This is a genomic window from Mycobacterium asiaticum (assembly GCF_001668675.1).
GTDB classification, from domain to species: domain Bacteria; phylum Actinomycetota; class Actinomycetes; order Mycobacteriales; family Mycobacteriaceae; genus Mycobacterium; species Mycobacterium asiaticum_D.
Genome location: NZ_LZKQ01000008.1, coordinates 1 through 94092, shown reverse-complemented (window position 1 = coordinate 94092; position 94092 = coordinate 1). Strand labels below are relative to the sequence as shown.

General features: G+C 67.2%; 88 protein-coding genes, 3 pseudogenes and 1 riboswitch. Of the genes and pseudogenes, 24 read left to right on the top strand and 67 right to left on the bottom strand.

Features of this window, described 5'->3' with window-relative positions; translation table 11 throughout:
• From A9X01_RS00675 to A9X01_RS00660, 4 genes are all read right to left on the bottom strand, one after another.
• Nucleotides 1-944 (bottom strand): ABC transporter ATP-binding protein (locus A9X01_RS00675; RefSeq protein WP_065118824.1); only part of this gene is annotated, 944 nt, incomplete at its 3' end.
• The gene (locus A9X01_RS00670) at nucleotides 937-2250 is read right to left on the bottom strand and encodes an ABC transporter substrate-binding protein (RefSeq protein WP_065118823.1); all 1314 of its coding nucleotides are present in this window, start codon (nucleotides 2248-2250) and stop codon (nucleotides 937-939) included. The genes A9X01_RS00675 and A9X01_RS00670, both read right to left, overlap by 8 nt.
• 2 nt (nucleotides 2251-2252) lie before the next feature.
• Entirely contained in the window at nucleotides 2253-3080 is an 828-nt protein-coding gene (locus A9X01_RS00665; protein WP_065118822.1) for a carbohydrate ABC transporter permease, read from the bottom strand.
• Complete coding sequence (locus A9X01_RS00660) at nucleotides 3077-3973, bottom strand: carbohydrate ABC transporter permease (protein WP_065118831.1); 897 nt, start codon at nucleotides 3971-3973, stop codon at nucleotides 3077-3079. Before A9X01_RS00660 ends, A9X01_RS00665 begins: the two co-directional genes overlap by 4 nt.
• A gap of 219 nt (nucleotides 3974-4192) precedes the next feature.
• Nucleotides 4193-4387, top strand: a riboswitch (cobalamin riboswitch).
• A gap of 111 nt (nucleotides 4388-4498) precedes the next feature.
• On the opposite strand from A9X01_RS00660, the gene metE reads away from it, so the two are divergent.
• From metE to folP, 3 genes are all read left to right on the top strand, one after another.
• Entirely contained in the window at nucleotides 4499-6781 is a 2283-nt protein-coding gene (metE, locus tag A9X01_RS00655) for a 5-methyltetrahydropteroyltriglutamate--homocysteine S-methyltransferase (RefSeq protein ID WP_155771847.1), read from the top strand.
• Nucleotides 6782-6852: 71 nt separating this feature from the next.
• Nucleotides 6853-7743 carry a mycobacterial-type methylenetetrahydrofolate reductase gene (locus A9X01_RS00650; RefSeq protein WP_065118820.1) on the top strand — a complete coding sequence of 297 codons (891 nt, stop codon included), beginning with the start codon at nucleotides 6853-6855 and terminating at the stop codon, nucleotides 7741-7743.
• Nucleotides 7740-8549: a dihydropteroate synthase gene (gene folP, locus A9X01_RS00645; RefSeq protein ID WP_065118819.1), complete on the top strand. Its 810-nt coding sequence runs from the start codon at nucleotides 7740-7742 to the stop codon at nucleotides 8547-8549. Before A9X01_RS00650 ends, folP begins: the two co-directional genes overlap by 4 nt.
• Nucleotides 8550-8933: 384 nt before the next feature.
• On the opposite strand, the gene A9X01_RS00640 is transcribed toward folP, so the two are convergent.
• Genes A9X01_RS00640 through prpD form a run of 4 tightly spaced genes read right to left on the bottom strand, consistent with a single transcriptional unit; the run spans nucleotide 8934 to nucleotide 15872 of the window.
• Nucleotides 8934-12317: a pyruvate carboxylase gene (locus A9X01_RS00640; RefSeq protein ID WP_065118818.1), complete on the bottom strand. Its 3384-nt coding sequence runs from the start codon at nucleotides 12315-12317 to the stop codon at nucleotides 8934-8936.
• 20 nt (nucleotides 12318-12337) lie between these two features.
• The gene (locus A9X01_RS00635; protein ID WP_065118817.1) at nucleotides 12338-13450 is read right to left on the bottom strand and encodes a bifunctional 2-methylcitrate synthase/citrate synthase; all 1113 of its coding nucleotides are present in this window, start codon (nucleotides 13448-13450) and stop codon (nucleotides 12338-12340) included.
• Nucleotides 13447-14367: a methylisocitrate lyase gene (prpB, locus tag A9X01_RS00630; protein WP_065118816.1), complete on the bottom strand. Its 921-nt coding sequence runs from the start codon at nucleotides 14365-14367 to the stop codon at nucleotides 13447-13449. Before prpB ends, A9X01_RS00635 begins: the two co-directional genes overlap by 4 nt.
• Nucleotides 14364-15872 (bottom strand): 2-methylcitrate dehydratase PrpD, encoded by a 1509-nt coding sequence (gene prpD, locus A9X01_RS00625; RefSeq protein ID WP_065118830.1) that lies wholly within the window; start codon nucleotides 15870-15872, stop codon nucleotides 14364-14366. The genes prpB and prpD overlap by 4 nt, the downstream gene beginning before the upstream one ends.
• A 127-nt stretch (nucleotides 15873-15999) precedes the next feature.
• Here prpD and A9X01_RS00620 point away from each other — a divergent pair, with 127 nt between their 5' ends.
• The gene (locus A9X01_RS00620; RefSeq protein ID WP_065118815.1) at nucleotides 16000-17427 is read left to right on the top strand and encodes a short-chain fatty acyl-CoA regulator family protein; all 1428 of its coding nucleotides are present in this window, start codon (nucleotides 16000-16002) and stop codon (nucleotides 17425-17427) included.
• On the opposite strand, the gene A9X01_RS00615 is transcribed toward A9X01_RS00620, so the two are convergent.
• The 3 genes from A9X01_RS00615 to A9X01_RS00605 are packed head-to-tail and all read right to left on the bottom strand — an operon-like array spanning nucleotide 17403 to nucleotide 20930.
• Complete coding sequence (locus A9X01_RS00615; protein ID WP_065118814.1) at nucleotides 17403-18335, bottom strand: HpcH/HpaI aldolase/citrate lyase family protein; 933 nt, start codon at nucleotides 18333-18335, stop codon at nucleotides 17403-17405. The two genes, A9X01_RS00620 and A9X01_RS00615, sit on opposite strands and share 25 nt — an antisense overlap.
• Before the next feature lie 18 nt (nucleotides 18336-18353).
• Nucleotides 18354-19538, bottom strand: a complete 1185-nt coding sequence (locus A9X01_RS00610; protein WP_172832422.1) for a CaiB/BaiF CoA transferase family protein — start codon at nucleotides 19536-19538, stop codon at nucleotides 18354-18356.
• Nucleotides 19539-19565: 27 nt separating this feature from the next.
• On the bottom strand, nucleotides 19566-20930 hold the full coding sequence (locus A9X01_RS00605) for an LLM class flavin-dependent oxidoreductase (RefSeq protein WP_065118812.1): 1365 nt from the start codon (nucleotides 20928-20930) through the stop codon (nucleotides 19566-19568).
• 68 nt (nucleotides 20931-20998) lie between these two features.
• Between A9X01_RS00605 and A9X01_RS00600 the strand changes: the two genes are divergently transcribed.
• Nucleotides 20999-21634: a GntR family transcriptional regulator gene (locus A9X01_RS00600; RefSeq protein WP_065118811.1), complete on the top strand. Its 636-nt coding sequence runs from the start codon at nucleotides 20999-21001 to the stop codon at nucleotides 21632-21634.
• Nucleotides 21635-21693: 59 nt separating this feature from the next.
• Here A9X01_RS00600 and A9X01_RS00595 read toward each other — a convergent pair whose 3' ends face one another.
• The 7 genes and pseudogenes from A9X01_RS00595 to rimP all read right to left on the bottom strand — a co-directional run bounded on the left by A9X01_RS00595 (nucleotide 21694) and on the right by rimP (nucleotide 29452).
• Complete coding sequence (locus tag A9X01_RS00595; RefSeq protein WP_065118810.1) at nucleotides 21694-23007, bottom strand: MATE family efflux transporter; 1314 nt, start codon at nucleotides 23005-23007, stop codon at nucleotides 21694-21696.
• A complete protein-coding gene (locus A9X01_RS00590) occupies nucleotides 23000-24025 on the bottom strand; it encodes a DHH family phosphoesterase (RefSeq protein WP_081282128.1) in 1026 nt (341 codons plus the stop codon). Before A9X01_RS00590 ends, A9X01_RS00595 begins: the two co-directional genes overlap by 8 nt.
• Nucleotides 23988-24506 carry a 30S ribosome-binding factor RbfA gene (gene rbfA, locus A9X01_RS00585; RefSeq protein ID WP_036354772.1) on the bottom strand — a complete coding sequence of 173 codons (519 nt, stop codon included), beginning with the start codon at nucleotides 24504-24506 and terminating at the stop codon, nucleotides 23988-23990. Before rbfA ends, A9X01_RS00590 begins: the two co-directional genes overlap by 38 nt.
• A gap of 6 nt (nucleotides 24507-24512) precedes the next feature.
• Nucleotides 24513-27322: pseudogene (infB, locus tag A9X01_RS00580) on the bottom strand (translation initiation factor IF-2).
• A gap of 75 nt (nucleotides 27323-27397) precedes the next feature.
• Entirely contained in the window at nucleotides 27398-27637 is a 240-nt protein-coding gene (locus A9X01_RS28650) for a YlxR family protein (RefSeq protein WP_436405218.1), read from the bottom strand.
• A gap of 238 nt (nucleotides 27638-27875) precedes the next feature.
• A complete protein-coding gene (gene nusA, locus A9X01_RS00575; protein ID WP_065118808.1) occupies nucleotides 27876-28913 on the bottom strand; it encodes a transcription termination factor NusA in 1038 nt (345 codons plus the stop codon).
• Nucleotides 28910-29452 (bottom strand): ribosome maturation factor RimP, encoded by a 543-nt coding sequence (gene rimP / locus A9X01_RS00570; RefSeq protein WP_065118807.1) that lies wholly within the window; start codon nucleotides 29450-29452, stop codon nucleotides 28910-28912. The genes nusA and rimP overlap by 4 nt, the downstream gene beginning before the upstream one ends.
• A gap of 129 nt (nucleotides 29453-29581) precedes the next feature.
• Between rimP and A9X01_RS00565 the strand changes: the two genes are divergently transcribed.
• Both A9X01_RS00565 and A9X01_RS00560 read left to right on the top strand, forming a co-directional pair.
• Nucleotides 29582-30115, top strand: coding sequence for a hypothetical protein (locus A9X01_RS00565; RefSeq protein WP_065118829.1), 534 nt, complete (start codon nucleotides 29582-29584; stop codon nucleotides 30113-30115).
• Nucleotides 30112-30600 carry a ferritin-like domain-containing protein gene (locus tag A9X01_RS00560; RefSeq protein ID WP_065118806.1) on the top strand — a complete coding sequence of 163 codons (489 nt, stop codon included), beginning with the start codon at nucleotides 30112-30114 and terminating at the stop codon, nucleotides 30598-30600. Before A9X01_RS00565 ends, A9X01_RS00560 begins: the two co-directional genes overlap by 4 nt.
• On the opposite strand, the gene A9X01_RS00555 is transcribed toward A9X01_RS00560, so the two are convergent.
• The 8 genes from A9X01_RS00555 to mqo form a co-directional block, all read right to left on the bottom strand.
• Nucleotides 30601-32349: a proline--tRNA ligase gene (locus A9X01_RS00555; RefSeq protein WP_065118828.1), complete on the bottom strand. Its 1749-nt coding sequence runs from the start codon at nucleotides 32347-32349 to the stop codon at nucleotides 30601-30603. It lies immediately after the preceding gene.
• Between the two features lie 144 nt (nucleotides 32350-32493).
• Nucleotides 32494-34086, bottom strand: a complete 1593-nt coding sequence (locus A9X01_RS00550; protein ID WP_065118805.1) for an MFS transporter — start codon at nucleotides 34084-34086, stop codon at nucleotides 32494-32496.
• 22 nt (nucleotides 34087-34108) lie between these two features.
• Nucleotides 34109-35335 (bottom strand): uroporphyrinogen-III C-methyltransferase, encoded by a 1227-nt coding sequence (gene cobA / locus A9X01_RS00545; RefSeq protein WP_065118804.1) that lies wholly within the window; start codon nucleotides 35333-35335, stop codon nucleotides 34109-34111.
• Between the two features lie 70 nt (nucleotides 35336-35405).
• Nucleotides 35406-36782, bottom strand: a complete 1377-nt coding sequence (locus tag A9X01_RS00540; protein ID WP_155771845.1) for a cobyrinic acid a,c-diamide synthase CobB — start codon at nucleotides 36780-36782, stop codon at nucleotides 35406-35408.
• Nucleotides 36779-37393: a cob(I)yrinic acid a,c-diamide adenosyltransferase gene (gene cobO / locus A9X01_RS00535; protein ID WP_065118802.1), complete on the bottom strand. Its 615-nt coding sequence runs from the start codon at nucleotides 37391-37393 to the stop codon at nucleotides 36779-36781. The genes A9X01_RS00540 and cobO overlap by 4 nt, the downstream gene beginning before the upstream one ends.
• Before the next feature lie 16 nt (nucleotides 37394-37409).
• The gene (locus A9X01_RS00530) at nucleotides 37410-39251 is read right to left on the bottom strand and encodes a magnesium chelatase subunit D family protein (protein ID WP_065118801.1); all 1842 of its coding nucleotides are present in this window, start codon (nucleotides 39249-39251) and stop codon (nucleotides 37410-37412) included.
• The gene (locus tag A9X01_RS00525; RefSeq protein ID WP_065034345.1) at nucleotides 39248-39718 is read right to left on the bottom strand and encodes a GNAT family N-acetyltransferase; all 471 of its coding nucleotides are present in this window, start codon (nucleotides 39716-39718) and stop codon (nucleotides 39248-39250) included. The genes A9X01_RS00530 and A9X01_RS00525 overlap by 4 nt, the downstream gene beginning before the upstream one ends.
• A 72-nt stretch (nucleotides 39719-39790) precedes the next feature.
• Nucleotides 39791-41272, bottom strand: a complete 1482-nt coding sequence (gene mqo / locus A9X01_RS00520; protein WP_065118800.1) for a malate dehydrogenase (quinone) — start codon at nucleotides 41270-41272, stop codon at nucleotides 39791-39793.
• Between the two features lie 115 nt (nucleotides 41273-41387).
• On the opposite strand from mqo, the gene A9X01_RS00515 reads away from it, so the two are divergent.
• Genes A9X01_RS00515 through A9X01_RS00495 form a run of 5 tightly spaced genes read left to right on the top strand, consistent with a single transcriptional unit; the run spans nucleotide 41388 to nucleotide 46800 of the window.
• Nucleotides 41388-42383: an alpha/beta hydrolase gene (locus A9X01_RS00515; protein ID WP_065118799.1), complete on the top strand. Its 996-nt coding sequence runs from the start codon at nucleotides 41388-41390 to the stop codon at nucleotides 42381-42383.
• A gap of 9 nt (nucleotides 42384-42392) precedes the next feature.
• Nucleotides 42393-43772, top strand: a complete 1380-nt coding sequence (gene mtr / locus A9X01_RS00510; protein WP_065118798.1) for a mycothione reductase — start codon at nucleotides 42393-42395, stop codon at nucleotides 43770-43772.
• Nucleotides 43773-43811: 39 nt separating this feature from the next.
• Complete coding sequence (gene nicT / locus A9X01_RS00505; RefSeq protein WP_065118797.1) at nucleotides 43812-44882, top strand: Nickel transporter NicT; 1071 nt, start codon at nucleotides 43812-43814, stop codon at nucleotides 44880-44882.
• Between the two features lie 23 nt (nucleotides 44883-44905).
• Entirely contained in the window at nucleotides 44906-45664 is a 759-nt protein-coding gene (hypB, locus tag A9X01_RS00500; RefSeq protein WP_065118796.1) for a hydrogenase nickel incorporation protein HypB, read from the top strand.
• 20 nt (nucleotides 45665-45684) lie between these two features.
• Entirely contained in the window at nucleotides 45685-46800 is a 1116-nt protein-coding gene (locus tag A9X01_RS00495) for an alkaline phosphatase family protein (protein WP_065118827.1), read from the top strand.
• Nucleotides 46801-46812: 12 nt separating this feature from the next.
• On the opposite strand, the gene A9X01_RS00490 is transcribed toward A9X01_RS00495, so the two are convergent.
• The 12 genes and pseudogenes from A9X01_RS00490 to dxr all read right to left on the bottom strand — a co-directional run bounded on the left by A9X01_RS00490 (nucleotide 46813) and on the right by dxr (nucleotide 59683).
• Nucleotides 46813-47595, bottom strand: a complete 783-nt coding sequence (locus A9X01_RS00490) for a 3-oxoacyl-ACP reductase (protein WP_065118795.1) — start codon at nucleotides 47593-47595, stop codon at nucleotides 46813-46815.
• Nucleotides 47595-48971 (bottom strand): aldehyde dehydrogenase family protein, encoded by a 1377-nt coding sequence (locus A9X01_RS00485; protein ID WP_065118794.1) that lies wholly within the window; start codon nucleotides 48969-48971, stop codon nucleotides 47595-47597. The genes A9X01_RS00490 and A9X01_RS00485 overlap by 1 nt, the downstream gene beginning before the upstream one ends.
• Entirely contained in the window at nucleotides 48968-49717 is a 750-nt protein-coding gene (locus A9X01_RS00480; protein WP_301336914.1) for a gamma-glutamyl-gamma-aminobutyrate hydrolase family protein, read from the bottom strand. Before A9X01_RS00480 ends, A9X01_RS00485 begins: the two co-directional genes overlap by 4 nt.
• Nucleotides 49683-51043, bottom strand: a pseudogene (locus A9X01_RS00475) (glutamine synthetase family protein). Before A9X01_RS00475 ends, A9X01_RS00480 begins: the two are co-directional and overlap by 35 nt.
• Before the next feature lie 8 nt (nucleotides 51044-51051).
• A complete protein-coding gene (locus A9X01_RS00470; protein ID WP_065118792.1) occupies nucleotides 51052-51600 on the bottom strand; it encodes an alpha/beta hydrolase in 549 nt (182 codons plus the stop codon).
• 117 nt (nucleotides 51601-51717) lie between these two features.
• A complete protein-coding gene (gene map, locus A9X01_RS00465; protein ID WP_065118791.1) occupies nucleotides 51718-52575 on the bottom strand; it encodes a type I methionyl aminopeptidase in 858 nt (285 codons plus the stop codon).
• 37 nt (nucleotides 52576-52612) lie between these two features.
• Nucleotides 52613-53197, bottom strand: a complete 585-nt coding sequence (locus A9X01_RS00460; RefSeq protein WP_065118790.1) for a DUF1707 SHOCT-like domain-containing protein — start codon at nucleotides 53195-53197, stop codon at nucleotides 52613-52615.
• 57 nt (nucleotides 53198-53254) lie between these two features.
• Nucleotides 53255-55066 carry a penicillin-binding transpeptidase domain-containing protein gene (locus A9X01_RS00455; RefSeq protein WP_065118789.1) on the bottom strand — a complete coding sequence of 604 codons (1812 nt, stop codon included), beginning with the start codon at nucleotides 55064-55066 and terminating at the stop codon, nucleotides 53255-53257.
• A gap of 83 nt (nucleotides 55067-55149) precedes the next feature.
• Nucleotides 55150-56004, bottom strand: coding sequence for a GNAT family N-acetyltransferase (locus A9X01_RS00450; RefSeq protein ID WP_065118788.1), 855 nt, complete (start codon nucleotides 56002-56004; stop codon nucleotides 55150-55152).
• Nucleotides 56005-56053: 49 nt separating this feature from the next.
• Complete coding sequence (ispG, locus tag A9X01_RS00445; protein ID WP_065118787.1) at nucleotides 56054-57226, bottom strand: flavodoxin-dependent (E)-4-hydroxy-3-methylbut-2-enyl-diphosphate synthase; 1173 nt, start codon at nucleotides 57224-57226, stop codon at nucleotides 56054-56056.
• Nucleotides 57227-57246: 20 nt separating this feature from the next.
• Entirely contained in the window at nucleotides 57247-58461 is a 1215-nt protein-coding gene (locus A9X01_RS00440) for a M50 family metallopeptidase (RefSeq protein WP_065118786.1), read from the bottom strand.
• Nucleotides 58462-58480: 19 nt separating this feature from the next.
• Nucleotides 58481-59683, bottom strand: coding sequence for a 1-deoxy-D-xylulose-5-phosphate reductoisomerase (gene dxr / locus A9X01_RS00435; protein WP_155771844.1), 1203 nt, complete (start codon nucleotides 59681-59683; stop codon nucleotides 58481-58483).
• Nucleotides 59684-59795: 112 nt separating this feature from the next.
• Here dxr and A9X01_RS00430 point away from each other — a divergent pair, with 112 nt between their 5' ends.
• The 4 genes from A9X01_RS00430 (at nucleotide 59796) to A9X01_RS00415 (ending at nucleotide 63325) form a co-directional block, all read left to right on the top strand.
• Complete coding sequence (locus A9X01_RS00430) at nucleotides 59796-60455, top strand: fasciclin domain-containing protein (RefSeq protein ID WP_436405217.1); 660 nt, start codon at nucleotides 59796-59798, stop codon at nucleotides 60453-60455.
• Nucleotides 60456-60566: 111 nt separating this feature from the next.
• Nucleotides 60567-62294: a cytochrome c biogenesis protein DipZ gene (locus A9X01_RS00425; RefSeq protein ID WP_065118783.1), complete on the top strand. Its 1728-nt coding sequence runs from the start codon at nucleotides 60567-60569 to the stop codon at nucleotides 62292-62294.
• A gap of 84 nt (nucleotides 62295-62378) precedes the next feature.
• A complete protein-coding gene (locus A9X01_RS00420) occupies nucleotides 62379-62969 on the top strand; it encodes a fasciclin domain-containing protein (protein WP_065118782.1) in 591 nt (196 codons plus the stop codon).
• 98 nt (nucleotides 62970-63067) lie between these two features.
• The gene (locus A9X01_RS00415) at nucleotides 63068-63325 is read left to right on the top strand and encodes a DUF2631 domain-containing protein (protein WP_065118826.1); all 258 of its coding nucleotides are present in this window, start codon (nucleotides 63068-63070) and stop codon (nucleotides 63323-63325) included.
• A 3-nt stretch (nucleotides 63326-63328) separates the two neighbouring features.
• On the opposite strand, the gene A9X01_RS00410 is transcribed toward A9X01_RS00415, so the two are convergent.
• The 6 genes from A9X01_RS00410 to pyrH all read right to left on the bottom strand — a co-directional run bounded on the left by A9X01_RS00410 (nucleotide 63329) and on the right by pyrH (nucleotide 68452).
• Nucleotides 63329-64183, bottom strand: coding sequence for a cytochrome c biogenesis CcdA family protein (locus A9X01_RS00410; RefSeq protein ID WP_065118781.1), 855 nt, complete (start codon nucleotides 64181-64183; stop codon nucleotides 63329-63331).
• Nucleotides 64184-64185: 2 nt separating this feature from the next.
• Complete coding sequence (gene dsbE, locus A9X01_RS00405) at nucleotides 64186-64698, bottom strand: disulfide bond-forming protein DsbE (RefSeq protein WP_155771843.1); 513 nt, start codon at nucleotides 64696-64698, stop codon at nucleotides 64186-64188.
• 276 nt (nucleotides 64699-64974) lie between these two features.
• A complete protein-coding gene (rlmN, locus tag A9X01_RS00400) occupies nucleotides 64975-66087 on the bottom strand; it encodes a dual-specificity RNA methyltransferase RlmN (RefSeq protein ID WP_065118779.1) in 1113 nt (370 codons plus the stop codon).
• Nucleotides 66088-66100: 13 nt separating this feature from the next.
• Nucleotides 66101-67027 carry a phosphatidate cytidylyltransferase gene (locus A9X01_RS00395; protein ID WP_065118778.1) on the bottom strand — a complete coding sequence of 309 codons (927 nt, stop codon included), beginning with the start codon at nucleotides 67025-67027 and terminating at the stop codon, nucleotides 66101-66103.
• A 33-nt stretch (nucleotides 67028-67060) separates the two neighbouring features.
• Complete coding sequence (gene frr / locus A9X01_RS00390) at nucleotides 67061-67618, bottom strand: ribosome recycling factor (RefSeq protein WP_065034369.1); 558 nt, start codon at nucleotides 67616-67618, stop codon at nucleotides 67061-67063.
• Between the two features lie 66 nt (nucleotides 67619-67684).
• Entirely contained in the window at nucleotides 67685-68452 is a 768-nt protein-coding gene (gene pyrH / locus A9X01_RS00385; protein WP_065034370.1) for a UMP kinase, read from the bottom strand.
• Nucleotides 68453-68710: 258 nt separating this feature from the next.
• Here pyrH and mbp1 point away from each other — a divergent pair, with 258 nt between their 5' ends.
• Together mbp1 and A9X01_RS00375 are read left to right on the top strand one after the other, a co-directional pair.
• Nucleotides 68711-68947, top strand: coding sequence for a microaggregate-binding protein 1 (gene mbp1 / locus A9X01_RS00380; protein ID WP_065034371.1), 237 nt, complete (start codon nucleotides 68711-68713; stop codon nucleotides 68945-68947).
• A 176-nt stretch (nucleotides 68948-69123) separates the two neighbouring features.
• On the top strand, nucleotides 69124-69840 hold the full coding sequence (locus tag A9X01_RS00375; protein WP_065118777.1) for a winged helix-turn-helix domain-containing protein: 717 nt from the start codon (nucleotides 69124-69126) through the stop codon (nucleotides 69838-69840).
• Between the two features lie 3 nt (nucleotides 69841-69843).
• Here A9X01_RS00375 and A9X01_RS00370 read toward each other — a convergent pair whose 3' ends face one another.
• Nucleotides 69844-70779, bottom strand: a complete 936-nt coding sequence (locus tag A9X01_RS00370; protein WP_065118776.1) for a lysophospholipid acyltransferase family protein — start codon at nucleotides 70777-70779, stop codon at nucleotides 69844-69846.
• A gap of 129 nt (nucleotides 70780-70908) precedes the next feature.
• The gene (locus A9X01_RS00365; RefSeq protein ID WP_065118775.1) at nucleotides 70909-71610 is read right to left on the bottom strand and encodes a DUF1942 domain-containing protein; all 702 of its coding nucleotides are present in this window, start codon (nucleotides 71608-71610) and stop codon (nucleotides 70909-70911) included.
• Between the two features lie 282 nt (nucleotides 71611-71892).
• Here A9X01_RS00365 and A9X01_RS00360 point away from each other — a divergent pair, with 282 nt between their 5' ends.
• Nucleotides 71893-72312 carry a MarR family winged helix-turn-helix transcriptional regulator gene (locus A9X01_RS00360; RefSeq protein ID WP_065118774.1) on the top strand — a complete coding sequence of 140 codons (420 nt, stop codon included), beginning with the start codon at nucleotides 71893-71895 and terminating at the stop codon, nucleotides 72310-72312.
• 4 nt (nucleotides 72313-72316) lie between these two features.
• Here A9X01_RS00360 and A9X01_RS00355 read toward each other — a convergent pair whose 3' ends face one another.
• The 3 genes from A9X01_RS00355 to rpsB are packed head-to-tail and all read right to left on the bottom strand — an operon-like array spanning nucleotide 72317 to nucleotide 75402.
• On the bottom strand, nucleotides 72317-73717 hold the full coding sequence (locus tag A9X01_RS00355; protein WP_065118773.1) for an amidase: 1401 nt from the start codon (nucleotides 73715-73717) through the stop codon (nucleotides 72317-72319).
• Nucleotides 73718-73733: 16 nt separating this feature from the next.
• The gene (tsf, locus tag A9X01_RS00350) at nucleotides 73734-74549 is read right to left on the bottom strand and encodes a translation elongation factor Ts (protein ID WP_065118772.1); all 816 of its coding nucleotides are present in this window, start codon (nucleotides 74547-74549) and stop codon (nucleotides 73734-73736) included.
• A gap of 13 nt (nucleotides 74550-74562) precedes the next feature.
• Entirely contained in the window at nucleotides 74563-75402 is an 840-nt protein-coding gene (gene rpsB / locus A9X01_RS00345) for a 30S ribosomal protein S2 (protein ID WP_065118771.1), read from the bottom strand.
• 287 nt (nucleotides 75403-75689) lie between these two features.
• Here rpsB and A9X01_RS00340 point away from each other — a divergent pair, with 287 nt between their 5' ends.
• On the top strand, nucleotides 75690-76196 hold the full coding sequence (locus A9X01_RS00340) for a M23 family metallopeptidase (RefSeq protein WP_065118770.1): 507 nt from the start codon (nucleotides 75690-75692) through the stop codon (nucleotides 76194-76196).
• Nucleotides 76197-76245: 49 nt separating this feature from the next.
• Here the strand turns inward: A9X01_RS00340 and A9X01_RS00335 are convergent, their stop codons facing one another.
• From A9X01_RS00335 to A9X01_RS00295, 9 genes are all read right to left on the bottom strand, one after another.
• Nucleotides 76246-77172 carry a tyrosine recombinase XerC gene (locus A9X01_RS00335; protein WP_065118769.1) on the bottom strand — a complete coding sequence of 309 codons (927 nt, stop codon included), beginning with the start codon at nucleotides 77170-77172 and terminating at the stop codon, nucleotides 76246-76248.
• A gap of 32 nt (nucleotides 77173-77204) precedes the next feature.
• Nucleotides 77205-78365 carry an alpha-hydroxy-acid oxidizing protein gene (locus A9X01_RS00330; protein WP_065118768.1) on the bottom strand — a complete coding sequence of 387 codons (1161 nt, stop codon included), beginning with the start codon at nucleotides 78363-78365 and terminating at the stop codon, nucleotides 77205-77207.
• Nucleotides 78366-78391: 26 nt separating this feature from the next.
• Nucleotides 78392-79240 carry a siderophore-interacting protein gene (locus A9X01_RS00325; RefSeq protein WP_065118767.1) on the bottom strand — a complete coding sequence of 283 codons (849 nt, stop codon included), beginning with the start codon at nucleotides 79238-79240 and terminating at the stop codon, nucleotides 78392-78394.
• Between the two features lie 34 nt (nucleotides 79241-79274).
• Complete coding sequence (gene dprA, locus A9X01_RS00320; RefSeq protein ID WP_065118766.1) at nucleotides 79275-80426, bottom strand: DNA-processing protein DprA; 1152 nt, start codon at nucleotides 80424-80426, stop codon at nucleotides 79275-79277.
• Nucleotides 80423-81934, bottom strand: coding sequence for a YifB family Mg chelatase-like AAA ATPase (locus A9X01_RS00315; protein WP_065118765.1), 1512 nt, complete (start codon nucleotides 81932-81934; stop codon nucleotides 80423-80425). Before A9X01_RS00315 ends, dprA begins: the two co-directional genes overlap by 4 nt.
• On the bottom strand, nucleotides 81934-82302 hold the full coding sequence (locus A9X01_RS00310; RefSeq protein ID WP_065118825.1) for a YraN family protein: 369 nt from the start codon (nucleotides 82300-82302) through the stop codon (nucleotides 81934-81936). Before A9X01_RS00310 ends, A9X01_RS00315 begins: the two co-directional genes overlap by 1 nt.
• A gap of 131 nt (nucleotides 82303-82433) precedes the next feature.
• The gene (locus A9X01_RS00305; RefSeq protein ID WP_065118764.1) at nucleotides 82434-82664 is read right to left on the bottom strand and encodes a deoxyribodipyrimidine photolyase; all 231 of its coding nucleotides are present in this window, start codon (nucleotides 82662-82664) and stop codon (nucleotides 82434-82436) included.
• 76 nt (nucleotides 82665-82740) lie between these two features.
• The gene (gene fdhD / locus A9X01_RS00300; RefSeq protein ID WP_065118763.1) at nucleotides 82741-83562 is read right to left on the bottom strand and encodes a formate dehydrogenase accessory sulfurtransferase FdhD; all 822 of its coding nucleotides are present in this window, start codon (nucleotides 83560-83562) and stop codon (nucleotides 82741-82743) included.
• Between the two features lie 65 nt (nucleotides 83563-83627).
• Entirely contained in the window at nucleotides 83628-84602 is a 975-nt protein-coding gene (locus tag A9X01_RS00295; RefSeq protein ID WP_065118762.1) for an NAD-dependent epimerase/dehydratase family protein, read from the bottom strand.
• Nucleotides 84603-84716: 114 nt separating this feature from the next.
• Between A9X01_RS00295 and A9X01_RS00290 the strand changes: the two genes are divergently transcribed.
• Both A9X01_RS00290 and A9X01_RS00285 read left to right on the top strand, forming a co-directional pair.
• The gene (locus tag A9X01_RS00290; protein ID WP_065118761.1) at nucleotides 84717-86075 is read left to right on the top strand and encodes a WS/DGAT/MGAT family O-acyltransferase; all 1359 of its coding nucleotides are present in this window, start codon (nucleotides 84717-84719) and stop codon (nucleotides 86073-86075) included.
• A 62-nt stretch (nucleotides 86076-86137) separates the two neighbouring features.
• Nucleotides 86138-86887 (top strand): GAF and ANTAR domain-containing protein, encoded by a 750-nt coding sequence (locus tag A9X01_RS00285; protein ID WP_065118760.1) that lies wholly within the window; start codon nucleotides 86138-86140, stop codon nucleotides 86885-86887.
• Nucleotides 86888-86893: 6 nt separating this feature from the next.
• Here A9X01_RS00285 and A9X01_RS00280 read toward each other — a convergent pair whose 3' ends face one another.
• From A9X01_RS00280 to rplS, 4 genes and pseudogenes are all read right to left on the bottom strand, one after another.
• A complete protein-coding gene (locus A9X01_RS00280; protein WP_012393608.1) occupies nucleotides 86894-87199 on the bottom strand; it encodes a DUF2469 domain-containing protein in 306 nt (101 codons plus the stop codon).
• 21 nt (nucleotides 87200-87220) lie between these two features.
• A pseudogene (locus A9X01_RS00275) lies at nucleotides 87221-87962 on the bottom strand (ribonuclease HII); the annotation flags it as partial.
• Nucleotides 87963-87964: 2 nt separating this feature from the next.
• A complete protein-coding gene (lepB, locus tag A9X01_RS00270; RefSeq protein ID WP_065118758.1) occupies nucleotides 87965-88771 on the bottom strand; it encodes a signal peptidase I in 807 nt (268 codons plus the stop codon).
• Nucleotides 88772-88828: 57 nt separating this feature from the next.
• Nucleotides 88829-89170 (bottom strand): 50S ribosomal protein L19, encoded by a 342-nt coding sequence (gene rplS / locus A9X01_RS00265; protein ID WP_036354618.1) that lies wholly within the window; start codon nucleotides 89168-89170, stop codon nucleotides 88829-88831.
• Between the two features lie 336 nt (nucleotides 89171-89506).
• Here rplS and A9X01_RS00260 point away from each other — a divergent pair, with 336 nt between their 5' ends.
• Nucleotides 89507-90460 carry a serine hydrolase gene (locus A9X01_RS00260; RefSeq protein WP_065118757.1) on the top strand — a complete coding sequence of 318 codons (954 nt, stop codon included), beginning with the start codon at nucleotides 89507-89509 and terminating at the stop codon, nucleotides 90458-90460.
• Nucleotides 90461-90541: 81 nt separating this feature from the next.
• Here the strand turns inward: A9X01_RS00260 and trmD are convergent, their stop codons facing one another.
• The 5 genes from trmD to A9X01_RS00235 all read right to left on the bottom strand — a co-directional run bounded on the left by trmD (nucleotide 90542) and on the right by A9X01_RS00235 (nucleotide 93100).
• Nucleotides 90542-91228, bottom strand: coding sequence for a tRNA (guanosine(37)-N1)-methyltransferase TrmD (gene trmD / locus A9X01_RS00255; protein WP_065118756.1), 687 nt, complete (start codon nucleotides 91226-91228; stop codon nucleotides 90542-90544).
• Between the two features lie 2 nt (nucleotides 91229-91230).
• On the bottom strand, nucleotides 91231-91752 hold the full coding sequence (rimM, locus tag A9X01_RS00250) for a ribosome maturation factor RimM (protein WP_065118755.1): 522 nt from the start codon (nucleotides 91750-91752) through the stop codon (nucleotides 91231-91233).
• An 8-nt stretch (nucleotides 91753-91760) separates the two neighbouring features.
• Nucleotides 91761-92003: an RNA-binding protein gene (locus A9X01_RS00245; protein WP_036354608.1), complete on the bottom strand. Its 243-nt coding sequence runs from the start codon at nucleotides 92001-92003 to the stop codon at nucleotides 91761-91763.
• Nucleotides 92004-92011: 8 nt separating this feature from the next.
• Nucleotides 92012-92524 (bottom strand): 30S ribosomal protein S16, encoded by a 513-nt coding sequence (rpsP, locus tag A9X01_RS00240; protein WP_065118754.1) that lies wholly within the window; start codon nucleotides 92522-92524, stop codon nucleotides 92012-92014.
• A 156-nt stretch (nucleotides 92525-92680) separates the two neighbouring features.
• Nucleotides 92681-93100, bottom strand: coding sequence for a nuclear transport factor 2 family protein (locus tag A9X01_RS00235; RefSeq protein ID WP_065118753.1), 420 nt, complete (start codon nucleotides 93098-93100; stop codon nucleotides 92681-92683).
• Between the two features lie 44 nt (nucleotides 93101-93144).
• Between A9X01_RS00235 and A9X01_RS00230 the strand changes: the two genes are divergently transcribed.
• Nucleotides 93145-94023 carry a D-alanyl-D-alanine carboxypeptidase family protein gene (locus tag A9X01_RS00230; protein ID WP_065118752.1) on the top strand — a complete coding sequence of 293 codons (879 nt, stop codon included), beginning with the start codon at nucleotides 93145-93147 and terminating at the stop codon, nucleotides 94021-94023.
• Nucleotides 94024-94092 lie beyond the last annotated feature (69 nt).

Here is a 94092-nt window from a genome sequence, read left to right as displayed (position 1 = left end):
CCCTCCCGCCCGACCGGCGTCGCGTAGACGAACGATTCGAAGCCGAGTTCCTCGACGAGTTCGACGCGCACCGTCAGCGAACCCGCCGCACCGGTCGGCACCACGTCCCAGGACTCCGGCCGGATACCGACCAGCACCCGCTCGGCGGTCCCTCGGGGCACCGGGATCCTCAAGTCAGGCGAGCGCACCACACCGTCGGCCACCGCGGCGTCGATGAGGTTCATCGACGGGGCCCCGATGAACGTGGCGACGAAGGTGTTGACCGGATTGTCGTAGAGGGCGCGAGGGGTGTCGACCTGTTGCAGCACACCATCTTTGAGCACGGCGACTCGGTCGCCCATCGTCATCGCCTCGACCTGGTCGTGGGTGACGTAGACGGTAGTGGTGCCGAGCTGACGTTGCAGCCCGGAGATCTGCGAGCGGGTGCTGACCCGCAGCTTGGCGTCCAGATTCGACAGCGGCTCGTCCATGCAGAACACCTGCGGCCGGCGCACGATCGCACGTCCCATCGCCACCCGCTGGCGTTGCCCGCCGGACAACTTGGCGGGCTTACGGTCCAGCAGCTCAGTCAATTCCAGCATCGCGGCGACTTCCTGGACACGCCGGCGCGTGTCGGCGCGCGACATGCCGGCATTGCGCAGCGCGAATCCCATGTTGGCGGCCACCGTCATGTTCGGGTACAGCGCATAGTTCTGAAACACCATCGCCACGTCGCGGGCCCGCGGCGGCAGATCGGTGACGTCCACGTCCCCGATTGTGATGCGCCCGCTCTCAACGGTTTCCAGTCCCGCCAGCATCCGCAGGGTGGTGGACTTGCCGCAACCGGAAGGCCCGACCAGGACCAGAAACTCGCCGTCCGCGATCTCGAGGTCCAGGTTGTCCACCGCCAGCCCCTGCGCGCCGGGGTAGCGATGGCTGACCGCGCGGTAGCGAACCTCAGCCATGGCGGAAACCCGCGAGCTTGCGCTTGATCTGACGGTCGTAGATGACCTGCAGCTGCTTGTTCATGTCGCTGAATGTCGCACTGACGTCGGATCCCTTCAGCCCGATGGACTCCAGTCCGGACGCGATGACGCGCTCGGCGCCGGGTAGGAAGACACGGGCATAGTCCTGCGGGCGGGTATGCGCGAGCTGATCGAAAGCGACTCGGGCATTGGGGCTTTCGGTGAGATACCGCTGCTCACTCGGGTCGTTGACCGCAGACTTGCGCACGGCGAGGTAGCCGGTGCGCTGGCTGAAGTAGACGGTGGACTGCGGGTTGGTGAGAAAGGCGATGAACTTCAGCGCGTTGATCTTTCGCTCGTCGGACAACTTGGTCGGGATGGCCAGCCCTGCCCCGCCGGTCGGGCACGCGGGCGCCCCGCCGGGGCCGGTCGGCAGCGGCGCCACCCCGAAGTCGAATCTGGCCGCGGCGGTGATGCCGACCAGCGCGCCCGTCGACGCCACCGCGGAAGCCAAAATGCCGGTGGCGAACTCGTTGGCAACATTGTTGGCGACCACGGCATACCTGCCGCCATGGATGGAGTCGCGGAAGAAGTTGCCGGCCGCAATGGTCGCCGGGTCGGTGAACTTCAGGTCCCACTTGTCCGAATATGCGCCTCCGAACGCCCAATTCGGTCCTTCGAACGTCCAGGAGATGGCTTCGGAGTTCGCCCAGCCGTGCGCCCAGTTCCGGCCACCGACCACCCGCTGCAGCCGCGGACCCCAGTCCGCGAACTCCTGCCAACAGACCGGTCCGCGATCCGGTAGGCCGGCGCGTTCCCACACGACCTTGTTGTAGTAGAACAGCGGCGTCGAACGCGCATACGGCAGTGCATAGTGTTGGCCGTCGAACTCGTAGTCGGCCAGCAACGAGTCCACATAGTCGGGTGTGTCCACGCCCACTTCGCGCATCAACTCGTCGAGTGGCGCGAGAACACCGCTCAGGGCGAAATGAAACCACCAGATGTCATCCAGCACAACAACATCGGGCACATCGGTGCCGATCAGCGCGGCGTTGAATTTCTGCGCCACCTCGTCGTAGTCCTTGCCGGCATCGATCAACTTGACCTGCAGGCCGGGAAACTGCGCCTGGAAGCGGCCGATCAGCTCTTTTTCCACCGCGGTCGACATACCGGGGTGATTCGACCAGAAGGTCATCGGCCCGTTTCCGGACTTGACCCCACCGCTGCCGCCCATTCCCGCGCAGCCGGCGGTCATTCCCGCCGCGCCGATCAGCGCGAGCAACTGCCTGCGGTTCACGGTATCCACGGCTAACCCTTGACCGCGCCGGAGGTGAGTCCCTTGATCATCTGTCGTTGCAGCGCAATGAAGATGAGCAGGATCGGCAGCATTGCCAGCAGTGTCACCGCCATCACCGGACCCCAGTTGGTCACTCCCTCGGCCTGTTGCAGAAACGTGAGGCCCACCGGCAGCGGCGCCACCGATTCGTCGTCGGCCATCAGGAACGGCCAGAGGTATTCGTTCCATTCGTTGACCACGGTGATGAGTCCGAACGCCACCATGGTGGGCCCGGACATCGGCAGCACGACGCGCAGCAGCAGCTGCCACCACCGCGCGCCGTCCATCCGGGCGGCTTCGATGACCTCGGCGGGCAACGACAGGAAATGGTTTCGCATCAGGAAGGTTCCGAATGCGACGCCGGCCAGCGGCAGGATGATGCCCGGGAAGGTGTTGCGCAGGCCCAGTTGGGATATCAACGCGTAGTTGGAGATCACCGTGATCTGGTTGGGCACCATCAGCGCGGCAATGATCAACAGGAACACCGCGTTACGGCCCGGGAACCGGATGAACACCAGCCCGAACGCGCTGAGCACGCCGAGGACGAACTTCACCAACGCCAGCGCCGAGGTGAGAATCACCGAGTTGCGCAGGAAGGTCCAGAACGGAATCTGTTGGGTGGCAGTCCGATAATTCTGCGGATGCCAGTGCGGCGGCCACCAGGTGGTGGGCTGGGAGTAGATGTCGGGCTGCTGCTTGAACGAGGTGAAGAAGACGAATGTCAGCGGCCCGGCGACGAGCGCCACCACCAGCAGCATTGCCAGGTAGCCGAACACGCGGGCCAGGCGCGCGGACCTCATTGGCGCTGACCCCGGTCCATCACCCGCACCTGGTAGTAGGTGATCGCCAGCAGCACCAGGAACATGATGGTGGCGACGGTGGCGCCGTAGCCGGCGCGAAAGTTCCGGAAGGTTTCCAGATAGACCTGGTACACCATGGTGGTGGTGCCGGTGCCCTCCGGCCCGCCCCGCGTCATCACATTGATGACGTCGAACACCTGCAACGAGTTGATCAGCACGGTGATCGACAGAAAGAACGTCGTCGGACGCAGTTGCGGCAGCAGCACTCGGCGAAACGTGGTCCACCGGCGCGCGCCGTCGATCTCGGCCGCTTCCAACAGGTCTCGGCGTACGCCCTGCAGCGCCGCGAGATAGATGACGAAGGTGTAGCCGAGGTTCTTCCAGACATAGGTGACGACGATCATGAACATCGCCCAGCGCGCGTCCTGGTAGAAGTCCGGCACACCCGCCCCGAGGCGGCGCAGCAGATCCTGCACCAGCCCGAAATGCGGGTCGAAGACGAACTGGGCGGCCAGACCGATTGCCGCGCCGGAGATCACAAACGGCGCAAACACCGTGGACCGCACCAGGTTTCGCCCGCGCAGCGGCTGGTCCAGCAGCATGGCCAGCGCGAGCCCCAAAACCATCGAACCGACCACCGCCGCGACGGTGAAGATCGTCGTGTTCAGCACAATCTGCCGCGTGTCGGTGCGGGTGAACCACTCCGCGTAGTTGGAGAAGCCGACGAACTCGGCCCGCGGGTCCGAGATGTTCCAGTCGAAGAACGACAGCCGGATGTTGTCGGCCAGCGGCCGGTAGATGAACAGCATCAGCAGCGCCAGATTCGGCCCGACCAGCACGACGAACAACGCGTAATCGCCCCTCGACCGACGCCGGGTCCGTTGGGTCGTCACCGGCGCAGTGTAGCGCCGGAGTGGTGCCGGCCAGCGATCCTGGACATCGGCTCCCCAGGTCACAGCTGCGAGTCGTCCCAGGGCGCCTCGTCAATGCTGGTGTCCAGCCTCCCGCGCGCGCCTCCGAGATTCCCAAAGATTCGGCATCGCTACTGCGGTATTGAACCGCAGAGTATCCTCAGCAGCGCAACTGGTCTGTGGTGGCCTCGTGGTCATCACATCGAACGTCACACGCTGGGTCAGGTGTGACGTGAGAGGGAACCCGGTGAGAATCCGGGACTGTCCCGCAGCGGTATGCAGGAACGACCGCCGTCAACGGCACTGGTCATCACGACCGGGAAGCGACGGCCATTAGGTGCACCAATCCGGTGCGTGCCTGCGAGTCCGAAGACCTGCCAGTCGTGCTGGGTGCGCCGCGCCCAGCGGCGCATCGCCTCGTGGAATGGGCGGAGGTCATCCAGCGGTCACCCGACCGCAATGGCAGACGTCCTAGGGCGATGAGCATCCCGTCGCATCAGAAGGACGCTGTCCGTGTCTCGTACCGTTTCGCCATTCACCGCAACAATATTGGGATCTCCACGTATCGGTCCCAACCGCGAACTCAAACGTGCCATCGAAGGATATTGGGCCGGAAGGATCGACAAGACCCAGCTCGAGTCCGTCGCCGCCGACCTGCGCAAACAAACCTGGGACCAACTGGCCGCGGCGGGCCTGGACAATATCCCGGTCAACACGTTCTCCTACTACGACCAGATGTTGGACACCGCGGTGCTGCTTGGCGCCGTGCCCGCCCGGTATGACGCGGTCGGCGACGAGCTGGACCGCTACTTTGCGGCCGCGCGCGGCACCGCAGAGATCGCGCCGCTGGAAATGACCAAGTGGTTCGACACCAACTACCACTACATCGTCCCGGAGATCGGTCCGGCGACGCAGTTTGCGCTTAATCCGGCGAAGGTCGTCACCGAGTTGGAGGAAGCGCGGGGACTCGGCATCGCGGCCCGTCCCGTCATCATCGGGCCCATCACGTTTCTAGCGCTGTCGAAGGCGGTGGACGGAGCCGGGCAGCCGATCGGTCGGTTGGACGAACTCATCGCGGTGTACGCGACTCTGCTCGCGACGTTGGCGAACCACGGCGCTGAGTGGGTGCAGATAGACGAGCCGATACTGGCCACCGACGTGCTCGACAATGCCGCCGATCTCGCCCGGCACGCCTACGGCGTCCTCGGCGACCTGTCGCACCGCCCAGCCGTCTTCGTGGCGACCTATTTCGGCGAACTCGCCGACGCGTTGCCGGCGCTGGCCGCAACTCCGGTTGAGGCGATCGGCGTCGACCTGGTTGCCGGCTCGGCCTCCGCGGTTGCCTCCGTGCCGGAATTGGCCAGTAAGACGGTGGTCGCCGGCATCGTTGATGGGCGCAACATTTGGCGCACCGACCTCCAGGCCGCGCTCGGGAAGTTGGCATCGCTGCTCGGCTCGGCGGGTCGGCTAGCGGTGTCGACATCGTGCTCGACGCTGCATGTCCCCTACACGCTCGATGCGGAACCGGATATCGATGCGGTCCTGCGGAGTTGGCTGGCCTTCGGTTTCGAGAAGGTGACTGAGGTCGTGGCTCTGGCCAACGGTCTCACGCACGGCCGGGAGGCGATTGCCGGTGAGGTGGCGGCGTCCAATGCCGCGGTAGCGTCGCGCAAATCCGACGTGCGCCTGCACAACAGCGAGGTCCGGGACCGGCTGGCATCCATCGTGACATCCGGCCAGCGCCGTGGCCCCGCCGCGGACCGCCGCACAAGCCAGGACGCGCGGCTCAACCTTCCCGCGCTGCCGACCACGACCATCGGGTCGTACCCGCAGACCGTCGAGATCCGCAAAGCCCGTGCGGCATTGGTGGCCGGCGAGATCGACGAGACCGAGTACACCAACCGGATGAAGGCCGAGATCGCGTCGGTGATTCGGCTGCAGGAGCGGCTCGGCATCGACGTGCTGGTGCACGGCGAGCCGGAACGCAACGACATGGTGCAGTACTTCGCTGAACAACTCGCCGGCTTCTTCGCCACGGCCAACGGCTGGGTGCAGTCGTACGGCACCCGGTGCGTTCGGCCCCCCATCCTGTACGGCGATGTCGCCCGGCCCAAGCCGATGACGGTCGACTGGGCAACCTACGCCCAATCGCTGACGGGCAAACCGGTGAAGGGCATGTTGACCGGTCCGGTCACCATCCTGGCGTGGTCGTTCGTCCGCGACGATCAGCCGTTGGCGCAATCTGCCAATCAGGTGGCACTGGCGATCCGGGATGAGACGGTGGATCTGGAAGCCGCCGGTATCGCCATCATCCAGGTGGACGAGCCGGCATTGCGTGAGCTGCTTCCGTTGCGCCGCAAGGACAAAGACGCCTACCTGCGCTGGGCGGTGTCCGCGTTCCGATTGGCGACGTCGGGTGTCTCGGACTCGACCCAGATCCACACGCACCTGTGCTACTCGGAGTTCGGTGAGGTGATCGGAGCGATCGCCGACCTGGATGCCGATGTGACCTCGGTGGAGGCTGCACGCTCACACATGGAGATCGTCGGCGATCTGACGGCCGCGGGATTCGCCAACAGCATCGGGCCCGGTGTCTACGACATCCACTCGCCCCGGGTGCCCGACACCAGCGAAATCGCCGAGGGGTTACGCGCCGCGTTGTCGGCCGTCGCCCCCGATCGTCTCTGGGTCAACCCGGACTGCGGTCTGAAGACCCGCAAGACCGATGAGGTCGAGGCCGCGCTGCGCAACATGGTCGAGGCTGCCAAGCAGGTCCGCGCCACCGCCTGATCACGTGACACGTTGCGCCCCAACAGTTCGGAGGCGCAACGTGTCCACCCAAACGAAATCGGAGGTGCCTGGTGCCCTTGCACACCATCGCGCTGGAACTAGTCCCACCCAATATCGACCGGGGGGTCGAGCACGCTCGCGAGGAGGCACACAAGCTCCTGAAGCTGTCCACTGAAGCCGACATCGCGGGCCGCATCGGTCACGTCATGATCCCCGGGATGATCCCGGAGGACGACGACCGGCCAATCGAGATGAAACCCAAATTGGACGTCGGGGACTTCTGGTCGATCATCCATCCGGAACTTCCCGGCGTACAAGGGCTGTGCACCCAGGTCACCTCGTTCCTCAACGAATCGGCACTGCGCAGCCGGCTCACCGGTCTGGGCGAAGCGGGGTTCGATGGCATCGTCTTCGTCGGTGTCCCCCGCTCGATGAAAGACGGGGAGGGCGGGGGTATCGCACCCACCGACGCCCTGTCGAAGTTCGACGGCCTGGTCGAAAACAGGGGTGTGATCCTGGTTCCCACACGCGACGGTGAGCAGGGGCGTTTCGAGTTCAAATGCGATCAAGGCGCCACCTTCGGGATGACGCAGCTGCTCTATTCCGATGCGATCGTCGGATTCCTCTCCCAGTTCTCGCGAAGCAGCGACCGCCGGCCGGAGATCCTGCTGTCCTTCGGCTTTGTACCCAGGCTGGAAAGCAGGGTCGGCCTGATCGATTGGTTGATCCAAGATCCCGGCAACAAGGCAGTAGCTGCGGAGCAGGAGTTCGTGCGGGCCCTTGCCGCAAGCGAACCCGATATCAAAGGCCGCCGGCTGCTCGACCTGTACAAGCGAGTGGTCGATGGTGTCGCCGAATTGGGTTATCCGCTGAGCCTGCACTTCGAGGCGCCCTACGGTGTCTCGAAGCCGGCGTTCGACACCTTCGCCGCGATGCTTGATTACTGGTCGCCGCAAGCATGAACTCGAGCCGGTCCCGCAACACGCCGCTGCGCGTGATGGGCATACTGAACGCAACTCCCGACTCCTTCTGGGCGAAAAGCAGATTCGCGACACTGGAACGAGCGGTGAGCGCGGGGCGGCAGATGTTCGACGACGGTGCGTGGGCCGTCGACGTCGGTGGTGAGTCCACCCGGCCCGACGCTGTCCCGGTTTCGGTGGCCGAGGAACTCGACCGCGTCGTCCCGGTCGTCGCCGAGTTGGTTCGGTTCGGTGTCGTCGCGGTCGACACCCAGCACGCTGAGGTTGCTCAGGCCGCCGTGGGAGCGGGTGCTCGCATTGTCAACGACGTGTCCGGCAAGCTCTACGAGGTCGCCGGCCGCCTCGGCGTCGGTTACGTCAGCATGCATTCGCACACGGTGCCTGTCGTCGCCGGCGTCTACCCGCGCTACGACGATGTCTGCGGCGATATCACCAGGTTCATCACCGGCAGCGCGAGGTCGGCGACCGACTGCGGCGCATCCCGGGTGTGGATCGATCCCGGCATCGGCTTCGGGAAATCCCCCGCCGACAATCTACGGCTCCTGCGCCACCTGCCCGAGTTGTGCCGGGGCCCTTTCCCGGTCCTGCTCGGGGTCAGCCGAAAATCGTTCCTGCAAGCGCTGACTGGGCGAGAGGTCGGCGACCGCCTCGCGGGTTCTCTGGCGGTCATCGCCCCAGCATGGTCGGCGGGAGTGGACGTCATCCGCGTGCACGACGTCCCCGAGACCGTCGACACCCTCGCGATGCTGAACGCGATCTGGGCTGACAGCAACGACGGAAGGCCTTGACACGTGGCGTTGGACCAGTCCAGACCTACCGTCACCATGTGTCGTGGTTGCTGCTGCGGTACGACGAGAAAGCACCCGGGGTTCGACCACGACGCTCAGGTGTCGATCCTGCGCGACCTGCTGCAATGCGTATCGAACTTTCGAATAACGGATTGCCTTGGACCTTGCGAGCGGTCAAACGTCCTCGTGGTTTCGCCATCCAGTCAAGGACACCGAATCGGCGGACGATCGACGTGGTTCGGTTTTTTCCTCGACGTTACCGCGGCAGTCGACATAGCCAGTTGGCTGTGTGGCGGGGGGCCTGGGCTTGCCCCACTCCCGGCCACGCTTATGCCGTACCTCTTCGAGAGACCGAAAAGGAAGCGCCGCCTGCCTGATTGACGGTCAGCGGATCACTACGAGCAGATCGCCTGCCTCGACCTGGGCGGTCGGGGCGACGGCGATCCGGCTGACCGTGCCGGCCTTGGCTGCGGTGATCGCGGCTTCCATCTTCATCGCCTCGATCGTCGCCAACGTGTGTCCCACCGCCACGGTGTCGCCCTCGGCTACGGCTACGCTGACCACGCCGGCGAACGGCGCCGCGACGTGATCGGTGTTGGCCTTATCGGCCTTCTCCGACACCGGAATGTCGGAGCCAATTGAGCGGTCCCGCACCAAGACCGGCCGCAGCTGCCCGTTGATGATGCACACCACCGTGCGCATTCCGCGCTCGTCGGGGTCGCTGATCGCCTCCAGCCCGATCAGCAGTTCCACCCCCTGTTCCAGTTTGACGCGGTGTTCTTCGCCGTGACGCAACCCGTAAAAGAACTGATTCGCCGACAGCCGGCTGGTGTCGCCGAACTCGTCGCGATGGGCGTCGAATTCGGCCGTCGGACCCGGGAACAAGAGACGATTCAGCGTTGCGCGCCGCTTCGGCCCAGGGGAGGCCAGCACCGCCTCGTCCTCGGCCGACAATTTCTGCTCTGCCTTGACCGCATCCCGGCCCTCAAGGGCCCTCGACCGTAACGGTTCCGGCCAGCCGCCGGGCGGATCTCCCAACTCACCGCGCAAGAATCCGATGACACTGTCGGGGATGTCGTAGCGGCCCGGTTCAGCGGCGAACTCCTCCGCGGTAGTTTGTGCTCCCACCAAGGACAGCGCCAGATCGCCCACCACCTTGCTCGACGGGGTGACCTTCACCAACCGGCCCAACACGCGGTCGGCGCCGGCGTAGGCGTCCTCGATATCTTCGAATCGGTTGTCCAAGCCCAGGGCGATGGCCTGCTGGCGCAGATTCGACAACTGCCCGCCCGGGATTTCGTGGGTGTACACCCGCCCGGTTGGCGCCCGCAGTCCAGACTCGAACGGCGCGTACACCTTTCGCAAGGCTTCCCAGTACGGCTCCAGGTCAGACACCGCAGACAATTCCAGCCCGGTATCGAACTCGGTGTGCGCGGCCGCGGCCACGATGGATGACAACGCCGGCTGGCTGGTGGTGCCGGCCAGCGGGGCGGCCGCACCGTCGACGGCATCGGCACCCGCGGTCCACGCGGCGACATAGGTCGCCAGCTGCCCACCGGGCGTGTCATGGGTGTGGACGTGGACCGGTAGGTCGAAGCGTGACTTCAGTGCGGTCACCAGGGTCGCCGCCGCGGGAGCGCGCAACAGCCCGGCCATGTCTTTGATCGCCAGCACGTGTGCGCCAGCGGCCACGATCGACTCCGCCAGCCGCAAGTAGTAGTCCAGCGTGTACAAGTTCTCGGCCGGGTCGGACAGGTCGCCGGTATACGACATGGCCACCTCCGCAACCGTCGTCCCGGTTGCCCGTACTGCGTCAATCGCCGGACGCATGGCGTCAATGCTGTTCAATGAATCAAAGATTCGGAAAATGTCCACACCTGTCTGCGCTGCCTCGTCGACGAACGCATGTGTCAACTTCAGCGGATACGGTGTGTAGCCGACGGTGTTGCGGCCCCGGAGCAGCATCTGCAGACAGATGTTGGGCAGCGCTTCCCGCAGCGCGGTCAACCGATCCCAGGGATCCTGCTTGAGGAAGCGCAAGGCGACGTCGTAGGTTGCACCACCCCAGCATTCGACCGAGAGTAGCTGCGGGGTCATGCGCGCGATGTACGGCGCAACCCGTATCAACCCACTTGTACGAACCCGGGTCGCCAACAGCGACTGATGCGCGTCGCGAAAGGTGGTATCGGTGACACCGACTGCCTTGCATTCCCGCAACCAACGAGCAAAGCCCTCTGGACCGAGTTCGGTCAGCCGTTGCTTCGAACCCGCTGGCGGCGCCAACCGCAGGTCAAGTTCGGGGAGCTTGTCACGAGGGTAGACCGCAGACGGCCGCGGACCATGCGGCTGATTGACGGTGACGTCGGCCAGGTAATTGAGGATTTTGGTGCCTCGGTCCGCGCTGGCATGGGCGGTGAGCAGCTGTGGCCGCTCCTCGATGAACGACGTGGTCACCCGGCCGGACTGGAAGTCAGGGTCGTCCAGAACAGCTTGCAGGAACGGGATATTGGTAGAAACACCGCGGATGCGAAACTCGGCCACCGCGCGGCGCGCCCGCTGCAGCGCTGTCGCGAAGTCGCGGCCGCGACAACTGAGTTTGACGAGCATGGAGTCGAAGTAGGCGGTGACTTCGGCGCCGACATTCGTGCCACCGTCAAGCCGGATACCGGCGCCGCCCGGGGACCGGTAGCCAGTGATTCGTCCGGTGTCGGGTCGGAATCCATCGAAGGGGTCTTCGGTCGTGATCCGGCATTGAATTGCCGCACCGTGGATTGTGAGGGTTTCTTGCGCCAGCCCGAGATCGGCCAGCGTCGCACCGGCCGCGATCCGTAGTTGTGCGGATACCAGATCCACATCGGTAACCTCTTCGGTCACCGTGTGCTCGACCTGTATTCGCGGATTCATCTCGATGAACACGTGCTGGCCGCGCTCGTCGAGCAGGAATTCCACCGTACCCGCGCACGAGTAACCGATCTGCCGGGCAAACGCCACCGCGTCAACGCAGATGCGTTCCCGCAGCGCCGGATCCAGGTTCGGCGCGGGCGCCAGCTCAATAACTTTTTGGTGGCGACGCTGGACACTGCAGTCCCGCTCGAAGAGGTGAACGATCTCACCGGTGTTATCGGCCAGGATCTGAACCTCGATGTGGCGGGCGTTGGGCACCGCCTGCTCCAAGAACACCGTCGCATCGCCGAACGCCGACTCCGCCTCGCGTGACGCGGCCTTGATGGCGTCGCGCAGCTCGCCCGCGTCGGTGACCCGCCGCATGCCGCGGCCACCACCGCCGGCCACCGCTTTGACGAACAAGGGGAAATCCATGTTGGCCGCAGCCGTCACCAATTGGTCGATGTCGGTCGAGGGCTCCGACGACGCCAAGACCGGTAAACCCGCCTCGCGTGCCGCGGCGATTGCCCGTGCCTTGTTGCCCGTGAGCTCCAACACGTGAGACGGCGGACCGACGAAGCTGATACCTGCCGCTGCGCACGCTGCCGCCAATTCGGGATTTTCCGAGAGGAATCCGTAGCCCGGATAGATCGCGTCGGCTCCGCAGGCACGCGCGGTAGATACGATCTGGTCGACGCTGAGGTAGGCGCGAATGGGATGCCCCTCGATACCGATCTGATACGACTCGTCAGCTTTGAGCCGGTGCAGCGAGTTGCGGTCTTCGTACGGGTAGACCGCGACTGTAGCGGCACCCAATTCGTAGGCAGCGCGAAATGCGCGGATCGCGATCTCCCCGCGATTGGCAACCAGGACCTTGGCGAACACACTTCCCTTTCGAACTGGCGCTAGACGAGGGCGCGTTGCGGCTGGCCGGAGTACTCACTCAGCGGCCGGATCAACGCGTTCGACGCCGCCTGCTCCATGATGTGCGCAGTCCAGCCGGTGATCCGGCTCATCACGAACAGCGGTGTGAAGCTGGGGATGTCGAAACCCATGAGGTAGTAGGCAGGTCCGGTCGGGAAGTCGAGGTTTGGCTTGAGTTTGGTGGCGGCGTACATCGAGCTCTCGAGCACGTTGTAGATATCCATCCAGCGCTGACCGTCGCGCGCCGCGACCAAACGGGTCAGCGCGGCTTTCATGGTCGGCACCCGAGAGTCGCCGTTCTTGTACACCCGGTGGCCGAAGCCCATCACCTTGTCCTTGCGGGACAGTTTGCCGTTCAACCATTCTGCGGCACGATCGGCCGAGCCGATCTCGATCATGTCGTGCATTACGGCCTCGTTGGCGCCGCCGTGCAGCGAGCCCTTCAGTGCGCCGATCGCTGCGGTCACCGCGCTGTAGATGTCGGACTGGGTCGAGGTGACCACGCGGGCGGCGAATGTCGAGGCGTTGAAGCTGTGCTCGGCATACAGGATCATCGACTCTTCGAAGGCCTTGACGATGACGGGTTCCGGGACCTCGCCGAGGCTCATCTTCAGGAAGTTCTCCGCGTAGCTCAGGTGGCTGTGCGGCGCAATGGGTTCCAGTCCGCGGCGGCGCCGAATATCGGCGGCGACGATCGTCGGAAGAACCGCGAACATCCGCAAGGACTTGGCGTAGTTGGCGGCCTGGGTGCTGTTGTCCTCGTCGGGGTCCTCGGCGCCGAGATAGCTGATCGCGGTCCGCACTACATCCATCGGATGGCAATTGTCAGGGAGCTTGGCCAGCAGCGAGTGCATCGACCTGTCAATACGGCGCGACGCACGCTCCTGCTGGGTGAATAGTGCCAACTCCTGTTCGGTCGGCAGTTCGCCGTGCCATAACAGGTACGCGACCTGCTCAAAGCTGCAGTGTTCGGCCAACTCCTGCACCGGGTAGCCCCGGTAGGTCAGCGAGTTGGTCTCGGGGACCACCTTGGAGATCGCAGTCGTATCGACCACGACGCCAGCCAGGCCCTTGTGGATGGTGGGAGCAGTCATCGGGGAACTCCTTGTAATGCGAAGTTATAGATGTCGGAGTCGAACTGGTTGTAATCGGAGTAGCGCAGCAGCTGGTAAAGCCGACTACGGTGTTGCATCTGGGCGAGCAATCCGGACTGAGTTCCAGCGGAATAGATCTCACGCAAGCCGGCCTCGACCGCGTGCATTGCCAGCCGAAGCGTGGTGACCGGGTAGATGGCGACGTTGTAGCCGATGTCGGTCAACTGAGCGGCCGTGAGAAGTTCCGACTGGCCGAACTCCGTCATGTTCGCCAGCAACGGTGTGTCCACGGCAGTCCGGAACTGCTCGAAATCGAAAGGCGTATGGAGCGCTTCGGTGAAAATCAGATCCGCGCCGGCGTCGGCATACGCCTTTGCTCGGTCGATGGCGGCGGGCACACCCTCTATTCCCGCGGCATCGGTCCTGGCACAGATGATGAAGTTCGGATCGCGTCGGGCCGCGACCGCGGCCCGTAGGCGCTTGACCATCTCAGCGGTCGGCACGACGGCCTTGCCGTCGAGATGTCCACACCGCTTCGGGTTCACTTGGTCTTCCAGGTGACAGCCCCCCAAACCGGCGTCCTCCAGGACCGTTACGGTGCGCGCGGCGCTCATCGGCTCACCGAAACCGGTGTCGGCATCGATGAGCGTCGGCAGATCGGTGACACCGGCGATCTGGCCCCCGCGAGACGTGACTTCGGTCAGGGTGGTCAGGCCGATGTCCGGCAACCCGAGGTCAGCCGAGAGCACCGCGCCGGACACGTAAACCCCGTCGAAGCCAATCTCGGTGACCAATTTGGCGACCAACGGTGAGAATGCGCCCGGAAAGCGAAGCAGGCGACCGGAATTCAGCCCTCGGCGGAATCGCGCACGTTTCTTGGCCGGTGACGCTGCCGCCCCGATCAGGCCGCCGCTCACGAGAAGATCCCCGATGGGATCGTCGGCGCCTTGTCAAGTAAGCGAGGGTCGATGTGCACATTGAGCTGATCCAGCTGACCGAGTTTGAGGTCGGCCAGCTCGCCTACCGCCAGTAGGAAACGCTGCTGCTCGGCCTCTTCCACAATCCCATCGGCGAGTTCGGTGAATTTGGCGACGTATTGGGCGCGTTCGAAAGGCCGCGCGCCCAGCGGATGCGCATCGGCGACCGCAAGCTCGTCGGTGATGACATCACCGTTTTTGAGTGTGACAACGGCCTTGGCGCCAAAAGCCTTCTCCGCCGGATCGGTTGAGTGATATCGACGCGTCCACTCTGGGTCCTCAATCGTGGAGATCTTGCGCCACAGCTCGACGGTGTCGGGACGGTGCGCGCGCTCCGGCGCGTAGGAGCGCTCGTGGTGCCAGGCCCCGTCCTGTAGGGCAACGGCGAAGATGTACATCACCGAGTGGTCCAACGTTTCCCGCGTAGCGTCAGGATCGAACTTCTGCGGGTCGTTGGAGCCGGTGCCGATTACGACGTGCGTGTGATGGCTCGTGTGCAGCAAGACCGTGGCTATCTGATCGAGATCGCCGATGCGATCCCGCAGCCGCCGAGCCAGGTCGATGAGCGCCTGGCTCTGGTATTCGGCGGAGTGTTCCTTTGTGTAGCTGTCCAGGATGGCCCGCTTGGGTTCACCCAGCTTCGGCAGGGGCACCTGATACGTGTGCTCGGGTCCCGAGAGCAGCCAGGCGATGACGCCGTCCTCGCCTTCCCAGATCGGCGCGGGTGACCCCTCGCCGCGCATCGCACGGTCGACAGCTTCGATGGCGACCTTGCCGGCCTGGGCGGGTGCGTAGGCCTTCCAGCTTGAAATCAGGCCCTTTCGGGACTGTCTGGTGGCGGTGGACAGGTGCAGTGCTTGTCCGATCGCGCTATAGGTGATCTCGGGATCCAACCGCAGCATGGCGCCCAGGCCGGCAGCCACGGCCGGGCCGAGATGCGCGACGTGGTCGATCTTGTGCTCGTGCAGGCAGATTCCCTTGGCGAGGTCGATTTGGACTTCGTAGGCGGTGGCGATGCCGCGAATAAGGTCGGCGCCGGTGACGTCAAGATGCTGGGCGACGGCGACCAATGCGGGGATATTGTCGCCGGGGTGGGAGTACTCGGCGGCCAGGAAGGTGTCATGGAAATCGAGCTCGCGGACGGCGACCCCGTTGGCCCAAGCCGCCCACTCCGGTGAGACGTTGCCGGGGACACCGAAAACCTTGGCGCCGTTGCGGACCGTGCGATGAGCGAGGGCCTGGATGCGCGCCACTGTGACCGGCCGCCTGATGACTGATGCCGCAGACACCGCCGCGTTGTCGATGATGCGATTGATGACCATCGCTTCGGTTTCGGCCGGTACCGCGACCGGGTCAGCGGCTAATTCGGCGATCTTCCACGCCAGGTGTTCGGAGCGGGGGAACGCCTCGGTGCTGCGACGTGTCCGGACCTCATGTATCTGCAAGCTCGACATGATTCGCACAGTACGCACCATCTGTGTTGATAGAAACCTAATGTAAATGCGTACTTTTGTGTCCTTTGTGGCTTAATGTTGCGAACGTTGCGAATGCATACATGATAAGCTGCTGTCCATGGCCGGGCCGCCTGCTAAGGCATTCGCCGGGGCGCGGTTGCGTCGCCTGCGGGAGGAACACGGGTTGACTCAGGCGGCTCTGGCCAGGACATTGGACCTCTCGACGAGCTACGTCAATCAGCTCGAAAACGACCAGCGGCCCATCACCGTGCCCGTCCTGCTCGCCCTGACCGATCGCTTCAATCTGCCCGCGCACTTCTTCGCCAATGACTCCGACGCCCGGCTGGTAGCCGACCTCCGTGAAAGCCTCGCCGAGAGCCAAGCCACCACGGCGCAGATCGAGGAACTGGCGGCACGCATGCCCGATGTCGGGCAGGCCATCGTCAGCCTGCATCGCCGGATGGTCAACGCCACCGCCGAAACGGAGGCACTGCGCAGCCGTGCCAGCGCCGACGTGCCCGACGACCCGGCGCGACCGATGCCATTCGAGGAGGTCCGCGACTTCTTCTACGACCGCAAGAACTACATCGACGAGCTCGACCGGGCCGCCGAGCAAATGTTCGAGAGTCACCAGATGCGCGTCGGTGAACTCGATGTCCAACTGATCCAAGTTCTCGCCGACGAACTCGGCATTACCACCGTGCTCGACGACGGAAAAGAATTGGGAACTAACGTCAAACGCCGCTACCGGCCAGCTACGGCGACGCTGCACCTCGCGCGCTGGTTACATCCCGGACAGCGGGCCTTTCAAATGGCCACTCAGCTGGCTTTGATAACTCAGGCCGAGACCCTTGATGCCATCCTGGGCACCGACGACCAACTGACCGCCGAAGCTCGCGAGGTCGCACGGGTTGGACTCGCCAATTATTTTGCCGGCGCACTGCTGTTGCCGTATCGCCGATTCCTGCAGGCAGCCAACGATCTTCGCTACGACATCGACCGACTGTCCCGTCGTTTCGAGGTTGGCTTCGAGACGGTCTGCCATCGGCTTTCAACATTGCAGCGCCAGGACACCCGGGGAGTACCATTTATCTTCGTCCGTGCCGATGCCGCCGGGAATATCTCGAAACGGCAGTCCGCCACAGCATTTCATTTCTCTCGAGTCGGCGGTAGCTGCCCGCTGTGGGTGGTCCACCACGCGTTCAGCCGGCCCGGCGAATTCATCACCCAGGTGGCGCAGATGCCCGACGGCCGGTCGTACTTCTGGATCGCCCGCACCACGGACTCACCGCCGAGCCGATACCTGGGGCAGCGCAAGATCTTCGCCATCGGGCTGGGCTGCGAACTCCACCACGCCGACAAGCTGGTTTACTCCGCAGGCGTAGATCTCAAGGACGCCGAGACCAGCGTCGCGATCGGCGCCGGCTGCAAGGTATGCGACCGGCCGGCCTGCGCGCAGCGCGCGTTTCCCTATATCGGGAGACCGGTGCACGTCGATCCGCACACCAGCACCGATCTGCCCTATCCCTCGGCCGTGACCAACTGAGCTTCGGCGTTGATCAGCGCCGCGCGGGCCAACACCTCCTCAGCCATCTTGACATGCGCGGCGTCGACCAACACGCCTTCGACGCCGACCGCGCCGCGGCCCTGCGCTTCCGCAACCCGGTAAGCGGCGAGATTCCGGCGCGCCAAAGCGATTTCGTCTTCGGTCGGTGAGTAGACCTCATTGGCGATCGGGATCTGGCTGGGGTGGATCGCCCATTTGCCGGTATAACCCAACAGCGATGCGCGCCGGGCATCACGTTCATACCCGTCGAGGTCGGCGTAGTCGGGGTAGGGCGCGTCGATCGCGTCAATGCCGGCGATCCGCGCAGCGACGAGAACCTTGTTGCGAGCGTAGTGCCAGAAGTCACCAGGGTAATCACCGAGAGGTACGAAATTGGTGTCGACCCGCGCGCCTTGGGACAGCGAGAAGTCCCCGACACCAAAGATCAGCGCATCCAACCGTGGGCTGGCGACGGCGATCTCCTCGGCGTTGGCCAGCCCCTCCACTTCTTCGATGAGAACTTCGAGGCGAATACGCTTGCCCAGCTTGAGTTTCGTCTCGAGCTGGGCGACCAGGACGTCCACCCACCACACGTCGCGGGCCCGACGGGCTTTCGGGATGACGATCGTGTCGAGATTCTCGCCGGCGCGGGTGATGACTTCGATCAGATCGTCGTGGCACCATGGGGTGCCGAGGCCATTGATCCTGATGGCGCGCGCGGTTCGCCCCCAATCCAGGTCGTTGAGAGCGTCGATAGCCTTCTCCCGGGACTCTTCCTTATATGCCGGTGGGACTGCGTCCTCGAGATCCAGGAAGACCAGATCGGCGCCGGAGGCAGCGGCCTTGGCGAACATGTTGTCGTTGCTTGCCGGAAGCGCTAGTTCGGAACGGCGTAGCAGGTGGGTCATGCCGAGTTGCCTTTTCGGTTAGAGCACACCCATGGTGCGCAGTGTGTCGATGTCTGTCTGGCTTAAGCCGAGGAGGTCTTTGTAGACGGCAGCGTTGTGCTCGCCGAGTCGTGGGCCGAGGTGTTCCAGGCGTGCCGGGACCGACGAGAATCGCGGTACCGCAGCCTGCACCGTCATCGGACCAAGTTCGTCGTCGTCGATGACGACGAAGACCTCTCGGTGTTTAAGGTGCTCGTCGGCCAGCAGATCGGCGATGTCGTAGACCGGAGCTGCCGCCACCTCGTAGGCATCGAAAATCGCCATGGCATCCGAAAGTGTCTTCCCGGCAACCCATTCCCCGACGATAGCGTCCACCTCGGCGGCCCGGGCCAATCGTCGCTGAGGGTCCGAGAAGTCGGCATCGCTTACCAGGTCGGCACGGCCGATGGCCTGGAAGACCCTCAGCGCGAGGGTCGGCGAGCTGCCTGACATGGCCAGCCACTTGCCGTCGGAGGTCCGATAGGTATTGCGCGGCGCCGAGATATCCCATCGGTTCCCCGCACGCCGCGGCACCAAGCCGAGCTGGTCGTGGGCCAGCAGTGTCTGTTCGAGTAGCCGGGCCAGCGGGTCGATGAGGTTGATATCGATCAGCTGGCCTGGCGCTCGGTGCACATCACGGTGATAGAGCGCCATCATGACGGCGTACGCGGCGTTGAGGGACGCCACCCCGTCGGCGAGCATGAACGGCGGCAGCGTCGGCGGCCCATCGGCTTCGCCGGTGAGGTAAGCGAATCCGCTCATTGCCTCGCCGAGGGTGCCGAAACCAGGGCGCTCGCTCTTGGGTCCGGAGAGTCCGAACCCGGTGATGTGCAGCATGACGATCTTGTCGTTGACGGCGCGCAACCGCTCATAGTCCAGACCCCATTTGCGCAGGGTGCGCGGGCGGGTGTTGACGATGACGACATCGGCCTGGGCCGCCAGGCGCCGTGCCAGTTCCTGGCCTTGGGCGTGGCGCAGGTTCAATGTCACCGATCGTTTGTTGCGAGAAATCGACTTCCACATCAGCCCGATGCGGTCGCGCTGGTGGCCCCAGCCGCGGATCGGGTCGCCACCGTTGGGGTCCTCCACCTTGATGACGTCGGCGCCGAACTCGCCAAGGTAGGTGGCGACCAGCGGCGCGGCGGCAAGGGTCGCGAAATCAAGCACACGGATGCCGTCAAGCAACGAACGATTGATCGTTGGCGCCGCCATCTAAGACCCGACAGCCTGGGCCAACGGCCGCGTGAGACCAAGATTGTCGCGTAGCGTCTTGCCCTCGTATTCGGTGCGCGCCAATCCGCGACGCTGCAACTCGGGGATGACCATGCGTACGACGTCTTCGAATGCGCCGGGCAAATGGGTTGCCGCAAGGACGAATCCGTCACATGCGCCGGATTCGAACCATTCCGTCATCTGATCGGCCACCTGGGATCCGGTTCCGACAAACCGTGGTCCCTGCAATAAAGTCGCGCGATGCTCAGCGAGATCGCGAACGGTGACGGTGTGGCCGCCGATGTGAGTGCGTAGGTTCTGCACGAGCCCGCGGATACCGGACACCGAAGCGATCAGCTCATCGGTGACGGGATCGTCGAGATCATGTTGGGCGAAGTCGTAATTCATCAGCTCTGACAGCAGGGTCAGCGATGCCATCGGATGTACGAGGTCATTGAGAAGCATCGCCTCGCGTTCCTTGGCATGCGCCTCGGATTCGCCCACCACCGCGTAGGCCATCGGACAGATGCGTACCGCTGCCGGGTCTCGGCCCGCGTCGGCGATCCGTTGTTTCTGGTCCCGATAGTGGTCGATCGCGACCTGCAGGCCAGGGTCTCCGGTGAAGATCAGATCGGCCCAGCGAGAGGCGAATTCGCGTCCGCGGCCAGACGATCCAGCCTGGATGATGACTGGTCGTCCCTGAGGTGTACGCGGCACAGTTAATGGTCCGCGAGCCGAGAAGTATTGGCCCACATGCCCAAGTTCGTGGATCTTGCCCGGATCAGCGTAGACACCCGTGACGCGGTCGTGCACGATCGCGTCGTCCTCCCAGGTGTCCCACAGACCGGCGACAACGTCGAGAAACTCATCGGCGCGGTCGTACCGCTCGTCGTGGCCCAGATGGGATTCAAGCCCGAAGTTCTGCGCCTCGCTGTCATTGACCGAGGTGACGACGTTCCACGCGGCCCGACCACCGGAGAGGTGATCCAACGTGGCGAACGTCCGGGCCACGTGGAACGGCGCGTAGTAGGTGGTCGAGTATGTCGCGCCGAGGCCGATGTGCGATGTGGTCTGCGCCAGCACACCGAGGATCACGCTGAGGTCGAGTTTGACCGGCCGCGCACCGTAGCGGGCCGCGTGGGCGACCGACCCGCCGTAGATGCCCGGCATCGCGAGCCGATCGTCGAAGAACATCAGATCGAAGCAGCCCTCTTCGAGCTGCTGACCGATCTTCGCGTAGTAACTCGCATCGAGATATCGATGCTCGGTGGCGGGATGCCGCCAGGAGCCCGCATACACAGACGTGCTTCCGGCCTGCATGAAAGCGACCAGCGACATCTTGTCAGTTCTCTGAGACCGTCCCATGGGTGAAAATCTAACATCTGATATTTCAGATATCAACGTTGGAATCAAGCATGCGCTAAGGTGCCGCTATGAGCGTCGATATCGCCGGCACGGTGCGCGAACGCGCCGCGCGCGAGCTGCGGGACCGCATCCTGACCGGCACTTTGCCGGCCGGATCTCGCATTGACCTCGACGCGATCACCGCCGAATTCGCAACCAGCCGCACCCCCGTGCGTGAGGCGCTGCTGGAGTTGTCCTACGAGGGGCTGGTCCGGGTGGCGCCCCGCAGCGGCATCACGGTAGTCGGCATTCAGCCCGAGGACGTTCTCGACAGTTTCACAATCCTGGGCGTTCTCACCGGACAAGCTGCGGCATGGGCCGCGCAGCGCATCACCTCGGCCGAACTCGACCATCTGCGCAAACTGGCTGCCGACGTGGCATCACGGTCCGGAAGCAACAGCATCGGCGAAGCCAATTGGCGGTTCCACCAAGAAATCCACCGCGCTGCCCACTCCCCCAGGCTGATGACGCAGATTCGGCAGGCCGCACGTGTGGTGCCGTCGAACTTCCTAACGGTCTTTCCCGACCACGAGCGGCATTCGCTCAGCGAACACGAGGAATTGTTAGACGCCCTCGCGTCCAAGGATCCGGTGCGCGCCCGCACTATCGCCGAGCGCCACGTGTTGGAGGCCGGCCGGTCCCTGGCCGCGTGGCTAAACCGATAGCAGACCTGCTGGCGACCGCCACACACTCCACCGGCAGGGTCAGCGGTGGGGCGTGGGACTCAGCGAGTGCCGGTAACGGCCCAGCGTCCCGACACGGTGCGCCAGCCGCCGAAGATCAGCCGCAGCACCATGAATGTGCTCAACCCGGACCAGATGCCGGCCAGCCCCCACCCGTAGGCCAGCGACAGCCAGATCAACGGCAGGAATCCGATCAGCGCACTGACGACGGTGGCGGTGCGCATGAACGCGGCGTCTCCGGCGCCCAGCAGGACTCCGTCCAGCGCGAAAACGATTCCCGCGACCGGTAACTGGGCCACCAGGAACCACCACGGCACCGCCACCGCCGAAAGCACCGACGGGTCGTCGGTGAACAGGTCGGGCAGCACCCCGGCACCGACGCCGAAGACGGTCGCCAGCAACGCGGCGGCCAGCAGCGAGAACAGCGTCACCCGCCACGCCACCCACTTGGCGTGGGCCGTGTCGCCGGCCCCGAGCGCCGCGCCCACCAGCGACTGCGCCGCGATCGCCAGTGAATCGAGCACCAGCGCCAGAAACGACCACAGTTGCAGCACGATCTGATGCGAGGCCAGCGCGGCGGCGCCGAACCGGGCCGCCACCGCGGCGGCCGAGACATAACAGGTCTGGAACGCCAGGCTGCGCAGGATCAGATCGCGTCCCATCACCAGTTGGGATCGCAACGCGGCGCGGTCCAGCCGCAGCGGCACCCGCTCGGCCAGCAGGGCGCCGCAGAACAACAGTGCGGCCAGCCACTGGCCGCACAAATTCGCCACCGCCGAACCGGGCAGTCCCATCCTGGGCAGGCCGAGCCAGCCGTAGACCAGCGACGGGCACAGCAACGCCGACACCCCGAACCCGGTGACCACGTAGCGCAGCGGCCGCACTGTGTCCTGCACTCCGCGCATCCACCCGTTTCCGGCCAGCGACACCAGGATCGCCGGTACGCCCAGGATCGCGATCCGCAGCCACGGCAGGGCCGCCGATGCAGTGCTTTTTCCGTCACCGCCCGAGCCGGCGATCGCCGATACCACCGGCACCGCGGTGGCCTGCACCACCAAGACGATCGCGGTGCCCAGGCCCAAACCCAGCCACGTCGCCTGCACCCCTTCGTTCACCGCCGCCGCCCGGTCGGCCGCCCCGAAGTACCGGGCCGCGCGTGCGGTCGTGCCGTAGGACAGGAAGGTGAGCTGGGTGCTGACCAGGCCGAGCACCAGGCTGCCGATCGCCAGACCGGCCAGGGCGACCGCCCCCAGCCGGCCGACCACCGCGGTGTCGAACAGCAGATACAGCGGCTCGGCGGCGAGCACACCCAAGGCGGGCAGGGCCAGCCTGGTGATCTGACGAAAGTCAGCCAAGAGCCGCGCGCAGCGCCGCCACCACGTCGTCGATGGAGCCGGTGGTCGAGTAGCCGGCCGCAAGACGATGCCCGCCCCCGCCGAATCCGGAGGCGACGGCGGCCAGGTCCACCTCGGTCTTGGCGCGCATGGAGACCGACCACTGCTGCGGGTCGACCTCCTTGAACACCGCCGCGACTTCGGCCTCCTGCGTGGTGCGCACGATGTCGACCACGCTTTCCACCTCCTCGGGCCGGGACCCGAGCCAATCCTGGTGGGCGACAACGGCATACACCAGACCGCGGCCGCCGACCGCCTCGGGCACCAGCCGCGCGGAACCCAGGACCCGCGACAGCAGCGGCAGCCACGCGAACGGATGGCTGTCCATCAGCGACCGGCTGATGGACGCGTTGTCCACCCCGATCTCGAGCAGCCGGGCCGCCAGCCGGAACGCCCGCGGGCTGGCCCAGCGGAACGACCCGGTGTCGGTGGTCAGCCCGGCGTAGATGCAGTGCGCGACCGCCAGGTTGATCGGCTTGCCCCACGCGTCGAGGATCTCGGCGACCATCATCGTCGTCGAATCAGCGGATGCGTCAACGAAATTCGCCGTCCCGAACAGGCCGTTGGAGGCGTGGTGGTCGATCACCAGCAGCTGCTGGTCGGGGTCGGCCAGCTCGCGCAGCCTGCCGAGCCGGTGAATGCTCGGCACGTCGACGGTCACCACCAGGTCGACGTCGCGTCGCAGCTCTTCGGGCCCGACCAGCAGCTCGCAGCCGGGCAGCGAGCGCAACGACTCGGGCAGTGCCGCCGGCGTGGCGAAGCTGACCTGCACCTTCTTGTCGCAGCCGTCCAGCACCAGGGCCAGCGCCAGGCCGGCGCCGATGGTGTCCGCGTCCGGGTGGACATGGCAGATCACAGCGACGGTGTTCGCGGTCTCCAGCAGCTCGGCGGCGCCGACCGCGTCGACGCGCGCCCCGGTCAAGCGAGGCATGCTCGTCAGCTCAGTCTTCGGATCGATCTTGCGATCGGTTGTGGTCATCGGTGTCCTTAGCGTCGCCAAGTCCCCCGGCAGCCGGCGTCTCGGCCGCCGACCCACTATCACGGTACGGGTCGGCCTCCCCAGCCGGCTTCGCACCCACCCGAACCCGGGCCAGATCGGCGTCGGCCGCGCGGGCACGGGCCAGCAGCTCCTCCATCCGATTGACCGCGTCGGTCGTGGTGTCGCGCTCGAACGTCAGGGTCGGCGTGAACCGCACGCCGGTGCCGGCACCCACCTTGGTGCGCAGCACCCCCTTGGCCCGGTCCAGCGCCGCGGCGGCGCCGGCCAGGTCCGGCTCGTCGTCCAGCGTCGGACCCATCACCGTGTAGTAGACGGTCGCGTCGTGCAGGTCGTTGGTCACCTTCGTGTCGACGATGGTGACCCCGGCCAGCCTCGGATCTTTGATCTCGTACTCGATCGCCGAGGCGACGATGGTGCTGATGCGTTTGGCCAGGCGGCGCGCCCGGGCGGGATCAGCCATGCCAGGTCACGACCGTTCCTTTTGCACGAGCTCGAAGGACTCGATGATGTCGCCTTCCTTGATGTCGGAGTACCCCAGCGTCAGACCGCACTCGAAACCTTCGCGGACCTCGGTGACGTCGTCCTTCTCCCGCCGCAGCGAGTTGATCGTCAGGTTCTCCGTGACCACGATGTTGTCCCGCAGCAGGCGCGCCTTGGCGTTGCGGCGCACCACACCCGAGGTGATCATGCAACCGGCGATGATGCCCACCTTGGAGGACCGGAAGATCGCGCGGATCTCCGCACGGCCCAGCTGGTTCTCCTCGTAGATCGGCTTGAGCATGCCGCGCAGGGCCTTCTCGATCTCGTCGATGGCCTGGTAGATCACCGAGTAGTACCGGATGTCCACGCCTTCGCGGTTGGCCAGCTCCGTCGCCTTGCCTTCGGCCCGGACGTTGAAGCCGATGATCACCGCGTCCGAAGCCGACGCCAGGTTCACGTTGGTTTCGGTGATGCCACCGACGCCGCGGTCGATGACCCGCAGCTGCACCTCGTCGTCGATCTCGATCCCCATCAAGGCCTCTTCGAGCGCCTCGACCGTACCGGCGTTGTCGCCCTTGAGGATCAGATTCAGCTGACTGGTTTCCTTCAGCGCCGAGTCCAGGTCCTCCAGGCTGATCCGCTTGCGACTGCGCGCCGCCAGGGCGTTGCGCTTGCGAGCACTGCGCCGGTCGGCGATCTGGCGGGCGATGCGGTCCTCGTCGACAACCAGGAAGTTGTCACCGGCGCCGGGCACTGAGGTGAACCCGATGACCTGCACCGGCCGCGACGGCAGTGCCTCCTCGACGTCCTCGCCGTGCTCGTCGACCATGCGTCGCACGCGGCCGTACGCGTCGCCGGCCACCACCGAGTCGCCGACCCGCAGGGTGCCGCGCTGGATCAGCACGGTGGCCACCGGCCCGCGACCGCGGTCCAGGTGCGCCTCGATGGCCACACCCTGGGCTTCCATGTCTGGGTTGGCGCGCAGGTCCAACGCCGCGTCGGCGGTCAGCAGCACCGCCTCGAGCAGCGCCTCGATGTTGGTGCCCTGCTTGGCCGAGATGTCGACGAACATCGTGTCGCCACCGAAATCCTCTGCCACCAGACCGTATTCGGTGAGCTGGCCGCGGATCTTGGCCGGGTCGGCGCCTTCCTTGTCGATCTTGTTGACCGCCACCACGATCGGCACATCCGCGGCCTGCGCGTGGTTGATGGCCTCAACCGTCTGCGGCATCACGCCGTCGTCGGCCGCGACCACCAGGATCGCGATGTCGGTGGCCTTGGCACCGCGGGCACGCATGGCGGTGAACGCCTCGTGACCGGGGGTGTCGATGAAGGTGATGAGCCGCTCGTTGCCGTCCAGATCGACGGCAACCTGGTAGGCACCGATGTGCTGGGTGATGCCGCCGGCCTCGCCCTCGCGGACGCTGGCCTTACGGATGGTGTCCAACAGCCGCGTCTTACCGTGGTCGACGTGACCCATCACGGTCACCACCGGCGGCCGAGTCTGCAGGTCTTCCTCGCCGCCCTCGTCTTCGCCGTATGTCAGGTCGAAGGACTCGAGCAGTTCGCGGTCTTCGTCCTCGGGGCTGACGACCTGGACGTTGTAGTTCATCTCGCTGCCCAGCAGCTCGAGCGTCTCGTCGCCCACCGATTGGGTGGCCGTCACCATCTCGCCGAGGTTGAACAGCGCCTGCACCAGCGAGGCCGGGTTGGCATTGATCTTGTCGGCGAAGTCGGACAGCGAAGCGCCGCGGGCCAGCCGGATGGTCTCGCCGTTACCGTGCGGCAATCGCACGCCGCCGACGACCGGCGCCTGCATGTTCTCGTACTCGGCGCGTTTCGCCCGCTTCGACTTGCGGCCACGCCGCGGCGCGCCGCCGGGACGACCGAACGCGCCGGCCGCGCCACCGCGCTGACCGGGGCGACCACCGCCACCGCCGGGACCGCCGCCACCGGGACGACCGCGGTAGTTGCCGCCGCCGCCGGGTGCTGCCCCGACGCCGCCGCCACCACGGTAATTACCGCCGCCGCCGTCACGTCCGCCGGGACCACCGGGGCGGGCACCGCCGGGACGCGGGCCGCCGGCGCGCGCCGGACGGGGACCACCCGCGGCGCCACCGGGACGCGGCGGCATGCTGCCGGGCGAGGCACCGCCGGGCCGGGGCGCGCCCGGTCGGGGCGCGCCGGGACGCGGAGGGTGCGGGTGCGGACGCGGGATCGGCCGGTCGACGGGCTGCGCCGACGAGAACGGGTTGTTGCCTACGCGCGGGGTGCGCACGCCGGGCTTCGGGGCCGGTCCCGGGCGCGGTCCGGGCGTCATGCCGGGCTGCGGGGCCGGTGGGCTGGCCGGCTGACCGGGGGTCGGAGCCGCCGGCCGGGGCGTCGGGGGTGCCGGGGCCGCGGGCTGGCGGCGCTGGCGGCCGGGGCCGCCGGACTGGCCGGCGCGGCACCGCCCGGACGGCCGGGGGCGGCGGGCTTGGCCGGGGCGCTGGTCGACGCGCCGTTGCCGGCCGGGTCGATCGCCTTGTCGAGCGCGCGGTCCAGGGCCGAATCGGCCTTGGCCGCGGGGACCGGAGCGGCCTTCTCGGGGGCCTTGCCTTGCGGACCGGCCGCCGGGGCCTTGGCGGCCGGCTTGCCGCCGCCGAACGACTCGCGGAGCCGCCGGGCAACCGGCGCTTCTACCGTCGACGACGCGGATTTGACGAATTCGCCCTGTTCATTAAGCCGGGCGAGGACTTCCTTGCTGGTGACACCGAGTTCCTTGGCTAACTCGTGTACGCGGGCCTTACCTGCCACTACATCTCCTGTCTAAGAGGCGACAGTCAGTGGGCCGCGCCTCGGGTTTAGCTATGACACATGGTCATCGGGACTTCACGGTGTGCTCATGTTCGTTGCTACCTGTTCTGTTGCGCCGTGGGACGAGCTCACCTGCTCGACCACCGCGGATGTATCCGGTGAACCGGTGATGCGCAGCGCGCGGTTGAAAGCTCGCCGCCGGATCGCTTGTTGTACGCACTGCGGCGCGGGATGCAGCCAAGCACCTCGCCCCGGCAGGCTTCTGGCCGTGTCAACGATTACGGCGTAGCTGCCGTTCCCCGTAGACGAGGCCACCACTCGAAGCAGTTCGACGGCCAACTCTCGCTTCCGACATCCGACGCACGTCCGCACGGGTCCGCTGGGGTTGTCCGGGCGTCTGCGCGCCGAGGCCGAAGGCTCGCGCTGGATCACGGCTAAGTCTAGCGTCACTCGGACCTCAGTCCGAACCGCCCGTTCGCCCAATGCGCGAGCAGACGCAAAAGCTCCCAATTACGCGGCGTGTCGGGGGCTTTTGCGTCTGCTCGGCCGGAGATTAGTGGGACATCCCGTGGCTGGCGCCGTGTTCGGGGTGCCCGGCGGACTGGCCCGGCGCGTCGCCACGAATATCGATGCGCCACCCGGTGAGCCGCGCGGCCAGCCGCGCGTTCTGCCCTTCCTTGCCGATGGCCAGCGACAACTGGAAGTCAGGCACCACCACCCGGGCGGCGCGGGCGGTCTGGTCGATCACCGACACCGACACCACCTTGGCCGGCGACAACGCATTGGCGACGAAGCGGGCCGGGTCCTCGTCGTAGTCGATGATGTCGATCTTCTCGCCGGACAACTCGCTCATCACGTTGCGGACCCGTTGCCCCATCGGGCCGATGCAGGCGCCCTTCGCATTGAGCCCGGGCACCCGCGATGTCACGGCGATCTTGGATCGGTGGCCGGCCTCCCGGGCGACCGCCACGATCTCGACCGACCCGTCGGCGATCTCGGGTACTTCCAGCGAGAACAGCTTGCGCACCAGATTGGGGTGGGTGCGTGACAGCGTGATCAGCGGCTCGCGGGATCCGCGGCTCACCCCGACGACATAACAGCGCAGCCGGTTGCCGTGTTCGTAGCTCTCGCCCGGCACCTGTTCGGCCGCCGGGATGACGCCCTCGGAGGCCTTGGCTTCGGTGCCCATCCGGACGACCACCAGACCGCGGGCGTTCGCGCGGCTGTCGCGCTGGATGACGCCGGCCACGATCTCACCCTCGCGGGTGGAGAACTCACCGAAGGTGCGCTCGTTCTCGGCGTCACGGAACCGCTGCAGCATCACCTGGCGGGCCGTGGTGGCGGCGATGCGGCCGAATCCCTCCGGGGTGTCGTCCCACTCGCTGATCAGGTTGCCGTCTTCGTCGGTCTCGCGAGCGATGACGCGCACCACCCCGCTCTTGCGGTCGATCTCGATGCGGGCATCGGTCTGGTGGCCTTGAGTGTGCCGGTAGGCGGTGAGCAGCGCGGACTTGATGGTTTCGAGCAATTCGTTGACCGAAATGCCCCGGTCCACCTCGATCGCGTGCAGCGCGGCCATGTCGATGTTCATGTTTCGGCCTCCGTCTCAGCGGCCCGACCCACCTCAGCCGGCTGCGCCAGCTCCAGCTCTGCTTGCGCGGGTGGCGAAAACTCGACCTGGACGACAGCGTTCGTGACGTCGGCGAGCGCGATCTCACGCACGGCCCAACCACGGCCCTGCCGGATCACCAGCGCTGTCACGCCGTCCCGCGTCTCGCCGATGCGGCCCGACAGCTCGGTGCCGTCGGACAGCGCCAGTGCGACCTTGCGGCCGCGGGCGCGCCGGAAATGCTTCTCGCTGGTCAAGGGGCGCTCCACGCCGGGCGAGCTGACCTCGAGGACGTACTGCGGGCCCACGTCGGCGAGGTCGTCCAGCAAAGTCGATGCCGAGCGGGACAGGTCGGCGATGGTGTCCAGGTCCAGGGCGGTGTCGCCGTCGGCAATCACAGTGATCCGTGGCGGACGGGTACGGCTGTCGATGACCACGTCTTCGATCTCGTAGCCGGCGCGCGCGAACTCACCACTGAGTAGCTCGATCACCTGCGTCTGCGACGGTAGCCCGGTGGTCACGGCGAGCTCCTCATCTGAAGTTGTCCGGTCACTGGCGAGCCAGCTACCAACGATACGCCAGGATCGGGCAATGACACCGTGATCGTGGCAGGCGTTCTCCCGCGACGCAGTGATGGCAGGATGTGGGGCGTGCCCAGAGCAGTACCCGTCATCAGTAGGCGGGGTGTGCTCGCCGGTGGTGCCGCTCTCGCACTCGGGGTGGTGGCCACCGCCTGTGGCGAGCCCGCCCCCAAGCCCCCGGCTGTCGAGGAGTTGTTAGGCCCGCTGGAGCAGGCCCGCCGCGACAGCGCGCTGGCGACGGCGGCCGCGGGAGCCATCGGCAGTCCGCCCCAGGTCGCCGCCGCGTTGAGCGTGGTGGCCTCCCAGCGCGCGGCGCACGCCCGGGCGCTGGCCACCGAGGTCGCGCGGGCCGCGGGCAAGTTGGTGTCGTCGACCAGCGAGACGAGCAGTTCGACCACGACCACCGCCACCGATCCGGAGGCTCCGCCGCCGCCCCCGCCGCCGGTGTCGGACGTCATCGACTCGTTGCGCAAGTCCGCCGAGGACGCGAATCGCCTGGTTGCCACGACCTCGGGGTACCGAGCAGGGCTGTTGGCCTCGATCGTTGCCTCCTGCACCGCCTCCGCCGAGGTGGCGCTGGTGCCCGGAGGGCCGTCGATATGACGTCGTCGGAACCCAGCTACGGCGCCAGCCCGAAACGCTCCCCCGCCGGCAAAGACGCCGACATCACGGCGCTGAACGACGCGTTGTCCGTGGAGCACGCCACCATCTACGGCTACGGCATCGTGTCGGCGATGTCGCCACCCAGCGTCAACGACCTGGTGGTGGAGGCACTGAATCAGCATCGCCAGCGTCGCGACGACGTCATCGCCATGCTGACCGCACGCAAGGCCACCGCCGTCGTCGCCGCTCCCGGCTACCAGTTGCCGTCGCCGGTGGGCTCCCCCGCCGAGGCGGCGCGGTTGGCGGCGCGGATGGAGAACGACGGCGCGACGGCGTGGCGGGCGGTTGTGGAGTACGCCGACACCGCCGACGACCGCGCCTTCGCCTCCACTGCGCTGACCCAGAGCGCCGTGCTGGCCTCCCGCTGGAACAAGGTGCTCGGCGGCTGGCCGATCACCGCGCCTTTCCCGGGCGGCAACGAGTAGTCAGCCGCTGATAGCGGCCAACAGATCGGTCACCAGCGCATCGTTGACGGCAAGCTCGGTCGTCTGGCCGCTGAACCTGTCGCGCAGCTCGATCCGGCCGTCCGCCCACCCGCGGCCCACCACCACGATCCACGGCATGCCGAGCAACTCGGCGTCCTTGAACTTCACCCCCGGCGATGCGGTGCGGTCGTCCAGCAGCACCTCGACACCCACCTTGTCCAGGTCGGCGGCCAGCTTGGCCGCGCCCAGGCGCGCTTCGGGGTCCTTGTTGGCGATCACCAGGTGCACGTCGAACGGCGCGACCGAGGACGGCCAGCGCAGCCCGAGCTCGTCGTGGTGTTGTTCGGCGACGACGGCTACCAGCCGCGACACCCCGATGCCGTAGGAGCCCATGGTCAGCCGGACCGGCTTGCCGTCCTCGCCGAGCACATCGGCGGTGAAGGCGTCGGTGTACTTGCGGCCGAGCTGGAAGATGTGGCCGATCTCGATGCCGCGCGCCATGACCAGCGGGCCGGCGCCGTCGGGCGAGGGATCGCCCTCCCGCACCTCGGCCGCTTCGATGGTGCCGTCGGCGGTGAAGTCGCGGCCGGCCACCAGCCCGACGACATGACGGCCGGGCTCGTCCGCGCCGGTGATCCAGCTGGTGCCGTCCGCCACCCGCGGGTCGACAAGGTACCGAACTTCGTTGTCGCGCAGTGCTTTCGGGCCGATGTAACCCTTGACCAGAAACGGGTACCGGGCGAAGTCGGCGTCGTCGAGCAGGGCGTACTCGGCCGGCTCCAGCGCCGCACCCAGGCGCTTGTCGTCGATCTCGCGGTCGCCGGGCACCCCGATGGCGAGCAGCTCCCAATCCCCGCCGGGCTGGCGCACCTTGACCAGAACGTTCTTGAGGGTGTCCGCGGCCGTGACGGTCCGGCCCAGGCCGGCCTCGTTGGCCCAGGCCACCAGGGTGGCGATGGTCGGTGTATCGCCGGTGTCGTGGACCTGCGCCTCGGGCAGCCCGTCGACGGGTTTTGCCTCGGGTTGGGCGGTGACGACCGCTTCGACGTTGGCCGCGTAGCCGGATTCCAGGCAGCGCACGAAGGTGTCCTCGCCGATCGGGCTTTCGGCCAGAAACTCCTCAGAGGCGCTGCCGCCCATCGCGCCCGAGACCGCCGAGACGATGACGTAACGCACCCGCAGCCGGTCGAACATGCGCTGGTAGGCCTCCCGGTGCGCGTGGTAGGAGGACTTGAGGCCGGCGTCGTCGATGTCGAAGGAGTAGGAGTCCTTCATCACGAACTCGCGGCCCCGCAGGATGCCGGCGCGGGGGCGCGCCTCGTCGCGGTACTTGGTCTGGATTTGGTAGAGCGTCAGCGGAAAGTCCTTGTAGGAGCTGTATTCGCCCTTGACGGTCAGGGTGAACAGCTCCTCGTGGGTGGGTCCGAGCAGGTAGTCGTTGCCGCGACGGTCTTTGAGCCGAAACACGCTGTCGCCGTACTCGGTCCAGCGGTTCGTCGTCTCGTACGGTGCACGTGGCAGCAGGGCGGGAAACAGGATCTCCTGGCCGCCGATCGCGTTCATCTCCTCGCGCACGATCCGTTCGATGTTGCGCAGTACGCGCAGGCCCAGCGGCAGCCAGCTGTACAACCCGGGCGCGATCGGCCGGACGTATCCCGCACGGATAAGCAGTTTGTGACTGGGCACTTCCGCGTCGGCGGGGTCGTCGCGCAGCGTGCGCAGGAACAGCTCAGACATCCGGGTGATCACAGGCGGCAAGCCTAGTAGGTGGGTCGGTGCGGCGAACGTCACGCCAGTGTGGCGGTCGGCCGCCAACGCCACGCCAGCGTGACGCTCGACGAAAGGCGGGCGTGACGCTCGACGAAAGGCGGGCGGGAAAGCTGGACGGGAGAGCTACAGCTCCCCGGCGTCCATCGCTTCCTTGACTTCCTGCGCGTGCGCAACCTGTTCCGGCGTATAGCCGATGAACAGCGCTGCACAGCCGACGATCACGGCCGTGCCGGCCACCCACAGCAGGCCGTAGGTGTAGCCCTTGTCGAGCGCGTGCAACTGGGCTTCGTTCATGAACTTGACCGGGCCGGTGATCCCGCCCAGGTACAGCGTGCGCGACGTGATCACGGCCTGGATGACGGCCAACACCAACGGCCCGCCAAGGCTCTGCAGCATCAGCGTCATGGCCGAGACCGGACCGATCTGGTCGAAGCCGACGCCCGCAATGGCCGACAGCGTCAGCGGCACGACCACCATGCCGATCCCGATGCCGCCGACGACGATCGGCAGCACCAGGTTGGGGAAGTACGGCGCGCCGCGGTGCATGCAGAACGAGCCGTAGAGCATCGCACCCAGCAGCAACCAGCCGCCGCCGATCGTCAGCACGCGCGGCGAGAACCGGGACACCAGCTGCGAGGAGATCCCGAGGCCGATGCCCATCGCGATGACGAACGGGATGAAGCCGACACCGGCGCGCAGCGCGCTGTAGCCCAGGATGTCCTGCACGTACAGGCCGATGGACACGGTCAGGCTGAACATGACGCCACCGGCCAGGAAGATCGCACCGAAGGTGACCAACCGGTTGCGGTCGCGGAACAGGCCGAACGGGATGACGGGGTTCTCGGCGGTGCGTTCCACGATGGCGAAGGCGATGGCCGCGGCCAGCGCAACGACGCCCGAGCCGATGGTGGTGACCGAGATCCAGCCCTTTTCCGGGCCGATGGAGAAGGCGAACACGGCGGCGGTGCAGGCCAGGGTGGCCAGCATGGCCCCGGCCGCGTCGAGCTTCATCCGCTCGCGGTTGGTCTCGCGCAGCGCGGTGCGGGCCAGGTAGATCATCACCAGACCGATCGGGACGTTGACCAGGAAGGCCAGCCGCCAGGAGTACTCGGTCAGGAATCCGCCGACCACAAGGCCCATCACCGAACCGATGGCGGTCATCGCGGCGAACACCGCGGTTGCGGCGTTACGGGCGGGCCCCTTGGGGAATGTCGTAGCGACCAGCGCCAATCCGGTGGGCGATGCGATGGCCGACCCGATGCCCTGGGAGAGCCGGGCGATGACCATGGTCACTTCGTCCCAGGCCACCGCGCACAGCACCGAGGAGATGGTGAACAGGGCGACACCGACGATGAAGGTGCGCTTACGCCCGATGGTGTCGCCGAGGCGCCCACCGAGCAGCATCAGCCCACCGAACGTCAGCACATAGGCGGTGATCACCCAGCTGCGGCCGGCATCGGACAGGCTGAGCTCGTCCTGAATCTTAGGAAGCGCCACGATGGCGACCGTGCTGTCCATGGTGGCCAGCAGCTGCATCCCGCCGATTGCGATGACCGCCGCGATGAAGCGGTACGAAGGCATCCACGCCGGGTAATACCTGCTCAAGCGCTGCAAAGGGGTCTCCACCGAACGCGTGGGACGCTCCTGGGCCGAACGTTCTGAGCGCCCTTCGGTCCAAGTGTGAACCGCGCGCTCTGAGTCGTTGAGAGCCGTCATAGGAGGTTACCTTACAGTAATCTTAAGAATTGTTTAAAGCCTCAGCGGCCGTGAGGCCCGCCACTGGGCCGATAACGATGATTGCGGGAGGTCGGATCCCCTCTGCACGTACCCGCTCCGGCGTGTCAACCAACCTTGTCCGCAACGATTGTTGCGCTGGCGTCGTCCCATGTTGCACCACAAGAACCGGAGTATCCGCAGGTCGGCCGCCTTTTAGCAGCGCGGCGACGAAGAGTTCGATGCGTTCGACCGCCATCAGCAAAACGATGGTCCCGGACATTGCTGCTAAAGCGTCCCAATTGACTAACGATTCGGGATGATCGGGCGCCAGATGGCCGCTGACCACCACGAACTCGTGATTTGTGGCCCGGTGCGTGACCGGAACGCCGGCCAGCGCGGGCACCGCTATGGCACTGGTCACACCTGGCACCACCGTCACCGGAATCCCCGCTTCGGCGCACGCCAGCACTTCCTCATAGCCCCTCGCGAACACGAACGGATCGCCCCCCTTGAGACGGACGACGAACTTGCCCGCACCGGCTCGTTCGACCAGGACGGCGTTGATGGCGTCCTGGGCCATGGCCCGGCCGTATGGAATCTTGGCGGCGTCGATCACCTCGACGTGCGGCCCGAGTTCGGCCAGCAGTTCCGGTGGCGCCAGCCGGTCGGCGACGACCACGTCGGCCTGCGCGAGCAGCCGACGGCCGCGGACGGTGATCAGCTCGGGATCCCCCGGCCCGCCGCCGACCAACGCGACGCCGCCCCGGACGACGTCGGATCCGACCTGTCCGTCCGGAGTGATCACGCCCGTCTGCAGGGCCTCGCGGATCGCCGAGCGGATGGCCGCCGAACGCCGGTGCTCACCGCCGGCCAGCACGCCCACCGACAGCCCGGCGTACTCGAACGACGCCGGGGTGACCGCGGTGCCCTCGACTGCGATGTCGGCGCGGACGCAGAAGATGCGGGAGCGTTCGGCCTCGGCGACGACCGCCGCGTTGACGTCGGGGTCATTGGTGGCCGCCAGCGCGTACCAGGCGCCGTCGAGGTCGCCGTCGGCGTACTCACGCAGCGACAGCGTGATCCCGTCCATCGCCTCGACGGAACGGGTGGCGCTGCGGGAGATGACGTGCACGTCGGCGCCGCTTGCGATCAGCAGCGGTAGTCGCCGCTGCGCGACGCTACCCCCGCCGACGACAACGACCTTCCTGCCGGCAAGTCGCAGTCCCACCAGGTAGGGGCTCTCGGTCACCGGGCAAGTTTAATGTTCGTCCGCGAACCGAACCGCATTGCGACTTCCGGCCGGTTTTTTCGCAGCGGGGTCAGTTTCGCGGACCGCCGCCCGCGGCGTGCGAGACGAAGCGCGCTACGGCGCCCGGCGTCGCAGCCGGATGGGTGTGCAGATACGACGCGTGCACGCCGCCATGCACCGCTCCGTCGCGCATCCGATCCACCCGTTGGCCCCGGTACACCCAGGCCGGCTGGTAGCTGCCGGTGAATGTGACTGCGGTGCGGTGGAATTCGTGGCCCACCACCCGCTCGCCGACCGAGTACAGCGATGAGTCGGCCACCGCAACCGCGTCGCGGTAGCCCAGGTTGAGGTGCTGGGTGAAGTGCGCCGATCCGTCGAGCACGCCGCACATCGGGTATCCGTCGAGTTCGGCGGCCAGATAGATCAGGCCCGCGCATTCGGCGTGGACGGGCGCACCGGCGGCCGCCAGTTCGGCGATCTGCCGCCGGGCGGTGTCGTTGGCGGACAGCTCCGCGGCGAACTGCTCGGGGAACCCGCCGGGCAGCAGCACCGCGTCCGTGCCGTCGGGCAGCGCATCGCACAGCGGGTCGAATTCGGTGACCTCGGCGCCGGTGGCTTGCAGCAACTCCGCGTGCTCCGCGTAGCCGAAGCTGAATGCCTTTCCGGCCGCCAGGGCGACGACGGGGCGCCGATCGGTGCCGACGTCGCCGACCGCGACTGCCGGGTCCCACGGCGGGTCGTCAACCCTGCCCCCGGCAGTTGCCAGGACCGCGCCCACGTCGACATGCCGGGCCACCAGCGCCGTCATTGCCTCGATCGCCTGCTGGGCGTGGCGCCCGTACTCCACCGCGGTGACCAGGCCCAGATATCTCGTCGGGAGCTCTAGCTCATCGTTGCGCGGAATCGCCCCCAGAACCGGGACACCGGCCTGCTCGCAGGCTTGGCGCAGCACCTGCTCGTGCCGGGCCGACCCGACCCGGTTGAGGATCACGCCGCCGATCCGGGTTTGGGCATCGAAGGTGGAAAAGCCGTGCAGCAGTGCGCCGATGCTGTGGCTCTGACCGCGCGCGTCGACGACCAGAATCACCGGCGCCCGCAGCAGGCCCGCGACGTGGGCGGTGGAGCCCTGCGCCGGCCCGGTCGAGGCCTCGCCGATGCGACCGTCGAAAAGTCCCATCACCCCTTCGATCACCGCGATGTCGGTGCCCCGGGTGCCGTGCGCAAACAGCGGCCCGATCAGGCGCTCACCCACCAGTACCGGGTCCAGGTTGCGGCCGGGCCGCCCCGCGGCCAGGGTGTGGTAACCGGGGTCGATGAAGTCCGGACCGACCTTGAACGGCGCCACCCGGTGCCCGGCCTGGCGCAGGGCGCCAATCAAACCCGTTGCCACCGTTGTCTTTCCGCTGCCAGAGGCCGGGGCGGCCAGGACGACGGCCGGCGTGCTCACCACTCGATGCCCTTCTGCCCTTTCCGCCCGGCGTCCATGGGGTGCTTGCGCTTGGTCATCTCGGTCACCAGGTCGGCGGCGTCGGTCAGTTGCGGCGGGGCGTCGCGGCCGGTGATCACGACATGCTGGTGGCCTGCCCGATTGATCAGAATCCGCACCACCTCGTCGACGTCCACCCAACCCCACTTCAGCGGATAGGTGAACTCGTCGAGCACATAAAAGTCGTGGCGCTGCTCGGACAATCGGTGCGCGATCTCCGCCCAGCCGTCGGCCGCCGCGGCCGCACGGTCGACCTCGCTGCCGTGCTTGCGGGTCCAGGACCAGCCGGCCCCCATCTTGTGCCACTCCACCGCACCGCCCACGCCCTGCTGGTCGTGCAACTCGCCCAGGTGCCGAAAGGCCGCCTCCTCGCCCACCTTCCACTTCGCGCTCTTGACGAACTGGAAGACCGCGACGTCGAGACCGGCGTTCCAGGCGCGCAACGCCATTCCGAACGCGGCCGTTGACTTACCTTTGCCGTCGCCGGTGTGCACGGCCAGCACCGGCGTGTTGCGCCGGGCCCGAGTGGTCAGGCCGTCGTCCGGGACCTCGACCGGATTTCCCTGCGGCATAGTCGGTTACCGGTCCCTACGCCACGCTGCGGACGGCCTGGGTCAGCTGCTCGGCGTGCAGCTGTTCGAGCCGCATGACCGGCGCGCCCAATTGGCGGGCGAGCTGTCCGGCCAGCCCCAACCGGACGTAGGACGTCTCGCAGTCCACCACCACGGCGGCGGCACCCTCGGCAACCAGCCGCTTGGCCGCAATGCGACTGCGGCCCAACGGGTCCGGGCCGGTGGTCGCACGCCCGTCGGTGAGCACCACCACCAGCGGCCGTCGCGCCCGGTCCCGCACCCTTTCCCGGACGACGAGTTCGCGCGCCGCCAGCAGACCCTCGGCCAGCGGCGTCCTGCCACCGGTGTCGAAGCGGGCCAGCCGCCGCCCGGCGATGTGCGCCGAAGACGTCGGGGGCAGCAGCAGCGTGGCAGCGTCGCCGCGGAACGTGATCACCGCGACCTTGTCGCGTCGCTGATAGGCATCGCGCAACAACGACAGGGTGGCCCCGCCGACCGCGGCCATCCGGTCCCTGGCGGCCATCGAGCCGGACGCGTCGACGACGAAGATCACCAGGTTGCCCTCGCGGCCTTCGCGGACGGCGCGACGCAAATCGTTGGGGCGCAACGCCAACGGCCCGGCGGCGCGGGCGTTTTCGGCAGCCGACAACACCGTGGCGAACAGGTGCAGACCGTGCCCGTCGGAGTCCGCGGGATCGGCGGCAGCGATAACACTTCCCGAGGCGTTGCGGGCTCGCGAGCGCCGGCCGGGCGCGCCTTCACCGACTCCCGGTACGGTCAGCGCTTTGGTGCGGAACACCTTCGACGGCGGCGCGCTGGGCCGTGGCGGTTGCGGGCTGGCTTGGCGATTCTGTTGCTGCGTGGGTGAATCCGCGCTTTCCGAGCGACCGCCGCCGGGGGGATCGGGTTCGGGATCGGGTTCGGGTTGGGCATCGGCGGCGGCCTGGGCCAAGGCTTCGTCAAGCTGGTCGCGGTCGATGCCGTGCTCGTCGAAGGGGTCACGCCGGCGACGGTGCGGCAACGCCAGCTCGGCCGCCACCCGGATGTCCTGTTCCTCGACGGTGTGCGCGCCGCGCCACGCGGCATGTGCCGCAGCCGTGCGAGCCACCACCAGGTCGGCCCGCATACCGTCGACGTCGAACGCGGCGCACAGCGCCGCGATGCGCCGTAATTCGCTGTCCGGCAGCACAATATCGTCGACCATCGACCGGGCCGCGGCGATGCGCCGGGCCAGTTCGGCGTCGGCGTCGGCATAGCGCGCCGCGAATCCGTCCGGGTCGGCCTCATAGGCCATCCGCTGGCGGATCACCTCCACTCGCACGTCGACATCGCGGGAGGCCTGGACGTCGACGGTGAGGCCGAACCGGTCCAGCAGCTGCGGACGCAGTTCACCCTCTTCGGGATTCATGGTCCCGATCAGCACGAAGCGTGCCTCGTGCGAATGGGAGATGCCGTCCCGTTCGATGTGCACCCGGCCCATCGCGGCGGCGTCCAGCAGGATGTCGACCAGGTGGTCGTGCAGCAGGTTGACCTCGTCGACGTAGAGCACGCCGCCGTGGGCGCGCGCCAGCAGGCCCGGCGAGAAGGCGTGCTCGCCGTCGCGCAGTACCCGCTGCAGGTCCAGCGAGCCCACCACTCGGTCCTCGGTGGCGCCCAACGGCATCTCGACCAGCCCGGCGCCGCCGGTGCCGGTCGCGCTCGACAGCAAGGCGGCCAGCCCGCGCACCGCCGTCGACTTCGCGGTGCCCTTCTCGCCGCGGATCAGCGCCCCACCGATCTCCGGGCGGACGGCACACAACAGCAGCGCCAGCCGCAGCTGGTCGTGCCCGACGATCGCGCTGAACGGGTAGGGCTTCACCGCGCCCCCGCCGGCCCGGTGCCGGGCTTGAGCATCGGCACGTGCGGTATGCCGTCGTCGAGGAAATCGGCGCCGTCACGGACGAACCCGTGCTGGGCGTACATGTCACTGAGGTACTTCTGCGCGTCGATGCGGCAAGGGTAGTCGCCGACCTCGGCGAGCGCGGCACGCAGTAACCGGGTGGCGTGGCCCTGGTTGCGGGCGGTGCGTTTGGTGCACACCCGGCCGATCCGGAACACCTTCTCCCCGCCGGCGTGTTCCTCCATCAACCGCAGCGTGCAGATGACTTCCCCCTCAGTCGTTTCCAGCCAGAAGTGCCGAGTCTCGGCGAGCAGATCACGCCCGTCAAGTTCGGGGTACGGGCAGGCCTGTTCTACCACGAACACCTCCACCCGGAGCTTGAGCAATTCGTAAAGTATTTGCGCATCAAGGTCTTTGGCCCAGACGCGGCGCAGAGCTTCACTCATTTGCGCCGCTCACCCCGCGAGCGGGAGGTGCCCCCACAGCATCCCTGCGCTCTGCATCGTCGCCGGCGCGACTCATGCCGCGTCCAGCTGCAGAGCCTTGCCCGTCCACGAACGCAGTTCGTCGTAGAACGCCGGCTCATCGGACAACCGGGCTCCCAGTGACGGCACGATCTCCTTCAGCGTCGGCAACCACGACTGATACCGCGCCGCGAAACACCGTTGCAGCACATCGAGCATCGCCGGGACGGCGGTCGAGGCGCCCGGCGAACCACCCAGCAGCCCGGCGATGCTGCCGTCGGCGGCACCCACGATCGTGGTGCCGAACTCCAGCACCCCGCCGTGGCCCTTGTCCCGCCGGATCACCTGCACCCGCTGGCCGGCCACCGTCAGCTCCCAGTCCGAACCAACTGCGCTAGGCACGAATTCGCGCAGTGCGGCAATGCGAGCGGGACCGGTCAGCCGCAGCTGGCCGATCAGATAACCGACCAAGGTCACCTCCCGTACTCCGACGCCGAGCATCGACACCAGGTTGTCGGGCCGGATCGAGCGTGGCAGATCGCTGAAGTGCCCGTGCTTCAGGAACTTCGGCGACCACCCGGCGTAGGGCCCGAACACCAGCCACGGCCTGCCGTTGACGAAACGCAGATCCAGGTGCAGCGCGCCCAACGGGGGCGCTCCCGGCGCCGGGCTGCCGTACACCTTGGCTCGATGCGCCGCGGTGAGCGCGGGGCGGGCAGCGCGCAGGAACCGGCCGCCGATCGGGAAACCCGCGAAGCCTTTGATCTCGGCGATGCCGGCCTTCTGCAGGACGGGCAGCGCGTCACCGCCGGCGCCGACGAAGACGAACCTGCCGTTGAGTTTGCGCTTGTCCCCGGTGCGGCGGTTGACGACGGTCAACGTCCAGCTGCCGTCGCCCTGGCGGGACAGGTCCCGCACCTCGTGACCGAACCACACTGCCGCGCCGGTGCGCGCGCAATAGCCGATCAGCTGCCGCGACAGCGCGCCGAAGTCGACGTCGGTGCCGTCGGTCGCCCAGTTCAGGGCCACCGGTTCGGCGAAATCCCGCTCGGCGGCCATCAGCGGCAACCGACGGGCGAACTCGTCGGGATCCTCGATCAACTCGGTTTCGGCGAACAACGGATTGTGCACCAACGCCTCGCGGCGCCGGCGCAGATAGGAAACCCCGTCCGCACCGCGGACGAAGCTCACGTGCGGAACGGGGTTCAGAAAGCCCCGGACGTCGGTCAGGATGCCGTTTTCCGCCGCGTAGGCCCAGAACTGGCGGGTGACCTGGAACTGCTCGTTGACGAAGACCGCCTTGGTGATGTCGATCGATCCGTCGGGCCGGGCCGGGGTGTAGTTCATTTCGCACAGTCCCGCGTGCCCGGTGCCAGCGTTGTTCCACGGGCCGCTGCTCTCGGCTCCGACGCCGTCCAGCCGCTCGACGACGGTGATCGACCAATCCGGTTCCAGCCGCCGCAGAATCGCACCCAGGGTGGCGCTCATGATGCCGGCACCCACCAGTACGACGTCGGTTCTGGTCAGCTTTGCCACCGGGTGGTCGGTCCTTCCTCGAGGCGTGGCGGTTCACCAAGGTTATCGCCGGTGGCGGCGCCCTCGCCGGGCGGCGGACCGGCGGCGACTCCGATCGCGCTCTAAGCTTGCCTGCGTGACTGGCTGGGTGCCCGATGTCCTGCCCGGTTACTGGCAATGCACCATTGCGCTGGGACCCGATCCCGACGGTGAGGGCGAGGTCGTCGCGACGCTGATCCGGCGCGGCGACAGCCCTTCGGCGGACCGGGCGGTGCTGGCAGTACACGGCTATACGGACTACTTCTTCAACACCGCGCTGGCCGACCACTTCGCCGAGCGCGGCCTCACGTTCTACGCACTCGACCTGCGCAAGTGCGGCAGATCCCGGCGGCCGGGCCAGACGCCGCACTTCACCACCGATCTCGCCTACTACGACGCCGAGCTCAGCCGAGCCGTGACCCTGATCCGCGAGCAGTCTCCGAAAGCCCAGGTGCTGATGTACGGGCATTCGGCAGGTGGCCTGATCGTGTCGCTGTGGCTGGACCGGCTGCGCCGCAAGGACGCGATGAACGGAGTGACGGGCCTGGTGCTCAACAGCCCGTTCCTGGATCTGCAGGGCCGCGCCATCCTGCGGCTCGGCGTGACCACGGCGACCATCGCGGCGGTGTCGCGCATGCGCAGCAAGGGGATCGCGCGAGCCAGCGGTACCGGCGGCTACGGATCCAGCCTGCACCGCGACTACCACGGCGAGTTCGACTACAACCTGGAGTGGAAGCCGCTGGGCGGGTTTCCGGTGACATTTGGCTGGTTGCATGCGATACGCCGCGGCCACGCGCGGCTGCACCGCGGACTCGACGTGGGTGTGCCGAACCTGATTCTGCGGTCGGATCACACGGTCAGCGAGGACGCCGGACCGGCCGCCCTGCAACGCGGCGACGCGGTGCTCGACGTCAGTCAGATCGCCCGCTGGGCGGGCTGTATCGGCAACCGCAGCACCATCATCCCGGTGGCCGACGCCAAACACGATGTGTTCCTGTCCCTGGAACAGCCGCGCCGGATAGCCTATCGCCATCTCGACCGCTGGCTCGACGACTACCTCAGCACCGCCTCGGCATTGTCCGGGAAAGGGTAAGCAGCCCAAATGGAGACCTACGACATTGCCATCATCGGAACCGGGTCGGGCAACACCATTGTCGACCAACGGTTCACCAACAGGCGGGTGGCGATCTGCGAACAGGGCACCTTCGGCGGCACCTGCCTGAACGTCGGGTGCATCCCGACCAAGATGTTCGTCTATGCCGCCGAGGTGGCACAGACCGTCCGGGAAGCCGCGCGCTACGGCGTGGACGCGCACATCGACGGGGTGCGTTGGGATGACATCGTTTCGCGCATCTTCGGACGCATCGACCCGATCGCGCACAGCGGCGAGGATTATCGGCGGGCGCTACCCAACGTCGACGTCTACGGCCAGCACACCCGGTTCGGGCCGGTCCAGTCCGACGGCCGTTACCTGCTGCGCACCGACGGCGGCGACGAGTTCACCGCGGATCAGGTGGTGATCGCGACGGGCTCCCGGCCCACGGTTCCGCCGGCCATCGCGGCGTCCGGCGTCACTTACCACACCAGCGACACCGTGATGCGCATCCCGGAACTGCCCGAGCACCTGGCGATCGTCGGAAGCGGTTACGTAGCAGCGGAATTCGCGCACGTCTTCTCCGCCCTCGGGGTGCGGGTGACCATCATCATGCGTGGCGGCACCCTACTGAAGCACTCCGACGACGCCATCTGCGAGCGGTTCACCCGCATCGCGTCCAACAAATGGGAGCTGCGCGCATTGCGCAATGTGGTCAACGCCGAGAACCGCGGCCACGGCGTGGCACTCGAGCTGGACGACGGCAGCACCCTCGACGCCGACCTGCTGCTGGTGGCGACGGGCCGCGTCGCCAACTCCGATCTGCTGGACGTCGAACAGGCCGGTGTCGACGTCGCGCACGGCCGGGTGGTGGTGGACGAATACCAAAGGACCTCGGCGCGCAACGTTTTCGCGCTGGGCGATGTCTCCTCGCCGTACCAGCTCAAGCACGTGGCCAACCATGAGGCCCGGGTGGTGCAGCACAACCTGCTGTGCGACTGGGACGACACCGGTTCGATGCAGGTCACCGACCACCGGTTCGTCCCGTCGGCGGTCTTCACCGACCCCCAGTTGGCCAGCGTCGGGCTGACCGAAAACCAGGCGTTGGCGCAGGGATACGACATTTCGGTGAAGTTGCAGGATTACGGTGACGTCGCCTACGGGTGGGCGATGGAGGACACCACCGGGGTGCTCAAGCTGATCGCCGAGCGCGGCACCGGCAAGCTGCTGGGTGCGCATTTCATGGGATATCAGGCTTCGTCGCTCATTCAGCCGCTGATCCAGGCGATGAGCTTCGGGCTCACCGCCCACGAGATGGCGCGCGGTCAGTACTGGATTCACCCGGCGCTGTCCGAGGTGGTCGAGAACGCTCTGCTGGGCCTGGACTGACGCCGGCCGGTGACTTCCCCTGATGCCGTTCGGACGACGATGGTTCTGTCGTCAGTGCAGTGGTGGCGACTGGGAACGATGTTCGCCGTCATCGCCGGGCTGCACCTGATCGGTTGGGCGACGCTGCTGTTGATCGTGGAGCCGGCCCATTTGACGCTGGGCGGCAAGGCTTTCGGGGTCGGCATCGGCCTCACCGCATACACCCTGGGCTTGCGACACGCCTTCGATGCCGACCATATCGCGGCAATCGACAACACGACCCGCAAGCTGATGGACGACGGGCAACGACCACTCGCCGTCGGATTCTTCTTCTCGCTGGGCCATTCCACCGTGGTGTTCGCGCTGGCCCTGCTGTTGGCCTTCGGGTTACGGGCCGTTGTCGGACCGGTACAGCAGGACGACTCGCAGCTGCGCCACTACACGGGCGTGATCGGCACCGGTGTCTCAGGGCTGTTCCTCTATCTGATCGCGATCCTCAATGTCCTCGTGCTGATCGGCGTCATGCGGGTCTTCATCAGACTGCGTCAAGGCATCTTCAGCGAAGCCGAACTCGAGCGGCAGCTGGACAACCGCGGCTTGCTCAACCGTTTTCTCGGCCGCTTCACCAGGTCGATCGGTAAGTCCTGGCACATGTACCCGGTTGGGATCCTGTTCGGCCTGGGTTTCGATACCGCCACCGAGATCGCCCTGTTGGTGCTGGCCGGCACCACCGCGGCGTCCGGCCTGCCCTGGTACGCCATCCTGTGCCTGCCGGTGCTTTTCGCCGCGGGAATGTGCTTGTTGGACACCGTCGACGGCTCTTTCATGAACTTCGCGTACGGGTGGGCGTTCGCCAACCCCGTGCGAAAGATCTACTACAACATCGCGATCACCGGCCTATCCGTGGTGGTCGCGTTGCTGATCGGCACCGTGGAGTTGCTCGGCCTGTTCGCCGAGCAGCTCCATTGGCAGGGCCCGTTCTGGGATTGGTTGGCGGGTCTGGACCTCAACACGATCGGCTTCGTCCTGGTGGGAATGTTCGTGGCCGCCTGGGCGCTGGCCCTGCTGGTGTGGCGCTACGGTCGTATTGAGGAAAAGTGGATTTCGGCCGCTGCTGCCGAATCGCCCTGACCGTCTCGTGAAAGGTGCTCGCAATGGGCAGATTCCACCGCCACGACGATGGGACCGTGCACAGCCATCAGCAAGACCACGGCGACCACAGTCACTACGACACTGGTGCGCAGCGCGCCGAGGTGCTGGAGGAAATCTTCACGGAGAACGACGTGCGGGCCGACTTCAATCGTGCCGCTTTCGACAACAACGGGATTCGGGCGCTCAACCTGATGAGCTCACCCGGCTCGGGCAAGACGACCGTGTTGCAGGCGACGCTGGACGAGCTCGCCGGTGAACTCGCCATCGGCGTGATCGAGGGTGACATCGCGACCGACCTGGATGCCGCCAAACTCAGTGGGCGTGGCGCCCAGGTATCACTGGTCAACACCAGCAACGGTTTCGGCGGCGAGTGCCACCTCGACGCGCCGATGGTCAACCGGGCCCTGCCCGGCCTGGACCTGCCGAACCTGGATCTGGTGATCATCGAAAACGTCGGCAACCTGGTGTGCCCGGCGGAGTTCGACGTCGGCGAACACGCCAAGGCGATGGTCTATTCGGTCACCGAGGGCGAGGACAAACCGCTGAAATACTCGGTCATGTTCCGCGCGGTCGACCTGGTTCTGCTCAACAAGATAGATCTGGTGCCCTATCTGGATGTCGACGTCGACGCCTACATCGCACACGTCCGTCAGGTGAACCCGGCCGCCACGGTGCTGCCGATCAGCGCCCGCACCGGCACCGGAATGACCGCCTGGTTCGGCTGGTTACGACGATTCGCGGACCGCACCTTGCCCGCGTGACTTTCTGCCACACTGGCGTCGTGCCCAACTCCATATGCGAGGTACTGCCGAGCACGGCCGCGCTGCTGGGCGTACCTGGGGCCGACGACTCCCTTGACCTGTGGGCCTCGATCGGTGCCGTCAACCGGGTGGCGGTGGTGCTCGTCGACGGATTGGGCTGGCACCTCTTGCCGGAGCTGGCCGGCGACGCGCCGCTGCTCGCCGCCGTGTTGGCCGGCGACATGGGCCGGCTGCGCCGGCTGTCCTGCACTTTCCCGTCCACCACGCCGACCAGCCTGGTGTCTTTGGGTACCGGCGCCCAGCCCGGTGAACACGGCATCCTGGGCTTCACACTCAACATCCCCGGCACCGACCGCGTGCTCAGCCACATCCGGTGGCGTGACGAACCACCGCCGGACCAGTGGCAGCCCGTGCCCACCTGGTTCGAGCGGATGGCACGCGCCGGGGTCGGCGCGCGTGCGGTGCTACCGGAATGGTTCATCGGCAGCGGCCTGACCGAAGCTGCCTACCGCGGCGCGCATTTCGTCCCCGCCCGATCCGATGACGACTACGCCCAGCGCATTATCGACGAGCTGCGTGCCGCACCGGGCCTGGTGTACGGCTACACCGCAGACCTGGACACCGCGGCGCATCTCTTCGGCGTTGGGTCCATCGAATGGCACGAAGCGGCTGCTCGGGTCGATGCGCTGCTCAGCAGGCTGGTCGAGTCGATGCCGGCCGGTGCGGCGTTGCTGGTGACCGCCGACCATGGCGGCCTGAACGTGCCGCCGGACGCGCGCATCGACCTGGACACCGACCCACGGCTGCGCGCGGGCATCCGCGTGGTCGCCGGTGAACCTCGCGTTCGGTATCTGCACACCCAGCCAGGTGCGGCGGCCGACGTGCTGGACGCGTGGCGCGAAATCCTCGCCGGTCAAGCTGACGTGCTGGCCCGCAACGAAGCCGTTGCGTCGGGCCTGTTCGGCCCGATGGATCCCCGGCACCTCCCCCGGATAGGTGACGTCGTGGTGGTCTGCACCGGCGATTCCGCGGTGTTGGCTACTGACCACGAACCACCGGAGACGGCTCGCCTCGTCGGTTTCCACGGCGCCGGCACCGAGGCCGAAATGGCGATCCCCTTGATAGAGCTGCTCTGACCGAAATGCGTTCTAGAGCGGGGTCACGTAGGCGGAGCTGATCCCGCCGTCGACCAGGAACGTCGACGCGGTGATGAAGGATGCGTCGTCACTGGCCAAAAACGCCACCGCGGCGGCGATTTCGTCGGGATCGGCGAACCGGCCCAGCGGCACGTGCACCAGGCGCCGCGCCGCGCGCTCGGGGTCCTTGGCGAACAACTCCTGCAGCAGCGGCGTATTGACCGGCCCCGGGCACAGGGCGTTGACGCGGATGCCCTGCCGGGCGAACTGCACGCCGAGCTCCCGCGACATGGCCAGCACACCGCCCTTGGATGCGGTGTAGGAGATCTGCGAGGTCGCCGAGCCCAGCACCGCAACAAACGATGCCGTGTTGACGATCGACCCGCGTCCCGCTGACACCATGTGCCGCAGCGCCGCCCGGCAGCACAGATACACCGACTTCAGGTTGACGTCCTGCACGTGCTGCCAGGCCGCCAGTTCGGTGTTCTCGATCAGGTCGTCCTCGGGCGGCGAGATCCCGGCGTTGTTGAATGCGATGTCGACCGATCCGCAGGTGCCGGCCGCGGAGTCGAACAGCTTGTTCACCGAGTCCTCGTCGGAAACATCCACCGGCACATACAAACCGGAGAGTTGTTCGGCGGTGGCGCCGCCGGAGTCCGCGTCGATGTCACCGATAACGACCGTCGCACCCTCGGCGTGCATGCGCCGAGCCGCGGCCAGACCGATACCGCTGCCGCCGCCGGTGATCACCGCTACCCGGCCCGCCAGCCGCTGAGTCAAGTCAACCGCAACCACTAGGCCTCCCCCTCGAATTCTTTGACGGCGATGAACACGTTCTTGGTCTCGGTGAAGTGCAACGGCGCGTCCGGGCCGAGCTCACGCCCCAAACCCGACTGCTTGAACCCGCCGAACGGGGTGCTGTAGCGCACCGAGGAATGCGAATTCACCGACAGATTGCCGGATTCCACCGCTCGGGACACCCGCAGCGCCCGGGACAGGTCATTGGTCCAGATCGATCCGGACAGCCCATATTCGGTGTGGTTGGCCAGCTCGATGGCATCACCTTCGTCGTCGAACGGCAACACCGTCACCACCGGCCCGAAAATCTCCTCGGTCACACTGCGATCGGTGCGCCGCGGGGTGAGAACGGTTGGCGGAAACCAGAAACCGGGCCCGGTCGGTGCGCTGCCCCGAAACGCCACCGGTGTGCCCTCGGGCACGTAGGAGGCCACCTTCTCCCAGTGCGGGCGGGAAACCAGGGGGCCCATCTCGGTGTCGCGTGACGCCGGGTCGCCGACCACGACGCTCTTGACGGCCGGTTCGAGCAATTCCATGAACCGGTCATAAACGCTGCGCTGCACCAGGATTCGGCTGCGGGCGCAGCAGTCCTGGCCGGCGTTGTCGAAGACCCCGCCCGGCGCGGTTGCCGCCGCGCGCGCCATATCACAGTCGGCGAACACGATGTTGGCGCTCTTGCCGCCCAATTCCAAGGTCACCCGTTTCACCTGCGCCGCAGCGCCGGCCATCACCTTCTTGCCGACTTCGGTGGACCCGGTGAACACCACCTTGCGGACGTCGGGATGGGTGACGAACCGTTCCCCCACCACCGATCCCCGGCCGGGCAGTACTTGCAACAGGTCCGGGTCCAACCCGGCTTCGACGGCCAGCTCGCCGAGCCGGATGGTGGTCAGCGGTGTCCATTCGGCCGGTTTGACCAGCACCGCGTTGCCGGCGGCCAGCGCCGGGGCGATCCCCCACATCGCGATCACCATCGGGAAGTTCCACGGCGTGATCACCCCGACCACGCCCATCGGCTCGTTGAAGGTGACGTCGATTCCGCCGGCGACCGGAATCTGCTTGCCGGACAGGCGTTCCGGGCTTGCGGCGTAATACTGCAGCACGTCGCGGACGTTGCCGGCCTCCCATTCGGCCGAACCGATCGGATGGCCGGAGTTGGCCACTTCCAGCGCCGCGAGTTCGTCGACGTGGGCGTCGGCGACAGCGGCGAAGGCGCGCAAGGCGGCGGCTCGTTCGGCCGGTGCCAGCCGTGCCCAGCGGCGCTGGGCCGACTTCGCCCGCGCCACCGCGTCATCGACGCCCGCCACGTCGACGTGTTCAACCGTCCGCAGCACTTCCTCGGTGGCGGGATTGATCAGCTCGGTGGCGGTCATCGCTGTGCGTGCGATCGGGCGGCGTCGATCAAGGCGGTGAACAGCCGCAGGTCGTCCAGTGACTTCTCCGGATGCCATTGCACCGCAAGCACAAAGCTGTCCCCGGGCAGTTCCACCGCCTCGACCACCCCGTCGGCGTCCCAGGCGCCGACCACCAGGCCGTCGCCGACCTTGTCGATGGCCTGGTGGTGATAGCACGGCACATCGGCGGTGTCGCCGAGCAGCGCGGCCACCCGGGTGCCCGACACGGTGCGCACCGGCAGCCTGCTGAACACGCCGTTGCCGGCGCGATGCCCGGAATGGCCGAGCACCTCCGGCAGGTCCTGGTGCAGGGTGCCGCCGAACGCGACGTTGAGCAGTTGCGCGCCGCGGCAGATGCCCAGCACGGGCAGTCGCCGGCGCACCGCGGCCCGCAGCAGCGCGAACTCCCAGGCGTCACGGTCGCCGCGGGGGCGGTCGGTGGTGGGGTGGGGTTGCTGTCCGTAAGCGGCGGGGTCCAGGTCGTATCCGCCAGTGATCACCAGCGCGTCCAGGCTGTCCAGCACCCGCTCGACCGTGTCGGTGGTTACCGGTTGCGGCGGCAGAAGCACCGGGATGCCGCCGGCCAGCATCACGCCCTCGAAGTAGTCGGCGGGCAGGTAGGCCGCCGGGATGTCCCAGACGCCGGTCCGAATCTGCTCGAGGTACATCGTCAAACCGACGACGACGCTGCTAGAGGCGTTCAAAACCGCGAATCCTCTCCCAATCGGTGACTGCGGCGTTGAACGCCGTCAGTTCCACGCGCGCGTTGTTCAGGTAGTGAGCGACCACGTCGTCGCCGAAGGCGGCATGGGCCAGCTCCGACGCCCCGAACACCTGGGCGGCCTCGGCCAGTGTGGTCGGCAACCGCTCGACATCGCCGGCTTGATAGGCGTTACCGGCGTAGGGCTCACCCAGCTCCAGTCCTTGTTCGACACCGTACAGACCGCCGGCGATCACCGCGCCACCGCCAGGTACTGGTTGACGTCGCCGCCGGGCACCCGGCATTCGACCCGGATGCTGCTGCCGTGTCCGACCACCCGCAGCGCACAGGTGCGGTTGTCCAGTCCCCACGCCACCGCGGTGGGTGCGAAGCTGCCTTCGGCAAATCGCTTGTAGGAGTTGATGTTCGGCGCGAAGAACAGGGTCAGTTCGCGTAGGCCGGCCAGCAGCCCGGCGATGAAGCTGCGGAAGGTTGCCGACATGCCGTGCGGCTCGTCGGCGTCGGCGAACACCGCCGTGCCGTCGGCGTCCCGCAGCGACAGATGGATGTGACAGCTATTGCCCTCGCGCTCATCGTATTTCGCCATGAAGGTCAGGCTATTGCCGTGCTGGTCGGCGATCTCCTTGGCGCCGTTCTTGTAGATGGTGTGGTTGTCGCAGGTGATCAGCGCTTCGTCGTAGCGGAAGCCGATCTCCTGCTGGCCGTTGTTGCATTCGCCCTTGATGGCTTCCACGCGCAGGCCCGCACCCTGCATGCCCAGCCGGATGTCGCGTAGCAGGGGCTCCATCCGCGACGACGCCATGATCGCGTAGTCGATGTTGTAGTCGCTGGCCGGCGTCAGGTCGCGATAACCGCTGGCCCATGCCTGGCGATAGGACTGGTCGAACACGATGAACTCGAGCTCGGTGGCGACATCAGCCGTCAGCCCCCGCTCTCGCAACCGGTCCAGCTGGCGGCGCAGGATGGCGCGCGGCGACACCGCGACCGGGCTCCCGTCTGCCCAGGACAAGTCGGCGATCACCAGCGCGGCGCCCGGCTGCCAGGGAATGCGGCGCAGCGTGCTGAGGTCGGGCGTCATCACCATGTCGCCGTAGCCGGTTTCCCAGTTCGACATCGCGTAGCCGGCTACGGTGTTCGCGTCGACGTCCACGGCCAGCAGATAGCTGCAGCACTCGGCACCGTGCGCAGCCACCTGATCGACGAAGAACGCGCCGGACACCCGCTTGCCCACCAGGCGGCCCTGCATGTCGGTGAACGCCACCACGACGGTGTCGACCTCGCCGGCTGCGACCAGGTGTTCCAGGTCGGCCCGCGAGAGCAGTCCAGTCATGAGTGCCGTTACCAGCCGCTGGTGCGCAGCACGATTTCGGTGGCCAGCTGCGCCGTCGACTCGTGTGCGTTGCGGCGCCCGAGCAGATCGACCACCCGGTAGTCGCCGAAGACGAACCGCTGGCCCTCGCGGGCCGCCTCCCGTGCGGCCGGGGAACTCACCAGGACCGTGGTCGCGATCTCCACCGGCGGGCAGTTGTCGTCGGTGATGCCGGTGGCGTCGGGTACCCGCGGATGGGCGCGGTCGATCGCCACCAGGCCGGCGAAGCGGCCCAGTTTGGTCGCGGCCAGCTTCCAGGCCAGTTCGGCACTGTCTCGGTCGCCCACCACCACCGCCCAGGAGATGCCCAGCGAGTCCAGCAGTCCGATCACCGATTTGGCGGTCAGCCGGGGGTCGGCGCCGATGACGACGGTGCGCAGCGACGCGTTGTGCAGGCGTTGGCAGAGTGCGTCGTACGCACCCGGCGGACGTTGTTCGGCTGCCAGCAGGACGACGACGGTGCCGTTTTCCGGCCCGGACACTGCCACCGGGACCGCGAATCCTTCGAGCGTCGTCATCAAAGAGGGCACTCCCGCAAGTTACCGCAGTTCCCCCACTGCGGCGAGCAGACGCAGATTCGCACTCTGACGCCCCAAACCATGCGATTCTGTGTCTGCTCGCGGGGGAAGGTGCCCTCAGGGCAGGGTGAGGATCTCGGCGCCGGTCTCGGTGACCAAGAGTGTGTGTTCGAACTGCGCGGTCCACTTGCGGTCCCGGGTGACGACCGTCCAGCCGTCGTCCCAGATCTCGTAGTCCAGCCCCCCCAGATTGATCATCGGCTCGATGGTGAACGTCATGCCCGGCTGGATGATGGTTTCGACGGCGGGCTGGTCGTAGTGCAGGACGACCAGACCATTGTGGAACGTGGTGCCGATGCCGTGGCCGGTGAAATCGCGAACGACGTTGTAGCCGAACCGGTTTGCGTACGCCTCGATGACGCGGCCGACCACCGACAGCGCCCGCCCCGGCTTGACGGCCTTGATGGCACGCATGGTGGCCTCGTGGGTGCGTTCCACCAGCAGCCGGTGCTCTTCGGACACGTCACCGGCCAGGAAGGTCGCGTTGGTGTCGCCGTGTACGCCGTTGATGTAGGCGGTGACGTCGATGTTGACGATGTCGCCGTCCTCGATCACGGTCGAATCGGGGATGCCGTGGCAGATGACCTCGTTCACCGACGTGCAGCACGATTTGGGAAAACCCTTGTAGCCCAGGGTTGATGGGTAGGCGCCGTTGTCGACCATGTACTCGTGCGCGATCCGGTCGAGTTGGTCGGTGGTGACGCCGGGTGCGACGGCCTTGCCCGCCTCCTGCAGGGCGCGGGCCGCGATCCGGCCGGCCACCCGCATGTTCTCGATGACCTCGGGCTCCTGCACCCATGGCTCGCTGCCCTCTTTGGCGGTCGGCTTGCCGACGTATTCGGGGCGCGCGATCCACTTGGGCACCGGCAGCGTCGGGGACAACACGCCGGGAGATAGCGCGGTACGAGCGGGCATGGCAGACAGCTTAGCGATTCCGGCCGCTCACCCGCGCTCAGAACCTGGGGCGGCGCAGCAACGCACGGCGCGGCCCGCGGATGATCACCGAGCCGAACACCACCTGGCCGGTCAGGATCACGTGCGGGTTGCCCTCGGCCGGCGGGTCTTTGCGACGGTCACTCGCGCTGCCCACGTAGGCCTCGACGTCGTCGATCGAGGCGCTGGCACCCTCGGGCAACCGCAGATCCAGGGACCCGAACTTCATGTCGATCTCGATCACCACGACCGGCCCGGCGAAACGCGCCTTGGTCAGGTCCAGGTCGATGTTGCCGAATCGCCGGACCAGCGACAGCCGGGTGGGCACCGTCCATTCGCCGTGCCGCTTGAGCGAACCCGCCCAGCCGCGCAGTTCCACCCGGTCGGTCGCGGAGGTGACGATCGCACCCGGCCCGGGCAGGTCGCTGACCAGACCGTCCAGCTCGTCGCGGGTCCGCGCGAAGGCAACCCCGCGCGAGCGCTGCTCGAACTCGTCGATGTCGATCAACCCGAGCGCCAGAGCGTTGTTCAGTCGCCGCATGGTCCCGTTGCGGTCGGCGTCCGACACCCGCATCGACACCATGTCCCCGCCGGACTCAGTCATCGCGGCCCCCGGAAGCTCACCCTCGCAACTTACCGCGAGCTGACGTCCGGGTCCGCGTCAAGCCAGGTAGCCCGGGGGCAGGGAGTCGAACATCACTTTGGTCATCCGCACCGCGTATTCCGAGCTGCCGCCCCCGACGATCAGCGCCGCGAACGCCAAGTCTCCGCGGTACCCGGCGAACCAGGAATGCGATCCGCCGGCGAACTCGGCCTCACCCGTCTTGCCGTACACCTCGCCGCAGCCGGCGATGTCCTTGGCGGTGCCGTTGGTGACCACCAGCCGCATCATCGGCCGCAACGCCTCGACCATCTTCGGGCTGATCGGGGTGTTGTCGCCGGCGACCGCGGTCGGCCGGCCGCCGATCAGCTGTGGCACCGGGGTTTTGCCGGCGGCGACCGTGGCCGCCACCAGCGCCATGCCGAACGGGCTGGCCAGCACGCGGCCCTGGCCGAAGCCGTCCTCGGTGCGCTCGGTCAAATCCACCGTCGGCGGCACCGAGCCGGTCACCGTGGTGATGCCCTCGACCTGATAGTCCAAGCCGATGCCGTACCGGCTGGCGGCCTGGGTGAGACCACGCGGCGGGAGCTTGCTGCTCAGCTCGGCGAAGGTGGTGTTGCAAGAACTGGCGAACGCCCGCGACAGCGGCACCACGCCCAGGTCGAAGCCGCCGTAGTTCGGGATGGTGCGGTGGCCGATGTCCAGGTGGCCGGGGCAACCCAGCATCGTGTTGGGGGTGGCCATGTCCCGCTCGACGGCCGCGCCCGCGGTCACCATCTTGAACGTCGACCCGGGCGGGTAGAGACCGGTGGTGGCCAGCAGGCCCTCGGAGTTGGCGCCGGCGTTCTGCGCGATCGCCAGGATCTCGCCGGTGGACGGCTTGATCACGACCAGCATCGCCTTGCCGCCCCGGGTGTCGACCGCATGCTGGGCGGCGTTCTGCACCGCCCGGTCCAGCGTGATCGACACCGACGGCGCCGGGGAGCCTTCGACCTCGTGCAGGACGGCGACGTCGACACCGTTCTGATTGGTACTGACGATCCGCCACCCGGCCTCGCCGTCCAGCTGGTCGACCACCGCCTTCTTCACTTCCGCCATGACCGCCGGCGCGAAGTGCGGGTCGGTGGGCAGCAGTTCGGCCTGCGGGGTGATCACCACGCCGGGCAGGGTGCCGATGGCCGGGAAGACCTTGTTGCTGTCGTCGGGCAGCAGCGTCACCAGATCGACCGGCTTGGTCGTCGAGCTGGCCGTTTCGGCGAGGAGCTGCGGGTCGTTCAGGGTGTCGTTGAACGGCCGCAACGCGTCCACGATGGCATGTGCCGTCCCGATCAGCGCGGGGCCGGCCTGGCCGGCGTCCAGCGCGTAGTGGTAGATGTAGCCCGGCGCCAGCACGTCCGAGCCGCCCAGCTCGTTCACCGAGGCGCGGCGCGGTTGGTCGGCGCGCAGCGCGAATGTCTGGTGTTCACCCAGCTTGGGGTGCAGCCCGGTGGTCGCCCACCGGACCTGCCAGTGTCCTTCGTCGCGGGCCATCTTCAACTGGCCGTCGTAGGTCCAGGTTCGGTTCTTCGGCAGGTGCCAGGTGAAGCGGTAGGCGACGGTTCCGGTGTCCTCGGCGTACTTGGAGCTCAACACCTGCGCGTCGAGATGGGTGGCCTGCAGGCCGGCCCAGGCGGCGTTGAGTGCTTCGCGGGCGTCGTTGGGGCTGTCGCTGAGCTGGGCGGCCGTCGCCGTGTCGCCGACGGACAGCGCCGACAGGAATCTCTCGGCGGCCGGACCGGGACCTTCGGGCTTGGGGGTGCAGCCGGGCAGCGCGATCACCGCGACCAGCATCAAACCTGTGACAGTTGAGGCCAGAGTTGTTCTAGTTACCATCGTTACTGATGTTATGAACAGATGCCGTCACCGCATCGCCGACACACCGAGATCGAACTGTGACGCGCGTTAGTCCAACGGGGCTAGTCCAGCAGGACCGTGGCGAAAGTCCCGACTTCCTTGAATCCCACGCGTGCGTAGGCGGCGCGGGCGACGGTGTTGAAGTCGTTGACGTAGAGGCTGGCGATCCGTCCGCTGCCAACAATGACCGCCGCCAGCGTCGCGGTGCCGGCGGTGCCGATGCCCAGCCCGCGCCGCTCCGGGTGCACCCACACCCCTTGGATCTGCCCGACGGACGGCGACTGCGAGCCCACTTCGGCCTTGAAGACCACCTGGCCGTGGTCGAAACGGGCCCAGGCCCGCCCCGCCGCGATGAGGCTCGCCACCCGGCGGCGGTAACCCCGCCCGCCGTCACCGACTCGCGGGTCGACGCCGACTTCGCCGATGAACATGTCCACGGCAGCCACCAGGTAGGCGTCGAGTTCCTCGGGGCGGACCTGGCGCACCTCGGTGTCGAGCGCACAACTGGGGTGGGTGTTGAGCGCCATCAGCGGTTGGTGGTCACGCACGTCCCGCGCCGGACCCCAGGCGGGCTCCAGCCGCTGCCACATGGGCAGCACCAGGTCGGCCCGGCCGACCAACGACGAACAGCGGCGCGCCGTGCTCTTGGCCTCGTCGGCGAACGCCCTCAAATCGATCAGGTTGCCGCGCAGCGGAATCAGGTTCGCGCCGGCGAAGCACAGGGATTCCTCGGCACCGCGAACGGTCCAGAGTTCGCCGCCGATCGAATTGGGTTCGACGCCGTAATCGGCGACGCGCGCGGCGACCATGCACGATTCGACGGGGTTGTCGCCCAGCACCTTCCACACGGTGGCGGCGTCACGCACCACCGATACCCGTCGCTCGCCGACAAGGCGCAAGATGGGCGGAGCCGACATCGGGAAACTCTCTGTGGTGCGAACCGAGGGCCAGTGAGCTGTGGCCCTATCAGCTTACGGTCACAATAGGCGAACCGCTTGCTGCCGTCCCGGGATCCGTTTCGGATTGCTCACCCATTTGCTCGGCGAGCCGCATGGCCTCCTCGATCAGCGTCTCGACGATCTGCGCCTCGGGCACGGTCTTGATCACTTCTCCCTTGACGAAGATCTGGCCCTTGCCGTTGCCGGAGGCGACGCCGAGGTCGGCCTCGCGCGCCTCGCCGGGACCGTTGACGACGCAACCCATCACGGCCACCCGCAACGGAACGTCCAGGCCGTCCAAGCCGGCAGTGACTTCGTTGGCCAGCGTGTACACGTCCACCTGGGCGCGCCCGCAGGACGGGCACGACACGATCTCTAGCGACCGCGGCCGTAGGTTGAGCGACTCCAGGATCTGGGTGCCGACCTTTACTTCCTCCACCGGAGGGGCGGACAGCGACACCCGGATGGTGTCGCCGATCCCCCGCGACAGCAACGCCCCGAACGCGACGGCGGACTTGATGGTGCCCTGGAACGCCGGTCCGGCCTCGGTGACGCCAAGGTGCAGCGGGTAGTCGCACTGCGCGGCCAGTTGCTCATAGGCGGCGACCATGACCACGGGATCGTTGTGCTTGACGCTGATCTTGATGTTGCCGAAGCCGTGCTCCTCGAACAGCGAGGCCTCCCACAGCGCCGACTCGACCAGCGCTTCCGGGGTGGCCTTGCCGTACTTCTGCATGAACCGCTTGTCCAGCGATCCCGCGTTGACGCCGATGCGGATCGGAATGCCGGCCGCGCCGGCGGCGTTGGCGACCTCGCCGACCCGGCCGTCGAATTCCTTGATGTTGCCGGGGTTGACGCGCACCGCGGCGCACCCCGCATCTATGGCGGCGAAGATGTACTTCGGCTGGAAGTGGATGTCGGCGATGACGGGAATCTGGCTGTGCCGGGCGATCTCGCCGAGCGCGTCAGCGTCCTCCTGCCGGGGGCAGGCCACTCTGACAATGTCACAACCCGCCGCAGTCAATTCCGCGATCTGCTGCAGGGTCGAGTTGACGTCATGCGTCTTGGTGGTGCACATCGATTGCACCGAAATCGGGTAATCGCTGCCCACCCCGACGTCGCGAACCATCAGCTGACGGGTGGTGCGCCGAGGGGCCAGCGTGGGCGCCGGAGATTGCGGCATGCCCAGGCCAACGGTCACTTGTGTTTCGCCTTCTCTCTTTATTGGAAGAGCCGGATCGGGTTGACCAGGTCAGCGGTGACGGTCAACAGCATGTAGCCGACCACGAAGATCAGCACCACATAGGTCGCCGGCATGAGTTTGAGGTAGTTCACCGGCGCAGCGGCCACCTTGCCGCGCGCCGAGCGGATCATGTTGCGCACCTTCTCGAACAGCGCGACGGCGATGTGCCCGCCGTCGAAAGGCAGCAGCGGCAACAGATTGATGGCGCCGAGGATGAGGTTCAGTTGCGCCAGGAAGAACCAGAACGCGACCCACAGGCCGTGGTCGACGGTGTCGCCGCCGATGATGCTGGCTCCGACCACGCTCATCGGCGTCTGCGGGTCACGTTCGCCGCCGCCGATCGCGTTGAACAGCGCGCCAACCTTGGTCGGGATGGCGGCCAGCGACTTGCCGACCTCGACGGTCAGCTGGCCGGCGAATGCGATGGTGCCCGGCACGGCCGTGAGCGCGTTGTACTGGGTCGGCTCGTTGCGCGGCGCGCCCACGCCGATGGCGCCGACGGTGGCGGGCTGGGCCTGGTTGCCCTGGCCGGTGGGGATGTAGCGCCGGGTGCTTTCGACGTTGACGTTGGTGGTGATGGTCTTGCCGTCCCGCTCGACGACCACCGGCACGGTGCCGCGCAACTTGCGCACCGCCGTCGCCATCTGCTCGAACGTGGAGACCGGGGTGTCGCCCACCTTGACGACGACGTCACCGACCCGGATGCCGGCGAGCGCGGCCGGGCCCTGGCCGTTGCACTTGTCGAGCTTGCCCTGCGAGACCTCCTGGGCGACGCAGCCGGTTTCGCCGACGATCGCCTTGTTGGACGGGTGCAGGTTGGGCAGGCCCCAGATCAGGGCGATCGCGTAGAGCAGCACCAGGCAGATGACGAAGTTCATCCCCGGCCCGGCGAACAGCACCGCGACCCGTTTCCACGTCGCCTGCTTGTACATGGCCCGGTCCTGCTCGTCGGGCGCCAGTTCCTCGACCGGAGTCATGCCGGCGATGTCGCAGAAGCCACCCGCAGGGATGGCCTTGATGCCGTACTGGGTCTCTCCGCGCCGGGTGGACCACAGCGTGGGTCCGAACCCGACGAAGTAGCGCCGCACCTTCATGCCGGTGGCGCGCGCCGCCCACATGTGGCCGCATTCGTGCAGTGCGACCGAGATGAGGATGGCAAGTGCGAACAGCACAATGCCGATAACGAACATCATCAGCCTGTTACGACCTTTCTCACGCCAAGCCGGAAACTCTGACCGGCGCCGAACCAGCGGTAGCGACCGCGCGTTGCGCTCGCTCACGGGCCCAGCGCTGCGCCTCGAGTACCTCATCCACGGTAGCGGGTGGAACGGCCCATTGGTCGGCGCCGTGCAGCACGTCGGCAATGGTGGCGACGATCGCCGGGAATCGGAGCCGGCCCTCGAGGAAGGCCTGCGCCGCCTCCTCGTTCACCGCGTTGTACACCGCGGTCAGGCAACCACCCGCCTCGCCGGCGTGGCGCGCCAGCTCGACGGCCGGGAAGACGTTGCTGTCCAGCGGCTCGAATTCCCAGCTGGAGGCGGTGCTGAAGTCGCAGGCCAGGGCGGCGCCGGCGACCCGGCGCGGCCAGCCCAGCGCCAGCGAGATCGGCAGCTTCATGTCCGGTGGGCTGGCCTGGGCGATCGTCGACCCGTCAGTGAAGGTCACCATCGAGTGGACGATCGACTGGGGGTGCACGACGACCTCAATGCGGTCGTAAGGGATGCCGAATAACAGGTGGGTCTCGATGAGTTCGAGGCCCTTATTGACCAGCGATGCCGAGTTCAGCGTGTTCATCGGCCCCATCGACCAGGTGGGATGCGCGCCGGCCTGTTCCGGAGTGACGTGCTCGAGGTCGGCCGCCGACCAGCCGCGGAACGGACCGCCTGAGGCGGTCAGCACCAGTTTGTCGACCTCGTCGGCGGTGCCGCTGCGCAGGCACTGGGCCATGGCGGAGTGCTCGGAATCGACGGGCACGATCTGCCCCGGCCGCGCCGCCCGCAGCACCAGCGGGCCGCCGGCCACCAGTGACTCCTTGTTGGCCAGCGCCAGCCGGGCGCCGGATTCCAGCGCGGCCAGCGTCGGCCGCAGCCCCAGGGCCCCGACCAGAGCGTTCAGCACGACGTCCGCCTCGGTTTCCTGCACCAGCCGGGTGACGGCGTCGGGCCCCTTGAAGGGGATGTCACCGGCCCGCTCGGCGGCATCGGCGTCCGCGACCGCGACGTTGGTCACACCGGTGGCGGCGCGCTGCTGCAGCAACATCTCGAGGTTGTTGCCACCGGCGGCGAGTCCGACGACCTCGAAGCGGTCCGGATTTGCCGCGATGACCTCCAGCGCTTGGGTACCGATCGAGCCGGTGCTGCCCAGCACCAGCACTCGGACCCGGCCTTCGACGGGCCCGTCACCGGAGATAGTCACCCACCCATTGTGCCGCTTTTTGCCATTCGGACCCATCCGCAACCTGCCCCGCTCCGAATGACTCAGTGCAGGGACGACGGCCGTCGTCTCAAACCCATTCTGTTGCAAAGGAATTGGAGAGATGAACACACATGCCAAGACAATCGCCGCGGCGACCCTGGCGGCGCTCGCGCTCGCGGGGTGCTCGAGCAGCAAACCCACGGCGCAGGTGAGCCCCGCGGCGGCGCCCAGCATGAATGCCACGGCCGCACCGAGCCCCGCGAAGGCGGATCCGGCCGCCGACCTGATCGGCCCAGGTTGCTCGGAGTACGCCGCGCAGAACCCCACCGGGCCGGGATCGGTCACCGGCATGGCGCAGGACCCAGTGGCGACCGCGGCGTCGAACAACCCGATGCTGACCACGCTGACCTCGGCGTTGTCCGGCAAGCTCAACCCGCAGGTGAACCTCGTCGACACCCTGAACAGCGGCCAGTACACGGTTTTCGCACCCACCAACGCCGCGTTCGACAAGCTTCCGGCGGCCACCATCGACCAGCTCAAGACCGACGCCAAGCTGCTGAACAGCATCCTGACCTACCACGTCGTCTCGGGTCAGGCGAGCCCGGCCAAGGTTCCCGGGATCCACAAGACGCTGCAGGGCGCGGATGTCAAGGTGACCGGCGCCGGCAACGACCTGAAGGTCAACACCGCGGGTTTGGTGTGCGGAGGGGTGCACACCGCGAACGCGACCGTCTACATGATCGACACGGTGCTGATGCCGCCCGGTCAATGACGGTTCGCCGATTCGGCGTCGGAGCAAAGGCAGTCCACTTCCGAGTGGGCTGCCTTTGTTTTGGCCGGCCGGTGAACCAATCCGGGACCGGCGTCGTGACGAATAACTGACATGTGGACTCTCGCGTTGATCGGATTTCTCGGCGGCCTCATCACCGGAATATCGCCGTGCATCCTGCCGGTGCTGCCGGTGATCTTCTTCTCCGGCGCAAACAGCACTGCGCCAACACAATCCGACGGCGCGGTGGCCGTCCAGACCAAGCCGACCCAGATGGCCGCATCGCGGCCCTACCGGGTGATCGGCGGCTTGGTGCTCAGCTTCAGTGTGGTGACCCTGCTCGGGTCCGCCATGCTGTCCGCGCTGCACCTGCCGCAGGACGCCATCCGGTGGGTGGCTCTGCTGGCGTTGATCGCGATCGGCCTCGGCCTGATCTTCCCGCGTTTCGAGCAACTGCTCGAGCGCCCGTTTTCGCGCATCCCGCAGAAGCAGATCGTCACTCGCGGCAACGGTTTCGGGCTCGGCCTCGCGCTCGGGGTGCTGTACGTGCCGTGCGCGGGACCGGTGCTGGCCGCGATCGTGGTGGCCGGCGCCACCGCGCAGATCGGCGTCGGGACCGTCGTGCTCACCGCCACGTTCGCGGTTGGCGCCGCGTTGCCGTTGCTGTTCTTCGCGCTCGCTGGGCAACGGGTGGCCCAGCGCGTCAGCGCATTTCGTCGTCGCCAGCGCGAAATCCGGATCGGCGCGGGACTCGTCACGATCCTGCTGGCGGTCGCGCTGGTGTTCAACCTGCCGGCCGCACTGCAACGCGCCATCCCCGATTACACCGCGTCGCTGCAGGACAGGGTCGGCGGCACCGAACAGATCCGCCAACAGCTGGGTGGCATCGTCACCGACGAGAACGCGCAGCTGTCGAACTGCGGCAACGGCGGCACCCGGCTCCAAAATTGCGGTACCGCACCGGATCTGCGCGGCATCACCGGCTGGCTGAACACACCGGGCGGGCAACCCGTGGCGCTGAATTCGTTGCGCGGCAAGGTGGTGCTGATCGACTTCTGGGCCTATTCCTGCATCAACTGCCAACGCGCAATTCCGCATGTCGTCGGCTGGTATCAGGCGTACCACGACAGTGGCCTGGAAGTCGTCGGCGTGCACACTCCCGAGTACGCGTTCGAGAAAGTGCCCGAGAACGTCGCCAAGGGCGCGGCCGACCTGGGCATCAAATACCCGGTCGCACTGGACAACAACTACTCGACGTGGACGAACTACCGCAACAGTTACTGGCCCGCCGAGTACCTGATCGACGCCAACGGCACCGTGCGGCACCTGCAGTTCGGCGAAGGCGATTACGACGCGACCGAAGCGCTGATCCGGCAGTTGCTCACCGACGCCAAACCGGGCACCCAACTCCCGGCCCCGGTGGACGCGCCCGACCTGACGCCAAAGACCTTTACCACGGCCGAGACCTACTTCGCCGTCGGCAAGGCAACGAATTACGGCGGCGGTGGCGTGTATGACGAGGGATCGGCGATGTTCCGCTACCCGCCGAACCTGGCGTCGGACAGCTTCGCCCTGACCGGCCCCTGGGCGCTGGACTACCAGGGCGCGACGGCGACCGGCGAGGATTCGGCGGTCAAGCTCAACTACCACGCCAAGGACGTCTACCTCGTCGTCGGCGGCACGGGCACCCTCACGGTGCTGCGCAACGGCAAACCCACCGAGCTGCCGATCGATGGGCCACCGACGACGCACCACATCGTTGCCGACGCGGCGCAGTCGGCCGGGACCATCGAGGTGCGGCCGAGCAAAGGATTGCAGCTTTTTTCGTTCACCTACGGCTGAGACCCATCCGGATTCCGATCCGCTCCGAATCAGCAGTGTCGGGGGACAGCCAGCACTCAATGACACTCAAAGAGGAGAACGAGCATGAAAGCTAAAAAGTCGATTGCAGCAACCGGTTTCACGGCCGCGCTGATGGCCGGCGGGGTGGCCTTCGGTGTTGCCCTGGCCCCCACCGCGGCGGCCAGCGACCTGGTGGGGCCCGGATGTGCGGACTACGCGGCCACCAACCCGAGCGGACCGGCGTCCGTGCAGGGTATGTCGCAGGTGCCGGTCACTGAGGCCGCGGCCAACAACCCGATGCTGACCACGCTGACCTCAGCGCTGTCGGGCAAACTCAACCCGCAGGTGAACCTGGTCGACACCCTCAACAGCGGCCAATACACGGTGTTCGCACCCACCGACGCCGCGTTCAACAAGCTGCCGCCGGCCACGATCGAGCAGCTCAAGGCGGATTCAGCGCTGCTGAACAACATCCTGACCTACCACGTGGTGTCGGGCCAGGCCAGTCCCGCTCGGGTGCTCGGCACGCACAAGACCCTGCAGGGCGGCACCGTCACAGTGACCGGCCAGGGCAACAACATCAGGGTGAACAACGCCGGCCTGGTCTGCGGCGGAGTGTCGACGGCCAACGCGCAGGTGTACATGATCGACACGGTCCTGATGCCACCCGCGTAACCGGTCAAGGCGATTCCCCCGGGTGCTGACCTGCCCCGGGGGAATTCGTCTGTGCCAGAATGAGGCAGTCCGAGTCCAGTCCGAGCGGAGGAATCCCCGTGCCCAGTACCGAGGTGGAACGCTTCACCGGCGACGTCGACGAAGCCGAAGTGCCGTCCGCGCAGTGGGGATGGAGCAAGATCAACTACCGCACCTGGTACGGCGTCGGCATCTTCGCGGTCATCTTCCTGCTGGCGATGCTGCACGGCAACCACGTCGGCCACGTCGAGGACTGGTTCCTGATCGGGTTCGCCGCGCTCACCTTGGTCGTCCTGGTGCGCGACATCTGGGGCCGTCGGCGCGGCTGGTTGCGCTAACGCTCAGCCCCTACGTGTCTTGGCGTTGCGTCCGAACCGGCTGATGACGATCGCGCCCGTAACGACGGCGCCTGCCACCAACAACCACGGCCAGCCGCCGTGCTGGTGCACCCAATTGGCGAGCGTGCCCTGCAGCCGCCCGGCAGTCATGATCACCGTGTCCCGCGGGTCGCCGTTGGCGTGGAACAGCCGGATCTCATAGAGGCCGTAGTAGCCGACGTAGCACCCGACAAGCACCAGCAGCGCTCCGCTGATCCGGTTGACCACCGGCAGCACCGCCCGCATGCGGTCGATCAGCGCGGAGCCGGCGGTGGCCACCGCGATGGCCAGCGCCCCGACGACCAGCGTCAGGCCGCCGATGTAGGCGGCATAGACGGCGATCGTGTCGAGTACCGCGCCGCCGCGCAGTCCGGCGCCGGTGACCGCCAGGAACGGGCCGACGGTGCACGACAGCGAGGCGATCGCGTAGCTGATTCCGTAGCCGTACATGGAACTCAGGCGCGCGGTCGGCGCCCAACGGGGCCCGTACGGCTTCATCGCCATGATCTCGCGTCCAGCCAGCAGCCAGCCGCCGAGCACGATGAGCAGGCCGCCGATCAGCACCGTCACAAACGGCAGGTATCGCTGTACCGTCGAGGCCGCCGAGATGGTCAGCGCCCCGAACACGCCGAAGACCGTGACGAAGCCCAGCGCCATTCCCAAGGTTGCCGCCAGAGCGCGCCCGATCGCAGTTACCGGCGCGGTGCGCTGCCCGCGCACCACCAGAACCAGATACGCGGGCAGCATCGCAAATCCGCACGGGTTCAGCGCGGCCACCAGTCCGGCGGCGAACGCCAACCCGATCAGGGGCTGATTCAACGTCAGGACAGCGCGGCGACCCGGCCGGCCAGCTCCTGCTGCGACATGGCCGAGGTGGTGTTGTTGACGAAGGTGGAGGTGCCATCGGCGCGGTAGAACACCCAGGCGGGTTGCCACGGCACGTTGTAACGCGCCCAGATCGCGCCGTCGGCGTCGTTGAGGTTGGTGAAGTTCAGGCCGTACTTGGAGACGAAGCCCTGCATCTGCCCGACATCCGAATGTGCCGCTATGCCAACGAAAGTCACGCCCGGGTTGGCGGCCGCCACCTGGCTCAGGCCGGGCGCCTCAGCGTTGCAGAACGGGCAGAACGGCGTCCAGAACCACAACACCGACGGCTTGCCCTGCAGGGTGGCGCCGTTGAACGGTGCGCCGTTGAGGGTGGTCGCGGTGAAATTCAGGCGTTCGTCGGCCGCGACCGCGCGCGGGGCCGTGCCCAAACCGAGCATCAGCACGGCGGCGATCGCGATCGTTATACCCGTCTTGAGCGGGGAGAACAGTTTCATGGCACACCTCATTCGCTGGCATTTGCCTGATCACGTATTGCCCGCCGAAGAGGGTTCAACACCTAGGTGCGTGACGCCTGGATGTCCCGTCAGTCGCGCGTGGTGTCGAGATTAAAAATCTGTAGCGGTCCACTAAGAACGTCGTCTGCAGATTTTCAATCTGGGCGGGAACGCTCTAGCCTTCGGCGGCCAGCTGTCCACAGGCTCAGGCTGAACGGCCCGTGCTCCAGCTACCCGCCTTCGGCGGCCAGCTGTCCACAGGCTCATGCTGAACGGCCCGTGCTCCAGCTACCCGCCTTCGGCGGCCAGCTGTCCACACGCCGCGCTGATCTCGCGGCCGCGGGTGTCCCGCACCGTACATGAAACCCCTTGTGCACGAACACGTTTGACGAACTCACGCTCCACCGGCTTGGGGCTGGCGTCCCAGTCGCTGCCCGGCGTCGGGTTGAGCGGGATGAGGTTGACGTGCGCCAGCGGACCCAGCGCCCGGTGCAGCCGCTTGCCCAGCAGGTCGGCCCGCCACGGTTGGTCGTTGACGTCGCGGATCAACGCGTACTCGATCGACACCCGCCGGCCCGTCACGTCGGCGTAGTAGCGGGCGGCCTCGAGCACCTCACTGACCTTCCACCTGTTGTTCACCGGCACCAGCGTGTCGCGCAGCTCGTCGTCGGGTGTGTGCAGCGACAGCGCCAGGGTGACGCCAAGCCGTTCGTCGGCCAGCTTGCGGATCGCCGGTGCCAGCCCGACCGTCGACACCGTCACCGACCGAGCCGAGATGCCGAAGCCGGACGGCGGTGGCTCGACAATGCGGCGCACCGCGGCCACCGTTCTGGCGTAGTTGGCTAGCGGCTCCCCCATCCCCATGAACACCACGTTGGACAGTCGCTGCGGTTCGGGTCCGAAGTCGTCCCGTAACGCCACCGCGGCGGCGCGCACCTGCTCGACGATCTCGGCGGTCGACAGATTGCGGGTCAGCCCCCCTTGGCCCGTCGCGCAGAACGGGCAGGCCATGCCACAGCCGGCCTGCGAAGAGATGCACACGGTGTTGCGCTGCGGGTAGCGCATCAACACCGACTCGACGGTGGCGCCGTCACCGGCCCGCCACAACGTCTTGCGCGTCTGGCCCGCGTCGCAGGTCACCTCGCGCACCGCGGTGAGCAGCGTCGGGAACATGGTCGTCGCGACCTGGTCGCGCACCGCGGCGGGCAAGTCCGTCATCTGGTGCGGGTCGGCGATCAGCCGTCCGTAGTACTGGTGCGCGAGCTGTTTGGCCCGGAACGCCGGCAGGCCGAGCTCCGACACGGCTGCGGCGCGCCCGTCGGCATCGAGGTCGGCGAGGTGGCGCGGCGGTCGCCGAACGCCGCGCGCCGACGGCTCTTCGAACACCAATTGTTGAACCATTACCAGTCCAGTATCAGGGCAACAGCGTCAGAACGGTCCACGCGGCCACCGCCGAGGGCAGGATGCCATCGAGCCGATCCATCAGACCGCCGTGGCCGGGCAACAGCCGACCCATGTCTTTGATGCCCAAATCCCGCTTGACCTGCGATTCGATCAGGTCGCCGAGGGTGGTGGTGAGCACGAACAGCAGACCCAGGAGCGCACCGACCCACCACTCCTTACCGGCCAGGAATGTCGCGGTGAGCACGGTCGCGGTGATCCCACACACCAGCGAACCGGCAAAGCCCTCCCAGGATTTCTTCGGACTGATTCGCGGAACCATCGGATGCTTGCCGATCAGCGCCCCCACCGCGTAGCCGCCCGTGTCGGAACAGACGACCGCGATCATCATGCAGAACACCCAGCCCGGCCCGTGCTGTGGGTCGTAGACCAGCATCGCGGCGAAGGACGCGAACAGCGGCACCCAGGCGCACAGGAAGACGGTCGCCGAGACGTCGCGCAGGTAGTTGCTGGGCGGCGGCGCGCCATCTGCGCCGTGGCTGTCGGGCGAGTGCTTGTCCGTCATGAACAACCGCCAGATCATGCAGATGACGACCATCCCGCCGAACCCGGCGATCGCGCCGACGGCCCGGTACGGCCACGTCAGCCAGACGGTGACCTGCCCGCCGACCAGCAGCGGAATGACCGGGATCAGATATCCCGCTTCGCGCAGCCGGCGCACCACCTCGTGGCTGGCCACCAGAGCGGCCAGCGCGCTGTAGAGCACCCAGAAGTGCGGCACCCACAGCAAGGTCGCGATCAGGACCGCGCCGATGCTCGCCCCGACCGCGATGGCGGCGGGCAGATCGCGGCCGGCCCGCGACGTCTTCTTGGCTGGCTGCTGCGATGCGTCAACCGGCTCGTCGGGCGTGCTGCCGGCGTCGGCTTCAGTAGCTGCCACGGACGTGGATGGACTCAACCGCTGGACAGGTCCTCAGACCTCCAGCAGCTCGCCTTCTTTGTGCTTGACCAGTTCGTCGATCTGGGCGACGTACTGGTGAGTGGCCTTCTCCAGGTCCTTCTCGGCGCGGCCGACCTCGTCCTCGCCGGCTTCGCCGTCCTTGCGGATGCGGTGCAATTCCTCCATCGCCTTGCGGCGGATGTTGCGCACCGAAACGCGGGCGTCCTCGCCCTTGGCCTTGGCCTGCTTGACCAGGTCGCGCCGACGCTCCTCGGTCAGCTGCGGGATCGCCACCCGGATGATGGTGCCGTCGTTGGTGGGGTTGACGCCGAGGTCGGAGTTGCGGATGGCCGTCTCGATGGCGTGCAGCTGGCTGGCCTCGTAAGGCTTGATCACCACCATGCGCGCCTCGGGGACATTGATGCTGGCCAGCTGGGTGATCGGAGTGGAGGCACCGTAGTAGTCGATGGCGATCCGGTTGAACATGCCGGGGTTGGCGCGGCCGGTGCGAATGGTCGACAGGTCATCCCGGGCCACCGATACGGCCTTCTCCATTTTCTCCTCGGCGTCGAAGAGAGCCTCGTCTATCATCTTGCGCCGCTCCTCCTCATCGTTTGCCTCTGCATCGTCACCGCACGCATTCTGCGCGTCTCCCCCTCAGGTGGTGACCAGCGTCCCGATCTTCTCACCAGCGACCGCACGGGCGATATTGCCGTCGGTCAGCAAATTGAACACCAGGATCGGCATGCCATTGTCCATACACAGACTGAACGCGGTGGCGTCAGCCACCCGCAAGCCACGGTCGATGACTTCCCGGTGGCTGATCGCAGTGAGCAACTCGGCTTCGGGGTTCTCGCGCGGGTCGTCAGCGAAGACCCCGTCCACGGCTTTGGCCATCAGGACCACTTCGGCGCCGATCTCGAGCGCTCGCTGCGCCGCGGTGGTGTCGGTGGAGAAATACGGCAACCCCATACCGGCACCGAAGATCACCACCCGCCCCTTTTCCAGGTGGCGGACCGCACGCAACGGCAGATAAGGCTCGGCGACCTGGCCCATCGTGATCGCGGTCTGAACCCGGGTCGCGATGCCTTCCTTTTCCAGAAAGTCCTGCAGCGCCAGGCTGTTCATCACGGTGCCCAGCATCCCCATGTAGTCCGAGCGGGTGCGTTCCATGCCGCGCTGCTGCAGTTGCGCGCCGCGGAAGAAATTCCCGCCGCCGATCACGACGGCCACCTGCACGCCGCCGCGGACCACCTCGGCAATCTGCCGGGCCACCAGCGCGACGACATCGGGATCCAATCCCACCTGTCCGCCGCCGAACATCTCACCGCCCAGTTTGAGCAGCACCCGCGAATACTTGGACGGGGAGCCGGAAACCGAATGGGCGGGCACACCGTTGCTGCTCGTCGGCCTTGGCTCCGTCATCGATCTCCTCGCACGAGATTGCCAACCCGGCAACGACCCGGGACGGCGCGTCTCAATCCTGCCTCATTGCCCTGCTCTGGCGTGGGCGGGGTGCACTATTGCGCGCACATGTTTGATCCTCTGCCGGTCCGGGAATTCGCTGCGAGCGGCGGTAGACGCGGTCTTGAGAAGTTGAGGACCCGCACCGCCGCGCACTTGCCGGTCGCTCGTTCGATCGGCGTTTTTGAGCGCTCGGTACGGGCAACTGAGGAGGAACTCATGGCGGACAGCAACTCCGGACCTGCGGAAGCGGTCAAGGGCGTCGTCGAGGACGTCAAGGGCAAGGCCAAGGAAGTCATCGGGACGGTGACCGGCCGGGGCGACCTCGTCAACGAGGGTGAAGCCCAGCAGGACAAGGCGGAAGCACAGCGCGACGCGGCCAAGAAGGAAGCGCAGGCCGAGGCGGCCCGCAGCGCCGCGGAGGTTGCCGAGGAACGCCAGAAGTCCAACCAATAGAAACTTGTCTCAGGATGGGCCCGGTCTGGAATCTCGGACCGGGCCCATCGAACTTTCCGGGGTGCGGTTCGCCCACCCGGTCGTAACAAAACTGGAATAATCGCACGCAGAGGGGTATTCGGACCGCTGTCGGAGTGATCTCCGCGGCGGTGACTACTGGTCGGGGGTGCACGCAGGTGGATGTGCTTCTGTTCACCGACGACGCCGACTTCCAAGTCACCCTGCCGGATTTGGAGACCTTCGCGCTCACCGTGCGCAGCCTCCCGCTGGACACCGCATACCACGAGTCCGCCGAAGGAGCTGATGTCGCGATTGTCGACGCCCGCACCGACCCGGCCGGTGCCCGCCGGGCCTGCCGGTGGCTGACTGCCAATGCCCCGGCGGTGGCCGTGGTCGTGGTGGTTGCGCCGGCCACCCTGGCCGAGGTCGATGTCGACTGGAATTACGACGACGTGGTGGTGGCCGCGGCCGGTGCGGCCGAGATGCAGGCACGGTTGCGGTTGGCGGTGCAGCGACGGCGCAAGGCCATCGGCGGCACGTTGGAGTTCGGCGACCTCCTGCTGCACCCCGCCAGCTACACAGCAACACTGGACGGCCGGGACCTGGACCTGACGCTGACCGAATTCAAATTGCTCAATTTCCTTGTGCAGCATGCCGGACGGGCGTTCAGCCGGACCCGGCTGATGCACGAGGTGTGGGGCTATGAGAGCAACGGCCGGGTTCGGACCGTCGACGTGCACGTGCGGCGGCTGCGCGCCAAACTCGGTGCCGCCCATGAGTCGATGGTCGACACCGTGCGCGGCGTCGGCTACATGGCGGTCACACCGCCGCAACCGCGGTGGATCGTCCTCGAGCCGGTCCTGAAGCCCGCGTGGGAACCGGTCGCGCGCTGAATCTCAGCCGAAGACGGGCAGGGCACGCTTGCGCGCCAGCGCGTCCATGCCGCGCTGGATGCTGTCCTGCACCTCGCGGTACTTGGCCTCGACGTACTCGTCGTCATCGGCGCGGGCGGCGTCGTTATCCAGCTCGACCGGCGGCATGAAGCGAGTCCTGATCTTGGCGGGCAGCGGCAATTGCGGCAGGGCCGCAGGCGCGACGCCCCAGGGCAGCGATATCGCCACCGGGAAGACCTTGAGCCGCAGCAATTTGTCCAGCCGCAGCGCCCGCGACAGGCGATCGCCGCGGATCAGCACGGGCATGGCGTCCGCGCCGCCGACGGTGGCGATCGGCACGATCGGCACCCCGGCCCGGATCGCCATCTTCACGAATCCCTTGCGGCCGGCCAGGTTGGCCCGGTCGCGTTCCACCCACGGCCGAAGCGAATCAACCTCTCCGCCGGGCCACAACGCGACGTCTCGTCCTTCGGCCAGCGCGGTGGCGATCGCGTCGGGCGCCGCGGGCAGCACACCCATCGCCCGGAAGTAGCGACCGATTCCCGGGATGGCCATGAGCGCGTCGTGCGCGGTGCCGTGCAACGGCCGTTCGGGCCCGAAGCGCCGCCACCACTGCAGTCCCACCGTCCAGGCGTCCCACACGAACGGGGCACCGGAGTGGATTCCGATCAACAGCACCGGTGCCTCGCCGACATTCTCCCAACCGTCGATCTCCATCCGGAACCAGTAGTCCACCAGCGCGTTCCAGAAGAACTTCTGGCGGTGCATGGTGGTCTCGTCCTGGCCTTCCAGATCCCACTGCCCGGCCCGTTGCGCCACCCAGCCGCCGACGCCGCCGGCCTGCTTCTCGCGCTTGCGCTGCATGGACGCGCGGGCTTCGTCCGCTTGGCGCTGAGCCTGGTCGACAACTTCGGCGGGCCGGTGATCGCTTCGAGTCATGGTTCTCGCATACCCAGATCGCCCACACACAACTCAGATAATCTGGGTCTCCCCGAACGGCAGCCACCCCGCGCCAAGGGCGTGGCGCGGGGTGGCTGAGGGTTAGTTAGGCCCCGTTAGGCGTGAGCCTTAGGCCTGTTCCGGCGACTCAGGCGTCACCGGTCCGGGGACCTGGTTGGCCTGGCCGGGCACGGCGTTCGGCTGGCCCGGAGCCGGGTTCGGGTTGACCTGGTTGGGCGCCGGGTTCACCTGGCCGGGAGCCGGGTTCACCTGACCGGGCACGGTGTTGGGCTGACCCGGCACGGTGTTCGGCAACTGCTGGCCGGGCACCGAGTTAGGTGCCGGCAGGCTGCCCGGGCTGGTTTCCCACACCAGGACGTCCTGCACACCGTCGTTGTAGACGACGCCGTTCGGGGGCGCACCGGTCACGTCAAAGTAGATCTTTCCGGTCGCGGTGTTGCCCTGCGTGATCGGAGCCGGGCTCAGTCCCTGCGGGGTAGCCGGTGCGGCGATCACTCGGTAGTTCTGGCCGTCGGCGCGCGCGTTGAAGTTCGACACGACGGGCGTCACGACGCCGCTGTTGGCCTTCACGTGCACGTCGGCCTGCCACAGCTGACCGGTCGGGGTGAAGCCAGGGATGGTGATGTTGGCCGGCTGCAGGTTGCTGACGGTGTAGTCAGTCACCAGCGGGCCGTCGACCAATGTCTCGGGTGTGCCAAGTCCCTCAACGATGGTGGGCGCGGACGACGCAGTGGCTGCGCCGAAAAGGCTCACCGCCGCTATGCCGGCGGCACCAAGGGCCGTCTTTGCAGTGGTTTTGGTGAACTTCACGCTGAGAATCCTCTCCGTTGGGTTACGTTGCACCTACGGTCAGCAACTCTTCATTGGGCGCTCAACCGCACGCCCTTTCGCATTGCCGCTGAATTGCAGACTCAAACACACGCCGCTGCGGAAATCGCCCTTGCCGGCTCCCTGAACTGCACAGACGCCGCAATTTTGATTTAAGCCACACACCATTCGCGCCACAGCGTTCACATTGGCATCACGGGGGAAAGCCGAATTGCAGGCAAAGTTGCGCCCGGGAAAGGGTGCCGATATGTCAAGATGATTGATATGACTGAAGGTCGCGACGCCCCGCTGGGCTACCTGCTCTACCGGGTGGGGGCCGCGCTGCGACCAGAGGTCTCGTCCGCGTTGACCCCGCTCGGGCTCACGATCGCGGAGTTCGTCTGCCTGCGGATACTTTCGCAGTCTCCCGGGTCGTCGAGCGCCGACCTGGCCCGGCGCGCCAACGTCACACCGCAGGCCATGAACACGGTGCTGCGCAAGCTGCAGGACCTCGGTGCGGTGGAGCGGCCCACGTCGGTGTCCTCCGGCCGGGCACTGCCGGCATCGTTGACCACCGCGGGCCGCGCGCTGTTGCAGCGCGCCGAAACCGTCGTCTTTGCCGCGGACGCCCGATTACTCGCCCGGTTGACCGACGCTCAGCAGCGGGAGTTCCGACGCATGCTGGAGACGCTGGGCGCGGACTGAGCGGTCAGTCCTGGATCCGGGCCCAGGGACGGGCCTCTTCGAGCTCGAAGGCCAGTTCCAGCAGCCGCGCTTCGGCGCCGACGGCCGCCGAGAGCATCATGCCCACCGGCAGGCCGTTGGCGGACTGAGCCAGCGGCAGCGAGATCGCCGGGTCGCCGGTGACGTTCTGCAGGGGCGTGAACGTCACCCAGCGTGACAGCCGGTCGATGACCTGCTGGTAGTCGGTGGGGTCCAGGTACCCGATCCGGGGCGGCTCGGCAGCGACCGTCGGGGTGAGGACGGCGTCATAAGTGGCGTACAAGGGTGCGCTTTGGCGCCGCGCGCCGCGTAGTCGCACGATCGCCCGAGGTATCCGGTGCAGGTTGCGAGTGGCGTGCCGAGCCAATCCCAGGGTCAGGTTGTCCAGCCTGGACGGGTCGAAGGTCTTGCCGAAAGTGAGTCGGCCGGTGCGCAGCTGTGCCAGCGCCAACAGACCCCAATAGAGGACGAAGTCGTCGCCGAACGTGCTTGCCGCGGGCGGGTTATCCAGGTGCTCGATGCGGTGCCCGAGTTCTTCGAGCAGGGCGGCGGTCTTCAGCGTGAGATCAGTGACTTCGGGGCTGGATTCGTGGTCGACCGAGCGGGTCAGTACGGCGATCTTCAGCCGTTGCTTGCCCGGCTGGGTGACGTCGTCGATCGGGGGCAGCTTGCGTGCCCGGTAGGCACGTTCGGCCTCGCGGAAGAACGCGGCCGTGTCGCGCACCGAGCGGGTCACCACGCCGTTGGCGACGATGACCACCGGCAGCCGGCGCAATTCGGGGTCCAGCGGCAGCCGGCCGCGGGACGGCTTGAGCCCGACCAGACCGTTGCAGGCGGCGGGAATGCGGATGGAGCCGCCGCCGTCGTTGGCGTGTGCGATGGGCACCACCCCGGCCGCGACGAAAGCTCCCGATCCCGACGAGGAGGCGCCCGCGGTGTATTCGGGGTTCCACGGGTTGCGCACCGGACCCAGGCGTGGGTGCTCGGCAGCGCCGCTGAACCCGAACTCCGACAGCTGGGTCTTGCCCAGCGAGATCAGCCCGGTGCGGAGCACCACCCGGGCCACTTCGCTGTGCGCTTTGGCCGGGTACGGGGTCCAGGCGTCGGTGCCCCGCATCGACGGCTGACCGGCGACGTCGACGTTGTCCTTGATGAAAGTGGGCACGCCGCCGAAGAAGCCGGTGACCTCGCGTGACGCTTCCTCGCGCGCGGAGTCGTAGGACCGGTGCGCCAGACCGTTGAGCCGATCGTTGACGGCCTCGCAGCGCGCGACGGCCGCCTCGACGACCTCCAGCGGACTCAGCTGCCGGGATCGCAGCGCCTCGGCGAGCCCGACAGCGTCCAGCTCGCCGAGGGCGTCGTCGCGGAAAGCGTGTACGCGGGGCATGGCGATTGCCCGCCCGTCAGGCCTGGCCGACCTCGAACCGGACGAAGCGCGTCACGGTGACCCCGGCCTCGTCGAGCAGCGCCTTGACGGTCTTCTTGTTGTCCGACACCGAGGGCTGCTCGAGCAGCACGGTGTCCTTGAAGAAGCCGTTCACCCGGCCCTCGACGATCTTGGGCAGTGCCTGCTCCGGCTTGCCCTCGGCCTTGGCGGTTTCCTCGGCGATGCGGCGCTCGCTGGCGACGACGTCTTCGGGCACGTCCTCACGGGTGAGGTAGCGGGCCTTGAGCGCGGCGATCTGCAGCGCCACCGCGTGTGCGGCCTCGGCGTTGTCGCCGTTGTACTCGACCAGTACGCCGACCGCGGGCGGTAGGTCGGCCGAACGACGGTGCAGGTAGGTCTCGACGGTTCCGTCGAAGATCGCCACCCGGCGCAGTTCCAGCTTTTCGCCGATCTTGGCCGAGAGTGCGGCGATGGCCTCTTCGACCGTCTCGCCGCCGGCGCTGGCCGCCTTGAGGGAGTCGACATCGGTGGCCTTGGCGGACACCGCGGCTTCGACGACCTTGTTGGCCAGCTCCTGGAACTCCGCGTTCTTGGCGACGAAGTCCGTCTCGCAGTTCAGCTCGATCAGCGCGCCGTCCTTCGCGGCGACCAGGCCTTCGGCCGTGGCCCGCTCGGCGCGCTTGCCGACGTCTTTGGCGCCCTTGATGCGGAGCGCCTCGACGGCCTTGTCGAAGTCACCGTCGGTTTCCACCAGCGCGTTTTTGCAGTCGAGCATGCCAGCGCCGGTCAGCTCCCGAAGTCGCTTGACGTCGGCAGCGGTGTAGTTCGCCAATGCTCAGCCTTTCCTAGGATGCGTCTGTAGTTGGTTCGGTTGCGCCCTCAGTGGCGGGGGTGGCGGGGGTGGCGGTCGCAGCGGCACCGGCCAGGAGCTCCTGCTCCCACTCGGGCAGCGGCTCGGCGGCGTCAGCCTCCGGCTTGCCGTCACCGCGGCCCACGCCCGCGCGGGCCTGCAGGCCCTCGGCCACGGCCGAGGCGATGACCTTGGTCAGCAGGGCGGCCGAGCGGATTGCGTCGTCGTTGCCTGGGATCGGGTAGTCGACCTCGTCCGGGTCGCAGTTGGTGTCCAGGATCGCGATGACCGGGATGCCCAGCTTGCGCGCCTCGCCGACGGCGATGTGCTCCTTATTGGTGTCGACCACCCAGATCGCCGACGGCACCTTGGCCATGTCCCGGATACCACCCAGGGACCGCTCCAACTTGTTCTTCTCGCGGGTCAGCATCAAGATTTCCTTCTTGGTGCGACCCTCGAAGCCACCGGTCTGCTCCATCGCCTCGAGCTCCTTGAGGCGCTGCAGCCGCTTGTGCACGGTGGAGAAGTTGGTGAGCATGCCGCCCAGCCAGCGCTGGTTCACGTACGGCATGCCGACGCGGGTCGCCTCAGCCGCGACGGATTCCTGCGCCTGCTTCTTGGTGCCGACGAACATGACACTGCCGCCGTGAGCGACGGTCTCCTTGACGAATTCGTACGCCCTGTCGATGTAGGTCAGCGTCTGCTGCAGGTCGATGATGTAGATGCCATTGCGGTCGGTGAAGATGAACCGCTTCATCTTGGGGTTCCAGCGACGGGTCTGATGCCCGAAGTGGGTGCCGCTGTCGAGCAGCTGCTTCATGGTCACAACAGCCATGACTGAGCCCAGCTTTCATGTGTCGGTTGTCGCCCGGCATCGGGTGAAGCCGGGCCCTGGTGTCTGCTGCGATGCCGAACCCGTCGGCCGATTTCCGGCTTCCGGGACCGCTCGGCATGCTGTTGCGGATCCCTGAACTACTGGGGCGCGATGCAGACACGCGAAGTCAGCCCGCTCAAGCGAGCTGCGACGGAAAGTCTACACCGCTGCGACCGGTGCTTTTTCCATCCACAGCGGGCGCTACCGGTGGCTGGCCCTGGCTGCCTGTGCGGCGGTGCGCTGAGCAGGTGCGATGGGTGCTGTTGCTGATTCTGTGCTGGGTGCTGCTCAATGCGCCACCGGCCGACGCCGCCGGCGGACGGCTGGACTGGCCGCTGCGTCCGCCGGCGGTGGTGCGCACGTTTGATGCGCCGACACCTAACTGGTTGTCCGGGCATCGCGGGGTGGACCTGGCCGGTTTCGCGGGCCAGCCGGTGTATGCCGCGGGCGACGGTGTGGTCGTGTTCGCCGGACTGCTGGCCGGCCGGCCCGTCGTGTCGCTGGCGCATCCGGGCGGTCTGCGCACCAGCTACGAACCGCTGCGCGTGGTTGTCTCGGCGGGTCAGCAGGTGGGGACGGGTTCGGTGCTCGGTGAGTTGGTGGCCGGGCACGCGGGCTGCCCGGCCGCCGCGTGTCTGCACTGGGGCGCGATGTGGGGTGCGGCGTCGCGGGCCGATTACGTCGACCCGATCGGGCTGCTGAAGTCCACCCCGATCCGGCTCAAGCCGCTTGTTGGTGGCGCGAACAGACGCTGAAGCACCCATTTCCTGCGGAAATGAGGTGCTTCAGCGTCTGTTCGGCACCCTAGGCGCGGGGGTGCGCCTGGTCGTGCACCGCGCGCAGCCGGGCGACCGCGACATGGGTGTACAGCTGCGTGGTGGCGAGACTGGAATGGCCGAGCAGTTCCTGCACCACCCGCAGATCGGCTCCGCCTTCGAGTAAGTGCGTAGCCGCGCTGTGCCGCAGGCCGTGCGGTCCCATGTCTGGTGCGCCGTCCACTGCGGCCACGGTCTGGTGCACCACGGTGCGCGCCTGACGCACGTCGAGGCGACGGCCGCGGGCGCCCAGCAACAGCGCCGGTCCGGATTCGGCGGTGGCCAGTGCGGGCCGTCCGTCGCTCAACCAGGCCCGCAGCGCCTCGGCGGCCGGTTGCCCGAACGGCGCGGTGCGCTGCTTGTTGCCCTTTCCCAGCACGCGGACCAGCCGATGACTGCTGTCGATGTCGTCGACGTCCAGGCCACACAGCTCGCTGACCCGGATTCCGGTGGCATAGAGCAGTTCGACGATCAGCCGATCCCGCAACGCCAGCGGATCGCCCTGTTCGGCACCGGATTTGGCCGCGCTCATCGCCGCCAGCGCCTGGTCCTGCCGCAACACCGCGGGCAGGGTGCGATGGGCCTTCGGTACCTGTAGCCGCGCGGCGGGGTCGCCGGCGAGCAGTCCCCGCCGGGTGGCCCAGGCGGTGAAGGCCTTGACCGAGGACGTGCGGCGGGCCAGTGTCGTGCGGGCGGCACCGGCGCCGGCTGAGGTGGCCAGCCATGACCGCAGCACCGGCAGGCTCAGCGTCTCGAGGCCGGATCCGCGTTCGGCCAGGAAGTCGAACAGCGACCGTAGGTCGCCCAGGTAGGCGCGGCGGGTGTGCGCAGAGCGACCGCACTGCAGCGCCAGGTAGTCGTCGAACTCCTCGAGGATGGCCTCGACCGCGGCCGCCGCATCGCTGTTTTCCGACACTCCCCCACGCTGGCCGATGCGGCGTCGCGTTTCTACAGGACGCGCCGCAGTGTGTCCGGGGTGAGATCTTTCAGCGTCGGGTAGCCGTCGACTGCCATGATCAGGTCGGCTTCGGCGAGCAGCATGCGCAGCACGTGCACGACGCCGTCGATGCCGCCCAGGGCCAGGCCGTATGCGTAGGGCCGGCCGACGCCGACGGCGGTGGCGCCCATGGCCAGCGCCTTGACGATGTCGGCGCCGCTGCGGATACCCGAGTCGAACAGCACCGGCAGGCCGTCGGCCGCCTCAACCACGTCGGGCAGGCAATCCAGGGCGGGTAGGCCGCCGTTGGCCTGGCGCCCGCCGTGAGTGGAGCAGTAGATGCCGTCGGCGCCGCCGTCCTTGGCGCGGCGGGCGTCGTCGGGGTGGCAGATCCCTTTGATGATCAGCGGCAGGTCGGTCAGCGACCGCAGCCAGCTCAGATCGTCCCAGGTCAGAGGATTGCCGAACGTCTGCGCCCAACTCAGCACGGTGCCCTGCGGGTCTTCTTCGGGCGGTCGGGCCATGCCGGCGCGAAACACCGGGTCGCTGGTGTAGTTGCTCAGGCAGAGTCCGCGCAGCTGCGGAAAGTTGGCCGTGGTGAGGTCGCGTGGCCGCCACCCCGGGATCCAGGTGTCGAGGGTGACGATGATGGCCTTGAATCCGGCGGCTTCGGCGCGGTGCACCAGGCTGGCGGCGAGATCCCGGTCCTTCGGTGTGTACAGCTGGAAGAAGCCGGGGGTGTCGCCGAACTGGGCGGCGACCTCTTCCATCGGGTCGGCGGTCAGGGTCGACACCACCATCGGAACGCCGGTGCGGGCGGCCGCGCGTGCGGTCGCCAGGTCGCCGTGACCGTCCTGGGCGCACAATCCGATGACGCCGATCGGAGCCATGAACAGCGGCGAGGGCAGCTTGATCCCGAACAGGTCGACCGAGAGGTCCCGATCGGTGGCGCCGACGAACATGCGCGGCATCAGGCCCCAGCCATCGAATGCCTCACGGTTGGCCCGCTGGGTGCGCTCATCGCCGGCACCGCCGACAACGTAGGACCAGACCGAGGGCGGCATCGCCATCGCGGCTTTGGCCTCCAGTTCCGCGAAGGCCATCGGGAGCGGGGGCGTTACGCCGGCCAGACCCTGGAAGTAGATCTCAAGCTGATAGTCGCCGAATGCCATGCCCTAGAGAATGCCAGTGGCCGGCGCTACTGCTCCGCTGCCTCCGCTTCGGCCAGCTCCCTCTTCCACTCCCGGAAGGACTCCTCGGTGCGGCCGCGCCGCCAGTAGCCGGAGATCGACGCCCACTGAGCTTCGACGCCGCGCTCCTTACGGATGTAGGGCCGCAAGTTGTGCATGACTGCCTGGGCTTCGCCGTGAATGAATACGTGCACCTGGCCGGGCAGCCAGGGCGCGGTGGTGACCGCCTCTATCAGTGGCGCGTGGTCCCCCGCCCGGTCTTCGGGGACCAGGTCCGCACGGCCCCCGCGCAACACCCAATTGACCTCGACACCGTCCGGCGCGGTCAACTCGATCTCGTCGTCGGGACCCGCGACCTCGATGAATGCCTTGCCGACCGCCGTCTCGGGCAGCGCCTCGAGCGCCGCGCCGATAGCTGGCAGCGCCGATTCGTCACCGGCCAGCAGATGCCAGTCGGCGGTCGGATCGGGCGTGTAGGCGCCGCTCGGCCCCATCAGGTGGATCGGCTCACCTGGTTGGACCGCGGCGGCCCACTGTCCGGCCACGCCGTGCTCGCCGTGCACCGCGATGTCCAGGGTGATCTGGCCGGCCTCCTCGTCGACACGGCGCACGGTGAAGGTGCGCACCGGCGGCCGTTGCTCGTCGGGTAGGTCGGCGAAGCTGTCAATCGTCAGCGGTTGCGGTAGTTCCTGCAGGTCGATGCCGTCAGGGACGAAGACCAGCTTGACGTAGGAGTCGGTGAACTTGCTGGGCACAAAGGCCTCGAAGTTCTTGGCGCCCAACACCACCCGGACCATGTGCGGCGTCAGCTCTTGGGTGCTGACTACCTCGAATGCCTGCAGCGGCCGACCTGCCACTTATCCTCCCTGATCAGACCCGACCCTGAGTCGACTATACGAGTCGCGCCTTCGTGCGACGCTGACGGACGATCCGCCAGCAGCCGTCGCGACACTCGACCAGCCCGGCCAGTTCCAGCATCGCCAGTGGCCCCAGCACACGCTCAGGGACCAGCCCCGAAGCGATGGCGATCTCGTCGACGGTGGCGCCGCCCCGGCCCGGCAAAGCTTCGTAGACCTGACGCTCCGGTTCGCCCAACTCGTCCAGCACCGTGATCGGTCGCGGCTCGTCGGCGGCCAGCTCGCCGATGCGTCCCACCATCTCGACGATGTCGTCGGCGCGAGTCACCAGCGCCGCATCGTTGCGCAACAGCACGTGGCATCCGGCCGACGCCGACGACGTCACCGGACCGGGCACCGCGCCGACCACCCGGCCCAGGGCCCGCGCCCACGCGGCCGTGTTGGCGGCGCCGCTGCGCAGCCCGGCCTCCACGACCACAGCGGCGCCCGAGACTGCGGCCACCAGACGGTTGCGGGTCAGGAAGCGATAGCGCGCCGGCCGGACACCGGGCGGGTACTCGGTGAACAACAGCCCGTGCTGGCTGATGCGATGCAGGAGCGCGGAATGCCCCGAGGGATAGGGGATGTCGAGCCCGCCGGCCAGGACGGCCACGGTGATCCCGTCGACGCCCAACGCGGCCCGATGAGCTGCCCCGTCGATACCGTAGGCGCCACCCGAGACGATCGCGACGTCACGCTCGGCCAAGCCCGTCGCCAACTCGGCGGTCACATGCTCGCCATAGGCCGTCGAGGCTCGGGTGCCAACGAGGGCGGCCGCGCGCTGAGCGACCTCGTCGAGACGCACCGGACCGATCGCCCACAGCACCATCGGCGCTACCAGCGGCGCGCCTCTCGGTGCCCGGGTGCCGTCGAACGCGGCGAACGCCAGCACCGGCCACTCGTCACCATCGGGTGTGATCAACCGGCCGCCCCGCCGTGCGATCAGCTCTAGATCCGTTGCAGCCGAGTCGATTTCTCGCCGAGCGGCGGTCTGCCGCAGCAACTCGTCCTCGACCAGCCCCCGCCGGATCCGCTCAGCCGCCTCGCGGGGCCCGACGGCTGCGACAAACGCGGCCAGTTCGGCGCAGGGCGGTTCGGCCACCCGGGACAGATAGGCCCACGCCAACAAAGTGGGATCGGCGCTCATCGCCGTGTCCCCGATTGCCGGAAACTCAACGCGGCGGCGACGTCGGCCAGGTCCGGGGAAGTGCGCCCGGCCAGGTCGGCAAGGCTCCACGCGACGCGCAGCGTGCGGTCTACCCCGCGGATGCTGAGCGCGCCACGATCCAGCGCGTCGCGCAGTGGTCGCATCGCGGCGTTGCTGAGCCGGAATTTCCTGCGCAGCAACGGGCCACTGACCTCGGCGTTGGTGCGAAATCCGTGCCGCCGCCAACGCTCGGCCGCCGCATCCCGGGCTTTCTTCACGCGCTCACGCACCTGCGCGGTCGACTCGCCGTCGGTGCCCGTGAATGCCCCGGCCCGCACCGAATGCATCTGCACCCGCAGGTCCACCCGGTCCAGCAGCGGCCCGGAGAGCTTGCCCAGATAGCGCCGTTTGACCGGCGCCGCGCAGATGCAGTCCTGCGGGTCGGCCGGTGCGCATGGGCACGGATTCGCGGCCAGCACCAGTTGGAACCGTGCCGGGTAGCACGCCACACCGTCACGTCGGGCGAGGCGAATCTCGCCGTCTTCCAATGGTGTTCGCAGCGCTTCCAACGCCCGGACGCCGATCTCGGCGCACTCGTCGAGAAAAAGCACTCCGCGGTGCGCCCGACTCACCGCACCCGGACGCGCCATCCCCGAACCACCGCCGACCAGAGCGGCAACGCTGGAGCTGTGGTGCGGCGCCACAAACGGCGGTCTGGTGATCAGCGGTGTGTCGCAGGACAGCAGCCCGGCCACCGAATGTATCGCGGTCACTTCTAGCGACTCCGTATGCGATAGCGGCGGCAGCAAGCCCGGAAGACGTTGTGCCAGCATTGTTTTGCCCACCCCCGGTGGGCCGGTCATCATCAGGTGATGCGCTCCCGCCGCGGCCACCTCGACGGCGAAACGGGCCTGTGACTGCCCGACGACATCGACCAGGTCGGCGGCCGGCTCGTGACCGGCGGCGGCCCCCGGAATCGCCGGATCCAACGGCGCGCCCCCGTTCAGCCAGCTCTTCAACTGGCCGAGGGTGCGCACTCCGCAGACGTCGATTCCGTCGATCAGGCTGGCCTCGGCCAGGTTCTCGGCCGGAACCACGACGCACGGCCAGCCTTCGTGTTTGGCGGCCAACACCGCGGGCAGCACCCCGCGCACCGGCCGTACCCGCCCGTCCAGCGCCAGTTCCCCCAGCAGCACCGCCTTCTCCAGGCGATCCCATGGCTTCTTGCGCTTGGCCGAAAGCACGGCGGCGGCCAGGGCGATGTCGTACACCGAGCCCATCTTCGGCAGCGTCGCCGGTGAAAGCGCAAGGGTGAGCCGGGATTGAGGCCATTCGTCGCCGCAGTTGGTGACCGCCGCCCGCACCCGGTCTCGGGATTCCTGCAACGCCGCGTCCGGCAAGCCGACCAGATGCACACCCGGCAGTCCCGAGGTGATGAAGGCTTCAATCTCGACGATGTGCCCGTCCAGCCCGCGGACCGCAACGGAGAACGCCCGCCCCAGCGCCATCAGCCGATCCCCTCGATGTGCGTGAGCTCGGGAACTGGGCGGCGGCCGATCCGCACACCGATCACGTCGATGCGGATCGCCGGCCACCGCTGATTCTGACCGGCCAGCCAAAGCCCGGCCAGTCGGCGCAACCTGCGGACCTTCGACGCGGTGACTGCCTGCGCGAGCCCGCCATAGCCGTCTCCGCTGCGGGTCTTCACCTCGACGAAAATCACTGTGCCCGTAGTCGGGTCGGTGGCGATCACATCGAGTTCGCCGTACCGGCAACGCCAATTACGGGCCAGGACCCGCAAGCCCCGGCGAGTCAGATGATCTACGGCCAGTTGCTCGCCTAACGCTCCCAACTGGGTGCGAGTTAACGTCGTCATGCGGCCCAGGGTGCGCTGCGGGGCCGACACCACCGCCGGTGAGCGGCCGGAAAACGGCCGCAGGGCAACGAGTTATCCCCAGTCAAGCAGTCATCCACAGCCCGCCCCGAGGAGCGGCGCGAGGCGGTGAATCACGTCCGCTTGCTCGGAATGATTATGACGATGATGAGCGTGAGGATGCTGAAGAACAGGCCGCAGATTCCCCAGATGAGGGCGCTGCGTCCTTTCATCGACGCGATCAGGGCGCAGACGATGGCCGCGATCACGCTGCCGATCGCGACGAAGATCCCTTTGATCCCGCGCAGGATGAAACCTGCTGCCTCGGGGTTGCTTTGTGCGGCAAGGACGATTTCATGCAGCATGGCCGGCTCCTCAGCTGTGTGCAGCGATACGACCGGCTACCCGCGTCCCGAGCTTCCCAATCCAGCCAGTCCGGCGCTAGGTGACTCGGTCCGGTCTGGTGTACACGTTCATCGAATCCTGCCGCAGAAACGCCACCAGGGTGATCCCGGACTCTTCGGCCAGCGACACCGCCAGCGACGACGGTGCCGATACGGCAGCCAGCACGGGAATCCCAGCCATCAAAGCTTTTTGGGTCAGTTCGAACGAGGCCCGCCCACTGACCAACAGCACCGAGGCAGCCAACGGCACCCGGTCGTGCTCTAGCGCCCATCCGATGACCTTGTCGACCGCGTTGTGGCGGCCGATGTCCTCGCGAACGGCCAGCATGGTCCCGTCCACGCCGAACAGCGCCGCGGCGTGCAGACCACCGGTCGCCGCGAAAACCTTTTGCGCATCGCGCAGGGCGTCCGGCATGGCTCGCAGGGTGTCGGCGGTGACGGTCGCGGGATCGTCACCGGGCGAGTAACGACTGACCAGTTGCACCGCATCCAGGGACGCTTTCCCGCAGACACCGCACGAGGAGGTGGTGTAAAAGTTGCGAGTGAGGTCCAGGTCGGGCGACGGGAGGTCCGCCGACAGGGTGACGTCCAGGACGTTGTAGTTGTTGCCGCCGTCGTCGCCGCGGCCGTCGCAGTAACGGATGGTGTGCACGTCCGCGCGTTGCCCGATGATGCCCTCGGTCAGCAGAAAACCCTGCGCCAGTTCGAAATCCGAGCCGGGTGTGCGCATGGTGACGGTGGTCGCCGTCCCGTTGACGCGGATCTCCAGCGGCTCCTCGACGGCCAGGGTTTCTTGCCGGGTGATCGCTCGGCCGGCTGACAAATGCGCGACGCGCCGGCGCGCCGTTACGTGCCCCACGGCGTCTTTCCGGCGGTCACGGCGTCGTTTCCGGCTGTCACGGCCTCAACGTACCCCGGCCGTAACTAGACCGCAGAAGCCAGCGACTCGAGGGCCTCGGCCGATGTGTGGGTGGGCTGCCAACCCAGTTCATTCTTGGCCTTCGCGGTGTCCATCACCACCGATGTTCGTGCGACGTGCAGCCATTCCAGCAGGGACGGCACGAATGGCAACCGGGTGATCGCGGCGGACGCCGCCGAGGCCGCCGCGGCTGGAACGCGCACGGCACGCGCGCCCAGTGCCCGCGCCACCTCGCTGACGGTCACCGTTCCGTCACCGGCGATGTTGTAAGCCCCGGGCGGGGCGGGTGCGGTGGCCGCCAGGGCGATCGCGATGGCGACATCGTCGTGGTGGACCAGTTGAAGGGGAAATCCGGGGTCGGGCACCACCGGCTTCAGCAGCGGCACGGCCTTGCTCGCGGCGCGCACAATGCCGGGCAGACTCTGCAGGGGCGCCGCCAGCGCCGGTGCCTCCGGCCCGGTGACGATGCACGGCCGCAGCACGAAAACTTCCAGCGAGGAACCTTCGGTGACTTCGGCCAACACCTGCTCGCAGGCTGCCTTCTGGGCCGAGTAGTAGTGCTCGGCAGACCCACGGGCCGGCACATCTTCAGTCAGCGGCACCGGGTTGTCGGAGTGATACCCATAGGCGGCGACCGACGAGGTGTAAACGAGTCGCCGGGGCCGTTCCGCGGCCACCGTGGCCTCGAAAACATTGCGGGTGCCCTGCAAGTTCACCCGCTCGCTCTCTTCCCGCGACCCCATGATGATGAAGGCCAGGTGGATCACCACGTCGGCTTCGGAGACCAGCTCGTCGACAGCGTCCCGATCCAGGATGTCGCCTTGCTTGTAAATCGTTTTGGCCCAGCCATGCGTCAGCGGGTCGAAAGGCCGACGCGCCATCCCGATGATCTTGTCCACCGCGGGTTCGCGCTCCAGCGCCGTGACGGCCGAAATGCCAATCTCGCCGGTCGGGCCGGTAATCGCGACAGTGATACCCACTCGACCTGATCTTCCCGGGCGCGCCGCCGGTCAAACGGCGCAAGCCAATGTGTGCGAAACGCAACAGATGGCTATTCATATCCGGTCCGTAGGGGTCTAACCGAAAGTGTGGCCATGAAGCTGATTGCTCCAGCCGACTCCATGTTTCTGGTCGGCGAGTCACGTGAACACCCGATGCACGTCGGCGCTCTGCAACTCTTCAAGCCGCCCGAAGGCGCCGATGAAGAATTCGTGACCGAGGCCTACGAATCGATGCTCAATTGCACCGACGTCCAGCCCACCTTCCGCAAGCACCCGGCGTTCTTCGGCCCGCTCACCAACCTGGCTTGGGCGCTCGACAAAGAGGTCGAACTCGACTACCACTTCCGGCGCTCGGCCCTGCCCCGCCCGGGTCGCGTTCGCGAACTGCTGGAGCTGGCCTCGCGGCTGCACGGCAGCCTGCTCGACCGCCACCGCCCGCTGTGGGAAGCCCACCTGGTCGAAGGGCTCAACGACGGCCGCTACGCGGTCTACACCAAGTTCCACCATTCGCTGATGGACGGCGTTTCCGCGTTGCGGCTGATGCAGCGCGCCTTCACCGACGACCCAACTGACGACGAAGTCCGCGTGCCATGGGAGCTCAAGCCCCGGCATCGGCCGGACAGCGGCGGGGGTTCGTCCCCGCTGGACGCGCTGACCGGCACCCTGGGATCAGCCGTCGCGCTCGGCCCGTCCACGCTGAACCTGGCGCGCGCGGCGTTGCTCGAACAGCAGCTCACCTTCCCGTTCCGGGCGCCCAAAACGATGTTCAACGTGCGCATCGGCGGCGCCCGGCGCATCGCCGCGCAGTCGTGGTCGCTGGAACGCATCAACGCGGTGAAAGCCGCCGCGGGCGCAACCTTCAACGATGTCGTGCTGGCGATGTCGGCCGGCGCCCTGCGCGCGTACCTGATCGAGCAGAACGCGCTGCCTGATGCGCCGCTGATCGCAATGGTCCCCGTCAGCCTGCGCAAGGAGGGCGACGGCGAAGGCGGCGGCAACGCGGTGGGCACGGTGTTGTGCAACCTGAACACCGACGTCGAGGACGCCGGCGACCGCCTCGCCGGAATCAGTTCGTCGATGCACGAGCAGAAGCAGGTCTTCAATCAGCTGCCCAAGGCGCAGCAACTCGCCCTGTCGGCGTTCATGACCGGTGGCCTGTTCCTCGGCCTGATCCCGGGCTTCATCCGCACTGCCCCGCCGCCGTTCAACATCGTGATCTCCAACGTCCCCGGGTCCAAGGACCCCTTGTACTGGCGCGGCGCGCAAATGGTCGGCAACTACCCGTTGTCGATCACATTGGACGGTCAGGCGATGAATATCACCGTCACGAACAACGCCGAGAACATAGACTTCGGACTCGTCGGCGCCAGAGGCAGCGTGCCCCACCTGCAACACATGCTGAGCCACCTGGAGACGTCACTGAAGGATCTCGAACGCGCCGTCGGCGTGTAAGGGGAACGGCGGCCCAGCTAATCTACGGCCATCGGAACGCAGCACCCGAGGGAGGTAGAGACGTGGCCAACGAGCCCGACACCGGGTCCGGCTCGGCACCCAGTGCCCTGACCGCAGACCCAGCGACAGTGTTCGCTGCGCTGGCCGAGATCATCTACCAGGGCTCAGACGCGACCCAGATGTATGCCGCGATCTGCGTCGCGGCCACCTTGGTCGTGCCCGGTTGTGACCATGCGAGTCTGCTGGTGAAGCGCAATGACCGGTACGTCACGGTGGGTGCCAGCTCCAGGTTGGCGCATCAGGTCGATGACTTGGAGCGGCGGGCCGGCGACGGACCCTGCATCGACGCCATCGAGGAGGAGACTCCGCAGATCGAGCCGGACCTGACCAAACCCACCCAGTGGCCGCACTTCGCGGCCCGCCTGATCGAAGAGACACCGATCCGCGGCGCCATGGGTTTCCGGCTGTTGATCGACAAACGCAAGGGCGCCGCCCTCAATCTGTTCAGCGAATCGCCCAACACGTTCAATTCCGAGTCCGCGGGGCGGGCGGCGGTGCTAGCGGCGTTCGCCAGCGTGGCGATCAACGCGATCGCCCACGGGGAGGACGCGTCCAGCCTGCGACGAGGTCTGTTGAGCAACCGCGAGATCGGCAAGGCGGTCGGCATGCTGATGATGCTGCACGGCCTGGGCGAAGACGACGCGTTCGATCTGTTGCGGCGGCATTCGCAGAGCCTGAACATCAAGCTTGCCGACGTCGCGCGGCGGGTCATCGACGCCCGCGGCAACCTGCCGGCCGACGAGAACGTCTAGCGCGGCCTACTCCGGCAGCCGCAGCTCGGGCTTTTCGACCTCTTCGATGTTGACGTCCTTGAACGTCACGACCCGCACCTGCTTGACGAAGCGAGCCGGACGGTACATGTCCCACACCCACGCGTCGGCCAGCCGCAGCTCAAAGTAGACCTCGCCGTCGGCGTTGCGCGGCACCATTTCCACGCTGTTGGCCAGGTAGAAGCGGCGCTCGGTTTCCACGACGTAGCTGAACTGCCCGACGATGTCCTTGTATTCGCGGTACAGCGAGAGCTCCATCTCGGTTTCATACTTTTCGAGATCTTCTGCGCTCATCTGTTCAGACGTCCTTCTCCCGGAGCTGATGCCCCATCTTTCCTCACTGGTACGACCCGTGCTCGCCCGGAGGGTCGGGCAGGCACTCGGCCACGGTCCGGACGGTGGATCCCGTGGCCACCCGCCGGACGTTGATGAACGAATAGCGGTGCTCGGGGCACGGCCCCAGGCTGGCCAGAGCCCGGCCGTGCGCGGGGGTGCTGTAGCCCTTGTGCTCGGCGAAACCGTACCCGGGGTGCTTGGCGTCCAAGGCGACCATGAACCGGTCCCTGCTCACCTTGGCCAGCACACTGGCAGCGGCGATGCAGGCCGCGGCCGCATCACCACCGATCACCGGCAGTGACGGTACGGCCAGCCCGGGCACCCGGAAACCGTCGCTCAGCACGTAGCCGGGCCGCACCGACAAGCCGGCCACCGCACGTCGCATCCCTTCGATGTTGGCCACGTGCACGCCCCGCCGGTCCACCTCGGTCGACGGGATGAACACCACGTGATAGGCCACCGCATACCGGCAGATCAACGGGAACAGCTTCTCCCGCACCTTCTCCGTCAGTTTCTTCGAATCATCAAGCGCAGCAAGGCTTTCCAAGCGATTCGGGCCGAGGACGCAGGCCGCGACCACCAGCGGGCCCGCGCACGCTCCACGACCCACCTCGTCGACTCCGGCGACCGGCCCCAGCCCGCTGCGGTGCAGCGCGGACTCCAAAGTGCGTAATCCCGAAGACTTCCGGATTACCGTCCGGGGCGGCCAAGTGGTGGCCATAATTATTGCGCCTGCTGAGGGTTCACCGAACCTACGCCACCCCACCGCGACGGCGGCCACACGATGAACCTGGCCTTGCCGATCACGTTGGCCACGGGCACCGTCCCCGCCATCGGATCACCGGTGCACAACATCGGGCAGTGCGCGCGGGAATCCGCCGAATGGGTCCGGTTGTCGCCCATCACCCACAGCCGTCCCGGCGGGACGGTGACCGGTCCGAACTCGCTGCCCAGGCACGGATACACCGACGGGTCGGCCATCATGGTGTTCGCGTCCAGATAAGGCTCTTTGAGCGGCTTGCCGTTGACCGTCAGGCCCGTGTCGGCCCGGCACTGCACCGTCTGCCCACCGACCGCGATCACCCGCTTGACCAGGTCGTTCTCGTCGGGCGGCACGAAGCCGATGAACGACAACGCGTTCTGCACCCAGCGCAGGGCAGTGTTGGACGAGCGGATCGACTTGTACCCGACGTTCCAGGACGGCGGGCCCTTGAACACGATGACGTCGCCGGGCTGCGGCGAGCTGAAGCGGTAGGTGATCTTGTCGACCATGATCCGGTCCCCGACGCAGGTCGCGCACCCGTGCAGTGTGGGTTCCATCGACTCCGACGGAATCAGGTACGGACGCGCGACGAAGGTCAGCACGAAGTAGTAGATGGCGATCGCGACGATGGCGAGCCACGTCAGTTCGCGCAGCGTCGAGCGCTTCTTGGGGTTCGAGTCGTCGGTCTTGGAGTCCGATTCGGGCTCGGATCCAGGATCAGCGGCCGACGGGGAATCCTCCGGAGGAGAGTCCTCGGTTCCAGTCACGAGATCAGCGTAGCCAGCACTAGGTGTGCGGCTGCAGACGCCGGGACCCCACCAAGGTCAGCGCTTCTCCTTGATCTTGGCCTTCTTGCCGCGGAGTTCACGCAGGTAGTACAACTTGGCGCGACGGACGTCGCCACGAGTCACCACCTCGATGTGGTCGATGTTCGGCGAATGCACCGGGAAGGTCCGCTCTACGCCGACGCCGTAGCTCTCCTTGCGCACCGTGAAGGTCTCGCGGATGCCACCGCCCTGCCGCCGGATCACCACGCCCTTGAAGACCTGGATACGCTCCTTGGCGCCCTCGATAACCTTCACGTGCACGTTGATGGTGTCGCCTGGGCCGAAGGCAGGGATGTCGTCGCGCAGCGACGCCTGGTCGACGAAGTCCAGCCTGTTCATTGGAAAGACACTTCCTCGGGGTCGCGGCTTGGTCAACGGCCGCACGCGGGCGTGCAACGGTCACCAAGCCGATGGTTAGGGCTTCTGGGTGTACCTCGCAGCAGGCGGTAGGCACCTGGCCCGCCGGCAACCGCTGGAGACAACTGGCCAATTGTGCCAGATGCGGTGCATGCAGTGAAAATCACAGGAAACTGTCGTGATTCGCGCCCGGCGTAAACCCGCTGCAAATGGTACATATGACTGGGGCTGAACCGCGCAGATCCGAACCCATCGAGATACCCAAAATCCCGGCCCAGCTTCACGTTGCTGAACGCTTCACAACGCCGAAGGAGTGCAATGCGAGCCCGGCCGCTGACCATGCTGACCGCCGTCGCCGCGGCGGCTCTGGTGGTGGTTGCCGGCTGTGAGGCGACGGTCCATGCGAAGGCGTTCACCTCGACCGGTCAGGCGACGTCCCAGCCCGACCCGCAGCCGCAGCAGCAGCTGGTTGAGCTGCTATTGCGGGCCATCACCCCGACCGTGGCGCCGATGGCGCTGCCGACCATCGGCCTGGGCGGGCTCACCGGCGTGCAGGCGCGGATCCAGCAGGCCACCGATCAGGCCGCTGCCAGTGGCGCGACCCTGGCAGTGGCCATCTTCGACCGCGCCACCCACCAGCTGGTGTCCAACGGCAACAGCCAGATCATCGCCACCGCATCGGTGGCAAAACTTTTCATCGCCGACGACCTGCTGCTGCAGGAATCCGACGGCCGCGTGACGCTGTCCCCCGACGATCACCAGGCGCTGGACCTGATGCTGCAGTCCTCCGACGACGGCGCCGCCGAGCGGTTCTGGGGCCAGGACGGCGGCGACGCCATCATCACGCAGGTGGCCAGCCGCTACGGACTCACCTCGACCACGCCGCCCAGCGACGGCCGCTGGTGGAACACGATCAGCTCGGCGCAGGACCTGATTCGCTACTACGAACGGCTGCTCGACGGCTCCGGCGGGCTGCCGCCCGATCGGGCCCGGCTCATCGTCAACGACCTGGCCCGGTCCACCCCGACGGGAGTCGACGGTTACCCGCAGCGGTTCGGCATTCCGGACGGTCTGTACGCCGAACCCGTTGCCGTCAAACAAGGTTGGATGTGCTGCGTCGGTGCTGACTGGATGCACCTGTCCACCGGGATCATCGGCGCCGACCGCCGCTACATCATGGTCATCGAATCCCTGCAGCCCTCCGACGACGCCACCGCGCGCGAGACGATCACCCAAGCCGTCAAGACAATATTTCCCAACGGCCGCATCTGAGCGTCCCGTTTTCCCCGCGAGCAGACGCTAAAGCGCCCCAAAATCAGGGATTTTGGGTGCTTTAGCGTCTGCTCACCACAATCAATCCAGCAGTTCCGGTCGCCGTTCGCGAGTCCGCTGCAGCGACACCTCACGCCGCCACGCCGCAATGCGGGCATGATCCCCGGAAAGCAACACCTCCGGCACGTCCAGCCCTCGCCAGCTGGCCGGCCGGGTATAACTCGGCCCCTCCAGCAGCCGGTCCAAGGCCGGGGAATGCGAATCCTCTTGGAGTGACGCGGGATTGCCCAGGACGCCGGTCAACAGCCGCACCACGGCCTCGATCATCACCAGCGCCGCCGACTCGCCGCCGGGCAGCACATAGTCGCCGATCGACACCTCTTCGACCCGCATCCGGCGCGCCGAGTCCTCGACCACCCGCTGATCGATGCCCTCGTAGCGACCGCAGGCGAACACCAGGTGCCGCTCGCCGCTCCAGCGCTGGGCGGCGGCCTGGGTGAACAACACGCCGGCCGGGCTGGGCACCACCAAAAGGGTCTCCGCCGAACATATTTCGTCCAGCGCTTCCCCCCATACCGGCGCCCTCATCACCATGCCGGGCCCGCCGCCGTAGGGCGCATCGTCCACCGAGTGGTGCACATCGTGGGTCCACCGCCGCAGATCGTGCACCTGCAGATCCACCAGACCGGAAGCGATCGCCTTGCCCGGCAACGATTGTCGCAGCGAGTCAAGATAGGCCGGGAAGATTGATATGACGTCGATGCGCACGCTTACCCCAGGTCCAGCAGACCGTCGGGTGGTTCGATTTCAAGGGTGCCGTCGTCCAGCGACACCGACGTGACGATGGCGCTGACGAACGGGATCAGCAGTTCCCCGCCTTCGCGCTTGACCGACAGCAACTCGCCGCCGGCGGTGTGCAGCACCTCGGCAACCACCCCGATCTCCTGACCCGCGGTCGTCGCGACCCGCAAGCCCTCCAACTGGTGGTCGTAGTAGGTGTCAGGCTCGTCGATCGGCGGCAGTTCATCGGAATCGATGATGAACAGACTGCCGCGCAACGCGTCGGCGGCATCTCGGTCGGCCACACCCGCCAGCCGCACCAGCAGTCGGGCACCGTGCGGCCGCGCCGCTTCCACCACGTAGCTACGTGCGGGGCCGCCGTCGCGGGGCTTGCGGGCGCGCAGCGTGCTGCCCGGCGCGAACCGGACATCGGGATCGTCGGTGCGTACCTCGACCACAAGTTCGCCGGTGATGCCGTGGGCTTTCGCCACGCGCCCGACGATCAGCTCCATCGGCTGCGCTACTGGTCGGTGTCCACCACGTCGACGCGGATACCGCGGCCACCGATGCCGGCGACCAGGGTGCGCAGTGCGGTCGCGGTACGACCACCGCGACCGATCACCTTGCCCAGGTCATCGGGATGAACGTGGACCTCGACGGTGCGGCCACGACGGCTGGTCACCAGGTCGACCCGCACATCGTCGGGGTTGTCGACGATTCCGCGGACCAGGTGCTCGACGGCGTCGACCACGACGGTGCTCACGGCGCTGGTCAGCTTTCCGTCGCCGGCGCGGACTGCTCGCCCTGCTCGGTCTCAGCGGCGGCCGCGGCCTTCTCCGCCCCGGTCTCGGCTCCGGCCTCAGGCGCGGCTTCCTCGCTCTTGGCGGCCTTCTTCGGCGCGGACTTCTTCTTCGGCTTGGTGGCCTCGGTGGTCGGACCGCCCTCGGCCTCGGCCAGCGCGGCGTTGAACAGCTCCAGCTTGCTGGGCTTGGCGGGCTTGACCTTCAGCCGGCCCTCGGCGCCGGGCAGGCCCTTGAACTTCTGCCAGTCGCCGGTGATCTTCAGCAGCTTCAGCACCGGCTCGGTGGGCTGGGCGCCCACGGACAGCCAGTACTGCGCGCGCTCGGAGTTGATCTCGATCAGGCTCGGCTCTTCCTTCGGGTGGTACCGGCCGATCACCTCGATGGAACGGCCGTCGCGACGGGTGCGCGCGTCAGCGACAGCGATGCGGTACTGGGGATTGCGGATTTTGCCAAGCCGAGTGAGCTTGATTTTGACAGCCATGGTTAAGCGACTTCTCCTGTGTGTGTCACGCTGCAATTCAGCGACACGGGCGGGATGCCCGGGTCCGGTTTCGCCTCGCGTGTGTGACCACCGAACGATCTTGATCGCGCGGCGGACAGCGGCCAATTGTGCCAGAACCGGGTGCTGCGGACGAAATCAGAGCACTTTCTGGAACGTCTTCGTCTCCACCCGCCGCGTCATCCGCCAGCCCTGCTCGGTGCGCACGAACTTGTCGTCGTACCAGAGCCCGCAGAACAGGATCTGCTCCTTGTCCCCGCCCAGCACCATCGGGTTAAAGCAGATGACCCGCGACGACGCGGTATCGCCATCGATGCGGACCGAGAAGTTGCCCAACATGTGTGAGTACACCGGGAAGTTCGGCAGCACCTCCGACAACCACTTCTTGACCTCGGGGTATTCGCCGGCGATCCCGCCCAGGGCGGTGTAGTCGATGTAGGCGTCCGGGGTGAAGACGTTGTCCAGGTCGTCGAAGCGACGCGAGTCGATGGCGGTGGAGTAGTCCACCAGGAGCTGCTGGATCTCCAGGCGGTCAGAAATTTCGGCCAGGCTCAACATGCATCGATTCAACACCGCGGCCAGGACCGTTACACTCAGCGCCCATGCGAAAGCTCTTGGCCGCCGCTGCTGCGCTGGTGGCGATCTGCGCCAGTGTCACCACCGCGTCGGCCGACAGCGACGTACAGCCCGCTGGTTCGATGCCGATTCCCGACGGTCCGGCGCAGACCTGGATCGTGGCCGACCTCGACAGCGGTCAGGTGCTGGCGGGCCGCGACCAGTACGCGGTGCATCCCCCGGCGAGCACGATCAAGGTGTTGTTGGCGCTGGTCGTGCTGGACGAGTTGAGCCTGGACTCCACGGTGGTCGCCGACGCCGCCGACACCGACGTGGAATGCAACTGCGTCGGGGTCAAGGCGGGTCACAGCTACACCGCGCGCGAACTGCTCGACGGCCTGTTGCTGGTCTCGGGCAATGACGCCGCCAACACTCTGGCGCACATGCTGGGTGGACCGGGCGCCGCGGTGGGCAAGATGAATGCCAAGGCAGCCTCGCTGGGGGCTTCGAGCACTCATGCGTCGACGCCGTCCGGGCTGGACGGGCCCGATGGTCCGGGCGCATCGACCGCCCATGACCTCGCGGTGATCTTCCGTGCCGCGATGGCCAACCCGGTGTTCGCGGCGATCACAGCCAAGCCCTCGGCGACGTTTCCCGGCGGCCCCGGTGACGGCGGCGACGTGGTGATCACCAACCAGGACGAGCTGCTGCAGCGCTACCCCGGCGCGATCGGCGGCAAGACGGGCTTCACCAACGCCGCCCGCAAGACGTTCGTCGGTGCGGCGGCGCGCGGTGGCCGCCGGCTGGTGATCGCGATGATGTACGGGCTGGTCAAAGAGGGCGGGCCGACCTACTGGGACCAGGCCGCCAGCCTGTTCGACTGGGGCTTCGCGCTCAGTCCGCAAGCCAGCATCGGCTCGCTGTAGCTTTCCCTGCGCGAGCAGACGCGTAAGCCCCCCCCCCCCCCGGGGGGGGGGGGGGTTCCCGGCAGCTCG

Bases quoted from the DNA above. Each gene is read 5' to 3' on its own strand.
- A9X01_RS00665 (WP_065118822.1), bottom strand. From the start codon at position 3,080: ATGAGGTCCGCGCGCCTGGCCCGCGTGTTCGGCTACCTGGCAATGCTG.
- folP (WP_065118819.1), top strand. From the start codon at position 7,740: ATGAACTCGAGCCGGTCCCGCAACACGCCGCTGCGCGTGATGGGCATA.
- A9X01_RS00635 (WP_065118817.1), bottom strand. From the start codon at position 13,450: ATGACTGCTCCCACCATCCACAAGGGCCTGGCTGGCGTCGTGGTCGAT.
- A9X01_RS00620 (WP_065118815.1), top strand. From the start codon at position 16,000: ATGGCCGGGCCGCCTGCTAAGGCATTCGCCGGGGCGCGGTTGCGTCGC.
- A9X01_RS00615 (WP_065118814.1), bottom strand. From the start codon at position 18,335: ATGACCCACCTGCTACGCCGTTCCGAACTAGCGCTTCCGGCAAGCAAC.
- A9X01_RS00605 (WP_065118812.1), bottom strand. From the start codon at position 20,930: ATGGGACGGTCTCAGAGAACTGACAAGATGTCGCTGGTCGCTTTCATG.
- A9X01_RS00600 (WP_065118811.1), top strand. From the start codon at position 20,999: ATGAGCGTCGATATCGCCGGCACGGTGCGCGAACGCGCCGCGCGCGAG.
- A9X01_RS00590 (WP_081282128.1), bottom strand. From the start codon at position 24,025: ATGACCACAACCGATCGCAAGATCGATCCGAAGACTGAGCTGACGAGC.
- rbfA (WP_036354772.1), bottom strand. From the start codon at position 24,506: ATGGCTGATCCCGCCCGGGCGCGCCGCCTGGCCAAACGCATCAGCACC.
- nusA (WP_065118808.1), bottom strand. From the start codon at position 28,913: ATGAACATCGACATGGCCGCGCTGCACGCGATCGAGGTGGACCGGGGC.
- A9X01_RS00560 (WP_065118806.1), top strand. From the start codon at position 30,112: ATGACGTCGTCGGAACCCAGCTACGGCGCCAGCCCGAAACGCTCCCCC.
- A9X01_RS00550 (WP_065118805.1), bottom strand. From the start codon at position 34,086: ATGACGGCTCTCAACGACTCAGAGCGCGCGGTTCACACTTGGACCGAA.
- cobO (WP_065118802.1), bottom strand. From the start codon at position 37,393: ATGCCGCAGGGAAATCCGGTCGAGGTCCCGGACGACGGCCTGACCACT.
- A9X01_RS00525 (WP_065034345.1), bottom strand. From the start codon at position 39,718: ATGAGTGAAGCTCTGCGCCGCGTCTGGGCCAAAGACCTTGATGCGCAA.
- mtr (WP_065118798.1), top strand. From the start codon at position 42,393: ATGGAGACCTACGACATTGCCATCATCGGAACCGGGTCGGGCAACACC.
- nicT (WP_065118797.1), top strand. From the start codon at position 43,812: ATGGTTCTGTCGTCAGTGCAGTGGTGGCGACTGGGAACGATGTTCGCC.
- hypB (WP_065118796.1), top strand. From the start codon at position 44,906: ATGGGCAGATTCCACCGCCACGACGATGGGACCGTGCACAGCCATCAG.
- A9X01_RS00485 (WP_065118794.1), bottom strand. From the start codon at position 48,971: ATGACCGCCACCGAGCTGATCAATCCCGCCACCGAGGAAGTGCTGCGG.
- A9X01_RS00470 (WP_065118792.1), bottom strand. From the start codon at position 51,600: ATGACGACGCTCGAAGGATTCGCGGTCCCGGTGGCAGTGTCCGGGCCG.
- map (WP_065118791.1), bottom strand. From the start codon at position 52,575: ATGCCCGCTCGTACCGCGCTATCTCCCGGCGTGTTGTCCCCGACGCTG.
- A9X01_RS00460 (WP_065118790.1), bottom strand. From the start codon at position 53,197: ATGACTGAGTCCGGCGGGGACATGGTGTCGATGCGGGTGTCGGACGCC.
- A9X01_RS00455 (WP_065118789.1), bottom strand. From the start codon at position 55,066: ATGGTAACTAGAACAACTCTGGCCTCAACTGTCACAGGTTTGATGCTG.
- A9X01_RS00450 (WP_065118788.1), bottom strand. From the start codon at position 56,004: ATGTCGGCTCCGCCCATCTTGCGCCTTGTCGGCGAGCGACGGGTATCG.
- A9X01_RS00440 (WP_065118786.1), bottom strand. From the start codon at position 58,461: ATGATGTTCGTTATCGGCATTGTGCTGTTCGCACTTGCCATCCTCATC.
- A9X01_RS00425 (WP_065118783.1), top strand. From the start codon at position 60,567: ATGTGGACTCTCGCGTTGATCGGATTTCTCGGCGGCCTCATCACCGGA.
- A9X01_RS00420 (WP_065118782.1), top strand. From the start codon at position 62,379: ATGAAAGCTAAAAAGTCGATTGCAGCAACCGGTTTCACGGCCGCGCTG.
- dsbE (WP_155771843.1), bottom strand. From the start codon at position 64,698: ATGAGGTGTGCCATGAAACTGTTCTCCCCGCTCAAGACGGGTATAACG.
- rlmN (WP_065118779.1), bottom strand. From the start codon at position 66,087: ATGGTTCAACAATTGGTGTTCGAAGAGCCGTCGGCGCGCGGCGTTCGG.
- frr (WP_065034369.1), bottom strand. From the start codon at position 67,618: ATGATAGACGAGGCTCTCTTCGACGCCGAGGAGAAAATGGAGAAGGCC.
- pyrH (WP_065034370.1), bottom strand. From the start codon at position 68,452: ATGACGGAGCCAAGGCCGACGAGCAGCAACGGTGTGCCCGCCCATTCG.
- mbp1 (WP_065034371.1), top strand. From the start codon at position 68,711: ATGGCGGACAGCAACTCCGGACCTGCGGAAGCGGTCAAGGGCGTCGTC.
- A9X01_RS00370 (WP_065118776.1), bottom strand. From the start codon at position 70,779: ATGACTCGAAGCGATCACCGGCCCGCCGAAGTTGTCGACCAGGCTCAG.
- A9X01_RS00360 (WP_065118774.1), top strand. From the start codon at position 71,893: ATGACTGAAGGTCGCGACGCCCCGCTGGGCTACCTGCTCTACCGGGTG.
- A9X01_RS00355 (WP_065118773.1), bottom strand. From the start codon at position 73,717: ATGCCCCGCGTACACGCTTTCCGCGACGACGCCCTCGGCGAGCTGGAC.
- rpsB (WP_065118771.1), bottom strand. From the start codon at position 75,402: ATGGCTGTTGTGACCATGAAGCAGCTGCTCGACAGCGGCACCCACTTC.
- A9X01_RS00330 (WP_065118768.1), bottom strand. From the start codon at position 78,365: ATGGCATTCGGCGACTATCAGCTTGAGATCTACTTCCAGGGTCTGGCC.
- dprA (WP_065118766.1), bottom strand. From the start codon at position 80,426: ATGAGCGCCGATCCCACTTTGTTGGCGTGGGCCTATCTGTCCCGGGTG.
- A9X01_RS00315 (WP_065118765.1), bottom strand. From the start codon at position 81,934: ATGGCGCTGGGGCGGGCGTTCTCCGTTGCGGTCCGCGGGCTGGACGGG.
- A9X01_RS00310 (WP_065118825.1), bottom strand. From the start codon at position 82,302: ATGACGACGTTAACTCGCACCCAGTTGGGAGCGTTAGGCGAGCAACTG.
- A9X01_RS00305 (WP_065118764.1), bottom strand. From the start codon at position 82,664: ATGCTGCATGAAATCGTCCTTGCCGCACAAAGCAACCCCGAGGCAGCA.
- A9X01_RS00290 (WP_065118761.1), top strand. From the start codon at position 84,717: ATGAAGCTGATTGCTCCAGCCGACTCCATGTTTCTGGTCGGCGAGTCA.
- A9X01_RS00280 (WP_012393608.1), bottom strand. From the start codon at position 87,199: ATGAGCGCAGAAGATCTCGAAAAGTATGAAACCGAGATGGAGCTCTCG.
- rplS (WP_036354618.1), bottom strand. From the start codon at position 89,170: ATGAACAGGCTGGACTTCGTCGACCAGGCGTCGCTGCGCGACGACATC.
- A9X01_RS00260 (WP_065118757.1), top strand. From the start codon at position 89,507: ATGCGAGCCCGGCCGCTGACCATGCTGACCGCCGTCGCCGCGGCGGCT.
- rimM (WP_065118755.1), bottom strand. From the start codon at position 91,752: ATGGAGCTGATCGTCGGGCGCGTGGCGAAAGCCCACGGCATCACCGGC.
- rpsP (WP_065118754.1), bottom strand. From the start codon at position 92,524: ATGGCTGTCAAAATCAAGCTCACTCGGCTTGGCAAAATCCGCAATCCC.
- A9X01_RS00235 (WP_065118753.1), bottom strand. From the start codon at position 93,100: ATGTTGAGCCTGGCCGAAATTTCTGACCGCCTGGAGATCCAGCAGCTC.
- A9X01_RS00230 (WP_065118752.1), top strand. From the start codon at position 93,145: ATGCGAAAGCTCTTGGCCGCCGCTGCTGCGCTGGTGGCGATCTGCGCC.